Origin of the sequence: Sphaerotilus microaerophilus, from assembly GCF_023734135.1 — a bacterium.
Lineage (GTDB): Bacteria > Pseudomonadota > Gammaproteobacteria > Burkholderiales > Burkholderiaceae_C > Sphaerotilus > Sphaerotilus microaerophilus.
This window is the reverse complement of the sequence record NZ_AP025730.1, coordinates 3065465-3180446: the sequence shown is the minus strand read 5'-3', so window position 1 is coordinate 3180446 and position 114982 is coordinate 3065465. Positions and strand designations below refer to the sequence as shown.

87 protein-coding genes, 4 tRNA genes, 1 pseudogene and 1 CRISPR repeat array (1 of these 93 only partly in view) are annotated in these 114982 nt (G+C 69.7%); of the genes and pseudogenes, 39 read left to right on the top strand and 53 right to left on the bottom strand.

What is annotated here, in order from left to right; translation table 11 throughout:
• Positions 1-49 precede the first annotated feature (49 nt).
• A CRISPR array of direct repeats spans positions 50-753; the repeat unit is 35 nt; unit sequence GCCCACAGACGGCTGAAATCGCAGCCGGTTAAGAC.
• Between the two features lie 275 nt (positions 754-1028).
• The 3 genes from NGK70_RS13775 (at position 1029) to NGK70_RS13765 (ending at position 2810) form a co-directional block, all read left to right on the top strand.
• Positions 1029-1289 carry a FitA-like ribbon-helix-helix domain-containing protein gene (locus NGK70_RS13775; RefSeq protein ID WP_251969105.1) on the top strand — a complete coding sequence of 87 codons (261 nt, stop codon included), beginning with the start codon at positions 1029-1031 and terminating at the stop codon, positions 1287-1289.
• The gene (locus tag NGK70_RS13770; protein ID WP_251969104.1) at positions 1286-1708 is read left to right on the top strand and encodes a type II toxin-antitoxin system VapC family toxin; all 423 of its coding nucleotides are present in this window, start codon (positions 1286-1288) and stop codon (positions 1706-1708) included. The genes NGK70_RS13775 and NGK70_RS13770 overlap by 4 nt, the downstream gene beginning before the upstream one ends.
• Positions 1709-1820: 112 nt before the next feature.
• Positions 1821-2810 carry an S-4TM family putative pore-forming effector gene (locus NGK70_RS13765; RefSeq protein WP_251969103.1) on the top strand — a complete coding sequence of 330 codons (990 nt, stop codon included), beginning with the start codon at positions 1821-1823 and terminating at the stop codon, positions 2808-2810.
• Positions 2811-2927: 117 nt separating this feature from the next.
• Here NGK70_RS13765 and NGK70_RS13760 read toward each other — a convergent pair.
• Positions 2928-3001: transfer RNA gene (locus tag NGK70_RS13760), tRNA-Gly, on the bottom strand.
• A 71-nt stretch (positions 3002-3072) separates the two neighbouring features.
• Complete coding sequence (dacB, locus tag NGK70_RS13755; RefSeq protein WP_251969102.1) at positions 3073-4629, bottom strand: D-alanyl-D-alanine carboxypeptidase/D-alanyl-D-alanine endopeptidase; 1557 nt, start codon at positions 4627-4629, stop codon at positions 3073-3075.
• 358 nt (positions 4630-4987) lie between these two features.
• On the opposite strand from dacB, the gene trmB reads away from it, so the two are divergent.
• A complete protein-coding gene (gene trmB, locus NGK70_RS13750; protein WP_251973781.1) occupies positions 4988-5632 on the top strand; it encodes a tRNA (guanosine(46)-N7)-methyltransferase TrmB in 645 nt (214 codons plus the stop codon).
• Here the strand turns inward: trmB and NGK70_RS13745 are convergent.
• Complete coding sequence (locus NGK70_RS13745; protein ID WP_251969101.1) at positions 5616-6473, bottom strand: undecaprenyl-diphosphate phosphatase; 858 nt, start codon at positions 6471-6473, stop codon at positions 5616-5618. The two genes, trmB and NGK70_RS13745, sit on opposite strands and share 17 nt — an antisense overlap.
• A gap of 182 nt (positions 6474-6655) precedes the next feature.
• On the opposite strand from NGK70_RS13745, the gene NGK70_RS13740 reads away from it, so the two are divergent.
• Complete coding sequence (locus NGK70_RS13740) at positions 6656-7936, top strand: pseudouridine synthase (protein WP_251969100.1); 1281 nt, start codon at positions 6656-6658, stop codon at positions 7934-7936.
• 82 nt (positions 7937-8018) lie between these two features.
• Here NGK70_RS13740 and NGK70_RS13735 read toward each other — a convergent pair whose 3' ends face one another.
• Entirely contained in the window at positions 8019-8312 is a 294-nt protein-coding gene (locus NGK70_RS13735) for a hypothetical protein (RefSeq protein ID WP_251969099.1), read from the bottom strand.
• Positions 8313-8535: 223 nt separating this feature from the next.
• Positions 8536-10401 (bottom strand): ABC transporter ATP-binding protein, encoded by a 1866-nt coding sequence (locus NGK70_RS13730; RefSeq protein ID WP_251969098.1) that lies wholly within the window; start codon positions 10399-10401, stop codon positions 8536-8538.
• A 185-nt stretch (positions 10402-10586) separates the two neighbouring features.
• On the opposite strand from NGK70_RS13730, the gene NGK70_RS13725 reads away from it, so the two are divergent.
• From NGK70_RS13725 to NGK70_RS13695, 7 genes are all read left to right on the top strand, one after another.
• Positions 10587-10778 (top strand): hypothetical protein, encoded by a 192-nt coding sequence (locus NGK70_RS13725; protein WP_251969097.1) that lies wholly within the window; start codon positions 10587-10589, stop codon positions 10776-10778.
• A 103-nt stretch (positions 10779-10881) separates the two neighbouring features.
• On the top strand, positions 10882-11238 hold the full coding sequence (locus NGK70_RS13720; RefSeq protein ID WP_251969096.1) for a carboxymuconolactone decarboxylase family protein: 357 nt from the start codon (positions 10882-10884) through the stop codon (positions 11236-11238).
• 132 nt (positions 11239-11370) lie between these two features.
• On the top strand, positions 11371-11694 hold the full coding sequence (locus NGK70_RS13715) for a YkvA family protein (RefSeq protein ID WP_251969095.1): 324 nt from the start codon (positions 11371-11373) through the stop codon (positions 11692-11694).
• A gap of 27 nt (positions 11695-11721) precedes the next feature.
• The gene (locus NGK70_RS13710; RefSeq protein ID WP_251973780.1) at positions 11722-12738 is read left to right on the top strand and encodes an LLM class flavin-dependent oxidoreductase; all 1017 of its coding nucleotides are present in this window, start codon (positions 11722-11724) and stop codon (positions 12736-12738) included.
• A gap of 44 nt (positions 12739-12782) precedes the next feature.
• Entirely contained in the window at positions 12783-13022 is a 240-nt protein-coding gene (locus tag NGK70_RS13705; protein WP_251969094.1) for an RNA-binding S4 domain-containing protein, read from the top strand.
• A 13-nt stretch (positions 13023-13035) separates the two neighbouring features.
• Complete coding sequence (locus NGK70_RS13700) at positions 13036-13833, top strand: DUF1294 domain-containing protein (RefSeq protein WP_251969093.1); 798 nt, start codon at positions 13036-13038, stop codon at positions 13831-13833.
• A 125-nt stretch (positions 13834-13958) separates the two neighbouring features.
• Positions 13959-14984 (top strand): Tim44 domain-containing protein, encoded by a 1026-nt coding sequence (locus tag NGK70_RS13695; RefSeq protein ID WP_251969092.1) that lies wholly within the window; start codon positions 13959-13961, stop codon positions 14982-14984.
• Positions 14985-15049: 65 nt separating this feature from the next.
• Here the strand turns inward: NGK70_RS13695 and NGK70_RS13690 are convergent, their stop codons facing one another.
• Together NGK70_RS13690 and alaS are read right to left on the bottom strand one after the other, a co-directional pair.
• On the bottom strand, positions 15050-16168 hold the full coding sequence (locus tag NGK70_RS13690) for a tartrate dehydrogenase (RefSeq protein ID WP_251969091.1): 1119 nt from the start codon (positions 16166-16168) through the stop codon (positions 15050-15052).
• Positions 16169-16187: 19 nt separating this feature from the next.
• The gene (gene alaS / locus NGK70_RS13685; RefSeq protein WP_251969090.1) at positions 16188-18842 is read right to left on the bottom strand and encodes an alanine--tRNA ligase; all 2655 of its coding nucleotides are present in this window, start codon (positions 18840-18842) and stop codon (positions 16188-16190) included.
• A 305-nt stretch (positions 18843-19147) separates the two neighbouring features.
• Here alaS and NGK70_RS13680 point away from each other — a divergent pair, with 305 nt between their 5' ends.
• Entirely contained in the window at positions 19148-20323 is a 1176-nt protein-coding gene (locus NGK70_RS13680; RefSeq protein ID WP_251969089.1) for an Acg family FMN-binding oxidoreductase, read from the top strand.
• A gap of 18 nt (positions 20324-20341) precedes the next feature.
• On the opposite strand, the gene NGK70_RS13675 is transcribed toward NGK70_RS13680, so the two are convergent.
• From NGK70_RS13675 to NGK70_RS13660, 4 genes are all read right to left on the bottom strand, one after another.
• The gene (locus NGK70_RS13675) at positions 20342-20674 is read right to left on the bottom strand and encodes a hypothetical protein (protein WP_251969088.1); all 333 of its coding nucleotides are present in this window, start codon (positions 20672-20674) and stop codon (positions 20342-20344) included.
• A 165-nt stretch (positions 20675-20839) separates the two neighbouring features.
• The gene (locus tag NGK70_RS13670; RefSeq protein WP_251969087.1) at positions 20840-21907 is read right to left on the bottom strand and encodes a tRNA dihydrouridine synthase; all 1068 of its coding nucleotides are present in this window, start codon (positions 21905-21907) and stop codon (positions 20840-20842) included.
• Positions 21907-22875 (bottom strand): DUF808 domain-containing protein, encoded by a 969-nt coding sequence (locus tag NGK70_RS13665; RefSeq protein WP_251969086.1) that lies wholly within the window; start codon positions 22873-22875, stop codon positions 21907-21909. Before NGK70_RS13665 ends, NGK70_RS13670 begins: the two co-directional genes overlap by 1 nt.
• 13 nt (positions 22876-22888) lie before the next feature.
• Complete coding sequence (locus NGK70_RS13660) at positions 22889-23884, bottom strand: Bug family tripartite tricarboxylate transporter substrate binding protein (RefSeq protein ID WP_310742528.1); 996 nt, start codon at positions 23882-23884, stop codon at positions 22889-22891.
• A 1-nt stretch (position 23885) separates the two neighbouring features.
• Between NGK70_RS13660 and thpR the strand changes: the two genes are divergently transcribed.
• On the top strand, positions 23886-24542 hold the full coding sequence (gene thpR / locus NGK70_RS13655; RefSeq protein WP_251969085.1) for an RNA 2',3'-cyclic phosphodiesterase: 657 nt from the start codon (positions 23886-23888) through the stop codon (positions 24540-24542).
• On the opposite strand, the gene NGK70_RS13650 is transcribed toward thpR, so the two are convergent.
• Both NGK70_RS13650 and NGK70_RS13645 read right to left on the bottom strand, forming a co-directional pair.
• Positions 24517-25251: a class I SAM-dependent methyltransferase gene (locus tag NGK70_RS13650; RefSeq protein WP_251969084.1), complete on the bottom strand. Its 735-nt coding sequence runs from the start codon at positions 25249-25251 to the stop codon at positions 24517-24519. The two genes, thpR and NGK70_RS13650, sit on opposite strands and share 26 nt — an antisense overlap.
• A gap of 8 nt (positions 25252-25259) precedes the next feature.
• Positions 25260-27269 (bottom strand): aminotransferase class I/II-fold pyridoxal phosphate-dependent enzyme, encoded by a 2010-nt coding sequence (locus NGK70_RS13645; protein WP_251969083.1) that lies wholly within the window; start codon positions 27267-27269, stop codon positions 25260-25262.
• Between the two features lie 51 nt (positions 27270-27320).
• Here NGK70_RS13645 and NGK70_RS13640 point away from each other — a divergent pair, with 51 nt between their 5' ends.
• The gene (locus tag NGK70_RS13640) at positions 27321-28523 is read left to right on the top strand and encodes a YbfB/YjiJ family MFS transporter (RefSeq protein WP_251969082.1); all 1203 of its coding nucleotides are present in this window, start codon (positions 27321-27323) and stop codon (positions 28521-28523) included.
• A gap of 8 nt (positions 28524-28531) precedes the next feature.
• Here the strand turns inward: NGK70_RS13640 and NGK70_RS13635 are convergent, their stop codons facing one another.
• Both NGK70_RS13635 and NGK70_RS13630 read right to left on the bottom strand, forming a co-directional pair.
• The gene (locus tag NGK70_RS13635) at positions 28532-30946 is read right to left on the bottom strand and encodes a YgiQ family radical SAM protein (RefSeq protein WP_251969081.1); all 2415 of its coding nucleotides are present in this window, start codon (positions 30944-30946) and stop codon (positions 28532-28534) included.
• A 222-nt stretch (positions 30947-31168) separates the two neighbouring features.
• Positions 31169-31450, bottom strand: coding sequence for a DUF427 domain-containing protein (locus tag NGK70_RS13630; protein ID WP_251969080.1), 282 nt, complete (start codon positions 31448-31450; stop codon positions 31169-31171).
• A gap of 121 nt (positions 31451-31571) precedes the next feature.
• Between NGK70_RS13630 and NGK70_RS13625 the strand changes: the two genes are divergently transcribed.
• Positions 31572-31892 (top strand): DUF2322 family protein, encoded by a 321-nt coding sequence (locus tag NGK70_RS13625; RefSeq protein ID WP_251969079.1) that lies wholly within the window; start codon positions 31572-31574, stop codon positions 31890-31892.
• 16 nt (positions 31893-31908) lie between these two features.
• A pseudogene (locus NGK70_RS13620) lies at positions 31909-32199 on the top strand (KR domain-containing protein); the annotation flags it as partial.
• Positions 32200-32218: 19 nt separating this feature from the next.
• Here NGK70_RS13620 and fabI read toward each other — a convergent pair.
• Complete coding sequence (fabI, locus tag NGK70_RS13615; RefSeq protein WP_428985616.1) at positions 32219-32992, bottom strand: enoyl-ACP reductase FabI; 774 nt, start codon at positions 32990-32992, stop codon at positions 32219-32221.
• A gap of 499 nt (positions 32993-33491) precedes the next feature.
• On the opposite strand from fabI, the gene aceA reads away from it, so the two are divergent.
• The 12 genes from aceA (at position 33492) to NGK70_RS26480 (ending at position 48397) form a co-directional block, all read left to right on the top strand.
• On the top strand, positions 33492-34808 hold the full coding sequence (gene aceA, locus NGK70_RS13610; RefSeq protein ID WP_251969077.1) for an isocitrate lyase: 1317 nt from the start codon (positions 33492-33494) through the stop codon (positions 34806-34808).
• 332 nt (positions 34809-35140) lie between these two features.
• On the top strand, positions 35141-37054 hold the full coding sequence (gene thrS / locus NGK70_RS13605) for a threonine--tRNA ligase (RefSeq protein ID WP_251969076.1): 1914 nt from the start codon (positions 35141-35143) through the stop codon (positions 37052-37054).
• Positions 37055-37134: 80 nt separating this feature from the next.
• Positions 37135-37683 carry a translation initiation factor IF-3 gene (gene infC / locus NGK70_RS13600; protein WP_256490855.1) on the top strand — a complete coding sequence of 183 codons (549 nt, stop codon included), beginning with the start codon at positions 37135-37137 and terminating at the stop codon, positions 37681-37683.
• 144 nt (positions 37684-37827) lie between these two features.
• The gene (gene rpmI, locus NGK70_RS13595) at positions 37828-38031 is read left to right on the top strand and encodes a 50S ribosomal protein L35 (protein WP_025564002.1); all 204 of its coding nucleotides are present in this window, start codon (positions 37828-37830) and stop codon (positions 38029-38031) included.
• 27 nt (positions 38032-38058) lie between these two features.
• Complete coding sequence (gene rplT / locus NGK70_RS13590) at positions 38059-38415, top strand: 50S ribosomal protein L20 (protein ID WP_251969075.1); 357 nt, start codon at positions 38059-38061, stop codon at positions 38413-38415.
• 129 nt (positions 38416-38544) lie between these two features.
• Positions 38545-39588 (top strand): phenylalanine--tRNA ligase subunit alpha, encoded by a 1044-nt coding sequence (gene pheS / locus NGK70_RS13585; protein WP_251969074.1) that lies wholly within the window; start codon positions 38545-38547, stop codon positions 39586-39588.
• Positions 39589-39621: 33 nt separating this feature from the next.
• Positions 39622-42123, top strand: coding sequence for a phenylalanine--tRNA ligase subunit beta (pheT, locus tag NGK70_RS13580; protein WP_251969073.1), 2502 nt, complete (start codon positions 39622-39624; stop codon positions 42121-42123).
• A gap of 53 nt (positions 42124-42176) precedes the next feature.
• Positions 42177-42518: an integration host factor subunit alpha gene (locus tag NGK70_RS13575; protein ID WP_428985615.1), complete on the top strand. Its 342-nt coding sequence runs from the start codon at positions 42177-42179 to the stop codon at positions 42516-42518.
• A gap of 35 nt (positions 42519-42553) precedes the next feature.
• A complete protein-coding gene (locus NGK70_RS13570; RefSeq protein ID WP_251969071.1) occupies positions 42554-43090 on the top strand; it encodes a MerR family transcriptional regulator in 537 nt (178 codons plus the stop codon).
• A gap of 66 nt (positions 43091-43156) precedes the next feature.
• Positions 43157-43233: transfer RNA gene (locus NGK70_RS13565), tRNA-Pro, on the top strand.
• A 647-nt stretch (positions 43234-43880) separates the two neighbouring features.
• A complete protein-coding gene (locus tag NGK70_RS13560; protein WP_251969070.1) occupies positions 43881-45398 on the top strand; it encodes a toll/interleukin-1 receptor domain-containing protein in 1518 nt (505 codons plus the stop codon).
• Positions 45395-48397 (top strand): nSTAND1 domain-containing NTPase, encoded by a 3003-nt coding sequence (locus NGK70_RS26480; protein WP_310742526.1) that lies wholly within the window; start codon positions 45395-45397, stop codon positions 48395-48397. The genes NGK70_RS13560 and NGK70_RS26480 overlap by 4 nt, the downstream gene beginning before the upstream one ends.
• A gap of 71 nt (positions 48398-48468) precedes the next feature.
• Here the strand turns inward: NGK70_RS26480 and NGK70_RS26475 are convergent, their stop codons facing one another.
• The 3 genes from NGK70_RS26475 to NGK70_RS13530 all read right to left on the bottom strand — a co-directional run bounded on the left by NGK70_RS26475 (position 48469) and on the right by NGK70_RS13530 (position 54999).
• Positions 48469-51828 (bottom strand): toll/interleukin-1 receptor domain-containing protein, encoded by a 3360-nt coding sequence (locus NGK70_RS26475; protein WP_310742525.1) that lies wholly within the window; start codon positions 51826-51828, stop codon positions 48469-48471.
• Between the two features lie 21 nt (positions 51829-51849).
• Positions 51850-52440 carry a polyhydroxyalkanoate synthesis repressor PhaR gene (phaR, locus tag NGK70_RS13535; RefSeq protein ID WP_251969068.1) on the bottom strand — a complete coding sequence of 197 codons (591 nt, stop codon included), beginning with the start codon at positions 52438-52440 and terminating at the stop codon, positions 51850-51852.
• A 183-nt stretch (positions 52441-52623) separates the two neighbouring features.
• Complete coding sequence (locus NGK70_RS13530; protein ID WP_251969067.1) at positions 52624-54999, bottom strand: Tex family protein; 2376 nt, start codon at positions 54997-54999, stop codon at positions 52624-52626.
• A gap of 162 nt (positions 55000-55161) precedes the next feature.
• Here NGK70_RS13530 and NGK70_RS13525 point away from each other — a divergent pair, with 162 nt between their 5' ends.
• On the top strand, positions 55162-55800 hold the full coding sequence (locus NGK70_RS13525; protein ID WP_251969066.1) for a DUF2239 family protein: 639 nt from the start codon (positions 55162-55164) through the stop codon (positions 55798-55800).
• A gap of 74 nt (positions 55801-55874) precedes the next feature.
• Here NGK70_RS13525 and NGK70_RS13520 read toward each other — a convergent pair.
• From NGK70_RS13520 to NGK70_RS13505, 4 genes are all read right to left on the bottom strand, one after another.
• A tRNA-Val gene (locus tag NGK70_RS13520) sits at positions 55875-55951 on the bottom strand.
• 128 nt (positions 55952-56079) lie between these two features.
• Positions 56080-56156 (bottom strand) — tRNA-Val (locus tag NGK70_RS13515).
• Positions 56157-56283: 127 nt separating this feature from the next.
• Entirely contained in the window at positions 56284-58611 is a 2328-nt protein-coding gene (locus NGK70_RS13510) for a RelA/SpoT family protein (protein WP_251969065.1), read from the bottom strand.
• 60 nt (positions 58612-58671) lie between these two features.
• Positions 58672-59544, bottom strand: coding sequence for an alpha/beta fold hydrolase (locus tag NGK70_RS13505; RefSeq protein WP_251969064.1), 873 nt, complete (start codon positions 59542-59544; stop codon positions 58672-58674).
• Between the two features lie 103 nt (positions 59545-59647).
• Here NGK70_RS13505 and NGK70_RS13500 point away from each other — a divergent pair, with 103 nt between their 5' ends.
• The gene (locus tag NGK70_RS13500) at positions 59648-60418 is read left to right on the top strand and encodes a 3-hydroxybutyrate dehydrogenase (protein WP_251969063.1); all 771 of its coding nucleotides are present in this window, start codon (positions 59648-59650) and stop codon (positions 60416-60418) included.
• 68 nt (positions 60419-60486) lie between these two features.
• Here the strand turns inward: NGK70_RS13500 and NGK70_RS13495 are convergent, their stop codons facing one another.
• The gene (locus NGK70_RS13495; RefSeq protein ID WP_251969062.1) at positions 60487-61272 is read right to left on the bottom strand and encodes an SIMPL domain-containing protein; all 786 of its coding nucleotides are present in this window, start codon (positions 61270-61272) and stop codon (positions 60487-60489) included.
• Positions 61273-61582: 310 nt separating this feature from the next.
• On the opposite strand from NGK70_RS13495, the gene ompR reads away from it, so the two are divergent.
• Both ompR and NGK70_RS13485 read left to right on the top strand, forming a co-directional pair.
• Positions 61583-62317: an osmolarity response regulator transcription factor OmpR gene (gene ompR, locus NGK70_RS13490; protein WP_251969061.1), complete on the top strand. Its 735-nt coding sequence runs from the start codon at positions 61583-61585 to the stop codon at positions 62315-62317.
• Between the two features lie 142 nt (positions 62318-62459).
• Positions 62460-63869 carry a sensor histidine kinase gene (locus NGK70_RS13485; protein WP_251969060.1) on the top strand — a complete coding sequence of 470 codons (1410 nt, stop codon included), beginning with the start codon at positions 62460-62462 and terminating at the stop codon, positions 63867-63869.
• Positions 63870-63968: 99 nt separating this feature from the next.
• Here the strand turns inward: NGK70_RS13485 and NGK70_RS13480 are convergent, their stop codons facing one another.
• The 7 genes from NGK70_RS13480 to NGK70_RS13450 all read right to left on the bottom strand — a co-directional run bounded on the left by NGK70_RS13480 (position 63969) and on the right by NGK70_RS13450 (position 78100).
• Positions 63969-66455, bottom strand: a complete 2487-nt coding sequence (locus NGK70_RS13480; RefSeq protein ID WP_428985614.1) for a glycogen/starch/alpha-glucan phosphorylase — start codon at positions 66453-66455, stop codon at positions 63969-63971.
• A 179-nt stretch (positions 66456-66634) separates the two neighbouring features.
• Positions 66635-68083, bottom strand: a complete 1449-nt coding sequence (gene glgA, locus NGK70_RS13475; protein ID WP_251969058.1) for a glycogen synthase GlgA — start codon at positions 68081-68083, stop codon at positions 66635-66637.
• Between the two features lie 33 nt (positions 68084-68116).
• On the bottom strand, positions 68117-69400 hold the full coding sequence (glgC, locus tag NGK70_RS13470) for a glucose-1-phosphate adenylyltransferase (protein ID WP_251969057.1): 1284 nt from the start codon (positions 69398-69400) through the stop codon (positions 68117-68119).
• Positions 69401-69524: 124 nt separating this feature from the next.
• Positions 69525-71183, bottom strand: a complete 1659-nt coding sequence (locus tag NGK70_RS13465) for an alpha-D-glucose phosphate-specific phosphoglucomutase (protein ID WP_251969056.1) — start codon at positions 71181-71183, stop codon at positions 69525-69527.
• Between the two features lie 33 nt (positions 71184-71216).
• Positions 71217-73472, bottom strand: a complete 2256-nt coding sequence (gene glgX, locus NGK70_RS13460) for a glycogen debranching protein GlgX (protein WP_251969055.1) — start codon at positions 73470-73472, stop codon at positions 71217-71219.
• Complete coding sequence (gene glgB, locus NGK70_RS13455) at positions 73469-75700, bottom strand: 1,4-alpha-glucan branching protein GlgB (protein WP_251969054.1); 2232 nt, start codon at positions 75698-75700, stop codon at positions 73469-73471. The genes glgX and glgB overlap by 4 nt, the downstream gene beginning before the upstream one ends.
• A gap of 141 nt (positions 75701-75841) precedes the next feature.
• Positions 75842-78100 (bottom strand): arginine/lysine/ornithine decarboxylase, encoded by a 2259-nt coding sequence (locus tag NGK70_RS13450; RefSeq protein WP_251969053.1) that lies wholly within the window; start codon positions 78098-78100, stop codon positions 75842-75844.
• Positions 78101-78328: 228 nt separating this feature from the next.
• Between NGK70_RS13450 and NGK70_RS13445 the strand changes: the two genes are divergently transcribed.
• Together NGK70_RS13445 and NGK70_RS13440 are read left to right on the top strand one after the other, a co-directional pair.
• Positions 78329-78751, top strand: a complete 423-nt coding sequence (locus NGK70_RS13445; RefSeq protein WP_251969052.1) for an NfeD family protein — start codon at positions 78329-78331, stop codon at positions 78749-78751.
• 31 nt (positions 78752-78782) lie between these two features.
• On the top strand, positions 78783-79700 hold the full coding sequence (locus NGK70_RS13440) for an SPFH domain-containing protein (protein ID WP_251969051.1): 918 nt from the start codon (positions 78783-78785) through the stop codon (positions 79698-79700).
• A gap of 41 nt (positions 79701-79741) precedes the next feature.
• Here NGK70_RS13440 and NGK70_RS13435 read toward each other — a convergent pair whose 3' ends face one another.
• The 8 genes from NGK70_RS13435 to mltG all read right to left on the bottom strand — a co-directional run bounded on the left by NGK70_RS13435 (position 79742) and on the right by mltG (position 86052).
• Positions 79742-80698 (bottom strand): ROK family protein, encoded by a 957-nt coding sequence (locus NGK70_RS13435; protein ID WP_251969050.1) that lies wholly within the window; start codon positions 80696-80698, stop codon positions 79742-79744.
• On the bottom strand, positions 80691-81227 hold the full coding sequence (def, locus tag NGK70_RS13430; protein ID WP_251969049.1) for a peptide deformylase: 537 nt from the start codon (positions 81225-81227) through the stop codon (positions 80691-80693). Before def ends, NGK70_RS13435 begins: the two co-directional genes overlap by 8 nt.
• A 167-nt stretch (positions 81228-81394) precedes the next feature.
• Positions 81395-81610 carry a hypothetical protein gene (locus NGK70_RS13425; RefSeq protein ID WP_251969048.1) on the bottom strand — a complete coding sequence of 72 codons (216 nt, stop codon included), beginning with the start codon at positions 81608-81610 and terminating at the stop codon, positions 81395-81397.
• A gap of 255 nt (positions 81611-81865) precedes the next feature.
• Positions 81866-82654: a TatD family hydrolase gene (locus NGK70_RS13420; protein ID WP_251969047.1), complete on the bottom strand. Its 789-nt coding sequence runs from the start codon at positions 82652-82654 to the stop codon at positions 81866-81868.
• A 133-nt stretch (positions 82655-82787) separates the two neighbouring features.
• Positions 82788-83180 carry a PilZ domain-containing protein gene (locus NGK70_RS13415; RefSeq protein WP_251969046.1) on the bottom strand — a complete coding sequence of 131 codons (393 nt, stop codon included), beginning with the start codon at positions 83178-83180 and terminating at the stop codon, positions 82788-82790.
• A 159-nt stretch (positions 83181-83339) separates the two neighbouring features.
• Complete coding sequence (locus tag NGK70_RS13410) at positions 83340-84383, bottom strand: DNA polymerase III subunit delta' (protein ID WP_251969045.1); 1044 nt, start codon at positions 84381-84383, stop codon at positions 83340-83342.
• The gene (tmk, locus tag NGK70_RS13405) at positions 84377-85015 is read right to left on the bottom strand and encodes a dTMP kinase (RefSeq protein WP_251969044.1); all 639 of its coding nucleotides are present in this window, start codon (positions 85013-85015) and stop codon (positions 84377-84379) included. The genes NGK70_RS13410 and tmk overlap by 7 nt, the downstream gene beginning before the upstream one ends.
• A gap of 44 nt (positions 85016-85059) precedes the next feature.
• The gene (gene mltG, locus NGK70_RS13400; protein ID WP_310742608.1) at positions 85060-86052 is read right to left on the bottom strand and encodes an endolytic transglycosylase MltG; all 993 of its coding nucleotides are present in this window, start codon (positions 86050-86052) and stop codon (positions 85060-85062) included.
• Between the two features lie 103 nt (positions 86053-86155).
• On the opposite strand from mltG, the gene ygfZ reads away from it, so the two are divergent.
• Together ygfZ and NGK70_RS13390 are read left to right on the top strand one after the other, a co-directional pair.
• Positions 86156-87124, top strand: coding sequence for a CAF17-like 4Fe-4S cluster assembly/insertion protein YgfZ (ygfZ, locus tag NGK70_RS13395; RefSeq protein WP_251969043.1), 969 nt, complete (start codon positions 86156-86158; stop codon positions 87122-87124).
• A 16-nt stretch (positions 87125-87140) separates the two neighbouring features.
• Positions 87141-87461, top strand: coding sequence for a DUF4936 family protein (locus NGK70_RS13390; protein WP_251969042.1), 321 nt, complete (start codon positions 87141-87143; stop codon positions 87459-87461).
• Here NGK70_RS13390 and NGK70_RS13385 read toward each other — a convergent pair.
• The 3 genes from NGK70_RS13385 to NGK70_RS13375 form a co-directional block, all read right to left on the bottom strand.
• Positions 87454-88530 carry a cell division protein FtsZ gene (locus tag NGK70_RS13385; protein WP_251969041.1) on the bottom strand — a complete coding sequence of 359 codons (1077 nt, stop codon included), beginning with the start codon at positions 88528-88530 and terminating at the stop codon, positions 87454-87456. The two genes, NGK70_RS13390 and NGK70_RS13385, sit on opposite strands and share 8 nt — an antisense overlap.
• Positions 88531-88654: 124 nt before the next feature.
• A complete protein-coding gene (smc, locus tag NGK70_RS13380) occupies positions 88655-92179 on the bottom strand; it encodes a chromosome segregation protein SMC (protein WP_251969040.1) in 3525 nt (1174 codons plus the stop codon).
• 118 nt (positions 92180-92297) lie between these two features.
• Complete coding sequence (locus NGK70_RS13375; RefSeq protein WP_251969039.1) at positions 92298-93017, bottom strand: Crp/Fnr family transcriptional regulator; 720 nt, start codon at positions 93015-93017, stop codon at positions 92298-92300.
• A 145-nt stretch (positions 93018-93162) separates the two neighbouring features.
• Here NGK70_RS13375 and nadC point away from each other — a divergent pair, with 145 nt between their 5' ends.
• Positions 93163-94023, top strand: coding sequence for a carboxylating nicotinate-nucleotide diphosphorylase (nadC, locus tag NGK70_RS13370; protein ID WP_251969038.1), 861 nt, complete (start codon positions 93163-93165; stop codon positions 94021-94023).
• Between the two features lie 292 nt (positions 94024-94315).
• Here nadC and NGK70_RS13365 read toward each other — a convergent pair whose 3' ends face one another.
• On the bottom strand, positions 94316-94981 hold the full coding sequence (locus NGK70_RS13365) for a hypothetical protein (RefSeq protein ID WP_251969037.1): 666 nt from the start codon (positions 94979-94981) through the stop codon (positions 94316-94318).
• Between the two features lie 379 nt (positions 94982-95360).
• On the opposite strand from NGK70_RS13365, the gene NGK70_RS13360 reads away from it, so the two are divergent.
• A complete protein-coding gene (locus NGK70_RS13360; RefSeq protein WP_251969036.1) occupies positions 95361-95741 on the top strand; it encodes a hypothetical protein in 381 nt (126 codons plus the stop codon).
• Positions 95742-95854: 113 nt separating this feature from the next.
• On the opposite strand, the gene NGK70_RS13355 is transcribed toward NGK70_RS13360, so the two are convergent.
• The 10 genes from NGK70_RS13355 to NGK70_RS13310 form a co-directional block, all read right to left on the bottom strand.
• A complete protein-coding gene (locus tag NGK70_RS13355; protein WP_251969035.1) occupies positions 95855-96520 on the bottom strand; it encodes an SOS response-associated peptidase in 666 nt (221 codons plus the stop codon).
• Between the two features lie 475 nt (positions 96521-96995).
• Positions 96996-99059, bottom strand: a complete 2064-nt coding sequence (locus tag NGK70_RS13350) for a DUF262 domain-containing protein (RefSeq protein ID WP_251969034.1) — start codon at positions 99057-99059, stop codon at positions 96996-96998.
• A 66-nt stretch (positions 99060-99125) separates the two neighbouring features.
• Positions 99126-99914, bottom strand: coding sequence for an HNH endonuclease (locus NGK70_RS13345; protein WP_251969033.1), 789 nt, complete (start codon positions 99912-99914; stop codon positions 99126-99128).
• Positions 99915-99939: 25 nt separating this feature from the next.
• The gene (locus NGK70_RS13340; RefSeq protein WP_251969032.1) at positions 99940-100569 is read right to left on the bottom strand and encodes an RNA ligase family protein; all 630 of its coding nucleotides are present in this window, start codon (positions 100567-100569) and stop codon (positions 99940-99942) included.
• Positions 100570-100657: 88 nt separating this feature from the next.
• Positions 100658-101185, bottom strand: a complete 528-nt coding sequence (locus NGK70_RS13335; RefSeq protein WP_251969031.1) for a hypothetical protein — start codon at positions 101183-101185, stop codon at positions 100658-100660.
• Positions 101182-102507: an AAA family ATPase gene (locus NGK70_RS13330; RefSeq protein ID WP_251969030.1), complete on the bottom strand. Its 1326-nt coding sequence runs from the start codon at positions 102505-102507 to the stop codon at positions 101182-101184. Before NGK70_RS13330 ends, NGK70_RS13335 begins: the two co-directional genes overlap by 4 nt.
• A complete protein-coding gene (locus NGK70_RS13325; RefSeq protein ID WP_251969029.1) occupies positions 102507-106541 on the bottom strand; it encodes an Eco57I restriction-modification methylase domain-containing protein in 4035 nt (1344 codons plus the stop codon). The genes NGK70_RS13330 and NGK70_RS13325 overlap by 1 nt, the downstream gene beginning before the upstream one ends.
• 23 nt (positions 106542-106564) lie before the next feature.
• A complete protein-coding gene (locus NGK70_RS13320) occupies positions 106565-109423 on the bottom strand; it encodes a helicase-related protein (RefSeq protein WP_251969028.1) in 2859 nt (952 codons plus the stop codon).
• An 18-nt stretch (positions 109424-109441) separates the two neighbouring features.
• A complete protein-coding gene (locus tag NGK70_RS13315; protein ID WP_251969027.1) occupies positions 109442-114739 on the bottom strand; it encodes a DEAD/DEAH box helicase in 5298 nt (1765 codons plus the stop codon).
• Positions 114740-114768: 29 nt separating this feature from the next.
• Positions 114769-114982 carry the 3' portion of a type II toxin-antitoxin system VapC family toxin gene (locus NGK70_RS13310; RefSeq protein WP_251969026.1) on the bottom strand. Its footprint extends 224 nt past the window's final position, so 214 of the gene's 438 nt are visible here — the last part of the coding sequence; its start codon lies off the right edge, out of view; it ends in the stop codon at positions 114769-114771.

Here is a 114982-nt window from a genome sequence, read left to right as displayed (position 1 = left end):
CCGATTTTGCCTCTGCAACCCGCGCCAATGCTTGCTCTCCAGGGAGGGGGCCCACAGACGGCTGAAATCGCAGCCGGTTAAGACCCCATTTCTTCTTCAGGGCTTCTTCGATCGCCCACAGACGGCTGAAATCGCAGCCGGTTAAGACGGCCACCGCTGCAACTGCACCGGCCACATCCGCCCACAGACGGCTGAAATCGCAGCCGGTTAAGACGGTTTTGACAGAGGAGTCCGCCGTTGCGTTCGGCCCACAGACGGCTGAAATCGCAGCCGGTTAAGACCGTCCAAAAGGCCGTTCGACAGCTCCTTGAAGGGCCCACAGACGGCTGAAATCGCAGCCGGTTAAGACGCATCGGCACCTTCCAGGGCGACTTGGCCGTGGCCCACAGACGGCTGAAATCGCAGCCGGTTAAGACCTTTTTGCAGCGTGTCCATCGTCTGGTTCCACGCGCCCACAGACGGCTGAAATCGCAGCCGGTTAAGACTGTCAGTTCACCAGCATCATTGACGACACCGCCCACAGACGGCTGAAATCGCAGCCGGTTAAGACGCCACGGCACCGATGGTAGCCGCAACATCCGCGCCCACAGACGGCTGAAATCGCAGCCGGTTAAGACGGCACCCGCACCGAGATCGGACGCGCCGTTGCGGCCCACAGACGGCTGAAATCGCAGCCGGTTAAGACAATTGGGTCACCGTACCTCCGAGACCGTTCACGGCCCACAGACGGCTGAAATCGCAGCCGGGCGTGGCAGGCGACTGGCGACGGCCCTAAATCCCCCCAACCCCCTTTTTCAAAGGGGGAGCAACGCAGGTGCCAGGTGGTGTGGTTGGCGGGTCCGACCGCCCAAGCCCTCACCTCCCATTCCCCCCTTTGAAAAAGGGGGGGTCAGGGGGGATTTGAACCTCACTCACGGCTGAATTCGCAGCCGACGATCCGTTGCGAAGCTGGGACCCGGGGCCCTTCTTGGATGCAGTCACTTCTGTTAATCTGACTGCATTGACAGCAACTCTACGGATTCGCCGCCATGCCCACCCTCACCGTCCGCAACCTGCCCGATGAAGTGCACCGCGCACTGCGATTGCGGGCAGCGCAGCATGGCCGCAGCACGGAGGCGGAGGTCCGCGACATCCTGGATGCCACCGTGCGCCCACCGCAGCGCCTGCGCCTGGGTGCCGCGATGGCAGAGGTGAGCCGGCGCGCCGGCCTGCTCAATGAGGATGTGCTCGCGCTGGAAGCGCTGACGGCCGAACGCCAGGCACCCGCCCAACCGCTGGTGCTGGAATGATCGTCCTGGACACCAACGTACTCTCCGAGGCCATGAAGCCGCAGCCCGACCCAGCCGTGCTGGCCTGGCTGGACGCGCAGGCGGCCGACACCTTGTACCTCACCAGCGTCACCCTGGCCGAACTGTGGTTTGGCATCGGCGCCATGCCGGCGGGCCGGCGCAGGGAGGCCCTGGCGCGAACGCTGGAGGGACTGCTGCCGCTGTTCGAGGGGCGCATCCTGCCCTTCGACACCGAGGCGGCACGCCACTACGCGCAGCTGGCGGTGGCCGCCCGTGCTGCCGGGCGCGGCCTGCCCACGCCGGACGGCTACATCGCCGCCATGGCCGCTGCACGCGGCTTTGCCGTGGCCACCCGCGATGCGGCTCCGTTCAAGGCGGCGGGACAGGAAGTCATCAACCCCTGGGCCGCTTCACCCTGACCGCTCGACCCTGCCCCCCCCTCGGCGGTGCTTCCTGCCCCCGCGCAACAGTGCGAAACTGCGCACCGACCGCGGCAGATTCGGCGCGACATGGCAGGAGGAACCGAGGAACATGAAAAACCAGATTCTCGCGCTGCAAAACGAATCGCCCTATGTCGACTGTCTCGTCGCTCAGGAGCGGCTGTACGGGCGTTCCAAGCGGTGGCTGGGCGGGCAGTTGTGGCTGGCGTTGATCGGCATTGCCGGCTCGGTCACGGCATACCTCTATGCAGACCTCAAGTTTGCTGTGGGCCTGTATGGCCTGCTCGTGCTCCTGCTGGAAGCGCTGTGGTTGAACCCGCGGCACAAGCAGTGGCGGGAGGCCGGCGCGCACGCGCTGGAGGAGTTCGACAACCGCCTGTTGGGCATGGATTGGAACGTGCATCGCGCGCCGCGTCCGAAGACGCTGTCGGAATTGCTCAACGAGCGTGGCCGGCACACGGCCAAGACCCTCAACCGCAATCTGTTGAACTGGTACCACCCCTGGTGGCCAGACGCCCGGTTCAAACTGTCCGATCTGCCCCTGCCTCTGGCCCGGTTGGTTTGCCAGCGTCAGAACGTGTGGTGGGATTCCCGCCAGCGCGAGGAATATGCGGAGTGGCTGCGCTGGATCCTGTTCGGTTCGCTGGTGCTGGCGATCGTCCTTGCCCTGCTCTACGTGCGGCAGCATGGCGGCACGCCCGCGCAGGCAGTGGAATCGGCGCTGGTGGTCTTCGTGCTGCCCCTGGCCGGGTTCTTCAAGCTGATGTACCAGATGTACACCGAGCAGCGCGATGCGATCGTGCAGATCAACAAGCTGCGCGACACGGGCGCCGACATCTGGAAGGCGGCCCTCGCAGACCCCGAAAGCCCGGAGCTGCTGCGGTTGTCACGCGCCCTGCAAGACGAGATCTACGAAGGCCGCCGCCGCCGGCCGGTGGTGTTCGACTTCATCTACAAGCGGCTGCGCCCCCGGCAGGAGCTGGACAACCAGCACAACACCGAGCGCTTGGTCGAGGAGGCATTGGCAGCGCTGTCGGCCAAACCATCGCCCCCACTTCAAGCACACGCGCCTACCGCCTGACACGTGGCAACCCCGGGCAACAGCACGAGCAGCCGCCCGGGCAGCCAGCGAAGCCGATCACCGCAGAAACAACAAAGCCGCTGACATCAGCGGCCTTTTTTTGCGTGGGGAAGCAAGTGGAGCGGGTGAAGGGAATCGAACCCTCGTATGAAGCTTGGGAAGCTGCCGTTCTACCATTGAACTACACCCGCTCGGTGCAGCGCGAGATTATAGAGCGGTTCCGGCCGGCGGCAAGGCAGTATGGCAACGCTGCTGCGCGGCCTCAGGCGTGGCGTGCGAGCCATTCGACGCAGGCGTCGAGCGCCGGGGTGGCGCGGGCAGCCGCCTCGGGGTCCGGGTCGTTGGCGAGCAGGGCCACGGCGAGCTGGCGGCCGCCGCGGGTGCGCACGTAGCCGGCCAGCGCGCGGGCGTCGAGCAAGGTGCCGGTCTTGAGCCAGGCCTGTCCCTGGGCGGCGCCCCCGTGCAGGCGATGTTCGAGCGTGCCGTCGATGCCGGCCACGGGCAGGCTGGCCAGCAGGCCGCGCGCGTGCGGCCCCTGCGCGCTGTGGCGCAGCAGGTCCGTGAGCGCCCGCGGGGAGCCCCGCTCGGCGCGTGACAGGCCACTGCCGCTGTCGACGGCCAGCCGATCCGCGGGCAGGCCGCGTGCGGCCAGCCACTGGCGCACGCGGGCCTGCGCACCGGCGAGGGTGGCAGGCCGGGACGGGAAATCGGGCGACAGGCTCAGCATCAGGTGCCGGGCGATCAGGTTGTGGCTGACCTTGTTCATGCCGCGCACGAGCTCGCCCAGCGTGGCAGAGCGGTGCTCCGACCACGGCGCCGGGGCCAGCCCCGCACGGTCGGCCGGGTGCCAGGGGGTGGATGCGCCCGGCTGCGGCAGCTCGCGCACGCGGCCCTGCAGGCGCCCGCCCGCCTGGCGCCACAGTTCGGCCAGCGCCCGCCGGCTGAGTTCGGCCGGGTTGAGCGGGGCGATCTGCAGGGGCCGCGCCGGGCAATCGGCCGACCAGGCGCCGCTGACGTGCAGCTCCTCGGCGCCGGCGCGCTCGCGCCACTGTGCCGTCGCGCTGCAGCCGCCTTGGCGGGTGACGGCGTTGACCAGCCGCAGCGCACTGCCCATCGGGGGCGTGACTTCCAGGCGCGGCTGGCCGCGCCGGCCGGCCTGCACGCTGACTTGCACGGTGCCGCCGTCCAGCGTCAGGGCATCGGGGCGGACGTGGTGCGGACGCTCGGCCGCCGGCGTGGGCGTGCTGGCGTGGTCTTCGTCTGACAGCAGGAAGCGGCTGCGGTCGAGCACGATGTCGCCCAGGATCTCCTCCAGCCCGGCGGCGCGCCAGCGGCGCATCCAGGCGAGCACGTCGACCGAGCTGAGCGTCGCATCGCCACCGCCAACGATCACCAGGTCGCCGAGCAGGCGGCCATCACGCAGGGGGCCGGTGAGGTGCGCCTCGGTGCGCCAGCGGAAGTCGGGGCCGAGCAGGTCGAGCGCAGCGATGCTGGTCACCAGCTTGGCGGTGGAGGCCAGCACGAAGGGCTGGTCGGCCTGCCAGGCCAACAGGGGAGCGCCGCCGCTGACCGGCGCGGCGTACAGGCCGTAGTGCTCCGGCGCCAGGCCCGAAGCAACGAGCTGCTCGCGCAGTGCCGGCGGCAGCAGCGTGGGTGCCGCGGCGGGGCGGGCTGGCAATGCAGCGCGGGCCACACCCGGCAGCAGGCAGGCGGCGGTGGCCGCCACCGCGGCGCGCGCCAGGATGAGGCGCCGCTGGGGCGATGTGGGCAGCCTGGCGGCTGAAGGGGCGCTGAACGGGCGTGGGGCAGAATCTCGCACCCTGCGAGCCTAGGTCGACGCCGCGCCTGGCAGGCGTTGATAAGTCCGCTCTTTGCCCCCCAGACCGATGCCCGGCCGCGTTGGCGTGAAAGCCGTCATCGCTGGCGACCGCGCCGGGGCGGCCGACCCGCCTGTTCCCGCTCCGGTTCCCGTCCTCGTTCCCCCGCACTCGTTCACCGTGACCGCTTCCGAACTGCCCCACGACACCGCCCCCGATCTGCCCACCGACCTGGCCACCGACTTGGCCACCGATACGCGGACCAATACGCAAATCGATACGCAGATCGATACGGATACCGCTGCAACCCTCAGGCCGCCACAGCGGGCGATCCGCAGCTACGTGCTGCGCGCCGGCCGGATGGGCACGGGGCAGCAGCGGGCGCTGGAGGAACTCGGCCCGCGCTTCGTGCTGCCCTTCCAGGCCACGCCGCTCGATGCCGGCGCCGTCTTTGCCCGCCAGGCCCCGCTGGTGCTGGAGATCGGCTTCGGCATGGGACAGGCGACGGCCGAGATCGCCCAGACACGGCCGGAGATGGACTTCGTCGGGGTGGAAGTGCACACGCCGGGTGTGGGCGCGCTGCTCAAGCGCATCGGCGAGCTGGAGCTGGCCAACCTGCGCATCGTGCAGCACGACGCGGTGGAGGTGCTGCGGCAGATGGTGGCGCCGGCCAGCCTGGCGGGCATCCACATCTACTTCCCGGACCCCTGGCACAAGAAGAAACACCACAAACGCCGGCTGATTCAGCCCGAGTTCGTGGCGCTGCTTGCCTCACGCCTGGCGCCGGGGGGCTACCTGCACTGCGCGACCGACTGGCAGGACTACGCCGAGCAGATGCTGGCCGTGCTGGGGGCCGAGCCGGCGCTGGCCAACACCAGCGAGGCTGGCTACGCGCCGCGGCCGGACTGGCGGCCGCTGACGAAGTTCGAGAACCGGGGCCTGAAACTCGGCCACGGCGTGTGGGACCTGCTGTTCGTCAGGCAGCCGCTCACGCAGCCCAGCTGACCCAGCCGGTGGTGGCGGTCAGCAGCACGACGGCGCCAAAGACGATGCGGTACCAGGCGAACGGCACGAAGTCGTGCGTCGACACGTAGCGGATCAGCCAGCGGATGCACACCAGCGCGGCGAAGAAGGACACCACCGTGCCCACCGCAAACACCGGCAGGTCCTCCCAGCGCAGCGCGTCGCGCTGCTTGAGCACCGAGTAGGCACCGGCGCCCATCAGCGTCGGGATGCCGAGGTAGAAGCTGAACTCGGTGGCGGCCTTGCGCGAGAAACCCAGCACCACCGCGCCGATGATGGTGGCGCCGGAGCGGCTGGTGCCCGGGATCAGCGCCAGGCACTGCAGCAGGCCGACCTTGAGCGCGTCCAGCGGGGTCATGTCGTCCACCGTCTCGATGCGGGCGTGCCGTTTGCCAACGCTGTCCATCGCGCCGTACAGCCGCTTGTGACGCGCCTCCACCCACAGGATCACCAGGCCGCCGACGACAAAGGCCAGCGCGACCGGTACCGGGTGGAACAGGTGGGCCTTGATGACCTTGCCGAACGCGAGGCCGAGCACCACGGCCGGCAGGAAGGCCACCAGCACGTTGAGCGCAAAACGCCGCGCCACGGGGTCGTGCCCCAGGCCGCTGACCGTGCGGCCAAGGCGCTGGCGGTACTCCCAGATCACCGACAGCATCGCGCCGCTCTGGATCGCCACCTCGAAGACCTTGGCCATTTCGCCGGTGAAGTTCAACAGCGAAGCGGTCAAGATGAGGTGCCCGGTGCTGGAGATTGGCAGGAACTCGGTGAGCCCCTCGACGACGCCCATGACCAGTGCCTTGCCCAACAGAACGATATCCACTCCAACCTCCTGGCGACCGCGGCACGCCCGGGAGGGACCGTGGATGACACGGACGGACCCTCGGGGCAGCCGCAAAAAAGCCCCGTCGAGCGGGGCTGCGTTTCTGACTGCAAACGAAGATAGCACAGGCTCGCGGGGCGATCGCTGACCCGGCAGGCCGGCGGGTGCGCTAATCTGACGACATGGTCACGTTGAAACTGAAGAAGAGCCCCGCCCCCCCTGAACCCGGGATGGGCCAGCGCGCGCCCGTGCGCGGCCACGCAGCCGCACGCAAGCGCCCCACCCTGGCCGAAGCCCAGGCCGCGCGGCAGGAGGCCGCCGCCCGCCGGGACGCCGCGCCGCCCGAGGGCGACGAGCGGCCCGCCCGCCCGCCACGGGAGTCCCTGGACCGCCCGCGCGGCACGGCGCCCGGCCGAGGTGGCCCGCGCCGCGACGCGGACGGCCCTGGCGAGCGCCGCCGCCCTGACCACGCTGGCGGCCCTGGCGAGCGGCCTTCGCGGCCTACAGGGCCTACGGGGCCTTCACAGCCCTCGCGGCCACGCCAGGAAGCGGCCCCGCCGGAGCGCGAGGGGCGGCCCCCTGCCTATCGCGACCCTCGACCGCCCAGCCGCCCCGCCCCGCGGCCCGCCGCTCCTGTGCCTGCGCAACCGCAATCGCAACCGCAATCGCGTGCGCAGGCCCCGACCGCCACGCCGGCGCGGCCGACCGCCGAGGGCGAGCGCCTGTCCAAGCGAATGACGGCGCTGGGCCTGGCCTCCCGGCGCGAGGCCGATGAGTGGATCGAGGCGGGTTGGGTGCGCGTAGACGGCAAGCTGGCCGTACTGGGCCAGCGCGTCGGGCCAGACGTGCAGATCAGCATCGACCCGGCCGCGCACCGCGAGCAGGCGCAGCGGGTCACCATCCTGCTGCACAAGCCGATCGGCTACGTCAGCGGTCAGGCCGAGGACGGCTACGAGCCCGCCGCGGTGCTGGTCCGGCGCGAGACCCGCTGGGCCGAGGACCGCGAGCCACGCCCCTGGCACCCTGGCCATGGCCGCGGCCTGGCGCCGGCCGGCCGGCTGGACATCGACTCCACCGGCCTGCTGGTGCTGACGCAGGACGGGCGCATCGCCAAGCAGCTGATCGGCGACGACTCCCAGGTGGAGAAGGAATACCTGGTGCGGGTGCGCTACGGCCGCGCCACCGAGGAGCAGCCGCGCCTGCCCGATGCGGACCTGGCGCTGCTGCAGCACGGGCTCAGCCTGGACGGCGTGCAGCTGCGCCCCGCCAAGGTCAGCTGGGCCAACGAGGACCAGCTGCGCTTCGTGCTGCGCGAGGGCCGCAAGCGCCAGATCCGCCGCATGTGCGAGGCCGTCGGCCTGGAGGTGCTGGGACTCAAGCGGGTGCGCATCGGCAGCGTGGTGCTCGGGCACCTGCCGCCAGGCCAGTGGCGCTACCTGCGGCGCGACGAGTTCTTTGCCTGACAGGCCACGGCGGGCTCGGCGATGGCACCGCCCCGCCGCCCCGCCGGACCTCATGCGCTCAGGCGCTCAGGCACTCAGGCACTCAGTGCAGGTCGGCCAGGCGAACGGCCGGCGTGGCGTACTCGACGCCCACCTGCGACTGCGCGCGGCGGTAGTTCTCGCGGGCACGGTCGGGCAGGCGGTGCAGCGCCACACGGCCCTGGGCATCGCAGGGAAACGTCAGGCCACGGCCCGGGTGGAAGAGGGATTCGAAGCGCACTTCATAGGCCGCGTGGGCCGCTTCGGCGCTGCCGCCCGCCGGGCCGGCCAGGGCGGCCGGCAGCGTCGCAGCGAAGGCAGTGGAGCGGTTGGCGAGGTGGCTGGCGGAGCGGTTCATCGCGGGTGCCTCCTGGACTGGGCACCGTCACCACGGCAGCGCCTGCGATGCACTGTGCGCTGCAGCCGTGCCGGGTGATCACCGCATTCAGCGGGTGACTCGCCGGCAATCCGGCGGTTGCAGGTCGTGGCCTGTGCACACGATGCCCCTGGCGCCCGCACAGCTTTGGCCGGATGGCCCACCGGAGGGCGACCGGTTGAGCCACGGTTGGGCCACAGGTCACTCAGGCCGCAGCGGCCACCTCGTCGGCCCCTGCGTCAGCCGCTTCCTCGACCAGGAAGCCCCCGCTCTGGTGCGCCCACAGCCGGGCATAGAGCCCGCCGCGCGCCAGCAGGCTGGCGTGGTCGCCCTCCTCGACGATGCGGCCCTGGTCGAGCACGATCAGCCGGTCCATCGCGGCGATGGTGGACAGCCGGTGCGCGATGGCCACCACCGTCTTGCCCGCCATCAGCTGGTAAAGGCTGGCCTGGATCGCGGCCTCCACCTCCGAGTCCAGCGCACTGGTGGCCTCGTCGAGCAGCAGGATCGGCGCGTCCTTGAGCATCACCCGGGCGATGGCGATGCGCTGGCGCTGGCCGCCGGAGAGTTTCACGCCGCGCTCGCCGACATGGGCGTCGTAACCACGCCGGTCCTTGGGGTCGCTCAGCTCGACGATGAAGTCGTGCGCCTCGGCGCGCTGCGCGGCAGCCACCATCGCTGTCTCGCCGGCATCGGGGCGGCCGTAGAGGATGTTGTCGCGCACCGAGCGGTGCAGCAGCGAGGTGTCCTGCGTGACCATGCCGATCTGCGCACGCAGGCTGTCCTGCGTGACCGCGGCGATGTCCTGGCCGTCGATGCGGATCGCGCCCGAGCCCACGTCGTGGAAGCGCAGCAGCAGGTTCACGATGGTGGACTTGCCCGCACCGGAGCGACCCACCACGCCGATCTTCTCGCCCGCGCGGATGTGCAGGTTCAGCCGGTCGATCACCTGCCTTTCGCCACCGTAGGCGAAGCTCACGTCGTCGAAGCGGATCTCGCCGCGCCGCACCTGCAGCGGCTGCGCGCCGGGCCGGTCCACCACGCTGTGCGGGCGCGACAGCGTGGCGGCCCCGTCGGCCACCGTGCCGATGTGCTCGAACAGCATCGCCATCTCCCACATGATCCAGTGCGAGATGCCGTTCAGGCGCAGCGCCATCGCCGTGGCCGCCGCCACCGCGCCCACGCCGACCTGCCCCTGCGTCCAAAGCCACAGCGCACTGCCTGCGGTGGACAGGATCAGCATCATGCTCAGGCCGTGGTTGACGACCTCGAAGCCCGAGACCAGCCGCATCTGCGCGTGCACCGTGACCATGAACTCCTGCATCGCCGCGCGCGAGTAGCCCGCCTCGCGCCGCGCATGCGAGAACAGCTTGACGGTGGCGATGTTGGTGTAGGCATCGGTGATGCGCCCGGTCATCAGCGAGCGGGCATCCGCCTGCGCCTGCGACACCCGCCCCAGCCGCGGCACGAAGTACCACACCGCCAACGCGTACAGCCCCAGCCAGCCCAGGAAGGGCAGCAGCAGCCAGGCATCGAAGCCGCCGACCAGCGCCGCCATGGTGGCGAAGTAGATCAGCACGAAGACGAGGATGTCGGCCACGATCATCCAGCAGTCACGCACCGCCAGTGCGGTCTGCATCACCTTGGCGGCCACCCGGCCGGCGAACTCGTCCTGGTAGAAGGCCATGCTCTGGCCAAGCATCAGGCGGTGGAAGTTCCAGCGCAGCCGCATCGGGAAGTTGCCCGCCAGCGTCTGGTGCTTGAGCATGGTCTGCGCCGCCACCGCCAGCGGGCTGGCCAGCAGCACCACGGCCAGCAGCGCCAGCGTGCCGCCCTGCTCGGTCCACAGCCGCTCGGGGCGCGTGGCGCCCAGCCAGTCGACGATGCGCCCGAGGAAGCCGAACAGCAGCGCCTCGAAGGCGCCGATCAGCCCCGTCAGCAGCGTCATCGCCCCGATGTAGCGGCGCAGCCCCTGCGTGCCGGCCCAGGCGAAGCGCAGCAGGCCGCGCGGCGGCGTGGCCGGCAGGGACTCAGGATAGGGATCGACGAGGCGTTCGAACCAGGCAAACACGGGCAGGCTCCTTGTGCCTGGGGCCGGTGCCCCCGTGGCAGCCGCGCAGGTTAGCCGATGCGCCCTGCCCATCGCCGACATGGGTCGGCAGCCCCCCCTCACACTGCGCTGTCGGCGCGATGTCGACCAGGCTGGTACGCGCATCGCTTATCCTGAGCACATTCCCATCGAATTGGAGCCCCTCCTTGGCCACCCCGAACTATTCCTACGAGAAACGCCAGCGTGAACTGGCCAAGAAACGCAAGGCCGAAGAGAAGCGCCAACGCAAGCTGACCCGCCCTGACGGCTCGCCCGAGGGCGATGCCGGCGCGCCGGAAGCTGGCGAGTCCAGTGCCCCCGACACCCCCGCCTCCGAGACGCCGCCGGCCAAACCCTGACAGGCCGCCGGCCGCACCGTGGGGTCTGCGCGCGATCAAGGGTTATCCCGGTGAACTCATGTACCCTACAGGGTAATCCATGATCCAGCCTCAGGCTCCCACCATGACTGACGCCACCTACCCCGTGCTGACCCAGCAGATCACCCGCTCACTCGCGCCCTTCCGGCACAGCCAGAAGGCCACGATGCAGGGCTTCAGCGCCATGGCGCAGGCCTCGATGGCCGAGGGCGCACTGTCCGAGAAGCACAAGGAGCTGATCGCCTCCGCGATCGCCGTCAGTCAGCGCTGCGCCGGCTGCATCGGCTTTCACATCAAGGCGCTGCGCCGCCTGGGCACCACGCGGGCCGAGTTCGAGGAGATGCTCGGCGTGGCGGTCTACATGGGCGGCGGCCCCGCGCTGATGTACGCCGCCGAGGCGCTGCAGGCCTGGGACCAGTTCGAGCCCGCCGCCGCGACCTGAGCACCCTGCGGCCACCGCGCCTCCGTCAACCGTCTGCCGCCCCACGGCGTTGAGGGCGGGCCCTGATTCAGGGTCGGCCTGCAAAACCGTGTAGGCTGTCACGATGTTGGCTTGATTCGACGGAGGTCACCCATGTGGAAACGTCTGGTGCGCCTGTGGGCGGTGGTGCGTGGCGATGCGCGACTGCTCTGGTTTGCGCTGCAGCACCCCCAGGCGCCGCTGTGGCTCAAGGCGGGCTGCGTCGGCATCGTGGCCTACCTGCTCTCACCGGTGGATCTGATCCCGGATGTGATTCCCCTGCTCGGCCTGGTCGATGACCTTGTGCTGGTTCCCCTGGCGATGCGCTGGCTGCTGCGCCTGCTGCCTGCGCACATCCGCGACCACGCCCGCCAGCGCGCCCAGGGTCCGGGCCGTCCCCATGCGCCCGTGGTCGACATCGGTCGCCGCGGTCGTTGAACCTCAGGGCCGGGAGATCCGATGAGCCTGCGTCTGTCCGTGCTCGACCAGTCCGTGGCGCTCGCAGGCCACGGCGAGGACGAGGCCATCCGCGACACCCTCGGCCTCGCCACCCACTGCGAGGCGCTGGGTTACCACCGCTTCTGGCTGAGCGAGCACCACAGCCTGCCGACCATCGTCGGCTCGGCGCCCGAGATCCTGATGGCCGCCGTGGCCGCCACCACCCGGCGCATCCGCATCGGCAGCGCCGGGGTGATGCTGCCGCACTACTCGGCGCTCAAGGTGGCCGAGCAGTTCCGCGTGCTCGATGCCCTCGCCCCCGGGCGCATCGACCTGGGTGTGGGCCGCGCCCCGGGCGGTGACCTGCGGACCGCCCGCGCGCTCAATCCGGGCGCGAGCGGCCAGGCCGAAGACTTCCCGCAGCAGGTCAACGACCTGCGCGCCTGGGTCGGCGGCGCGCTGCATGCCGGCATCACCGCCCACCCGCGCCCGCCGGCAGATCTCATCGGCCGGCCCGAGCGCAGCCCGCAGCTCTGGGTGCTGGGCAGCTCGGACTACGGCGCCCAACTTGCGGCCCACTTCGGCCTGCCCTACGCCTTCGCCTACTTCTTCATGGATGGCCAGGGCGTCGAGGATGCCCTGCACCTCTACCGCAGCCTGTACCGGCCGAGCGCCGAACACCCACGGCCCCACGCCACGATCTGCGTCTGGGCCCTGGTGTCCGACAGCGAGGCCGAGGCCCGCCACCACGCCCTGAGCCGCGAGCGCTGGCGTCTGGACCGCGCACGCGGCCAGCTCGGCCCGCTGCGCTCACCCGACGACATCGCCCGCGAGGGCTACAGCGCCGAGGAAGAGGCCTCGCTGGCCGGCATGCGTCAGCGCGCTTTCGTCGGCACGGCCACACAGGTCGGCGCCCAGTTGCGCGCGCTGGCTGCCGAGTTGCAGCTCGACGAACTGGTGGTCAACACCTGGGCCCACGATCCGACCGTGCGGCGGCGCTCCTATGCGCTGCTGGCCGAGCAGTTCGGGCTCGCCCCCTCCTGACAGGCCCACCCTGACTCCCCCTGACCCGCTCTCCCTCGATCCTGATGCCCAGCACCCCCATCCCCTTCGTCCTGCGTGGCGAGTTCATCCCGCTCGACGCCCTGCTCAAGGCCGCCAGCCTCTGCAGCAGCGGTGGCGCGGCCAAGATGCTCATTGTCGATGGCGGCGTGCAGGTCGATGGCTTGGTGGAAACGCGCCGCACCCGCAAGCTGCGCGCCGGCCAGCGTGTGGACGTCGGCGGAGTGAGCATCCTGGTCCAGGCGGAACCGGCCGGGGCCGTCTGAAACGCTGACCGCCATGGGCGACGAAGAAGGCTACATCTGCCGCTGGGATCCCGCCGGGGGCCGGGGTGCGATCCGCGCTTCGCGCACGCCCGGGATCGACCTGCCCTTCGAGGCGGCCGACCTGCAGCTGGGCCCGCAGGCACCGCGCCTGGGCATGGCGGTGGTATTTCAACGCACGGCAGCCCCCGCCCCCCCAGGGGGCCACGCCAGCGAACGCGCCGTGGCCATCCGCCCCTGGGCCAGCGCGCAGGGCGACCTGGCGGCGGGGAGTGGCCGGCGAACGCGGCGCCCGGTCTTCCAGGCCACGGGAGCGGCAGCGCTGACCCCGCTGGAAGACCCGCTGGCGGTGGCCAGGACAGCGCTCACGGGACGCGAGGCCACGCCACTGAACGGCATCACGCGGCCCTCGCCGCTGCCCGAGGCGCCGATGGGGGGTTCCAGCCGGCCGTTTTTTCACCCCACGCCGGCCTGGCCGGGCGCGCTGGCGCTGGCCGCCTACGGGGCCCTGCTGGCCGCCGGGACGCTGCGGGGGCGGGGCCCGCTGGTCGTGGCCGTGGTCGCGCCGCTGCTGTGGCTGGCCTCGTTTACCGCCTATTGGCATGACAAGCACGGTGCGCGCACCCGCTCCACGGCGGACCGCGATGCCACGCTGCACCTGATCGACGCCCTGGGCGGCTGGCCCGGCGGCTGGCTTGCCATGCGCCTGTTGCCACACAAGCGGCAGCGCCCGGCCTTCCAGCTGCGCTTCTGGGTCATCGCCGGCCTGCACAGCGTGGCACTCGGCATCTGGCTCGGGCTCAGCCGGGGCTGAATCCCGCCGCCCGAATCCCGACCTCGTCCGAGGCCCCGGACGCCATGGTGGGTGAGCCATCTCAAGACGAGGGCTCTTTCCAGCACCGCCCTTGACTTTCTTCAGGCTGGCATCATGTCGTTACTATGAACGCCCTCACTTCGAAGGAATTCCGCATGAAGAACTGGTGGCTTGGCGCACTCGCGCTGGTTGTCGCAGTCGGTCTGACCCCGCCAGAAGCCCAGGCCAAGCGCCTGGGCAGCGGCGGCATGCAGCGCAGCATGCCCTCGCGCAGCGCCGCGGATGCGCCCCCGCCCAGGCAGGCCCCCAACCAGGCTGCGCCAGCCCAGCAGGCAACGCCCGCGCAGCAGGCGGCTCCGGCCACCGCGGGTGCTGCGGCTGCACAGGCCGGCAAGCGCTCCTGGCTCGGCCCCATCGCCGGACTGGCCGCCGGCATTGGCTTGGCCGCGCTGCTCAGCCACTTCGGCATGGGCGAGGCGGTGGCCAACTTCCTGATGATGGCGCTGCTGGCCCTGGCCGCCGTGTTCGTCATTGGCTGGCTGATGCGCCGCTTCTCGGCAGGCAAGGCCAATGCCGGCGCCTCGCGCAGCAACCCCTTCGAGCCGGCCTATGCGGGTGCGGGAGCTGGCAGCGCAGGAACGGCCCAGCCCGTCAACCCGACGGCCGCCCCCATGGCGCGTCAGGCTGACTTCCCGGCCGCCGCCCCTGGCAGCGCCGCCGCGAGCTTCGCACCTGGCGCCGCATCGACGGCCGTGGCCACCGCCCCGGCCGTGGCGCTGCCGGCCGACTTCGACCGTGCTGCGTTCGAGCGCATCGCCAAGTTGATCTTCATCCGCATGCAGGCCGCCAATGACCGCTGCGACCTGAACGACCTGCGCCAGTTCACCACGCCGGAGATGTTCGCCTCGATCCGTCTGGACCTGCAGAACCGCGGTGACTCGACCCAGCAGACCGACGTCGTGCACGTTGATGCCGAAGTGCTCGATCTGGCGCGCGAGGATGGCCGCGAGGTCGTCAGTGTGCGCTACCACGGCCAGGTCCGCGAGGAGCCCTCGCACCCGGCGACGCCCTTCGACGAGGTCTGGCACCTCGTGCGGCCTGCCGATGGCAGCCGCGATTGGGCCATTGCCGGCATTCAGCCGCTGCAGTGACCGGCTGCGGCCCCTGGGCGGGGCCGCGGGGCCGGCTCCTGCCGGTCCGCTGATTCGGGGTCTTGTCAGCAGCCGGCGACCACGCGCTCGGCAATCGCCTGGCCGATGCGCGTGGTGTCGGCGTCGCCACCGAGGTCCGGCGTGTGCGGGCCCTCGCGCAGCACCGCCTCGATGGCACGCAGGATGGCGTCGTGCGCGGCCCGACCGGCGCCTTCGCCGCGGGTCAGGAAGTCCAGCAGCAGCGCGGCCGACCAGATCATCGCGATCGGGTTGGCGATGTTCCGGCCGTAGATGTCCGGCGCCGAGCCATGCACCGGCTCGAACAGGGAGGGGAAGCGCCGATCCGGGTTCAGGTTGGCCGAGGGCGCCAGGCCGATCGTGCCGGTGCAGGCCGGGCCCAGGTCGCTGAGGATGTCGCCGAACAGGTTGGTGGCCACCACCACGTCGAAGCGCTCCGGCTGCAGCACGAAGCGGGCGGTCAGAATGTCGATGTGCTGACGGTCCACCGTCACCTCGGGGTAGTCGAGCGCCACCTCGGCGGCCAGCGCGTCCCACCAGGGCATGCTGATGGCGATGCCGTTGCTCTTGGTGGCCACGGTGAGGTGGCGCCGCCTGCGCTGGCGGGCCTGCTCGAAGGCGTAGCGCAGCACACGCTCGGCCCCGATGCGGGTGTAGACCGACTCCTGGATCACGAACTCGCGCTCGGTGCCCGCAAACATCACGCCGCCGAGGTTGGTGTATTCGCCCTCGGTGTTCTCGCGCACGATCAGCATGTCGATCTCGCCGGGCTGGCGCGGCCGGCCCTGGCGGTCCACCAGCGGGCAGGGCACGCCGTCGAACAGGCGCGCCGGGCGCAGGTTGATGTACTGGTCGAACTCGCGGCGGAACTTCAGCAGCGAGCCCCACAGCGAGATGTGGTCGGGCACCGTGGCCGGCCAGCCCACCGCGCCGAAGAGCAGCGCGTCACAGCCCTGCAGCTGCGCCTTCCAGTCAGCGGGCATCATCTCGCCGTGCACCTGGTACCAGTCGCAGCTGGCCCACTCGATCTCCCGCAGCGCCAGCGCTATGCCGAAGCGCGCCGCGGCCGCACGCAGCACGCGCAGGCCCTCGGGCATCACTTCCTTGCCGATGCCGTCGCCGGGGATCACGGCGATCTGGTAAGGCAGGCCGTTGGAGGTGGTCATCTGTGTCGTGCTCCGCCGGTCACGCCCGTTCGGCCACCCAGCCCATCACGCTGGCCAGCGCTGCGGGCAGCCCGGCGGCGTTGGTGCCGCCGGCCATCGCCATGTCCGGCTTGCCGCCGCCCTTGCCGCCCACCTGCTGGGCGACAAAATTGACCAGCTCGCCGGCCTTGACCTTGCCCACGCTGTCAGCGGTGACGCCCGCGGCGATCTGCACCTTGGCGCCGTCCACCGCGGCCAGCACGATCGCGGCGGTCTTCAGCTTGTTCTTCAGCTGGTCCATGGTGTTGCGCAGCGTGGCGGCGTCGGCACCTTCCAGCGTGGCAGCCAACACCTTGATGCCGTTCACGTCGACCGCCTTGGCGAGCAGCTCGTCGCCCTGGCTGGAGGCCAGCTTGCCCTTGAGCGCGGCGATCTCCTTCTCCAGCGCGCGCACCTGCTCCTGCAGCCCGCCGATGCGGCTGCCCAGCTCGGCCGGGGTGGCCTTGAGGGCCCCCGCCACGCCGTTGACCGTCGCTTCGAGCGACTGCAGGTAGGCCAGCGCGTTGTCGCCTGTCACCGCCTCGACGCGGCGCACACCGGCGGCCACGCCGGACTCGGCGACGATCTTGAACAGGCCGATGTCACCCGTGGCTCGGACGTGCGTGCCGCCGCAGAGCTCTCGGGTGGAGCCGATGGTCAGCACGCGCACGGTCTCGCCGTACTTCTCGCCGAAGAGCATCATCGCGCCGGTCTTCTGCGCGTCGTCGATGCCCATCACCTCGGCCTTGGAACCGGCGTTGGCGAGGATCTCGGCGTTGACGATGGCCTCGACCTGGCGGACCTGCTCGTCGCTCATCGGCGCGTTGTGTGCAAAGTCGAAGCGGGTACGCTCGGCCGTCACCAGCGAGCCCTTCTGCTGCACGTGCGCGCCCAGCACCTCGCGCAGCGCCTTGTGCATCAGGTGGGTGGCACTGTGGTTGCGCACGGTCCTCACGCGCTGCTCCGCATTGACGCGGGCGACAAAGCCGTCACCCACCTCCACCTCGCCCTCGACGATGCGGCCGTGGTGGCCGTGCACGCTGGCCTGGACCTTGATCGTGTCCTCGACCACCATGCGGGCGCGCTGGTTGCGCAGCTCGCCAGCGTCACCGGCCTGGCCGCCGCTCTCGGCGTAGAAAGGGGTGTGGTCCAGCACGATCACCACGTCGTCACCGGCCTTGGCACGCTGCACCGGCGCACCGTCGATGTAGATCGCGGTGACCTGGCTGTGCTCGCAGACCAGGTGCTCGTAGCCGTGGAAGGCGGTGGCCGCGCCGGTGTACTCCAGGCCGGCGGCCATCTTGAACTTGGCGTGCGCACGGGCCTGCTCGCGCTGGCGGTTCATCGCCGCGTTGAAGCCGGCCTCGTCCACCGTCACGCCGCGCTCGCGGCAGACGTCGCCGGTCAGGTCGACCGGGAAGCCGTAGGTGTCGTGCAGCTTGAAGGCCGTCTCGCCATCGATCTGCTTCGAGCCGGACTTCTCCAGCGCGGCCAGCGCCCCGTCCAGGATCTCCATGCCGTTGTGGATGGTCTGGAAGAAGCGCTCCTCCTCGGCCTTGAGCACCTCGGTGATGCGCGCCATGTCGCGCTGCAGTTCCGGATAGGCCTCGCCCATCTCGGCCGCGAGCGGCACCACCAGCGTGTGGAAGAAGGGCTTGCGCGCGCCCAGCTTGTAGCCGTGGCGGATCGCGCGGCGGGCGATGCGGCGCAGCACGTAGCCGCGGCCCTCGTTGCCCGGGATGATGCCGTCGGCCACCGTGAACGAGCAGGCGCGGATGTGGTCGGCGATCACCTTCAGGCTCGGGCTGTCCTTGTCGCAGCCGGCCGAGCCGTCGGTCACGCCTGCGGCGTAGTCCACCGCGTTCTTGGCGCCGGCCAGCAGGTACTGGAACAGGTCGATCTCGTAGTTCGAGTGCACGTGCTGCAGCACCGCGGCCAGGCGCTCCAGGCCCATGCCGGTGTCCACGCTCGGCTTGGGCAGGCGGTGCATCACGCCGTCTTCGGTGCGGTTGAACTGCATGAAGACGTTGTTCCAGATCTCGATGTAGCGGTCACCGTCCTGCTCGGGCGATCCCGGCGGGCCGCCGGCCACGTCCGGGCCGTGGTCGTAGAAGATCTCCGAGCAGGGGCCGCAGGGGCCTGTGTCGCCCATCATCCAGAAGTTGTCGGACATGTAGCGGCCGCCCTTGTTGTCGCCGATGCGCACGATGCGCTCGGCGGGCAGGCCGATGTCGTTCTTCCAGATGTCGTAGGCCTCGTCGTCCTCGGCGTACACCGTCGCCCAGAGCTTGTCGGCGGGCAGCTTGAAGTGCACCGTCAGCAGCTCCCAGGCGTAGGCGATCGCATCCTTCTTGAAGTAGTCGCCGAAGCTGAAGTTGCCCAGCATCTCGAAGAAGGTGTGGTGGCGCGCGGTGTAGCCGACGTTGTCCAGGTCGTTGTGCTTGCCGCCCGCACGGATGCACTTCTGGCTGGTGGTGGCGCGGCTGTAGGGACGCTTGTCGAAGCCCAGGAACACGTCCTTGAACTGGTTCATCCCGGCGTTGGTGAACAGCAGCGTCGGGTCGTCGCCGGGCACGACCGGGCTGGAGGCGACGATCTGGTGGCCCTTCGACTCGAAGAACTTCAGGAAGGTGGAACGGATCTCGGAGGCTTTCATCGGGAAGCTCGGGTCTTCTAGGGCGGCAGGGACAGGCGCATGAAGCGCGCCGGACAGCGCTGCGTGGGCCGCAGCGCCGAACGGGTCAGGACTTGGGATTCTAGGACGGCCGAGCGAGCCTGGCCCGGCCACTCCATCGCCGGTTCGCGTCCTGCGGCTCCAGCTGCACGACGCGGGTGCGGGTGCGGGCCATGCATGAATGCATGGCTGGATTCCCACTTGGATGAATGGCAACACCCCCGGTCCCGTCGCACACTGGCGGCGCTCCTCATCAACCGGCCGGTCATCCGCCAGCCCTGAATCCCATGCTCCGTCGCAACATCCTGCGCGTCGCCGGTGGCGGCGTGATCGCCGCCGCCCTCCCCGCCACCCTGAGTGGCTGCAGCTCGGCCATGCCGCCCGAGGCGGTTGCCGCCTGGCAGGGCCCGCCCGCCGCGGAGACCGACCCGCGTCGCTGGGCGCTGAGCTGGGCGATCCTGGCGCCGCACTCGCACAACCTGCAGTCCTGGCGGGTCGACCTGTCGCGCCCCGGCGAGATCGCGCTGCACTGCGACCTGACGCGGCTGCTGCCGCAGACCGACCCTTTTTCGCGCCAGATCATGATGAGCCAGGGCACCTTCCTGGAGCTGCTGGACCTCGCGGCGCGCGAGCGCGGGCAGCGCTGCGAGATCGAGCTTTTCCCGGAGGGCGCCTTCGGCCCCGAGCAGCCCGACCCGCGGCCGGTGGCGCGCATCCGCCTAGTGCCGGACGCGACGGTGGCACGCGATGCGCTGTTCGCTCAGATCCCGCGGCGCCACACCAACCGCAGCGCCTACGACCTGGCGCGGCCGGTGCCGGCTGCGGCCTGGGCGGCGCTGGCCGACGCGGTGCGGCCAAACCCGCTGCACTTCGGCTGGGTCGGGCCCGACACCGCCGACGGGCCCGCGCTGCTGGCCCGCCACCGCGCGATTGCCGACGAGGCCTGGCGCATCGAGCTGACGACGCCGCGCACGATCATGGAGTCCTACCGGGTGCTGCGCGTGGGCGCTGCCGAGGTGGCGCAGCACCGCGACGGGCTGACCGTCCTCGATGCCAAGGTGGAGTGGCTGGCCCGCCTGGGCCTGTTCGACCGGGCACAGCCGCCCGCACCGGACAGCTACGCCACCACGAGCCAGATCGACGACTTCCGCGCCAAGCTGGCCTCCACGCCCGGTTTCTTCTGGATGGTCAGCGAGGGCAATGACCGCGCCACGCAGGTGAACGCCGGCCGGGCCTATGCCCGCGTGCAGCTCGCCGCCACCGCGCTGGGGCTGGCAGTGCACCCGCTGCAGCAGGCGCTGCAGGAGTACCCGGAGCAGGCCGGCCCGCATGCGGCGGTCCGCGCCCTGCTCGGCGCCAGCGAGGGGCGCCGCACGGTGCAGATGTGGGCCCGCATCGGCCAGGCGCCGGAGGTGGGGCCAGCGCCGCGGCGGGCGTTGGCGGACTTTATCCAGGCGGGCTGAACCCGCCCCGCCCGGGGATCAGGCCGCGCGGCTGGCCCGCGCCAGCAGCGCGAGCGTGTCCGCCTCGGCCTCGGCGGCCAGTTCCAGCGGCGTGCGGCACAGGCCGGCGTGGGCGTAGTACAGGTTTTCGTACAACTCTGCGGCGGCCGGGTGAGCCTGCAGGATGGCGGCGAGCGGCTCGTCGGCCGGCACGGCGCCGAGTTCCTCGGCCAGGCGGGTGGCCACGCTGCGGTACTGGCGCGCATCGATCGGCGCAGCGCTCAGTTCCATGCGTTGCAGCAGCCGCGCGAGGGTAAAAACCACCGTCAGGCGCGGCGGCAGGAGGACAAAGGGCGTCGCATTCGACTTCATCTGGAGCACCTCGGCGGGCGGTCGACCCAGGCCAGGTGCGCCCGGTTCGGTTCGTTGGCGGCCCAGGCCGGCGCGTTCAGGCCACTGCAGCAGGGGCAGCGACCGTGACGGCAGTGGCAATGGGACATGGCTGGATTTCGGCCCAGCGCCGCCCGTCTGAAGCCGCTACAGCGCCGGAAAAGCGGGCGGCGCGGCGCCAGTTCCGTCGCCAGTTCCGTCGCGCCCGAACAGATCCAGCGCAATCAGCCGGCTGTCGTTGACCGTGCGCAGCCGCGCATAGGCCTGCGCCGCCTCGGGGTGGCGCAGGCGCAGCAGCTGCAACCACTGCTTGAGCCGCCCGGCCCGGTGGCGCGGTTCGAACGAGTGGGTGGTGCGGTGCCAGAAGTCCTCCAGCAGGTGCAGCACCTCGGCCCAGGGCAGGCCGGGGACGGCGGCTGCGTTGGCATCACCGGCCATCCCGTCAGCGTCCGCAGCAATCGACCGCGCCAGCCCGGGGTCGGCCACGCTGCCGCGCCCGAGCATCAGCCGATCGCAACCGGACTCGGCACGGCAGCGCCGGGCGTCGGCCGCCGTCCAGATCTCGCCGTTGGCCACCACGGGCAGGCGCACGGCGCCGCGCAGGTGGGCGATGCGGTCCCAGTAGGCGGGCGGGCGGTAGCCGTGCACCTGCAGGCGGGCGTGCACCACCAGCTCGCAGGCGCCCGCGGACTCGATGGCCTGGGCGCAGTCGCGCGCGCGGCTCTCGTCGCGCAGGCCCAGGCGCATCTTGGCCGACACCGGCAGCGCGGGCGGCACGGCGCGCCGCACCGCCTCGACGATGCGGCCGACCAGCTCGGGCTCCTCCAGCAGCGCCGCGCCGCCGCGGTGGCGGTTGACGGTGCGCGCCGGGCAGCCGAAGTTCAGGTCGATGCCCTCGGGCCCCAGCGTGGCGAGCTGGGCGGCGTTGTCGGCGAGGCAGACCGGGTCGCTGCCCATCAGCTGCACCCGCACCGGCACGCCGGCCGGGGTGTGGCTGCCGTTCAGCAGTTCGGGCACCATGCGCATGAACACGCGCGTCGGCAGCACGGTGTTGGTGACGCGGATGAACTCGGACACGCAACGCTCGATCCCGCCCACGCGGGTGAGCAGGTCGCGCAGCGTGGCGTCCATCAGCCCCTCCATCGGGGCCAGCAGCAGGCCGGTCGGGCGAGCCACGGTCGGCCCGGCGGCCTGTGCAGCAGTCGGTCCGGACATCAGGCCGCGCGGCTCCCGGCACGCGCGAACAGCCGCTTGACCAACGACACCCCTGCCAGCACCAGCGAACCAGCCAGCAGCCCGCTGACCAGGTCGGCCGCCAGCGGCAGCAGCGCCTGCACCAGCAGGTGACCGGCAGGCCAGGCCAGCGCGGCGGACTGCACCAGCGCATCCACGCCGTGGTGGGCCAGGGGCAGGCCGTGGTTGAGGATGCTGCCGCCGACCAGGAACATGGCCAGCGTGCCGAGCACCGACAGCGCTTTCATCATCCCCGGCGCCAGCCAGAGAATGGCGTCGCCCGCGCCCTGCAGCGCGTGGCTGGCCGCCCCCTGCGCCGCCCGGGCCTGGCGGACCAGCCACAGGCCCAGGTCGTCGAGCTTGACGATGCCGGCCACCAGCCCATAGACGCCCACCGTCATCACCAGCGCCACCGCGCCGAGCACCATCACCTGGGTCGAAAAAGCGGCGCCTGCCACCGCGCCCAGGGAGATGACGATGATCTCGGCCGAGAGGATGAAGTCGGTGCGCACCGCGCCGCGGATCTTGTCGCGCTCCAGGGCCACCAGGTCCACCGACGCATCGCCCGCCGCCTGCATCAGCTCGGCCGCGTGTGCCGCGTCCTCATCGGCACTGTGCAGCCAGCGGTGGGCCAGCTTCTCGACGCCCTCGAAGCAGAGGTAGGCGCCGCCGATCATCAGCAGCGGCGTCACCGCCCAGGGCATGAAGGCGCTGATTGCCAGCGCTGCCGGCACCAGGATGGCCTTGTTGACCAGCGACCCTTTGGCGACCGCCCAGACCACCGGCAGCTCGCGCTCGGCCTGCACGCCGGCCACCTGCTGGGCGTTGAGCGCCAGGTCGTCGCCGAGCACGCCGGCGGTCTTCTTGGCTGCGACCTTGGTCAGCAGCGCGACATCGTCCAGCAGGGTGGCGATGTCGTCGATCAGGGCAAGCAGGCTGGCAGCGGCCATGGCGGATCCGTGGTCAGTCGATCGAAATGTTGGCGCGGCGGATGATGGCGCCCCACTTGGCGCTCTCCGACTCGATGTAGCCCTTGAACTGGGCCGCGCTGCCGCCACCGGGGATCAGGCCCTGCTTCTGGAAGGACTCGACCACCGCCGGGTCCTTGAGCAGCGCGTTGACGTCGGCGTTGATGCGCTGCACCACGGCCTCGGGCGTGCCGGCCGGGGCGAACAGGCCGTTCCAGGCCAGCGCCTCGAAGCCGGCCTGGCCGCTTTCAGCCACCGTGGGCAGTTGCTTCAGGCTGTCGATGCGCTGCGCGCTGGTCACCGCCAGGAACTTCACCTTGCCCGCCTGCACCAACGGCAGCAGGGCCGGCGCCACGGCCATCAGCGCCTGGGTGTCCCCCGCAGCCAGCGAGGCCGCCGCGGGCGGCGAGCCGTTGTAGGGCACATGAACGGCTTCAAAACCCGCCGCGCCGGCAAACAGCTCCATCGACAGGTGCGAGGAGCTGCCATTGCCCACCGAGCCGTAGCTCACCTTGCCGGCCTGCTTCTTCGCCCAGGCGACGAACTCCGGCACGGTCTGCGCCGGCACCGAGGCCGACACCGCCAGCACGTTGGGCTGCGAGGTGGTCAGCACCACCGGCAGCAGGTCCCGGCCCGGGTGGTAGGGCATCTTCTTGTACATGAAGGGTGCAAAGGCGATCGGCCCGTTGAAGCCGATGCCCAGCGTGTAGCCGTCCGGCGCGGCCTTGGCGACCAGGTCCATGCCCAGCATGCCGCCGGCGCCCGGTTTGTTCTCCACCACCAGCGGCTGGTGCCAGCGGTCCTTCAGGCGCTCACCCAGCAGGCGCACGATCACGTCCAGCGAACTACCCGCGGGCGCCGGCACGACCACGCGCACCGGTCGGTCGGGCCAGCCGGCGGGGGCCTGGGCAAGAGCCGGGCCCGCCATGGCGGCGCCCAGCAGCGCAGCGCCAAGGCCCAGAGGGAGGAAGGAACGGCGGCGAATCGACACGATGGATCTCCTGTGGGCGGCATGCGGCGACGCGGCCGACGGTGACGACAAAGCCTGCGATGATGCCAGCATGGCTCCGCGCCCATTGCATCCGGACCCTGCTCCAGCCACTGCGCGCCTCTTCCTGGCCCTGTGGCCGACACCGGCGCTGCGCCACGCACTGGCTGCACACGCGCGCCTGTGGCGCTGGCCGCGCGGGGCCGCGCGCGTGGACCCGGCCAAGCGCCACATCACCCTGCACTTCCTCGGCGCCGTTCCCCGTGCCCAACTACCCGGGCTGGCCCAGGCACTCGCGCTGCCCTGCCCCACAGCCGAGCTGCGGCTGGACACCCCCGCGCTCTGGCACGGCGGCCTTGCGGTGCTGCTGGCCCGGGAGATCCCGGCCGCGCTGCAGGACTTCCACCATGCGCTCGGCCAGGCCATTGCCGGCACAGGTCTGCCGGTGGAGCGGCGCCCCTGGCGCCCCCACGTCACCCTGGCCCGGCGGGCCGAGGGTGCCCAGCCACCGGTCCGCTGCGAGCCGCTGGTCTGGCCGGTCGAGCCCGGTGGGCCTGAAGACGGCTGCGGCTACGTGCTGGTCGAATCCGTCCCTGGACTCGGCGGTGGTTACCGGATCCTGGCGCGCTACCCGATCACGGCAGGCGGCGCAGCAGGTTGATCCGCATCGCCCGGGTGAAGTGCTGGTAGCCGTCTTCACCGCGGCGCCCGAGCCGCTCGAAACGCGCGCGCACCTCCTCGCGGATCGCCCCGTCCAGGCGCCGCTCGGCATAGGTCACGTCGATCATCCGCGCGGCGAAGTCGGCAAAGTCGCGGTAACGCGTGGGCATCTCGAAGAAGCGCTCGGTCACCATCTCCCAGCCCTGCTCCGGCCCCCGGGCCAGCGCCCGCATCAGCGCCTGGTAGGCCTCGCGGCGCACCACGCCCTCGTCGTTGAAGAGCTTGATGACCTCGTTGGCCAGGCCGTCGAACACCGGTTCGGAGACGTAGAGCCAGCCGCCCGGCTTCAGCACCCGGTGGACCTCGGCCAGCGCCTGGTCGAGCCACTCCAGCGGCACATGGTGCAGTGACTTGAGCATCAGCGCGCCGTCGAAGCTGGCGTCGGGCGCAGGAATGGCCTGTGCGCCCGCCTGGGCAAAGCGGATGCCGGCCCAGGTGCCCTCGGGCTGGGCGAGGTTCTTGGCCATCTGGCGCTCGTCCACCTCCAGGCCCAGCACGCTGGCCCCCGGATGCGCGGCCACCAGCCGCCGCGCCAGGTCGGCCGCGCCGCAGCCCAGCTCGATGAGCGCCGCGCCGTCGAGCGGCACCAGCGAGGCCAGCAAGGCCAGTTCGTCGCGGATCAGGTGATCGGTAGGGGGCGGGGTATGCATGGGCATGATCATACGGCGGGAGCCAACCCGGGTGCGGCCTCCTCGCGCCGCAGCACGCGCAGCTGGCGTTCACCGTCGACGTCGGCCAGGCCGTGCAGGTCGGTGGCCTGCTGGGTCCGCAGCAGCCGCACCAGGTAGGTCAGCGCCGCCACGTCGATCACCTGGCCCGGCACCAGCACCGGGATGCCCGGCGGGTACGGCACGATCTGGTCGCAGCAGACCCGGTCGATCAGCGCGGCGTTCGGCTGACCGCTGTCGTCCAGCAGCGGCAGGCGCTCGCCGGCTTCGTAGAAGGCATCGCGCGGCAGACAGGCCAGGCGGTTGAAGTGGGGCAGCTCGGGCAGCCGCCTTGGCACCGGACGGGACGCCGGGGCGCGCGAGCGGGCCTCCCGCGCCAGCCGCTGCATCGCATCCATCAGGCGCGATACCTTGCTGCGCGTGGTCCCCATCGTCACCAGCAGCGTGAGCGTACGGTGGGTGGCCTTCTCGATCTGGATGTTGTGGCGCTCCAACAGCACCCGGGCGAGTTCGTCGGCGTTCCAGCCGCTGGCTCCGATGTCGATGGTGAGCTTGGTCGGGTCGAGCCGGATGCCGTCGCCGCGCACCTCGTCGGCCAGCAGCTCGTCGAGCGTCAGGACGCGGAAGGCGCCGGTGGCGTCGATCTGCTCGCGCAGCTCGGCGGCAAAGCGCAGCGAGCGGTCCAGCAGCCGCCAGCCCTCCATCACGGCCTGGCGGCGCGCCACGTCCAGGCTGGCGATCAGCGCGTACTGCGGGCTGGTGGACGCGTGCATGTTGAAGTTCTCGCGGAACAGGTGCGCGTCGAAGTCCGGGTCGTTCACATGGATCATGGCGGCCTGCGAGAAGGCCGACAGCACCTTGTGCGTGCTCTGGGTGACGTAGTCGGCGCCACACTCCAGCGCGGTCGGGCGCAGCTCGGGGTGGAAGCGCGCGTGGGCGTACCAGGCCTCGTCCACCACCACCTTGATGCCCCGCGCATGCGCGGCGGCAACGATGGGCGCCAGGTCATAGCGCAGGCCGTCGTAGGTGCAGCTGGTGAGGATGAGCGCGCGCGCCTGTGGATGCGCTTCGATGGCCTGCAGCAGCCGCACCTGGGGCACCGGGCCGAACAGGCCCAGGTGCGGCTGCACCGACGAGTCCAGGTAGACCGGCCGTGCACCCGAGAGGATCACCGCGTGGTGCACCGACTTGTGGCAGTTGCGGTCCAGCAGCAGGGTGTCGCCCGGCGCGAGCAGCGTCTGGCAGATCACCTTGTTGGAGGTGCTGCTGCCGTTGGTGACGAAGTAGGTGCGCCGCGCGCCGAAGGCCCGTGCGGCGAGCTGCTGGGCCTGCGCGATCACGCCGCCGGGGTGCAGCAGCGAATCCAGCATCGGCACCGACACCGAGAGGTCGGCGCGCAGTAGCTCCTCGCCGACGAAGTCGTGAAAGTCCGCCACCCAGGGGCTGCCCAGGTAGGCGTCGCCGCCAGCGTGGCCAGGCGTGTGCCAGCTGTCCTTGGCCAGCGCAACGTAGGCCTTGAGGCGGTCGTAGAACGGCGTGGCGGCCTTCTCCGCCACCTCGGCGGCCAGAATGCGGAACCAGCCCACCGGGTCGACCTCGCCGCGGTCGAACCAGCCGGCGATGGCCTCACCCGCCACGCCGTCAAACGCCCGGCGACCCGACGAGCCGCCGGCATCGGCCGGCAGGAGCCGGTACAGCGACAGCTCCGGACGCAGCGCCGCCAGCTGCACAGCCAGGTCGGCCGCCGGCCCGGACCCGGCCAGGTCGGCGGCGCCGTCGTCGATCAGCACCACCTGCAGCTCGCCATCGCTGCCCACCCGGGCCAGCGCCTGGTCGACCTGCGCCACGGCCAGCGCCACCAGGCCGTGCGGGTTGTCCAGCCTCTGCGCCGTCGCGTTCAGGCCCCGAACAATCTGCTCGGTCAGCGCCGCATCGCCGCTGACCACGAGCACGCGGCTGACCGGCCGGGGAACGGCCGCTTGGGGAGCGATCACAGACATGGCGTCTCCAGCAGGACGGTCGGGGAAGGCAAACGATGCTAACTTGGCGCGATGCATCCCACTTCCCCTCCTGCCCTGCGCCCCTGGCAGGTCATGCTCGGCGGCATCTGCACGCTGGTGCTGACCATCGGCATCGCCCGCTTCGCCTACACCCCCCTGCTGCCGCTGATGCAGGCCCAGGCCGGCCTGAGCGACGCCGCCGGCGGCTGGCTGGCCACCGCCAACTACCTGGGCTACATGAGCGGCGCGCTGCTGGCCGCCTCGCTGTCATCGCTGCAGCTGAAGTTCAAGCTCTACCGGGCCGGGGTGCTGCTGGCGCTGGTGAGCACCCTGTGGATGGCCCAGACGCAGGACCTGGCGACCTGGGCCGCGCTGCGCTACGTCGCCGGGCTGAGCTCGGCCGCCGGCATGCTGCTGGCCTCCGGGCTGGTGCTGAACTGGCTGATGCGCCACGGCCACCGCGCCGAGCTGGGCATCCACTTCAGCGGCATCGGCTTCGGCATCGTCGTCTCCGGCCTGGTGGTGATGGCACTGAACCGGCTGAGCCTGGGCTGGGCGGCGCAGTGGCAGGTTTTTGCCGCGCTGGGCCTGCTGCTGGCTTGGCCGGCCTGGGCCTGGGTGCCCCCTCCGGCGGCGCCGACCTCGGGCGCGGCGCCAGCGGCAAGTGCCGGAGCTGCCACACCGGCTCCACCACCGGTCACCTGGATGCGGCTGATGCTGGCGATGTACTTCTGCGCCGGCTTCGGCTTCGTGATCAGTGCCACCTTCACGGTGGCCATTGCCGCCAGGCAGAGCGCGCTGGCGCACACCGGCGGCCTGGCCTGGGTGATGGTGGGCCTGGCCGCGGTGCCTGCCGTGCTGGCCTGGGACCGCATCGCCCGGCGCATCGGCGACCTGCCAGCGCTGCTCTGGGCCTTCGGTGCGCAGACGCTGTCGGTGCTGCTGCCGGCCTTCAGCGACACGCCGGCCTGGTTCCTGCTCGCCGCGCTGCTGTACGGCGCCAGCTTCATCGGCATCGTCAGCCTGACGCTGGCGCTGGTGGGGCGCGCCTTTCCTGCCAATCCGGCCAAGGCGATGGCCCGGCTGACGCTGAGCTACGGCGTCGCCCAGGTGCTGGCCCCCGCCCTGGCCGGCCAGATGGCCCAGGCCAGCGGCAGCTACCGCGGCGCGCTGTTGCTCACCGCCGGGGTGTCGGTGGCCGGCATGGCGCTGCTGGTCCTGCTGATGGCGCGCGGGCGGCGCTGGGGGGCCTGACTCGGGCCTCAGCCCCGCCGCTTGCCCCCGCCCACCGGGCTGCCGGGCTTGACTGGCCGGGCGGGCGCCCGATCGACCGGACGGCCGCTGGCCGCTGGCCGGGCCGGCGCTTTCACCCCGGGGCGCGGCGGCAGCCCGGTGTGCTGCGTGAGGATGAGGCCCTTTTCAGGCCGGGTACGGCCATCGCGCGGCTTGCCACCGCCGCCTTCGGTCGGCCGCGCCGCGCCGCCGCAGGCGCTGCCGGCCGGCTGCCAAGTCGGGATGAGCTGGTGCTTGCCCGGCCCGATCAGGTCGGCGCGGCCCATCTTCTGCAGTGCCTCGCGCAGCAGCGGCCAGTTGGCCGCATCGTGGTAGCGCAGAAAGGCCTTGTGCAGGCGGCGGCGCTTCTCGCTCTTGACGACGTCCACGCGCTCGGTGAGGTCCGGCCGGGCCTCGTCGCGGCTCAGGCCCTTCAGCGGGTTGCGCCCGGAGTGGTACATCGCGGTGGCGGTGGCCATCGGGCTGGGGGTGAAGGTCTGCACCTGGTCGGCGCGGAAGCCGTTCTTCTTCAGCCACAGCGCGAGGTTCAGCATGTCCTCGTCGGTGGTGCCGGGGTGCGCCGCGATGAAGTAGGGGATCAGGAACTGCTTCTTGCCCGCCTCCTCGCTGAAGCGCTCGAACAGCTCCTTGAAGCGGTCGTAGGTGCCAATGCCCGGCTTCATCATCTTGGTCAGCGGGCCGCTCTCGGTGTGCTCCGGCGCGATCTTCAGGTAGCCGCCAACGTGGTGCGTCACCAGCTCCTTGACGTAGGCCGGTGCGGTCACCGCGAGGTCGTAGCGCAGGCCGGAGCCGATCAGCACCTTCTTGACGCCCGGCAGCGCGCGCGCCTTGCGGTAGAGGTTGATCAGCGGCGTGTGATCGGTCAGCAGGTTCTGGCAGATGCCCGGGTAGACGCAGCTGGGCTTGCGGCAGGCGGCCTCGATCTCCCGGCTGCGGCAGCCCAGCCGGTACATGTTGGCCGTGGGCCCGCCCAGGTCGGAGACGATGCCGGTGAAGCCCTGCACCTTGTCGCGCATGTCCTCGATCTCGCGCAGCACCGAGTCGGCGCTGCGGCTCTGGATGATGCGGCCCTCGTGCTCGGTGATCGAGCAGAAGGTGCAGCCGCCGAAGCAGCCGCGCATGATGTTCACGCTGAAGCGGATCATCTCCCAAGCCGGGATCTTGGTCGGCCCGTCGTAGCGGCCCTGCGCGTCCGCATAGGCCGGGTGCGGCGAGCGGGCGTAGGGCAGGCCGAAGACGTGGTCCATCTCCGCGGTGGTCAGCGGGATCGGCGGCGGGTTGATCCACACGTCGCGCAGCTGGCCGTGCAGCTCGTGCTGCTGCACCAGCGCCCGGGCGTTGCCGGGATTGGTCTCCAGGTGCAGCACGCGGCTGGCGTGGGCGTAGAGCACCGGGTCGGCGCGCACCGCCTCGAAGGCCGGCAGGCGGATCACGGTGCGCTCGCGCGGCGGCAGGTGCATCGGGCCGGTTGCGACTACGCCCTTGGGACGCGGTACGAAGCGCAGCGGTTGCTCGGTCACCGCCGCAGCGGCTGGCGCCGCGGCATCAGCCGCCCCGCCGGCGCAGGCCCCACCTTGCCCGTCCGCCGCCTGGGGCAGGTCCTGGTAGGGGTTGATGTGCTCGTCGACGCGTCCGGGCAGGTCCACCTCGGTGGAGTCCAGCTCCCACCAGCCTTCGGCGCTCGGGTCACCCGGCTTGCGCAGGAAGGCCGTGCCGCGGATGTCAGTCAGGCTGGCGATGGGCTGGCGCGCGGCCATGCGGTGCGCCACCTCGACCAGGGCGCGCTCGGCGTTGCCGTAGAGCAGCAGGTCGGCCTGCGAGTCCACCAGCAGGCTGCGGCGCACTTTGTCCTGCCAGTAGTCGTAGTGGGCAATGCGGCGCAGGCTGGCCTCGATGCCGCCGATCACGATCGGCACGTCGCCATAGGCCTGGCGCACCCGCTGGCAGTAAACAATGGTGGCGCGGTCCGGGCGCTTGCCCCCCTCGGCGCCGGGCGTGTAGGCGTCGTCGCTGCGCGGCTTTCGGTCGGCCGTGTAGCGGTTGATCATCGAATCCATGTTCCCGGCGGTGATGCCGAAGAACAGGTTCGGCCGGCCCAGTGCCATGAAGGGCTCGGCGCTCTGCCAATCCGGCTGGGCGATGATGCCCACACGAAAGCCCTGCGCCTCCAGCACGCGGCCGATCACCGCCATGCCGAAGCTGGGGTGGTCGACGTAGGCGTCGCCCGTGACCAGCACGATGTCGCAGCTGTCCCAGCCGAGCTGCGTCATCTCGTCGCGGCTCATCGGCAGGAACGGCGCGGGGCCGAAGCGCTTGGCCCAGAAGGGGCGGTAGGCGGTCAGCGCCTTGGGCGCGGGCGGGACGGCGATGCGATAGGCGGACACGGCGATGCCGCCTCCGAAGGGAGGCGTCGGGCAGGAGACGAAGGGCGAACGATGCCCCAGAAACGAAACGGGCGGTTCCGTGGGGGAAACCCACCCAGGGACGTGGTGAGCGCCAGAACCGCGGCCTCCTGGCAGCGGCGACGCGGTGCCCTGGCGGGCCGGGCTGCGCATGATACCGGGCGGGTCGATGCCCCTGGGTCGACCCGGCTCACTGCGTGAGGTTCACTCCTCGATGCGCACGCCGCGGATGAACGCCATGCGGCCCTTCAGGTCGGCCGCGCCCTCATAGGGTTCCGGGTAGTACCAGACGGCGTCGTTGAGCACGTCGCCGTTGACGAAGAGATTGTGATAGCGGCACTCGCCGCGGGCCGAGTCCATCGAACGCCGGTTGCTGGTGAGCAGGCAGTCGGCGCGCACCGAGGCGGCCGGGAAGTAGTGCTCGCCCTCGACGAGCAGGGTGTCGTCGCTCTCGGCGACGGTGACGCCGTTCCAGATGGCTTTCATGCGGGGTTTCCAGTGAGGTGGATGGGGCCGGTGCAGACGCCGGGATCGTAGCGCCCCGGCGCTCGCCCGCCGGCAGGCGTTGGCCGCGGCGAGAATCCCGAGTTTTTCGCTGCGCTGCCCCATGAACTTCGCCGACACCCTCCAGACCCTGCCCGCCGTCACCCACCTGGCCTCGCTGCGACTGCGCGATGCGGCCGGGGAGCTGATCGCCACGATCGAGAACAAGCCCGGCCAGGCCGGCTCGCTCAAGGTCTACCACGCGCTCGCGCAGCGCCACGGCGGGGTCATCACGCCCGCGGCCGCCCGCGAGGGCCTGGCGCTCTACGCCGAGCACACCGCCGACGCGCTGGCCCACCCGGGCAAGCACCCGAACATCGATCGTCTGATCGCTTGGGCGGAAGGCCAGGCGGCGCACACCGTGGAACTGCAGCCCGCTGCATGACTCAGCCGCACCAACCTCAGCCGGCCGGGCCGACTACGCCGCCGCCACGGCAGCCGTGCTGACCCAGCCCGCTCCCAGCCAGCAGGTCTACGAGCTGGCCGGCGACGACGCCTACACTCTGGCCGAGTTCGAGGCCGCCTTGAAAGCCGCCGGGCTGGCGGCGTTGTTGGCCGATTCCGGCGCTGGCGCGGCCCGGGGCGGGCTGTTCGATGACAGCCGCCAACTCAGCACCCTGATCGGCCGGCCGACCACCCCGCTGGCCGAGGCGATGACCCAGGCACTGGCCCAGGCGCCAGCGGCAAACTGATCGGCCGAGGCGGCCACCTTCAACCGGTGATGTGATAGCCGCCGTCGATCATCGGGATCGTGCCGGTGACATTGCGTGCTGCAGGCGAGGCCAGGAAGGCGGCGTAGGCGCCGACGTCCTCGATGGTCGCCAGCTGGTGCGTCGGTGCCCGCTCGGCGGCGCTGCGCAGCAGCTCGTCGAAGTCGGCGATGCCCGACGCCGCGCGGGTCTTCAGTGGCCCCGGTGACAGCGCGTGCACCCGGATGCCCTGCGGCCCGAGCTCGCAGGCCATCTCCCGGGTGGCCGCTTCCAGCGCCGCCTTGACCGGCCCCATCACGTTGTAGCGGTCGATCACGCGGGTCGAGCCGTAGAAGGTCACTGTCATGCAGGTACCGCCGCTGGCCATCAGCGGCTCGGCACGGCGCACCAGGCGCATGTAGGAATGCACGGAGATGTCCATCGCCTGGGCAAAGCCCTCACGCGAGCAGTCCACCACGCGGCCATGCAGGTCGGCTTTCGGACAAAAGGCAATCGAGTGCAGCAGGATGTCCAGGCGCCCCCACTGCCGCTCGACGGCCTGGAACAGCGCCTCGACCTGGCTGTCGTCCACCACGTCCAGCGGCAGGAAGATCGGCGCCTGCAGCGCCTCGGCCAGCGGCGCCACGTGGGGCCGCGCCCTGTCGTTCAGGTAAGTCAGTGCCACCTCGGCGCCCGCATCTCGAAACGCCTTGGCGCAGCCCCAGGCGATCGATTGGTCGTTGGCCACCCCCACCACCAGGGCCTTCATCCCTTTCAGCGTTCCAGTTCCATTCAGAGCAGACATGTGATTCCTTGTTGGGTTGAAAGGGGCCCCGCGCCCCTCCAGGTTTTGCCTATGGATGCACCAGCGGCCGCAGCTTACGGAGCGGATCGGGCACTCGTATGACGGAGTTCATCGGCCTCCAGCGGGCCTCTGTTGAGCGCTGCAGCGTGGCCGCTCACCGCCCAACGGCGGTGGCCTTGCGCAGGATCAAGCAGTACGCCCGCCGCCAACTCCAAGCAAAGCCCGCGCCATGATGCCCGGTCATGACAGGGTTTCCACTTAGACGAAATGACATTTCACATGGTGAGATTTGCTGTTGCTGCAATGCCGCAAAATTTTTCATCGTGGGAAAGCGCTTTTTGCATCGCAAAAAATGCGTTGCAAGTCGTTGATTTCATTGATTTCAATCTTATGTCTTATATAAGACATAAGTCTTCTCGTCGCTGCTTCGGACCGCTACAGTTGACCCCATCGACATCCCTTCAATCACTTCAGCAGACCGGAGAGCTTCATGACGAAACTGACCCGCGAACAACAGATCGCCGCCCTCGAAAAGGACTGGGCCGAGAACCCCCGCTGGAAGCTGGTGAAGCGTGGCTATAGCGCGGCCGACGTCGTGCGCCTGCGCGGCAGCATGCAGCCCGAGTACACGCTGGCCCAGGAAGGCGCCCGCAAGCTGTGGGACAAGGTCAACGGCGGCGCCAAGAAGGGCTACGTCAACGCCTTCGGCGCGATCACCGCCGGTCAGGCGATGCAGCAGGCCAAGGCCGGTCTGGAAGCCGTGTACCTGTCGGGCTGGCAGGTCGCCGCAGACGGCAACACCTCCGAGACGATGTATCCGGACCAGTCGCTGTACGCCTACGACTCGGTGCCGACGATGGTGCGCCGCATCAACAATACCTTCAAGCGCGCTGACGAGATTCAGTGGAGCCGTGGCGTCAACCCCGGCGACGAAGGCTTCATCGACTACTTCCTGCCGATCGTCGCTGACGCGGAAGCCGGTTTCGGCGGCGTGCTGAACGCCTTCGAACTGATGAAGAACATGATCGCCGCGGGTGCCGCCGGCGTTCACTTCGAAGACCAGCTGGCCGCGGTGAAGAAGTGCGGCCACATGGGTGGCAAGGTGCTGGTGCCGACCCGCGAGGCCGTCGAGAAGCTGATCGCTGCTCGTTTCGCTGCCGACGTCATGGGCGTGCCGACCATCGTGCTGGCTCGCACCGACGCCGAAGCCGCCAACCTGCTGACCAGCGACTGCGACGAGAACGATCGCCCGTTCGTCACCGGCGAGCGCACCCAGGAAGGCTTCTACCGCGTCAAGAACGGCCTGGAGCAGGCCATCAGCCGCGGCGTGGCCTACGCGCCCTACGCCGACCTGGTGTGGTGCGAAACCGGCGTGCCCGACATCGGCTTCGCCCGTGAGTTCGCCCAGGCGGTCCACGCTTCGTGCCCGGGCAAGCTGCTGAGCTACAACTGCTCGCCGTCGTTCAACTGGCGCAAGAACCTGAACGACAGCCAGATCGCTGCGTTCCAGGAAGAGCTGAGCGCGCTGGGCTACAAGTACCAGTTCATCACCCTGGCCGGCATCCACATCAACTGGTACAACACGTTCCAGTTCGCCCACGCCTACGCCCGCGGCGAAGGCATGAAGCACTACGTCAACATGGTGCAGGAGCCCGAGTTCCAGGCCCGCGAACAGGGCTACACCTTCGTGTCGCACCAGCAGGAAGTCGGCGCCGGCTACTTCGACGACGTGACCACCGTGATCCAGGGCGGTTCGTCTTCGGTGAAGGCCCTGACCGGCTCGACCGAAGAAGAGCAGTTCCACTGATCGACCTGCGATCGCCGCCCGATCGGGCGGCCGATCCACTCCAGTAGCGGCGTTTTGGCTGCGACCTGAGTCGAAAGCCCGGCCTCGGCCGGGTTTTCCGTTCTCGGAGCCACTAAAATGTGGGATTCGATCAACGAGCAAGAGCGAGAAAGGCAAGTCGGTTATGACACCGCGAACGAGCACCGCCTCCTTCACTGCCTCCACCGAGGTCTAGTCGGTCGGCCGCCGTTCTCGCACGTTCATCCTCCCCCTGAGAAAAGCGCGGCGACCCACCGCGCTTTTTTCATGTCGCCAAGAGCGGTTCGCGCAGGGCCGCCGAGAGAGGGCACTCCATGATTTCCATCCAGTTGCCCGACGGTTCGCGTCGGGAGTTCGACGCTCCGCTGACGGTGGGAGACGTTGCGGCTTCCATCGGTGCCGGCCTTGCCAAGGCCGCCCTGGCGGGACGCATCGGCACCGGTGAATCGGCCCGGCTGGTCGACCTGAGCCACCGCATCGAGGCCGACACGGCGCTGGCCATCGTCACGGCCAAGGACGCCGATGGCCTGGACGTCATCCGCCACTCCACCGCCCACCTGCTGGCCTATGCGGTGAAGGAGTTGTTCCCGGACGCGCAGGTGACGATCGGCCCGACCATCGAGCACGGCTTCTACTACGACTTCTCGTACAAGCGCCCCTTCACGCCCGAGGACCTGGTGGCCATCGAGAAAAAGATGGGCGAACTCGCAGCCAAGGATGAGCCGGTGGTGCGTAGCGTGCTGCCGCGCGACGAGGCGGTGGCCTACTTCAAGTCCATCGGCGAGGCCTACAAGGCCGAGATCATTGAGGGCATCCCGGCCGACCAGGACGTCTCGCTCTACGCCGAAGGCAAGTTCACCGACCTCTGCCGCGGCCCGCACGTGCCGTCCACGGGCAAGCTGAAGTTCTTCAAGCTGATGAAGGTGGCCGGCGCCTACTGGCGCGGCGACCACCGCAACGAGATGCTGCAGCGCGTCTACGGCACCGCCTGGGCGACCAAGGACGACCTGCAGAAGTACCTGACGATGCTCGAGGAGGCCGAGAAGCGCGACCACCGCAAGCTCGGGCGCGAACTCGACCTGTTCCACCTGGACGAGCACTCGCCCGGCACGGTGTTCTGGCACCCCAAGGGCTGGGCGATCTGGCAGGAGGTCGAGCAGTACATGCGCCGCGTGTACCGCGACAACGGCTACCAGGAGGTCAAGGGGCCCCAGATCCTCGACAAGGGCCTGTGGGAAAAGACCGGCCACTGGGACAAGTACCGGGAGAACATGTTCACCACGGAATCGGAAAAGCGCGACTACGCGCTCAAGCCGATGAACTGCCCCGGCCACATCCTGATCTACAAGCAGGGCATCAAGAGCTACCGCGACCTGCCGCTGCGCTACGGCGAGTTCGGCGCCTGCCACCGCAACGAGCCCACCGGCGGCCTGCACGGCATCATGCGGGTGCGCGGCTTCACGCAGGACGATGGCCACATCTTCTGCACCGAAGACCAGATCCTGCCGGAGTGCGATGCCTTCACCACCCTGTTGAAGAACGTCTACGCCGACTTCGGCTTCACCGAGATCCTCTACAAGGTCGCCACGCGGCCCGAAAAGCGCATCGGTTCCGATGACCTCTGGGACAAAGCAGAGGCGGCGCTGATCGCCAGCCTGCGCAACTCCGGCTGCGAGTTCGAGATCTCCCCGGGCGAGGGGGCCTTCTACGGCCCCAAGATCGAGTACACGCTGAAGGATGCGCTCGGCCGCCACTGGCAGTGCGGCACGATCCAGGTCGACTTCTCGCTGCCTGAGCGGCTTGGGGCCGAGTTTGTCGCCGAGTCCGGCGAGCGCCAGCACCCGGTGATGCTGCACCGGGCCATCCTGGGCAGCCTGGAGCGTTTCATCGGCATCCTGATCGAGGAACACGCTGGCGCCCTGCCCCTGTGGCTGGCTCCGACGCAGGTGGTGCTCCTCAATATCACCGACGGCCAAGCCGACTACGTCCAGGATGTGGCCAAAGCGCTGCAAAAACAAGGACTTAGGGTGGCCGTCGATTTGCGCAACGAAAAGATCACGTATAAAATACGAGAGCATTCGTTGCAGAAGGTTCCGTACCTGCTCGTTGTCGGTGACAAGGAAAAGGCGGCTGGAACCGTCGCCGTGCGCGCCCGGGGCAATCAGGACCTCGGAGTGATGGCCCTGGAGGCCTTCTCCCAGAAGCTTGCTGCCGAGTTGACCCGTTGAGGGTTGGTCGGTGGTCTGTTGCTCTTTGTTCTGGCGCGCTGCATTGATCGTGGGGCCCCAGGCCCTGGAGGACTCAGACCATCGCTACCTTTCTTGATCGCCGTACGCCCAACGCCGAGCGCAAGCACCGCCTGAACCGCGAGATCCTTGCGCCCGAGGTGCGACTCAACGGGCCAGAGAACGAGCCGCTCGGCATCGTCAGCATCCAGGAGGCCCTGCGCCTGTCGGCAGAGCATGACGTGGACCTCGTGGAGATTGCGCCGACCGCACAGCCGCCGGTCTGCCGCCTGATGGACTACGGCAAGTTCAAGTACCAGGAGCAGAAGAAGGCGGCTGAGGCCAAGGCCAAGCAGCACGTCATTGATGTGAAGGAAGTCAAGTTCCGTCCCGGTACGGACGAAGGCGACTACAACATCAAGATGCGCAACCTGCGTCGTTTCCTGGAAGAAGGCGACAAGGGCAAGGTCACTCTGCGCTTCCGCGGCCGCGAGATCACGCACCAGGACATCGGCATGCGCCTGCTGGAGCGCATCCGCGACGAGCTGGCGGATGTGTCGCTGGTCGAGCACATGCCCAAGCTCGAAGGGCGCCAGATGATCATGGTGCTGGGTCCGAAGAGGAAGAAGTGAATGTCGTCGAGTCCGGTTTGAACCGGGCTTGAAGCAAGGACGAGGTGGCAGCGGTTTGGTCGCTGCTGTCGCCCGGTGCCCGTCGGCTCCCAAGATCGCGATCAGTTTCGCGGCGCCGCACGGGAACAAGCAAAAGGAGCAGTCATGCCCAAGATGAAGACCAAGAGCAGCGCCAAGAAGCGCTTTCGCGTGCGTCCTGGTGGCACCGTCAAGCGCGGTCAGGCCTTCAAGCGTCACATCCTGACGAAGAAGACCACCAAGAACAAGCGTCACCTGCGTGGTGCAGTGAATGTGCATGAGACCAACATGGGTCACATTGCGCAAATGCTGCCGTTCGCCGGTCTCTGATTCACCACGACCTGAAGGAGTCAATACATGCCTCGCGTCAAACGTGGTGTTACCGCCCATGCCCGTCACAAGAAGATCCTGAAGCTCGCCAAGGGCTACCGGGGTCGTCGCAAGAACGTCTATCGCATCGCCAAGCAGGCGGTGATGAAGGCGGGTCAGTATGCGTACCGTGACCGTCGTGCCAAGAAGCGTGAGTTCCGCCGCCTGTGGATCGCACGTATCAACGCCGCCAGCCGTGCGCTCGGAGTCACCTACAGCCGCTTCATGGCCGGCCTGAAGAAGGCCAAGATCGAAGTGGACCGCAAGGTGCTGGCCGACCTGGCCGTCAACGATCCCGCTGCCTTCGGCAGCATCGTGGACAAGGTGAAGGCCCAATTCGCTTGAGCGACTTGTCGTGAAGGGCTGGCATGCCAGCCCTTGGCGACCTGGAAAGGCCGACACCCGTTCGGCCTTTTTTTCTGCCCGCCGCACGGCCACCCGGCCGCCTGGGCACCGGATACTGAACGTCCTGTCATGAACGATCTCGAAGAACTGGTCCAGGCTGCGTCGGCCGACTTTGCCGCCGCCGTCACGCCGGCCCAGCTGGAAGATGCCAAGGCGCGTTACACCGGCAAGTCCGGGCGTGTGACCGAACTGCTCAAGGGCATGGCTGCGCTGTCGCCCGAAGAGAAGAAGACCCGCGGCGCGGCCATCAACGAGACCAAGCGCCGCATCGAAGCCGCATTGACCGAGCGCCGCGAGGCCCTGGCCGCCGCCCAGCTCGAAGCCCAGCTCAGGGCCGAGGCGCTCGACGTGACGCTGCCCGGCCGCCAGCGCGGCATGGGCGGCCTGCATCCGGTATCGCGCACGCTGGAGCGCATCGAGCAGATCTTCGCCTCAATGGGCTTCGACGTGGCCGACGGCCCCGAGATCGAGACAGACTGGTACAGCTTCACCGCCCTGAACAACCCGGAGAATCACCCGGCACGTTCGATGCAGGACACTTTCTACGTCGACATGAACGACGAAGCGGGCCGCCCGCTGTGCCTGCGCCCGCACACCTCACCGATGCAGGTGCGCTACTCCCGTGTGCACGCCGCCCGGCACGCGGGGATGGACCCGATGCCCGAGATCCGCGTGATCGCGCCGGGCCGGACCTATCGCGTCGACTCCGACGCCACCCACTCGCCCATGTTCCACCAGTGCGAAGGCCTGTGGATCGGCGAGAACGTGTCGTTCAAGGACCTGAAGGCGGTCTTCACCGACTTCTTCCGCACCTTCTTCGAGACCGACGACCTGCAGCTGCGTTTCCGCCCGTCGTTCTTCCCGTTCACGGAACCCTCGGCCGAGGTGGACATCGCCTTCGCTCACGGCCCGCTGAAGGGCCGCTGGCTGGAGGTGGCCGGCTCCGGTCAGGTGCACCCCAACGTGGTGCGCAACTTCGGCCTCGACCCGGAACGCTACATCGGCTTTGCCTTCGGCATGGGCCCGGACCGGCTGACGATGCTGCGCTACGGCGTCAACGACCTGCGCCTGTTCTTCGACGGCGACCTGCGCTTCCTCAGCCAGTTCCAGTAAACGCCCGCCGACCCCTGTTCCAGGAACGAAGAGATGCAATTCCCCGAATCGTGGTTGCGCGAGTTCTGCAACCCTGACCTGAGCACCCAGGCGCTGGCCGACCTGCTGACGATGTCCGGCATGGAAGTCGAGGAGCTGCGCCCGGTGGCGCCGCCGTTCAGCGGCATCGTGGTGGCCGAGATCCTCACTGCCGACCAGCACCCCAACGCCGATCGGCTGCGCGTGTGCACGGTCGATGCCGGCCCTCATTTCAAGATGGACGGCAAGGACGGTCCGCTGCAGATCGTCTGCGGCGCCCCCAATGCGCGCGCCGGCATCAAGGTGCCGCTGGCCACGGTGGGCGCCGAGCTGCCTCCTGCGGACCCGGCCAATGGAGACGGCAAGCCGTTCGTGATCGGCAAGGGCAAGCTGCGCGGCGTCGAGAGCTTCGGCATGCTCTGCTCCGCGCGCGAGCTCAAGCTGTCCGAGGACCACGGCGGCCTGCTGGAGCTGCCGGCCGACGCACCGGTCGGTCAGGACATCCGCGAGTTCCTGAAGCTCGACGACACCCTCTTCACCCTCAAGCTCACGCCCAACCTGGGCCACTGCCTGAGCGTGTACGGCGTCGCCCGCGAGGTGGCCGCCCTGACCGGCGCGCCACTCAAGTCGCCCGCCATCCCCCCGGTGCAGCCTCAGCTCGACACCAAGCTGCCGGTGCGCATCGAGGCCCCGGACCTGTGCGGGCGCTTCTCCGGCCGCGTGGTCAAGGGCATCGACCCCAAGGCGCCGACGCCGCAGTGGATGGTCGATCGGCTGGCCCGCTGCGGGCAGCGCTCGGTCAGCGCGCTGGTGGACATCTCCAACTACGTGATGTTCGAGTTCGGCCGGCCCACCCACATCTTCGACCTGGACAAGATCCACGGTGGCTTGGTGGTGCGCTGGGGCCGTGCCGGTGAAACCCTCAAGCTGCTCAATGGCAACACGATCACGCTGGACGAGCAGGTCGGCGTGATTGCCGACGCCCACGCCGGCAGCCAGACGGTCGAGTCGCTGGCCGGCATCATGGGTGGCGACGCCACCGCCGTGGGCGACGACACGCGCAACGTCTACGTCGAGGCCGCCTTCTGGTGGCCCGAGGCCGTGGCCGGGCGCTCGCGCCGCTTCAACTTCTCGACCGACGCCGGCCACCGCTTCGAGCGCGGCGTCGATGCTGCCCTCACGGTCGAGCACATCGAGCACATCACCGCGCTGATCCTGCAGATCTGCGGCAATGCCACCACCGTGGTCGGCCCCGTCGATGACCAGGTCACCCGCCTGCCCCAGCGCGCCCCGGTGCGCCTGCGCGTCGAGCGCGCCAGCAAGGTGATCGGCATGCCGGTCAGCCAGGCGCAGTGCGTCGAGGTGCTGCAACGCCTGGGTCTCCAGGTCGAAGAGGCTCCCGGCGTGCTGACCGTCACCCCGCCAAGCTGGCGCTTCGACCTGCAGATCGAGGAAGACCTGATCGAGGACGTGATCCGCATCATCGGATTCGATCAGCTGCCGCTCGTGCCGCCACAGGCCCCGGTGACCTCGCGCGTGCGCCCCGAGTCGCAGCGCAGCAGCCACGCCGTGCGCCGGCAGGTGGCCGCGCTGGGCTACCAGGAAACGATCAACTTCAGCTTCGTCGAGGAGCGCTGGGAGCGCGAGCTGGCCGGCAACGAGCAACCCATCCGCCTGCTCAACCCCATCGCCGCCCCGCTGGCGGTGATGCGATCCAGCCTGATCGGCAGCCTGATCCAGGTGCTGCGCCACAACCAGGCCCGCCGCGCCAACCGCGTGCGGGTATTCGAACTGGGCCGGGTCTTCATGCGCGACGCGTCGGTGCCGACCTCCGAGCACAGCGTGGTCGGCGTGCACCAGCCGCTGCGCCTGGGCGGCCTGGCATGGGGACCGGCCGATGGCCAGCAGTGGGGTGTGAGCGAGCGTCCAGTGGACTTCTTCGACGTCAAGGGCGACATCGAGACCCTGCTGGCGCCGCGCGCCGCCCGCTTCGTGGCCGACAGCCACCCGGCGATGCACCCGGGCCGCTGCGCACGTGTCGAACTGGACGGCCAGGTCATTGGCCACGTCGGCGAACTGCACCCGCGCTGGTGCCAGGCCTACGAGCTGCCGGTGGGCCATGGCGCACCGGTGGTCTTCGAGCTGGACGTGCCCGCCTTGCTCGCACGTGACGTGCCAGCCTATGTCCCGGTCCCCAAGCAGCAGGTCGTGACCCGCGACATCGCGCTGATCGTGCGCGAAGACGTGCGTCACGATGCCTTGATGTCCGCCATCCTGGCGGCGCCAACGGGCGGTGTGCTGCGCGGTGCGCGGCTTTTCGATGTCTATCGCCCCAACGCCACGAATGCGGCCGCTGCCGCAAGTAACAGCCTGGGTGCCGATGAGCGCAGCTTGGCGATCCGTCTCGAGCTGCTCGACGAGCGGGCTGCGCTGACCGACGAGCGCAGCGACGAGGTGGTTCGCGCCGTCCTCGATGCCGCCCAACAGGCTGTCGGGGCGCGTCTGCGCGGCGGCTGAGCCGCCGCGAGCGCGAGAGAAGAGTCACCACCATGGACGATCGGTCGACCCGCATGGAATCCGTGATCCTGCCGAGCCTCGAGACCCCGACGCTGACCAAGGCCGAGCTGGCCGAGCTGCTCTTCGAGCGGCTCGGCCTGAACAAGCGTGAGTCCAAGGACATGGTCGAGGCCTTCTTCCAGTATGTGCATGAAGCCCTCGTGCGCGGAGAGGATGTCAAGCTCTCCGGCTTCGGCAACTTCCAGGTACGGCGCAAGGCACCACGCCCCGGGCGCAACCCTCGTACGGGCGAGGCGATCCCCATCGACGCACGCAACGTGGTCACGTTTCACGCGAGCCACAAACTCAAGGCCGTCGTACAGGGCGAGGCGCCACCGCCTGGAGAGTTCGAGTAAAGTCAAAGCTGACTGCTCGAACCCATTGATTTCCAATGGAAAACTCCCTCCCGGCCATCCCGCCCAAGCGCTACTTCACGATCGGTGAAGTCAGCGAACTGTGCGGCGTCAAGCCCTACGTGCTCAGGTACTGGGAGCAGGAGTTCACACAACTGCGCCCCATGAAGCGGCGCGGCAACCGCCGGTACTATCAGCACCACGAGGTGTTGCTGATCCGCCGCATCCGCGACCTGCTCTACGAGCAGGGCTTCACGATCAGCGGCGCGCGCAATCGTCTGACGGAACTGGGGCCCGCCAGCGCACTCGACGGGGACGACTGGACCGACCAGGCACCGGGACTGGGCAACGCCGAGTTCGACCTCGAGCCGGATCGGAGCATGGACCTCCCGGTACCGACCGTGTCGATCCTCGCCATCGATCAGGTGCCCGAAATGCGCGGCAGCGCGGCTGTTGCCACATCCACCGCCGCGCTGCAACAACGCCCCGTGGATGCGGTTCTGAGCGTTGCGCCCGCGCGCAGTCTGCGAGACGAACTGCTTTCCATCCGCGCCCTGCTGGACGCCGGGTTCTGATGTTGCAGGAACACATCAATTTGCTGGACACGACTATTTTCCCGCCCCTATAATGCAAGGCTCAGTCGGGGCGTAGCGCAGCCTGGTAGCGCACTTGCATGGGGTGCAAGGGGTCGCGAGTTCGAATCCCGCCGTCCCGACCAAAGAACGGCAATGCCCGGTGTTCACAAGACACCGGGCTTTTTGCTTTGTGGCCGACGATGGGGCTGAGGACTAAACCGCTCGCGCGGTAGGCGCTCCGGGGAGGTTGCGGCGACCCATGGCGCCCTGGTTCTGCGAAGTTGACGAGCGAGGCAATCCGCCTCGTTGATCAACGGAGCTGCAACCATGGACACGACCACCCCGGCGGTCTCGCCGCTGCGTCAACGCAAGAGCGAAGACATGCGCCTGCGAGCAGGTGCTCGTCGCAGGGAATGTGTGTCGAAGCCCGCTCCTCAACAACAGACAGCCGAGCACCGCTGCCTGCAGCGTGTGGGCGCGGGCCTGCAATCAGGCGGGGTGCTGCCAGCTGGCTTGCGGGGTGGCTTTGTTGCGCTGTGGACCGGGCTTGATGCGGCGTCGGGCCGGCCTGATGAGCTGCAGGCACGGGCCTCTGGCGGGCGGTGGCCGCTGCGCTGCCGAAGCCGTTGGTGGGGCGGGTACGCCGCGCCGTCAGGGGGGAGCACGGCTGCACTCAACGCGACCTGCTTCCTGCTGGTGGCGGGAGCTTTCGCTGAACGCCTGCGCCCGGCCACCAAGCGCGCGTGTTGCGTGATACTGTCCCCATCGCACCCTTGGAGCGCGCCGGGCCATGGCATTCAGCGATGACGTTTTCATCAGCTACGCCCACCTGGACAACCAGGCGCTGACGGCTGGCAGCGAGGGTTGGATCTCCAGCTTCGCCGACGCGCTGGGCAAGCGCCTGGGCGAGGTGATGGGCAAGCCGCCGCGCATCTGGCGCGACCCCAAGCTGCAGGGCAACGATGTGTTCGGCGATGAACTGGCCGCGCGTTACCAGCATGCGGCGGCACTGGTGTCGGTGTTCACGCCGCGCTACCTCGCGTCGGACTGGTGCCAGCGCGAGCTCACCGGCTTCTGGCAGGCCGCGGCACAGTCCGGCGGCGCGGTGCAGGGCCACAAGGCGCGGGTGTTCAAGGTCGTCAAGACGCCGGTCGATTCCCAGCGCGTGCCGGCGCTGGTGCAGCCGCTGCTGGGCTACGAGTTCTACCGGCTGCAGCCGGGCAATGGGCGTCCGCTGGAGTTCAACAAGGTCTACGGTGCCGAGGCCGAACGCGACTTCTGGGTGCGGCTGAACGACCTGGCCTACGACATCGCCGACCTGCTGAAGCAGCTGGAACAACCCGACGCCGGCACCCCACCACCCGCGGCCTACCTGGCCACCGTCACGTCCGACCTGCGCGAGCCGCACGACGCGCTGCGGCGTGAGCTGCTGCGCCAGGGCTGGCGGGTGCTGCCTACGGTGGAGCTGCCGCTGGTGGCCGCCGAGGCCGAGGCGCTGGTGCGCGCGCAGATGGCCCAGGTGCTGCTCTCGGTGCACCTGCTGGGCGCCACCGCGGGCCTGGTGCCCGAGGGCAGCGACGAATCGATGCAGGCGCTGCAGGCCCGTATCGCCGCCGAGCAGGCCCGCAGCAGCGCCAGGGCAAATGACCATAACCACGGCCAGGGCCTGGCCCGGCTGCTGTGGCTGGCTCCGGATGCTGACTCGGCCGAGGCGCGCCAGCGCGCGCTGCTCGATGCGCTGCGCGACGACCCGATCCCGGCCCCAGGCTCCGACCTGCTGAAGACCTCCTTCGAAGCCCTGAAGACCGAGGTCGTGCGCCGGATGCAGGCAGCGCAGGATGCCCTGGCCGCCAGGGCCGCCCAGGCCACCGCCCTGACGGCACAGGCCGCAGGCGGCCAGCCCACGCGCATCTACCTGGTCTGCAGCGCCGACGACGAGGCTGCGGTGCAGCCACTGCAGGAGCACCTGTTCGGCCTGGGCTTCGAGGTGGTGCTGCCGCTGTTCGAGGGCGACGAGTCGCAGCTGCGCGAACTCAACGACACCGAGCTGCGCGACTGCGACGGCCTGCTGCTGTACTACGGTGCCGGCGGCGAGCTCTGGCTGCGGCAGAAGCTGGCCGAGCTGCGGCGGCTGCCCGCCCTCGGGCGGCACGCGCCGCTGCGGGCCTCGGGCATCTGCATCGCACCACCCGCCACGCCGGCCAAGCAGCGGCTGCTGACCCGCGAGGCGCCGCTGATCGCGATGCCCGACGGCTTCGCGCCCGCCGCGCTGCAGGCCTTCGTCACCGCGCTGCAGGGGCCGCAGTGACCGCCGACCCCGCCCCGGCCAACCCCTACCCGGGGCTGCGCGCCTTCGAGCCCGACGACAGCAGCTGCTTCTTCGGCCGCGAGCGCGAGACCGACGAGCTGCGCCGGCGCCTGCGCCAGACGCGGCTGCTGGCGGTGGTGGGCGCCTCGGGCAGCGGCAAGAGCTCGCTGGTGCGCTGTGGGCTGGTGCCATCGCTGCACGCCGGCTTCATGTCGGGCGCGGGCAGCCGCTGGCGGGTGGCGATCTTCGGCCCCGGCCAGGACCCGATCGGCCACCTGGCCGCCGCGCTGGCCAGGCCCGGCGTGCTGGGCGATGCCAGTCCTGACACGCCTGCCGCCCCTGACGCAACCGCGCCGCGCCTGCCGCTGGAGGTGGCGTTGCGCGACAGCAGCCTGGGCCTGGCCGCCGCGGTGCACCAGGCGGCGCTGCCGCCGGGTGACAACCTGGTGCTGGTGGTGGACCAGTTCGAGGAGCTGTTCCGCTTCCGCCATCGCCATCGCCACCGCGACAGCCACCGACACCGCCACGTTCATGGGCCGCAGACCGACGACGAGGCCACCGCCTTCGTCAAGCTGCTGCTCGAGGCCGCGCGCACGCCCGACGGGCCCCGCGCAGCGGGCGCCGGGGTCACGCCGATCTACGTGGTGCTGACGATGCGCTCGGAGTTCATCGGCGAGTGCATGGCCTTCCAGGGCCTGCCCGAGGCGATCAACGCCGGCCAGTACCTGGTGCCGGCGCTGTCGCGCGACGCACTGCGCGCGGCCATCACCGGCCCGGCAGCGGTGCGCGGCGTGGGCGTGGCACCGCGGTTGCTGGTGCGCCTGCTCAACGAGGTGGGCGAGCTCGCCGAGGCCAATGCGGGCAGCGACCAGCTGCCGGTGCTGCAGCACGCGCTGATGCGCACCTGGGACGCCTGGGCGGCCGACCATGCCGCCGGCGAGCCGCTGGACCTGCGCCACTACCAGAAGATCGGCACGCTGCGCGACGCGCTCTCCGATCATGCCGACCTGGCCTGGAAGGAGCTGGCCGGGCCGCGCGAGCAGGGCATTGCCGAGCGGCTGTTCAAGGCGCTCACCGTCACCAACGACGACGGCCTGGGCCTGCGCCGGCCCACCGCCTTCGGCGTGCTGCGGCAGGCCTGCGCGGCGCAGCCGGAGGAGCTGGCCCGCGTGATTGACGTCTTCCGCGCCCCGGGCCGGGCCTTTCTGCAGCCGGCTGCTGGCGTGGCGCTGCGCGACGACGACGTGGTGGACATCGCGCACGAGAGCCTGATGCGGCTGTGGCAGCGCCTGGTCGGCTGGGTGCAGCAGGAGGCCCGCGCCACCGAGGTCTATCGCCGGCTGCAGCGCAGCGCGCGCCAGCATGCCGCCGGCGAGGCCGGGCTGTGGCGGCCACCCGAGCTGACGCTGGGCTGGCGCTGGCGCCAGGACACAGCGCCCACCGCTGCCTGGTCGGGCGACCCACCGGAGGAGTTCGACCGCGCCATGGCCTTCCTGCAGCGCAGCCGCCGGGCCCACCTGCTGCGGCGCACGGCGGCGGCGTTGGGCGGCCTGGCGCTGGTGGGTGCGGCCATCGCCTGGCTGGTGATCGACGCGCGCCAGCAGCAGGCACTGGCCCGCCAGCAGGCCGAATTGGCCGAGGCCCGTGGCGAGCAGAACCGCATCCTGCAGGCCGAGGTGGCGCGGCTGGGCGAGGCACGTGCCAGCGCGGAGGCGGCCCAGGCGGTTCAGCTGGCTGCGGTGCAGGACCTGCGTGCCATGCACGAACGCCTGAAGGCCGAGGTGGCGACGCTGGACGCCCGCCGTGCCCCGCTGGAGGCCGACGTGGCCCGGCTGCGCGAGACCAACCGCGGGCTCGATGTCGAGCTGTCGCGCTTCAAGCTGGAGTACGGCCTGCTGGAGACCCGGCGCGACGCGCTGGTGGCCACCGGCCGGCACCTAGACGCCGAGGCCGATCACCTGCGGTGGGGCCAGATGCAACTGGACAGCGTGCCGGCGACGCTGGCGGTGCAGGCCAAGGTGCTGATCAGCCAGGTCGAGGCGCTGACGATCGTGCAGCGGCGGCTGCGGGCACTGGTCGCCGAAACGCTGACCTGCGCGCCGGTGATGGCAGTGCCAGAGGAGCCGCCCTTGGCGGCAGCGTTAGGGGCGGAGCCGGCCAAGCGAGTCATGGCCCTTGACCCGGACGTGGTGGTCCCGCCCGACGCCGAGAGCACCGACGCGCTGCGCCGCCGCATCGACGCGCTGGCCCGCGAGCTGGCGGCGCTGGTCGAAGCCCGGGCCCGGCTGCTGGACGAGGCGGCTTGGCTGCAGCAGGCCAACCGCCTGCTGGAGACGCAGCGCGAGTTGCTGCGACAGGAACTGGCCCGGCTGGCGTCGGTGCAGCGCGCCCTGCAGCAGCGCCAGGTGGCCCTGCGCGCCGCAGTGGCCCAGGCCGAGCGCCGCCGCACCGAGCTGCTGGCCGAGATTGCACATCAGGAGCAAGCCAACCAACGCCAGCTGGCTCGGATCGAGGATCTGCGCAAGCAAGTGTCCAAGCTCCAGCAGGAGGTGTCGTCCGCGACCTGGAAGCTCGCCGGACTGGACAGCGATATCCGCAAGCTGCGCACCGACAACCTGCGTTCCACTGGCCAGATGGACGCCGCCGTGGCCCCGCTGCTGGCCGGTGCCGCCCGGCCCGGCCAGCCGCCTGACCTGGCCGCGATGCTGGCCGTCAAGGCCTGGCGCTGGACGCCGCACGATGCCGACGATGCGGCGCAGCCGGCCGTCTACAACGCCCTGTGGCGGGCGCTGCGCCGGCTCGACGCGGCGGCGGCGATGGCGCTGCTGTCACCCGACAGCGCGGCCAGCGGCGCCAAGCTGGGCACCACGCGCAGCGCGCTGCTGGTGCAGGCGCTGTGCCAGCGTGCCGACCGGCCGTTCAGCGCAGCGGAGTGGGATACCTACCTGCCCAAGCTGGCCTGCTACACGCCCGAGGTGGCTCGGGCCTGCGTCCGGTAGCGGCTCTGGCTCGCGGGGTGGCCTTGCGGGCCGGCGGGTCGGGGTGGTTGCGCTACGGGGCGGCCCCTGCGCTACCGGTGATGACCTGCAGGCCCTGTACCGCTGCCCGGGGCATCCACCAGCGGCAGGTTCGGGCAGGTGGCGCGGTGCGGCGAGGGTCCCAGGTAGCGCCGCCATTCGTCCTGGGTCAGGTTGCGTGTCAGGCGCCGGCAGGCCTCCTGGGCCAGGTCGGTGCTGCGCCACAGCCACAGCGCGGCCTCGCCGTCACGCCCGGCCGTCAGCAGGTGCTGGCCATCCGGGCTGAACTCGAAATCCTGGAATCCGGCGCGGCCCGTGACCTGGCCCAGCAGCTCGCCAGTGGTCGAGTGCCATACACGGAGGCTGCCTCCGGACTGGGTGGCGATCTCGTCGCCGTTCTGCGGGAGGCGCAGCCGGTCGATGTCCTTCTCGTGCCGCAGGCGGCTCAGCAATTGGCCGCTCGCCGCATCCCACACCCGGAGTTCTCTCGCCTGGTCCGCGGCTGCTTCGCCGAGCGTGAACAGGGTTCGTCCGCCGGCCGTGAAGCCCAGCAGCGCGGGCGCGCGGTCCTCCTCAATGCGCAGCGCACGGCGCCCCGTGGCAACGTCGAAGATGTCCACGAACCAGCGCGTGCGGCCCGCGGCCCGTTCCCAGTCGACCAGGGCCAGGTGCGCGCCGCCGGGGGCGAGCGCAAAATCGACGCCCGACCGGGCCGGGGCCGCGATGCGCCCGCGCTCCGTGGGACCCGTGAGATCCGTGAGGTCTGCGCGCCCCGTGCGATCCGGCAGCGCCCACACGCGGATCACGTTCTGCTTGCGCGCCGTATCGGGGTGCACGGTGGCGAGGTGCCTCCCGGTGGCATCGAAAGCCAGTTCCGAGAGGTTCTCGGCGGCCACCTGCATTGGCAGGGGGCGCCCGCCCTCGGCGTCCCAGACCATCAGCCGCCGATGCCGGCGGTCCCGTGCCGCCAGGTGGCGTGCACCCAGCGCGGCGTCTTCCGCATCGGCAGCAGCAGCGAGATCCACCGGTGCGAGATCGCGGCCCAGGTCCAGCAGCGCCACACGCGGGCTGCGCCCGCGCAGGGCCAGGAAGCGGCCCCCCGGGCTGAAACCCAACCGATCGGCGCCGAACAACCGGTCGCGCAGGCCCAGCAGCTTGCCGTCAGCCGACCAGAGGCGGACGGTACCCTGGTCGTCCACCGTGGCAAGCCGTTGGCCGGTGGCGTCGGAGCGGATGGTCCTGACCGCGAGGTCGTGCCGCAGCCGCAGCCGCTGGTCGCCCAGCTTCAGGTTCCAGAGGCCGACCGAGCCGTTCTCGTCGACGGAGGCCACCCGTGCGCCGTCGGGGTGAAAGGCCACCACGCCCGAATCGCCGGCGTGAACGGCCCGCAGCTGTTCCCGGCCCGACGCCAGTTCCCAGAGGCGGGCCGTGCCATCGACCGAGGCGGTGACCAGTTGCCGGCCGTCGGGGCTGAAGGCCACCTCGTCCACCCCGGCCGCATGCGCCAGGCGCAGGACCTCGCGCTGCTGGCCGGCGACCTCCCCCGTCTCCGCCGCTGCCGCCGCCATCTCACCGACCTCCCCGACCTCCCCGATCTCCCATACACGCGCCGTGCCGTCCCGGCCCGCGGTGGCGAGCAGCCGGCCGTCCGGGCTGAGCGCCACCTGGACGATCCACTTCCAGTGTTCCGGGAAACCGTCCACCTTCCACGGCAGGTGCGTGACCTGGAACAGCCGCTGGCCGGTGGCCACGTCGAAGACCCCCGCATGCGACCCGCCGGCGGTGGCCACGCGGCGGCTGTCGGCGCTGAAGACCAGCCCCATCCCGGCGCTGCCCACACACAGGGACCGCGGCGGCTCGGCCGAGTCGAGCTCGACCAGGCGGGTGCACCCGTCCGCGTGCGCGGCGCCGAGGTAGCGGCCATCGGGGCTGAAGGCGACCGCACGCACTTCGCCAGGGCCCTTGAATCGCCGCAGCTCGCTGCCGTCCGCGAGGTTCCACAGGCGAACGATGCCATCGTTGCCGCCGGTGGCCAGCCAGGGGCGTTGCCGGTGCAGCGCGACGCCGCCGACCGGCGCCCCATGGGTGAAGCGGCCGCGCTCGTGGCCGCTGTCGCTGTCCCAGAGGCGTGCCGTGCCATCCTGGCTGGCGGTCGCCACCCACTTTCCGTCGGCACTGAAGGCCACGGCGGTCACTTCGGCGTCCACACCGGGCGCCTTCCACTGGATCCCGCCGCCGGAGGTATGGGTCACCACACCCGGCGTGGCGTCGTGTGCAAGGAGAGCACGCTGCCGTCGGGCCTGCGTGTCCAGGAGTTCGGCGCTGCCGTCTTCGCGTCCGGCCGCAAGGAGCCGGCCATCGGGGCTGAACGCCAGGGCGCGCACCCGGCCGCGGCCCGGTGCACCACGGTGCGTCGAGGACCATTCGATGTGCGGCAGCAGCGCCAGCGCCTCGCGCAGCGCCTGGTTGCCCTCGAAGGTCGAACGCAGCCGTTGGGACTCGAGCGCCAGCAGGACCGCCAACGCCAGGCGGTCCGGGTTCTGGTTCAGCACGAGACCCGATTGCGCGGCCAACTGCCGCGCCAGTGCGATGCGGCTCTGCGTCACGGCGGCCTCGCGCTCGATGTCCGCCTGCGTCTGCGCCTGGCGTGCACGGGCGGCCTCCTCCTGCGCGCGCGCCTGCTGCGCCAGCGCCGCGCCCTCGGCCTTCAGGGCGCGGTCCGCCTCGGTCAGGGCCCGGTCTTCATTGGCCTTCGCCAGGGCCTCGCCCTTGACCGCCCGGTCCAGATTGGCGAGGGCACTCTCCTTCTGGCGGTTGGCTTCGTCCGCGTTGAGCTTGGCCCGCCAGGCCGCGTACCCGGCCCCGATCGTCAGCCCCATCAGGCTCGCCGCCACGCCGCGCACCACCCAGCGCCAGGTCACGTTGGATCGGCGCTGCGCCGGCGCGGTGGCGAGGCGCTCCAGCACCGCTTCGCTGGCGATGCCGTACTCGACCGCCTGTTCGGATTCGTCCAGCCAGATCCGGTCGCGAAAGCCCAGCCAGTCCTGCACCACCGCGCCGACCTGCGGGTCCTGCAGCGCGCCGCCGACACTGATGGAGATGACCGGACGGTCGGGGTGACGGTTGCGGAACTCCTCCACCTCCTTGCGCACCCAGCGGGGCTCCAGGAGGGTCGCGCGGTTGGCGACGACCACCAGCATCTTCGAGCGCAGCAGGGCGCGCCGCAAGGTGTGGTCGAGCTGCTCGCCGGGCGGTGCCTCGTCTTCGCTGAAGAACACCGAGAAGTCGCGCTCGCGCATGCGCCGCGCCAGGTCCGAGGCGTAACTTTGCGTCCCGCGCGGCGGAGGGCCCAGCGCGAAGGAGACGAACATGTCGAACCCGAACAGCCGCGCGGCGTAGCCGGGGGCGGCCACTGAAGGGGCCCCGCTTGGGTGTCAGCGCGACCCGCCCGCAGGCGGCGGCGGGAAGCCCGGCACGGGTGGGAAGAAGCTGCTGGCCTGCTTCTGCATCTGCTCCTGCATCTGCACGAAGAGGTTCTTGGACTGGTCCATGTAGTTGCCCATCATGCCCTGCAGCATCGGCGTCTGCATGGCCATGAACTGGCTCCAGGCCTCGGGATTGAAGGCCTTGCCCTCGTACAGGCCGCCGGTCTGCTCGGAAAAGCGCTTCTGCAGGTCGAAGAAGGCCTGCAGGTTCTTCTCCAGGTAGGTGCCCATCAGGCCCTGCATGGTGTGGCCGTAGAAGCGGATGATCTGCGCCAGGGTCTGGGTGGAGAACATCGGCATGCCGGCGGTTTCTTCCTCCAGGATGATCTGCAGCAGGATGCTGCGCGTGAGGTCCTCGCCGGACTTGGCGTCGCGCACCTCGAAGTTCTCGGCGTTCAGCACCATCTGCTTGACGTCGGCCAGCGTGATGTAGGCGCTGGTCTGGGTGTCATAGAGGCGGCGGTTCGGGTACTTCTTGAGCACGCGTGGACCGTCCGACGAGCCCGAGGCGTCCTCGGCAGTGCGGCGGTTCGTGGCCATCTTTGTTTCTCCTGGATACGGTTGAAGGGATTCTAGGCAGGCCCTCCAGCCACGCCCCGCTGGGGTTGACCCGCAGCAGCCCCGTCATTGAGCGGGTGAAACTTGTTCCCGCTCAATGCATGATCGATCAATCGCGCAAATCGCCGGCCCGGTGCAGTCAATGGCGCCCGACATGGTGCGGGCTCAGCGCCGGCCCTGCTGCAGCTTGGCAAACGCCGCGGCCATCGCGCCACCTGCCGACGCATCGCTGCGGCCACCGCGGGCCGGCGGCGCATGGCGCTCACCACGCCCGGCCGGGCGGTAGCTGTTGTCGGCGGCCTTGGCCGCGCCCTTGGGCTGGGCAGGTGCGTCCAGCTTCATTGTCAGCGCGATGCGCTTGCGCGCCAGGTCCACTTCGATCACGCGCACCTTGACGATGTCGCCGGTCTTGACCACCTCGCGCGCGTCGTTGACGAACTTGTTGGAGAGCTGGCTGACGTGCACCAGGCCGTCCTGGTGCACGCCCAGGTCGACGAAGGCGCCGAACTGGGCCACGTTGGACACCGTGCCTTCCAGCACCATGCCCTCCTGCAGGTCCTTGATGTCCTCGACGCCATCGTTGAAGCGCGCCACCTTGAAGTCCGGGCGCGGATCGCGGCCGGGCTTTTCCAGCTCGACCAGGATGTCCTTGACCGTGATCGCGCCGAACTTCTCGTCGGCAAAGGCCTCGGGCTTGAGCTTGCGGATGACGTCCGCGTTGCCCACCAGGTCCTGCACCGGGCGGCCCACCGCGGCGATGATCTTCTCGATCACCGGGTAGGTTTCGGGGTGCACGCCCGACAGGTCCAGCGGGTTGTCGCCGCCGCGGATGCGCAGGAAGCCCGCCGCCTGCTCGAAGGTCTTGGGGCCCAGCCCTGCGACGTCCAGCAGCTGGCGGCGGTTGCGGAAGGCGCCGTTGGCGTCGCGCCAGCGCACGATGCTGGCGGCCACCGCGGCGCTCAGGCCCGAGACGCGCGACAGCAGCGGCGCGGAGGCGGTGTTCAGGTCCACGCCCACCGAGTTGACGCAGTCCTCGACCACGGCCACCAGCGTGCGCGCCAGCTCGCCCTGGTTGACGTCGTGCTGGTACTGACCGACGCCGATGCTCTTCGGGTCGATCTTGACCAGTTCCGCAAGCGGATCCTGCAAACGTCTGGCAATGGACACCGCACCACGCAATGAAACGTCCAGATCCGGAAGTTCCTTGCTGGCGTATTCGCTGGCGGAGTAGACCGAGGCGCCCGCCTCGCTGACAACGACCTTCTCGATGGCCGTATCCGGGGCCATCTGCTGGATGCGCTTGATGAGGTCGGCGGCGAGCTTGTCGGTCTCGCGGCTGGCGGTGCCGTTGCCGATGGCGATCAGGTTCACGCCGTGGGTGGCGCAGAGCCGGCCCAGCACGTGGATGGACCCTTCCCAGTCGCGGCGTGGCTCGTGCGGGTAGACGGTGGCGGTGTCCAGCACCTTGCCGGTGTCGCTGACCACGGCCACCTTGACGCCGGTGCGGATGCCGGGGTCCAGCCCCATCACCACGCGCTTGCCCGCCGGCGCGGCCAGCAGCAGGTCGCGCAGGTTGGCGCCGAAGACCTTGATGGCCACGTGCTCGGCCTCCTCACGCAGGCGGGTGAAGAGGTCGCGCTCCAGGCTGAGGCTGAGCTTGACCTTCCAGGTCCAGGCGATGGTCCGGCGGATCAGGTCGTCGCCCGGGCGCTTGGCGTGGCTCCAGCCGAGGTGGACGGCGATGCGGCCTTCGGCCAAGGACGGTTGCCCCGGTACCAACTCCTCGTCGAGCATCAGCTTGGCGTCCAGGATGTCCAGCGTGCGGCCACGGAACACCGCCAGCGCACGGTGCGAGGGCACGCGGCGGATCGGCTCGTCGTAGTCGAAGTAGTCGCGGAACTTGGCGACGTCGGCGTCCTGCTCGTTCTTGCCGTCCATCAGCTTGGACTTGAACAGGCCTTCGTCCCACAGCCACTCGCGCAGCGTGCGCACCAGAGCGGCATCCTCGGTCCAGCGCTCGGAGAGGATGTCGCGCACCCCGTCCAGCACCGCCAGCGCATCCGCGAAGCCGGCCGTGGCCAGCGCCTCGGCGCCCCCCTCGTAGGCGGTGATGAAGGCCGCGGCCTCGGCACGCGGGTCCAGCGTCGGGTCGGCGAAGAGGCGGTCGGCCAGCGGCTCGATGCCGGCCTCGCGGGCGATCATCCCCTTGGTGCGGCGCTTGACCTTGTAGGGGAGGTAGAGATCTTCCAGCTCCTGCTTGGTAGGCGCAGCTTCGATGGCGGCGCGCAACTCGGGCGTGAGCTTGCCCTGTTCCTCGATGCTCTTGAGGATGGCGCCGCGGCGCTGCTCCAACTCGCGCAGGTAGACCAGCCGCACTTCCAGCTCGCGCAGCTGGGTGTCGTCCAGGCCGTCGGTGGCTTCCTTGCGGTAACGGGCGATGAAGGGCACCGTGGCCCCACCGTCCAGCAGCTCGACGGCTGCATTCACCTGCGCCGGGCGGACCTTCAGCTCCGCCGCAATCTGTAGAAGGATTTTGTCCAAGTCTGTGGGGCCCTCCCAGGGGCCGGCTGCCGGGAAAGCGGGCGAGTGTGCCACAGGGGTGTATCAGGGCTCGGGCTGCCGATGGAGCGCCCATCGGTGGTGCATCTATTTATATCCGGATGTTATTGACGAAGTCATTTCACCCGGGCAATAATATGCGCCATGAACACCCCCACCCTGACGACCCACGTGGTCGCATTCACCCCGGCGCGCAGCCTGTGGCGCAGCGGCCCGTTGGCCGAGGTGGCGCTGGCCCTGCATGCGCTCGGCGAGGCCCACCCTGACCTGCTCGTGCTCGACGACGGCAGCGGCCGGGTCATCGACCTGGATCTGCGCGGCAGCGCGGACGACGTGCTGGCCCGCCTGGCACCGTCCGCCGTCGCGGAGGCAGCGCCCACCGAGTCGGCCGGCGACGCTGACACCGCCGGGAGCAACGCCGCCCGCGGGCGCGGCCGGCCAAGACTGGGCGTGGTGCCCCGCGAGGTCACGCTGCTGCCACGGCACTGGGATTGGCTCGGCAGCCAGCCCGGCGGCGCCTCGGTGGTGCTGCGCCGGCTCGTGGAGGACGCCCGCCGCGCCAGCGCCGAGGCCGACCGCGCGAGGCAGGCCGTCGAGGCGGCGTACCAGGCCATGAGCACCCTGGCGAGCCACCTGGCGGGTTTCGAGGAGGCATCGCGGGCCCTCTTTGCCCATGACCTGGCGCAGTTCACCGCCTGCATCGCGGCCTGGCCAGAGGACCTGCGCAGCCACCTGGTCCGCATGGCGCAGCGCGGACTGGCGCCGGCTGACGCCGGCACCTGAGGGGACTGGATGGCGTGGGCACAAAGCAAAACGCCGTCCCTCTTGCGAGCGACGGCGTTTGCGACTTCAGATCCTGGTAGGCGCGATTGGACTCGAACCAACGACCCCCACCATGTCAAGGTGGTGCTCTAACCAGCTGAGCTACGCGCCTGAAGTGCCCTGACTTTGCTCACCACGGACGGGCGCCCCGCGATGACTCTTCTGCTTTTTGGCTGTTGCCAGACCGTTCAACGAAAAACGCCGCTGACCTGGGGATCAGCGACGTTGCCGCTTGTGATCTGGTAGGCGCGATTGGACTCGAACCAACGACCCCCACCATGTCAAGGTGGTGCTCTAACCAGCTGAGCTACGCGCCTGAAGAGCCTTGAACTATAGCACGGATCCAGCGTTCGTCAATGCAATGCGCCGTTTTCCGCGGTCCGGGTGGTCACTGTGGCGTCGGCGCGGCAGGTGGCCGGGCCGGGCAGGTGCGTTCACGGCTCCTCATCGGCGCCGCACCGATTGCACGCCCGGCACCCGCGCCACCTGGGCGAGCACCTGGCTCAATCGGCCGGCATCGGCCACCTCGACGGTGAAGGTCATGAAGGCGGTGCCCTTGACGCTGCGGGTGTTGACGCCGGTGACGTTGACCTTGTCCTTGGCAAACACCTCGGACACGTCACGCAGCAGCCCCTGGCGATCCTGTGCCAGCACCGACACGTCGATCGGATACAGCGGCTGCCTGCCATCGTTGGCCTGCGTGCCCCAGGTCACCGGGATGACGCGCTCGGGCGAGCGCGCCACCAGTTGGCGGAAGTTGGCGCAATCGGCCCGGTGCACCGCCACGCCCTTGCCACGGGTGACATAGCCGCCGATGGCGTCCGGCGGCGCCGGGCGGCAGCAGCGCGCCAGCTGCGTCAGCAGCGACTCGACGCCCACCACCAGCACGCCGCTGCCGCCCTCCCCGGCCCGCGAGCGCTTGATGGCGGGCAGCGCCTCCTCCGCGGGTGGCTCGGGCGGGCGCAGCAGCTCTTCGATGCGGCGCAGCGAGTACTCGTCCTTGCCGACCACCTCGAACAGCGCCTCGGCGTTGCGAAAGCCCAATTGCGCGGCCAGCTCGTCGAGCTTGAGGGCGGTGCGGCCCTCGCGCTGCAGCAGCTTCTCGACCGCCTCGCGGCCGCGGGCGATGGTGTCGTTGAGCGCACGGGCGTTGAACCAGGCGCGCACCTTGGCGCGGGCGCGGTGGCTGCGCACGAAGCCCAGGTGAGGGTTGAGCCAGTCGAGCGACGGGCCGCCCTCCTTGGCGGCGTTGATCTCCACCGTCTGGCCGCTGCGCAGCGGCGTGCTCAGCGGCTGCAACGCGCCGTCGATGCGGGCGCCGCGGCAGCGGTGGCCCAGATCGGTGTGCAGGGTGTAGGCAAAGTCGATCGCGGTGGCGCCCGCGGGCAGCTCGATCACGGTGGCCTGCGGCGTGAAGACATAGATGCGGTCTTCGAACAGGCCCTGCGGCACGCCCTGGGCCTCGCCCTCGGCAGCGCTGGCGCCGGCAAAGTCACGCTCCCAGGCCAGCAGCTGCTGCAGCACCGCACGGCGGGCCTGCGCGACGCGCTCCTCGAAGTCGCCTGCGGCGCTGACGCCCGCATAGCCCTTGCTGCCGGCCTCCTTGTAGGCCCAGTGCGCGGCCACACCGCTCTCGGCATGCTCGTGCATCGCCCGGGTGCGGATCTGGATCTCCAGCGGCTTGCCCTGGGCATCATGGACGATGGTGTGCAGCGACTGGTAGCCGTTGGGCTTGGGCCGGGCGATGTAGTCGTCGAACTCCTCGGGCAGCGGCGTCCACAGCTCGTGCACACGGCTGAGCGCGGCGTAGCAGGCCGGTACGTCCTCGACGATCACGCGCAACGCGCGCACGTCGAAGACGCGGGAGAAGTCCAGGTTCTTGCCCTGCATCTTCTTCCAGATGCTGTAGATGTGCTTGGGCCGGCCCTGCACCTCGGCGCGCACGCCGGCCAGCATCAGCTGTTCGGCCAGGCGGGCCTGCGCTGCGGCGATGCCCTGCTCGCGCTCGACGCGCTTCTCGTCGAGCAGGCGGGCAATGCGGCGGTACTCGTCGGGCTGCAGGAAGCGGAAGGACAGATCCTCCAGCTCCCACTTGATCTGCCAGATGCCCAGCCGGCTGGCCAGCGGGGCGAAGACCTGCTGCGTCTCGCGCGCCAGCGCCCGCGGGCACGGGGTCTTGGTGGCCGCGTAGAAGCGCAGGGTCTGCAGCCGCGAGGCCAGGCGCAGCAGCACCACGCGCAGGTCGCGCGAGAAGGCCAGCAGCATCTTGCGCACCCGCTCCAGCTGCAGGCGCAGCACCTCGGGGTCGGTCTCGTCGGCCAGCGCGTCGCGGGCGTTGCGCTGGATCTTGACGAGCTGGCGCGTGTGCGTGACCAGGCTGGCGTAGGAGGCGCCGAACTGCTGCGTGACCAGCGTCTCGGGGTCGGTCAGGAAGTCGCCCGCGTAGACCAGGTAGACGGCCGCCTGCATCGCCGGGGCGGCCCCCACCGCGGCGAGGATCTGGGCCACGCCGTCGGCATGGGCCAGCGCCTCCTCACCGGTGTCAAAACGCCGCCCCTGCAGCAGCGGCAGGGCGAAGTCGCGCGCACGCTGCAGGCGCTGGAGTTCACGCGCCAGGGCACTGCCGCCGGCCGGCTCGCCCGAGGGATCGCCGATGGCGGCATCGGGCCCGTCCTCACCGGGCGGCAACTGGCTGGCCAGCGCGACGATGGCCGCCGGGGCGGCAGCGAGGGTGGCCGAGAGGGCGCTGGGTTCGTAGGTGGAGGTCCTCATCGCGGGGCCTCCAGCGGGTTCGATTCGACGCTTGTGTGCACCATCCGACTCAGGCCCCGTTCAATCCCCGCGCTCCAGGAAGTCGAGCACGCTGCGCACCTGGTCGTCGGCGATCAACGTCGGCGCGTGGCCCACCTCATCGAACTCCACCAGCCGGGCGCGCGGGCCACGCTGCGTCATGGCCTGGGCGGTGGCGGCAGACAGCAGGTCAGACTGCGCGCCGCGCAGCAGCAGCGTCGGGCAGCGCAGCGCGTCATAGGCCGCCCAGAGCATCGCCTCGCCGGCCTTGGCCATCTCGGGGGTGAAGGCGCTGTACGGCACAGCGATCGCCGGGTCGTAGTGCGACATGAAGCCGCCCTCGGGCGCCGGGCGCAGCTGCGGGCGGGTCAGTGCCAGCCACTGTTCGCGCGTGTGCGGGCCGAAGCTCTGCGAGATGCTCCACAGGTAGTCGGCCGCGGCCTGCTCGTCGGGCCAGCGCAGCGGTGCGCCCAGGTACTGGCCGATGCGCTCCAGCGCGGCGTACTCGATGGCCGGGCCAACGTCGTTGAGCACCAGCCGCTCGATCGGGCTGCCCTTGAGCGCCGCCAGCCCCAGGCCGATCAGCCCGCCCATCGAGGTGCCCACCCAGGCCACGCGCTCGACGTTCAGCCGCGCGACCAGCGTGACCATGTCGGCCACGTAGGTCGGGATCACGTAGCCCATCGGGTCGGCCAGGCGGTCCGAGTGGCCGCGCCCGACCACGTCCGGGCAGATCACCCGCCAGCGCGGCGCCAGGGCGGCAGCGAGGGTGTCGAAGTCACGCCCCTGCCGCGACAGCCCGTGGGCGCAGACCACCACGCGCGGGTTGGCGGGGTCGCCCCACTCCCAGTAGGCCATGCGGTGCAGGCCCTTGGGATCGAGGCAGGCGACGTGGTGCAGGCGAGGTTGGTTCATGAAACGTGGCGATGGCTGACCCCGGCGCGCGGGCGCAGGCGTCAGCTGCAGTCAAAAGGCGTTGTAGATAATGGATCCTAACCAACCGACGGAGAGTGATTCCATGCTCAAAGGCAAGACCGCACTGGTCACCGGCTCCACCAGCGGCATCGGACTGGGCGTTGCGCTCAGCCTGGCGCGCGAGGGTGCCCACATCGTGCTCAACGGCTTCGGCGACGTCGAAGGCCCCAAGGCGCAGATCGAGGCGCTGGGCGTCAAGGTCGGCTACCACGGCGCCGACATGAGCAAGCCCGCCGAGATCGAGGCCATGATGGCCTACGCCGAGGCCGAGTTCGGCGGCGTGGACGTGCTGGTCAACAACGCCGGCATCCAGTACGTGGCCAACGTCGAGGACTTCCCGGCCGAGCGCTGGGACGCCATCATCGCGATCAACCTCAGCTCCACCTTCCACACCACTCGCCTGGCGCTGCCGGGCATGAAGGCGCGCAACTGGGGCCGCATCATCAACATCGCCTCGGCGCACGGCCTCGTCGCCTCGGTGCAGAAGGCCGCCTACGTGGCCGCCAAGCACGGCGTGGTCGGCCTGACCAAGGTCACCGCGCTGGAAACCGCCACCTCCGGCGTGACCTGCAACGCGATCTGCCCGGGCTGGGTGCTGACCCCGCTGGTGCAGAAGCAGGTCGATGCCCGCGCCGCCAAGGACGGCGTGGACAACGCCGAGGCCACCCGTCGCCTGCTCGGCGAGAAGCAGCCCTCGCTGCAGTTCACCACGCCCGAGCAGCTCGGCGGCCTGGCGGTGTTCCTCTGCTCTGCGGCGGCCGACAACGTGCGCGGCCAGTCGTGGGCGGTGGACGGTGGCTGGACGGCCCAGTAAGCCCACAGCGCTCCCCCGGCTCTCTCCAGCCCACCCGGCGGGTGGGCTGCACCCCGCCCGGCAGCGGCTCAGCGCGTCAGCTGCACCGTGCCCTGCACGGTCGCGGTCAGCAGCCCCTTGCCCGGCTCGGTGGGCAGCGGCGCAGCGTCTGCGCTGGCCATGGCCATCGTGCGCATCAGCACCGGCTGGCGCGGCATCTCGCCGTCGCTCGTCTGAACGTTCAGCTCGCGCAGCGTGTAGCCGCTGAAGCCGAACTGGCGAGCGATCTCGCTGGCACGCGCCTGGTACTTCTGGATCGCCTGGGCGATCAGCGCGCTTTCGTGCTGCTCGCGCAGCTCGCGCGAGACGCTGTAGCCGGTCGAGACGATGTTCAGGCCGGTCAGCTTGCCGGCAGTGGCCGCGACACGGCCGACGTCCTTGCCCTCGATCGTCAGATCCGCATTGCCGGTCCAGCCGTTGGGCTTGCCATCGCGCCCGTAGCGCGGCGAGAGGTTGAAGCTGCCGGTGCGCACCTCCAGCGCGCCGGCCTGGGCGGCGCGGCGGGCTTCGGTCAGCGCGGCGTCGAGCACCTGCTTGAGCGCGCCCTGCACCGCGGCGGCCTCCACGCCGTCGCGGCTGGCCTGCAGGGTCACCGTGAGCACGTCCTTGGCCACCTCGATGTTGGCGCTGGCGGCAAAGCTGACCTGGTTGTCCCGCGGCGAGTCGGTGGCGCCGGCCGCCATGGCCAAGGGCGCCGCCGCGAGGCCGGCCGCGACCACGCAGGCACTGGCCACCCATTGGTGCAGCAGCGCCGGTGTGCGCAGGGCACGCGTGGGACGCAGGGAAGCAGATCGGGCAGCGGTGGCAGAGGTCATGGCAGCACTCGTGGGTGGAGATCAGCGATGGATCGGGAGTCGAACATAGGGCGAACAGGGGGCGAACAGGGGGCGAACAGCGCCGGCCCGCCGAGGGGGCGGCATCGCGCGGCATGGCAGCCATCATGACAGCGTCGCCGGGTGGCGCTGCTGCAGGCAGTGCGCGCCGGACAGATCCAGGCCCCGGCGGCGGGTTCCGTGAATGCCCGCGTCGCCTTCGCAAGATATGTAACAGCGAGTCAGAACAGCGGAAAATCGGGTCCGGACCTGCGCACAATCGCGCCTGTTACAAATTCGGAGGCCGTCGCCCATGACCACCGCAAACGCCCAGCGCACCGATCGCATCGCCGTCGTCGATGATGATGCCCGCATCCGTGACCTGCTGCGCCGCTATCTGACCCAGGAAGGTTTCGAGGTCCTGCTGGCCGAGGACGCCAAGGCCCTCAACCGCATCCTCACCCGCGAGACGGTGGACCTGATCGTGCTCGACCTGATGCTGCCCGGCGAGGACGGTCTGTCGATCTGCCGCCGCCTGCGCGCGGCCAACGACGTCACGCCCATCATCATGCTGACCGCCAAGGTCGAGGACGTCGACCGCATCGTCGGCCTGGAGGTTGGCGCCGACGACTACCTGCCCAAGCCCTTCAACCCACGCGAACTGCTGGCCCGCATCCACGCGGTGCTGCGCCGCCGCCCGATGATCGAGGCGCCCGGTGCGCCCTCGCGCGAGGCGCAGAGCGTGAGCTTCGGCCCCTTCGAATTCGACCTGGCGCTGCGCCGCCTGACCCGCGACGGTGAGGTGATCTCGCTGACCACGGGCGAGTTCTCGATGCTCAAGGCCCTGGTGCGCCACCCGCGCCAGCCGCTCAGCCGCGACAAGCTGGCCCAGCTGGCGCGCGGACGGGAGTTCGAGCCCTTCGACCGCAGCCTGGACGTGCAGGTCTCGCGCCTGCGCAAGATGATCGAGCCCGATCCCTCGCAGCCGCGCTACATCCAGACGGTCTGGGGCGTGGGCTACGTGTTCGTGCCGGACGGTGCGGCCTGATCCGCCTCAGGCGGCAGCTGGCAGGCGCCTGGAGCGCCTGCCACCGTGCCCCTCGCGCGGCGGCGCCCCCGCCTGACCGTGCAGACGCTTCGAGGCCGCCCCCGGACCCGACAGAACGACGAGACAACCGCGCGGCCCTGCCATGGCACAGACCACGACCAGCACCCTCCACCCGCCCCAAGGACCCAGCACGTCGCCGCTGGCCCGGGCGGCCGCCAGCCTGATCCGCAAGAGCCTGCCGCTCAGCCTGTTCTGGCGCACCTTCCTGCTGCTGTCGCTGATGCTGGGCGCCGGCATCGTCGGCTGGGTCTACACACTGCGCTACCTGGAACTGGAGCCGCGGGGCGTGCAGGCCGCGCAGCAAATCGCCAGCCTGGTCAACCTTTCGCGCGCAGCGCTGCGCTACACCGACCAGGTCAACCGCGTGGCGCTGGTCAAGAACATTGCCGACCAGGAAGCGGTCAAGCTGCAGCCGCGCGAGGTCAGCGACAAATGGGAGCCCTACGAGGTCGACCGCTTCACCCGCGCCATCGGCAGCGAGCTGCGCTCGCGGCTGGGGCCTCAGACCATCGTGGCCAGCACCGTCAACGGCACCGGCGGGCTGTGGGTGGGCTTCCTGATCGAGACCGACCAGTACTGGCTGCAGGCCGACCCGGGGCGGGTCCAGCCGGCGGTGACGCTGACCACCTACTCGGTGGTGCTGGGGCTGACGCTGGTGCTGACGCTGCTGGGCTCGGCGGCCATCGCCGGGCTGATCAACCGGCCGCTGCGTCAGCTCTCCTTTGCCGCCAGCCGCATCCGCGAGGGCGAGTACACCTCCCGGCTGGACGAGGAGACCACCACGCGCGAGATCCGCGAGGTCAACCGCGGCTTCAACCGCATGGCGCGCGAACTGGCCAAGATCGAGGACGACCGCGCGGTGATGCTGGCCGGCATCTCGCACGACTTGCGCACGCCGCTGGCGCGCATCCGGCTCGAAACCGAGATGAGCGTGGTCGACGAGGAGGCGCGGCGCAACATGGCGCAGGACATCGACCAGCTCGACGCCATCATTGACAAGTTCATGGACTACGCACGGCCCACCCAGGTCAAGCTGGAGCCGCTGGTGCTGGCCGTGCTGCTGGACACCGTGATCCGCCGCGTCAGCAACGAGCACCTGAAGATCCAGGCCCGCGTGACCACCGACGTGCGCGTGCTGGGCGACGAGACCGACGTGGACCGGGTCTTTGGCAACCTGTTCGAGAACGCGCGGCGCTATGCCCAGTCACCCGACGGCGTGGCGCGCGTGACCGTCACCTTCGCCCGCGCCGGGCAGTGGGTGGTGGTCAGCGTGCGTGACGAGGGGCCGGGCGTCAGCCCCGAGCAACTCGCCCACCTCACCACGCCGTTCTACCGCGGCGACAAGGCGCGCACCCACACCAGTTCCACCGGCGCCGGCCTCGGCCTGGCGATCGTCGACAAGACCGTCACCCGCATGGGCGGCCAGTTGGAATTGGCCAACGCGCCGGGCGGTGGCTTTGTGGCCCATGTGAAGCTGCGCCGCGCGGCCTGACCGTTCACCGCGGCCAGTCGCCCCCGGGCAATACAGCGCCAGCCGCTGAACACCCCATCGCGCCGCGGCTCCCGCGCGGGGAGCCGGGCGCTGCGGGCATCAGCCCGGCACGTCAGCCGACTTGTGGCGGGGCGCCGGTAGCAGCACCGGGCGGGTGTGCCAGATCTGGTTGGCGTACTCGGCGATGGTGCGGTCTGACGAGAACACGCCCATGCCCGCCACGTTGAGCACTGCACGCCGGCTCCACTCGTCGGCGTTGCGGTACAGGGCGTCGACCTGTTCCTGGGCCTCGACGTAGCTCTCGTAGTCGGCCAGCAGCAGGTAGTGGTCGCCCCAGTTCACCAGGGCGTCGTAGATCGGCTGGAAGCGGCCGGGCTCGTCGCGGCTGAAAACGCCATCGCGGATGGCGTCGAGTGCCGCCTTCAGCGCGGGCACGCGCTCGTAGTAGGCCCGTGGCTGGTAGCCCTTGGCGCGGATCTGGGCCACCTCTTCGGTGGTGGCGCCGAAGATGAAGATGTTCTCCGGGCCGACGTGCTCGCGGATCTCGACGTTGGCGCCGTCCAGCGTGCCGATGGTGAGCGCGCCGTTGAGGGCAAACTTCATGTTGCCGGTGCCCGAGGCCTCGGTGCCCGCGGTGGAGATCTGCTCGGACAGGTCCGCTGCCGGGATGATCACCTCGGCCAGGCTGACGCTGTAGTTGGGGATGAACACCACCTTGAGCCGGTCGCCGATGCGCGGGTCGTGGTTGACCACCTGGGCCACGTCGTTGATCAGCTTGATGACCAGCTTGGCCATGTGGTACGCCGAGGCCGCCTTGCCGGCGAACACGACCACGCGCGGCACCCACTGGGCGTCCGGGTTGGCCAGGATGGCCTGGTAGCGCGTCACGACGTGCAGCACGTTGAGCAGCTGGCGCTTGTACTCGTGCATGCGCTTGACCTGCACGTCGAACAGCGCATCGGGGTTGAGCGTCACACCCAGGCGCTCCAGCACCAGGCGGGCCAGGCGCTCCTTGTTGCCGCGCTTGACCATGCGGAAGGCGGCCAGGAAGCCCGGCACCTCCAGCGCGTGGCGCAGGCCTTCGAGCTCGTCGAGGTGGCGGCGCCAGTTGCGGCCGATGCGCTGGTCGATCAGCGCCGACAGCCCCGGGTTGGCCTGCGACAGCCAGCGCCGCGGCGTGACGCCGTTGGTCTTGTTGTTGAAGCGCTCCGGCCAGAGCTGGGCAAAGTCCTTGAAGATCGAGGCCTTCATCAGCTCGGAGTGCAGCGCCGAGACGCCATTGATCGAGTGGCTGGCCACCACCGCGAGGTAGGCCATGCGCACGCGGCGCTCACCGCCCTCGTCGATCAGCGACAGGCGGCGCATCAGCTCGGTGTCCTGGCCGTGCGCGGCGGTGACGCTGGCGAGGAAGCGCGCGTTGATGTCGAAGATGATGCGCAGGTGGCGCGGCAGCACGCGCCCGAAGATGTCCACCGGCCAGGTTTCCAGCGCCTCGTGCATCAGCGTGTGGTTGGTGTAGCTGAACACGCGCTGGCACAGCGCCCAGGCCTCGTCCCAGGGCACCAGGTGCTCGTCGACCAGCAGGCGCATCAGCTCGGGGATCGCCAGCACCGGGTGGGTGTCGTTGAGGTGGATGCTGACCTTGTCGGGCAGCGCATCGAAGCCGGTGTGGGTGCGCAGGTAGCGGCGCACGATGTCCTGCAGGCTGGCCGAGCAGAAGAAGTACTCCTGGCGCAGGCGCAGCTCGCGCCCGGACAGCGTGGAGTCGTCCGGGTAGAGCACGCGCGAGACGTTCTCCGACTGGTTCTTGCTCTCCACCGCGCCCATGTAGTTGCCCTGGTTGAAGGCGCGCAGGTTCATTTCCTCCGTGGCACGGGCCGACCACAGGCGCAGCGTGTTGGTGGCCTGGGTGCCGTAGCCGGGGATGATGGTGTCGTAGGCCATCGCCAGCACGTCGTCGGTGCCGACCCAGCGCACCGTGTCGCCGCTCTGCTCCAGGTGGCCGCCAAAGCGCACCCGCATCTGCACCTCCGGGCGCGGGAACTCCCAGGGGTTGCCCTGGGTGAGCCAGTAGTCGGGCGCCTCGACCTGGCGGCCGTCGACGATCTTCTGGCGGAACATGCCGTAGTCGTAGCGGATGCCGTAGCCGAAGCCGGGCACGCCGATGGTCGCCATCGAGTCCAGGAAACAGGCCGCCAGCCGGCCCAGGCCGCCGTTGCCCAGCGCTGCGTCAGGCTCCAGCTCGAAGAGCTGGTCCGGGTCGACGTCCATTTCCTGCAGCGCCTGGCGCACGGCAGGCAGGATGTCCAGCGCCAGCATCGCGTTGGTGAAGGTGCGCCCGATCAGGAACTCGGCAGAGAGGTAGTAGACGCGCTTGACGTCCTGGTCGTACTGCGCGCGGGTGGTCTTCATCCAGCGCTCGACCAGGTGGTCGCGCACCGTGTAGGACACCGCCTGCAGCCAGTCCTCCGGCCGTGCGGAGACCGGGTCCTTGCCAACGCTGTACATCAGCCGGTTCGAGATCTCGCGCTTGAGCGCGGTGACGTCGCGGGCCAGGTGGTCGTACTGGTATTCGAACTGGGTCAGGTCCATGGTGATGGCGGATTCGGAACGGGTCTCGTGGACGGGAACGCTGGACGCGGCCTGGCAGGTGGCCAAACCGGACAGCAGTCTAGGCGAGCAGGCATGCGATTCTCATGCCGGCCACGCCATCGGGGGGTACGAATTGGGTACAAAGGGCGGCAGGCCGCCGCAGCCGGCCACGCTCAGTGGCTGAGCGAGCGGTACAGCTGCAGGTACTGGCGTGCAGGGCCACCCCAGTCCCAGGACTGGCGCATGCCGCGCTGCTGCACGATGCGCCAGTCGGCCGGGCGCCGGTAGAGTGCCAACGCGCGTCGGGCGCCCCAGACCAGTGCGTCGGCATCGAAGGCGTCGAACACGAAGCCGGTCGCGTCCTGGTCGACCGTTTCCAGCCGGGTGTCGGCCACCGTGTCGGCCAGGCCGCCCACGCGACGCACCAGCGGCAGCGTGCCGTACTGCAGCCCGTAGAGCTGCGTCAGGCCGCAGGGTTCGTAGCGCGAGGGCACCAGGATCACGTCGCTGCCGGCGATCAGCCGGTGGGCAAAGGGCTCGTCGTAGCCGATGCGCACCGACACCGCCTGCGGGTGTGCCTGCGCCAGCTCGCGGAAGGCCGCTTCCATCCAGGCATCGCCCGAGCCGAGCAGGGCGAATTGCCCGCCCGCCTCGACCAAGCGCGGCAGCGCCTGAAGCACCAGGTGCAGGCCCTTCTGCTCGGCCAGGCGGCTCACCACGCAGGCCAGCGGCCGCAGCGGGTCCTGCGCCAGCCCCAGTTCGGCCTGCAGCGCGGCCTTGCAGGCGGCCTTGCCGTCGAGGTGGTCGGCGTCGTAGGGCGCCGCGATGTACGCATCCGTGGCAGGGTGCCAGACCGCCGGATCGACGCCGTTCAGGATGCCCGACAGCGACATCATGCGCGAGCGCAGCAGGCCATCCAGCCCGCAGCCCTGCTCGGGGCTCTGGATCTCGCGCGCGTAGCTTGGGCTGACCGTGGTGATGCGGTCGGCAAAGTACAGGCCGGCCTTCATGAAGTTGACGTGGCCATGGAACTCCACGCCCTGCACCCCATAGAAGTGTCCTGGCAGCCCCAGGTCACCGAACCGCTGCGCGCCGTACATGCCCTGGTAGGCCAGGTTGTGCACGGTGTAGACCGTGCGGGCCAGGCGACGGTGCAGGGCCTGCTCGGCCGCGCGCAGGTAGGCCGGCGCCAGCGCGGCATGCCAGTCGTGCGCGTGCACCACCTCGGGCTGCCAGAAGCCGTCCAACCCCTGGGCCAGCGCGGCCGCCACCCAGCCGAGCAGGCCGAAGCGCAGGTGGTTGTCGCCGTGGTCGTCGTAGGGACCGCCGCCGCGGCGGTAGTAGGCCGGCGCATCGATCACGTAGGCCTGCAGGTCGCACCGGGGCAGCCGGCCGTACAGCAGCCGCGCGCCGCGGGCCAGGTGCATGCCGCCAGGCGGGTGCAACTCGGCCACCACCGCCGCGTCTTCGAGGCCATTCAGGATGGCCTCGAAGCCCGGCAGCAGCACGCGCATGTCAGCGCCGAGGGGCCGCAGCGCCAGGGGCAGCGCCCCGGCCACGTCGGCCAGGCCGCCCGTCTTGAGCAGCGGAAAGATCTCGGCACAGACCTGCAGCACACGCATGGTTTCAACGCTCCCGTTTCAGGTATCCAGGGGTCAAGCGGCCGGATTGTCCAACGCCGCGAGCATGCGGCGCGTGACCAGCACCACGCCGTTCTCGGTGCGGTGGAAACGGCGAGCGTCTTCCACTGGGTCCTCGCCGACCACCAGCCCCTCGGGCAGCTTGCAGCGCCGGTCGATCACCACGTTGCGCAGCCGGCAGTTGCGACCGATCTGCACGTCGGGCAGCACCACCGCGCCGTCGATCTGGCCGTACGAGCGCACCAGCACGTTGGAGAACAGCACCGAGTTGCGCACCGTGGCGCCGGAGACGATGCAGCCGCCGGAGACCAGCGAGTTGATCGCCTCGCCGCGGCGCCCGTCCTCGTCATGCACGAACTTGGCCGGGGCGAGCTGCTCCTGGTAGGTCCAGATCGGCCAGTCCTGGTCGTACATGTTCAGCTCGGGCGTGGTCGAAGCCAGGTCCAGGTTGGCCGCCCAGTAGGCGTCGACCGTGCCGACATCGCGCCAGTAGGGGCGCGAGTACGGCGGATTGGCCAGCGCCGACATCGAGAAGGGGTGCGCCAGCGCCTGGCCCTCGGATACCGCCTTCGGGATCAGGTTCTTGCCGAAGTCGTGTTCCGAATCCGGGTCGGCCGCGTCCTCCTCCAGCAGTCGGTACAGGTAGTCGGCCGAGAAGACGTAGATGCCCATGCTGGCCAGCGCCATGTCGGGGTTGCCGGGCATGGCGGGCGGGTTGGCCGGCTTCTCGACGAACTCGACGATCTGGCGCTGCTCGTTGATCGCCATCACGCCGAAGCCCTTGGCCTCCTCGCGCGGCACCTCGATGCAGCCCACCGTCACGCTGCGCCCGCTCTCGACGTGGTCGGCCAGCATGATGGAGTAGTCCATCTTGTAGATGTGGTCACCCGCGAGCACCACGATGTACTCGGGCGGCTTGGAGTTGCGGATGATGTCCAGGTTCTGGTAAATCGCGTCCGCGGTGCCGCGGTACCAGCTCTCATCGTCCACGCGCTGCTGCGCAGGCAGCAGGTCGACGAACTCGTTGAGCTCGTTGCGCATGAAGCTCCAGCCGCGCTGCAGGTGGCGCAGCAGGGAGTGCGACTTGTACTGGGTGATCACGCCGATGCGGCGCATGCCCGAGTTGATGCAGTTCGACAGCGCGAAGTCGATGATGCGGAACTTGCCGCCAAAGTGCACGGCCGGCTTGGCACGGCGGTCGGTCAGGGCCTTCAGGCGCGAGCCGCGCCCGCCGGCCAGCACCAGCGCGAGGGTGCGGCGTGCCAGCGTGCGGCTGTGGGCGGAACCGGTGATGTCCATGGGTACTCCTCTTGCTTGCGTTTCTGTGAGTCGAAGCTGGTGTCTTGCTGCAGGTGCAGCACCGGGCGCGCCCTCCTCCGCCAGCCGGCATCCACCGGCCGCCAGGGCGTGCCCCGCAGGGGGCTCAGGTGATGACGGTGGGCGCGGCCTGGCCGCTGTGCTGGCGGATCGCCGCGACCTCTTCGGCCACTTCGATCAGGGGGGCCAGGGCCTGCTGCGTCGGCAGGTCGTGCCGTTGGGGATCGGCCTCGAAGCGCTCCAGGTAGACCCGCAACGTGGCGCCCTCGGTGCCGGTGCCCGACAGCCGGAAGACGACGCGCGAGCCGCCTTCGAACAGCAGGCGCACGCCCTGCTGCCGCGACACCGAGCCGTCCACCGGGTCGGTGTAGGCGAAGTCGTCGGCCTGGGCCAGCCTCAGGCCCTGCAGCGTGCCACCCGCCAGGGAAGGCAGCCTGGCACGCAGGGCGGCCATGAGGCCGTCGGCGCGCTCGACCGGGATGCCCTCCCAGTCGTGGCGGGAGTAGTAGTGGCGCCCGAAGCGGGCCCAGTGCGCGCGCACCAGCGCCTCCACGCTCTGGCCGGTGGCGGCCTGCAGGTTGAGCCAGAACAGCACGGCCCAGAGGCCGTCCTTCTCGCGCACGTGGTTGGAGCCGGTGCCGTAGCTCTCCTCGCCGCAGAGCGTGGCGCGGCCGGCGTCGAGCAGGTTGCCGAAGAACTTCCAGCCGGTGGGCGTCTCGTAGCAGGGAATGCCCAGGGCCCGGGCCACCGCATCGGCGGCGCAGGAGGTGGGCATGGAGCGGGCGATGCCGGCCAGCCCGTCGCGATAGCCCGGCACCCGCGTGGCATTGGCGGCCAGCACGGCCAGGCTGTCGGAGGGCGTGACGACGAAGTCGCGCCCCAGGATCATGTTGCGGTCGGCATCGCCGTCGGACGCGGCGCCGAAGTCCGGCGCAGCGGGGCCCGACAGCGCCGCGATCAACTCGGTGGCGTGCGCCGGGTTGGGGTCGGGGTGGTGGCCGCCGAAGTCCTCCAGCGGCTCGCCGTTGACCACCGTGCCCACCGGCGCACCCAGGCGCCCTTCCAGCACAGCCCGGGCGTAGGGACCGCCGATGGCGGACATCGCGTCGAAGCGCATGCGGTGCCCGGCGGCAAACCAGGCGCGCATGGCGTCGAAGTCGAACAGCTTCTCCATCAGCTCGGCGTAGTCGGCCACCGGGTCGATGACCTCGACCCCCATGGCACCAAGTTCGCTGCGCCCGAGCGTCTGCAGGTCCACCTCGGCGACGCCGGGCAGCGTGCGGTAGGCCTGGATCTGCTGGGTGCGGGCGTAGATCGCCTCGGTGATCTTCTCGGGGGCCGGGCCACCGTTGGCGATGTTGTACTTGATGCCGAAGTCACCGTCCGGACCGCCCGGGTTGTGGCTGGCCGAGAGGATGATGCCGCCGTAGGCGCCGTGCCGGCGGATCACCGCGCTGGCCGCCGGGGTGGACAGCAGGCCGCCCTGCCCCACCAGCACCCGGCCGAAGCCATTGGCCGCCGCCATGCGCAGGATGGTCTGCACGGCCACGCGGTTGTGGAAGCGTCCGTCACCGCCAAGCACCAGCGTCTGGCCGGCAACCGGGCCGACCTGCTCGGGCAGGATGTCGAACAGCGCCTGGACGAAGTTCTCCAGGTAGTGTGGCTGCTGGAAGACCGTGACCTTCTTGCGAAGACCAGAGGTGCCGGGACGTTGGCCGGACACGGGCTGGGTGGGTACTACGACGAGGGAGTCGGTGGGCGTCATCGTTGGATCCTGGAAACGTCGTGCCAAGCCCGTTCACGGACCAGGCACCGCGGGTGTCGCACCCGTTGCAGTCAGTGGCTCCGGGGCGACGTGCGCATCCTCCCCTGGCCCAATGGGCTTGTCCAGCATCAAGATCAAGCTCTGCGCAGGTATTTCCAGCCAGCCATCCGGCGTGGGGGTGCAGGCTGCGTCGGGTGCCCCCTCCGGGGTGTGGCTGGCCGCGGCGGCCACCCATTGGCCGGGCGGCAGCCGGAAGCGGCAGGGCGTCGAATCCGGCTGCAACAGCAGCAGCGCCGAAGCGGCCTGGGGGTCACGTGGATCACTGAGCTGGATGGCCATGGCGCGCTGGGTGCAGCCCGACCAGTCGGCCCCTTGCAGCGCTCGGCCGTCGGGGTGCCACCAGATCACGTCAGGCCGGCGAGGCTGGCGCCGGCGCTCCACCATGCCGGCCGGCAGGTGGCCGTTGCCGTCGTGGTGGTCACCGAGGCCGCCGCGCAGCCAGCGCGGGATGCGCAGCGCCGGGTGGGCCGTACGCAGGCCCATCCAGTGGCCGACGAACCGGACCAACTCGCCGTCCGCCTCGGGCCAGTCCAGCCAGGTGATGGGGTTGTCCTGGCAGTAGGCGTTGTTGTTGCCGCGCTGGCTGTGGCCGAGTTCGTCGCCGGCCAGCAGCATCGGCGTGCCCATCGACACCGCCAGGCTCGCCAGCAGGGCGCGCTGCAGCCGAGCGCGCAGGGCCTGCACCGTGGGGTCGGCGCTCGGGCCCTCGACGCCGCAGTTCCAGCTGCTGTTGTGGTGGTGGCCGTCGTGGTTATGTTCGCCGTTGGGCTCGTTGTGCTTGTGGTCGTAGCTGACCAGGTCGCGCAGCGTGAAGCCATCGTGCGCGGCGATGAAATTGACGCTGGCGCCGGGGTCGCGGGCACTGTGGTGGAACTGTCCGCTGGAGGCCGCAAAACGGTGCGCGAACATGCCCCGGTCGGCCCCCCCGCGCAGCCACCAGGCGCGCAGGGTGTCGCGGTACTGGTCGTTCCACTCCAGCCAGCCGGGCGGGAAGCCGCCCAGCTGGTAGCCCTGCGGCCCCAGGTCCCAGGGCTCGGCGATCCACTTGACCCGCGCCAGCACCGGGTCGGCCTGCAGTGCGGCGAAAAACGGCGCCGCCCGGTGAAAGCCCCCGCCGGCACCGCGGCCCAGGACCGTGGCAAGGTCGAAGCGGAAGCCGTCCACGCCGTAGGACAGCACCCAGTGCCGCAGCGAGTCCAGCACCAGCTGCACCACGCGCGGCTCGCCCAGGTCGAGCACGTTGCCGCAGCCGGTCCAGTTGAGGTAGCGCGAGGGGTCGGCGGGATCGAGCCGGTAGTAGCGCGCGTTGGCCAGGCCCCGCATCGACAGGGTGGGCCCGTGCTCGTCGGTTTCGGCGCTGTGGTTGTAGACCACGTCCAGCACCACCTCGATGCCCGCCTGGTGCAGCGAATGCACCGCGGCGCGGAACTCGGTCGACGGCGATGTGCCCGGCAAGCCGCTCCAGTAGCGCGGCTCGGGAGCGAAGAAGCCGATGCTGCTGTAGCCCCAGTGGTTGCTCAGGCCCAGGCGCTGCAGGCGCTCCTCGTCGGCCCGGGCATGCACCGGCAGCAGGCTCAGGGTCGTGATGCCCAGCTCGCGGTAGTGCGCCAGCATCGCCGGGTGGGCCAGCGCGGCGTAGCTGCCCTGCAGTTCGGGCGGGATGTCCGGGTGCAGCCGCGTCAACGAGCGCACATGCACCTCGTAGAGCACGGTGCGTGAACGCGGCACCAGGGGCTGGTGGCCGAGGTCCGCAACCACCCGGGGCAGCACCCGGGCCTTCAGCGCGATCGCGGCGTTGTCGCGCCCGTCGGGCAGGCTCGGCTCCTGGGCGTCGTGGCCGAGGTAGCGCGCCAGGTCGCCCTCCTCGTGCTCGGCGTAGCGCCCCACCACCTCCTGGGCGTAGGGGTCGAGCAGCAACTTGGCCGGGTTGAAACGGTGGCCGCGCTCGGGCGCCCAGGGCCCGTGCACCCGCCAGCCGTAGACGCAGCCCTCACCCAGGCCGGCCACCCAGCCGTGCCAGACGCCTTCGTTGCAGGCGCTCAGGCCCAGGCGTCGCTGCTCGTGGGTGCCGGAGGCGTCGAAGAGGCAAAGGTCGACACCATGGGCGTCCGGTGCCCAGACGGCAAAGTTGACGCCCTCGCTCCCGTCACCGGCAGACGTCGTCGAGTCAGGGGTCGTCGGGTCAGGGCAGATCGTGGCCCCGAGGGGCCACGGCCGGCCGGGGCTCACTGCCCACACACCAGCATCACCGTCGCCAGCGGCGGCAGGTCGAGCACGATCGACTGCCCCTGGCCCTGCCAGTCGCCCGCCGTGCTGGCCATCGCGCCGTTGCCCACGCCGGAGCCACCGTAGACCTCGTCGTCGCTGTTGATCAGCTCCCGCCAGGTGCCGGCGTAGGGCACGCCGATGCGCCAGCCCAGGCGGGGCACCGGGGTGAAGTTGCACACCACCACGACCGGCCGGCTGTCACGGGCACGGCGCTGGAATGCCAGCACCGAGTGCTGGGCGTCATCGTGGCTGATCCAGTCGAAGCCCTCGGGGCTCACGTCCAGCTGGTGCAGGGCCGGCTCGGCGCGCATCACCAGGTTGAGGTCGCGCACCAGGCGCTGCAGCCCCGCGTGGCGGGCCTGGTTGGGCGAGGGCTCGTCGAGCAGGTGCCAGTCCAGGCTGGACTCGGCGTCCCACTCGCGCCACTGGCCAAGCTCGCAGCCCATGAAGAGCAGCTTCTTGCCCGGGTGGCTCCACATGAAGCCGTAGTAGGCGCGCAGGTTGGCAAACTTCTGCCAGTCGTCGCCCGGCATCTTGCCGATCAGCGAGCCCTTGCCGTGCACCACCTCGTCGTGCGAGAGCGGCAGCATGAAGTTCTCGCTGAACGCATAGACCAGCGAGAAGCGGATCTGGTCGTGGTGATGGACGCGGTGCACCGGCTCGTGGGCGAAGTAGCTCAGCGTGTCGTTCATCCAGCCCATGTTCCACTTGAAGTGGAAGCCCAGGCCGCCGCCCTGCAGGTCGTCACTGGGCGGGCGGGTCACCGACGGGAAGGCGGTGGACTCCTCGGCCAGCGTGATCGCCTCCGGCCGCACCACGCCCACGGTGCGGTTCATGCGCCGCAGGAACTCGATGGCCTCCAGGTTCTCGCGCCCACCGTAGCGGTTCGGGATCCACTCGCCCTCCTTGCGGCTGTAGTCGCGGTAGAGCATCGAGGCCACCGCGTCCACGCGCAGGCCGTCAATGCCGTAGCGCTCGATCCAGTACAGCGCGTTGCCGACCAGGTAGCTGCGCACCTCGGTGCGGCCGTAGTTGTAGATCAGCGTGTTCCAGTCCTGGTGGAAGCCCTCGCGCGGGTCGGCGTGCTCGTACAGGCAGGTGCCATCGAACTTCGCCAGGCCGTGGGCGTCGCTGGGGAAGTGCGCCGGCACCCAGTCCAGGATCACCCCCAGGCCGGCGGCGTGGGCCGCTTCGACGAAGGCGCGGAAATCGGCCGGCGTACCAAAGCGCGAGGTCGGCGCATACAGGCCGGTGGGTTGGTAGCCCCAGGAGCCGTCAAAGGGGTGCTCGTGCACCGGCATGAGTTCCAGGTGGGTGAACCCCAGGTCGCGGACGTAGGGCACCAGCTGCTCGGCCAGCTCGCGGTAGGTCAGCCAGCGCCCCTCGGGGCCGCGGCGCCAGGAGCCCAGGTGCACCTCGTAGACGCTGATGGGCGCGTCCAGCGCATTGGCGCGCTGGCGCTCCGCACTGCCGGCCAGGCCGGGCAGCAGGCGCTGCACCGACGAAGCGGTCTGCGGGCGCACCTCGGCATGGAAGGCGAAGGGGTCGGCCTTGACGTGCAACTCGCCATCGGCGCCAAGGATCTCGAACTTGTAGAGATCGCCCTCGCCCACCTGTGGCAGGAACAGCTCCCACACACCGCACTCGTGGCGCAGCCGCATCATGTGGCGGCGGCCGTCCCACTGGTTGAAGTCGCCCACCACCGAGACGCGCCGGGCGCTGGGCGCCCAGACGGCGAAGCGCGTGCCCTCGACGCCGTCCACGGTGTTCAGGTGCGCGCCCATCCACTCATAGGGGCGCTGGTGGGTGCCTTCGGCGAGCAGCCAGATGTCCATCTCGCCGATCAGCGGCGGAAAGCGGTAGGCATCCTCCATGTCCAGCGCGTGGGCGGGCTCGCCGTTGGGGCCCTCCCAGGTCACGCGCAGGCGGTAGGCAAAGGGGTTGCGCCGCCGCGGCATCACGGCGGCGAACAGCGGCGTGCCCGCCAGGCGCTGCAGGTCGGCCACCCGGCGGCCGCGCGCGTCCAGCACGGTCACGGCATGGGCGCCCGGCAGCAGGGCACGCACGACAACGGCCTCCCCGGCCTGGTGCATGCCAAGCACCGAGAAGGGATCGCCATGACGGGCCTGCAGCAGGGCCTGCAGGTTGTCGTCGTCGAGGAACGCGGGATCGTGTCTGGCTGCAGGCATGGAAGGTGTCATGAGCGTGGGTGGAAACGATCTTGCCATGTAATCCGCTGTAACCCGGGGCCGGTCGCACATCGACCTGAGCTGTCGCAAGTCGACGCGCCGCCGCGCTTCAGCAATGCCTCTGCCACCGGGGAGCGGCCCTCACTGCGCCACGCAATCGACGTAGTAGCGCCGCAGCCCGGCCCCCAGGTCCTGCTCGACCAGGCCGTGCACGTCGGTGTGGAAGCCCGGGAAGCGATCGTTGAAGGCGCGGGTGAAGCGCAGGTAGTCGACGATGCGCTTGTTGAAACGCTCGCCCGGGATCAGCAGCGGGATGCCCGGCGGGTAGGGCGTGAGCAGCGCGGTGGTGATGCGCCCTTCGAGCTGGTCGATTTCCACCCGCTCGGTCTTGCGGTGGGCGATGTGGGCGTAGGCCTCGCTGGGCTTCATCGCCGGCTCGACGTCCGACAGGTACACCTCGGTGGTCAGCCGTGCGATGTCGCCCTGGGCGTAGCTCTGGTGGATCGCCTGGCAGAGGTCGCGCAGGCCCATGCGCTCGTACATCGGGAACTTGGCGGCGAACTCCGGCAGGATGCGCCAGATCGGCTGGTTGCGGTCGTAGTCGTCCTTGAACTGCTGCAGCGCGGTCAGCAGCGTGTTCCAGCGGCCCTTGGTGATGCCGATGGTGAACATGATGAAGAAGGAGTACAGCCCCGTCTTCTCCACCACCACGCCGTGCTCGGCCAGGTACTTGGTGACGATCGCTGCCGGGATGCCGGTCTCGGCGAAGTCGCCCGACATGTCCAACCCCGGCGTGATCAGGGTGGACTTGATCGGGTCCAGCATGTTGAAGCCCGGGGCGATATCGCCAAAGCCATGCCAATTCTCGTTGGCATGCAGCATCCAGCCATCCGCCCGGCCGATGCCCTCCGGGGCCAGCGCTTCCGGTCCCCAGACCTTGAACCACCAGTCGAGACCGAACTCGTCCTCGACCTTGCGCATCGCGCGGCGGAAGTCCAGCGCCTCCTTGATGCTCTCCTCGACCAGCGCGGTGCCGCCCGGGGGCTCCATCATCGCCGCGGCGACATCGCACGAAGCGATGATCGCGTACTGCGGGCTGGTGGAGCTGTGCATCAGGTAGGCCTCGTTGAAGAGGTGGCGGTCCAGCTGCACCGTCTGCGAGTCCTGCACCAGCACCTGCGAGGCCTGGCTGATGCCGGCCAGCAGCTTGTGGGTGGACTGGGTGGCATAGACCACCGCCTCCTTCGGCCGCGCGCGCTTCTTGCCCATCGCGTGGTAGCTGCCGTAGAAGCCGTGGAAGGCCGCGTGCGGCAGCCAGGCCTCGTCGAAGTGCAGGTTGGGGATCCAGCCGTCGACCATCTGCTTGATGGTCTCGGTGTTGTAGAGCACGCCGTCGTAGGTGCTCTGCGTCAGCGTCAGGATGCGCGGCTTGACCGCCTTCGCATCGACGCCGGCCAGCAGCGGGTTGGCGGCGATCTTGGCCTCGATGGCCTCGCGGGTGAATTCACTCTGCGGGATCGGCCCGATGATGCCGTAGTGGTTGCGCGTAGGCGTCATGAACACGGGGACCGCCCCGGTCATGATGATCGAATGCAGGATGGACTTGTGGCAGTTGCGGTCCACCACCACCACGTCGCCCGGGGCCACCGTGTGGTGCCAGACCATCTTGTTCGAGGTGCTGGTGCCGTTGGTGACGAAGAAGCAGTGGTCGGCGTTGAAGATGCGCGCCGCATTGCGCTCGCTCTGCGCCACCGGACCGGTGTGGTCGAGCAGCTGGCCCAGTTCCTCGACGGCGTTGCACACGTCCGCGCGCAGCATGTTCTCGCCGAAGAACTGATGGAACATCTGCCCCACCGGGCTCTTCAGGAAGGCCACGCCACCCGAGTGCCCCGGGCAGTGCCAGGAGTAGGAGCCGTCCTGGGCGTAGTCCATCAGCTCCTTGAAGAAGGGCGGCGCCAGCCCGTCGAGGTAGCTCTTGGACTCGCGGATGATGTGGCGCGCCACGAACTCCGGCGTGTCCTCGAACATGTGGATGAAGCCGTGCAGCTCGCGCAGGATGTCGTTCGGGATGTGCTGGCTGGTGCGCGTCTCGCCGTAGATGTAGATCGGAATGTCGGCGTTGCGCCAGCGGATCTCCTCGATGAACTTGCGCAGACTCAGCACCGCGGGGTCGAGCTCGGGGCCGGGGGTGAACTCCTCGTCGTCGATCGAGAGGATGAAGGCGCCGGCACGGCTCTGCTGCTGAGCGAACTGGCTCAGGTCGCCATAGCTCGTGGCGCCCAGCACCTCGAAACCCTCCTTCTCGATCGCCTGCGCCAGGGCCCGGATGCCCAGGCCCGAGGTGTTTTCCGAGCGGAAGTCCTCGTCGATGATGACGATGGGGAAATGAAAGCGCTGCATGGCGGTGTTCGGCAAAGACAACGAGGTCGCGGCGGGTCCACCGCCGCGGGAAAACAAGGCGCGCAGTGTAGGCCCATGCCGCGGCATTTCCATGACGACCACCAACACCCCGACAGGCATCCAACGGCCCGTCGCCCCTGAGTGTCAATACGGAGGAGCCCGGGCGTACACTGCCCCGGCATGCCCGGGCCGTGCCGCAGCCGCGGTGCCGCGGGCCAAGGAGCGCCGATGTCGCCTGCCGTCCTCTGGTGGATCGCCACCGCCATGCTGGTGCTGGCCGAACTGACCACCGGCACGTTCTACCTGCTGATGGTGTCACTGGGCCTGGCCGGCGGCGCCCTGGCCGCCCATGCCGGTCTGGCCCTGAGCGCCCAGCTGCTGACTGCCGCGCTGGTGGGCGGCGCGGCTGTGGTGGCCTGGCACCTGTACCGGGCGAGGCAGCCTGCGCCGCCCGCCCCTGGCGCCAACCACGACATCCAGCTCGATGTCGGCGAGCACGTCATGGTCACTGCCTGGGACGCCGCCGGGCGCACGCATGTGCACTACCGGGGGGCCGATTGGCAGGCCCGCTGGGCCGGGGGCGGTCCGCCGGAGCCGGGCGAGCACGTCATCCGCGCGCTCGACGGCAATGTGCTGCTGCTCGGCCGCTGAACGGCCCCTTCACCACCGAACGGAATCCACCATGGAACTCGTCGCCTTCCTCCTGCTCGGCATCGCGGTGCTCTTCGTCGTGCGCTCAGTCAAGGTCGTGCCCCAGCAGCACGCCTGGGTGGTCGAGCGCCTGGGCAAGTTCAACGCCACGCTGGCGCCCGGCCTGAACTTCCTGGTGCCCTTCGTGGACCAGGTGGCCTACCGGCACTCGCTCAAGGAAATCCCGCTGGACGTGCCCAGCCAGGTCTGCATCACCAAGGACAACACCCAGCTGCAGGTGGACGGCATCCTCTACTTCCAGGTCACTGACCCGATGCGCGCCAGCTACGGCAGCAGCAACTACGTGATGGCGATCACCCAGTTGGCGCAGACCACGCTGCGCAGCGTGATTGGCCGCATGGAGCTGGACCGCACCTTCGAAGAGCGCGAGATGATCAACGCCCAGGTGGTCAGCGCGCTCGACGAGGCCGCCTCCAACTGGGGCGTCAAGGTGCTGCGCTACGAGATCAAGGACCTGACCCCGCCGGCCGAGATCCTGCACGCGATGCAGGCGCAGATCACCGCCGAGCGCGGCAAGCGGGCCCTGATCGCCGCCTCCGAGGGCCGGCGCCAGGAGCAGATCAACATCGCCACCGGCGAGCGCGAGGCCTACATCGCCCGCTCCGAAGGCCAGAAGCAGGCCGAGATCAACCAGGCCCAGGGCCAGGCCGCCGCCATCCTGGCCGTGGCCGAGGCCAGCGCCGCTGCCATCCGGCAGATCGCCGCGGCCATCCAGCAGCCTGGCGGGGAGCAGGCCGTGCAGTTAAAGGTCGCCGAGAAGGCCGTCGAGGCCTACGCGCAACTGGCGCAGAAGAACAACACCATGATCGTGCCGGGCCACATGGGCGAGGTTTCGGCGCTGGTGGGCACCGCGATGACGCTGCTGAAGGCGGGCAAGGCCGGCGGCTGAGCCGGACCCGGCCGCCGCTTCGGTTTCAGGTCAGGGTCGAATCAGGGTCGCCACAGCCAGGCGGCGCCGCGCACGCCGGACGAGTCGCCATGCCGGGCCGGGCGCAGTGCGGTCTGGACCGCGTCCGAAAAGACATAGGCGCCCCAGCGCGCCGGGACCGCCTCGTAGAGCTCGCTGACGTTGCTCAGGCCGCCGCCGAGCACGATCACCTCGGGGTCCAGCAGGTTGATGACGTGCGCCAGCGCACGCGCCAGCCGGTCGGCCTGGCGCTCGAAGCCCTCGCGCGCCTGGGCGTCGCCAGCGCGCATCGCCGCCACGATCTGCTCGGTGGAGCAGGCATGGCCCGTCTCGCGCAGGTGCGCCGCGGCCCACCCGGGGCCGCTGACCCAGGCCTCGATGCAGCCGGATTGCCCGCACCAGCAGGCCGGGCCGGGCCACTCGCCCCACTCGGCCCGCAGCCAGGGCAGCGGGTTGTGGCCCCATTCGCCGCCGACGCTGTTGCAGCCGCGCCAGGCGCGACCGTCGATCGCGATGCCGGCCCCTGAGCCGGTGCCCAGGATCACGCCCAGCACCATCGCCACGCCGGCCCCGGCGCCGTCCACCGCCTCGCTGACCGCCAGGCAGTTGGCATCGTTTTGCAGCCGCACCGGCCGCTGCAGGCGCTGCTCCAGGTCCTGCTGAAGGTCCTGGCCGTTCAGGGCCAGCGAGTTGGCGTTCTTGATGCGGCCCGTCAGCGCCGACACCGCGCCAGGAATCGCCATGCCCAGCGGCAGCGGCCGCGGCCCGCGGCCCGCCGCGGCCGCATGCGCATCGGCGCGCTCGACCAGCGCCGCGATCGTCTCCAGCGTGGCGCCGTAGTTTCCCCGCGGCGTGGGCAGGCGCTCGCGCAATTGGAAGGTGCCCTCGGCATCCAGCAGCGCCACCTCGATCTTGGTGCCCCCCAGGTCGACGCCCAGCAGCCAGTCAGCTGCTGGCGCCTCGGACGCGGAATCAGTCATCGCCACCGGACTCCAGCGCGGGGAACAGCACCTCGGTGAAACCGAAGCGGGCGAAATCACGCACCCGCATCGGGTACAGCTTGCCGATCAGGTGGTCGCACTCGTGTTGCACCACGCGGGCGTGGAAGCCCTCGGCCTCGCGCTCGATGCGCCGGCCCACCTCGTCGAAGCCGCTGTAGCGGATGCGCGCAAAGCGCGGCACCACGCCCCGCAGGCCGGGCACCGAGAGGCAGCCCTCCCAGCCCTCCTCCTCGTCATCGCCCAGCGGCGTGATCTGTGGGTTGATCAGCACGGTGCGCGGCACGGGGGGTGCATCCGGGTAGCGCTCGCTGCGCTCGAAGCCGAAGACCACCACCGCCAGGTCGACGCCGATCTGCGGCGCCGCCAGGCCGACACCGCCGGCCGAAGCCATGGTGTCTTCCATGTCACGCAGCAGCGCCTGCAACTCGGGCGTACCGAACTGCAGCACGGGCCGGGCCACCCTCAGCAGCCGCGGGTCGCCCATTTTCAGGAGGGTCCTGACGGTCATCACCGATCCTTCACGGCCCGGACACGGGGCCTGGGCGGGTTGGCGCCAGCGGCCCTCAAGGGGCCCGGCGCGGGATCGGCGTTTTTAGCACGGCCGCCGGGCAGCAAAGCGCGCTGCCGCGGGGGCCGGGGCACGTCGAACCAGACGTGCCGGGCGAGCCGGGTCGTTCAGGCCTGGCCGGACAGGTCCTCGTCAGACTCGTCGTCGATCGCCTGGTCGTAGGCCAGGGCATCCGCAGCCACCCGCGGGATCAGCGGCTTGTCGAGCGGGCGGCACACGCGGCGCTGCAGGCGCTGCATGCGCTCGGAGCGCTCCACCGCCTGCAGCACGGCTTCCGGGTTCATCATCACGGCGAAGGGATGGGCGTGGTGCAGTGCGGTCATGGTGGGCTCCTTGGGTCGGTGGCGTTGTCGATGGAGCTCACTGTAGAGATCCCTGCCCCGCCGCGGCAGTGGCCCAAACACGAAAAACCGTGTCGGAATTTGTCTGACAAGGACGTCAGGCAGCCTGCCGTTGTGCGTCGGCGATGGCCACTCCCGGGGAGCCCTCCCCGGCCACAGTCATGCAGTTTTTCCCTGCCGAATCAATGACTTGGGCGTGCAATCCGGATCCTGCCCGCTGCCGCCCGACGCCGTCGGCTACGCGCTGGAGGCCGTCAGGCCGAACAGTCGCTCGGCATTTCGGCTGGTCACTTCTGCCACTTCTGCCACATCCCGTTGCTTGAGCCGCGCCAGCTCGGCCGCCACGTAGGGCACCAGCGCCGGCGTGTTGAGCTTGCCGCGGTAGGGCATGGGCGCCAGGTAGGGGCTGTCGGTCTCGATCAGGCAGCGCTCCAGCGGCACGCGCATGGCCACGTCACGCAGGTCCTGCGCGTTGCGGAAGGTCAGGATGCCGGAGAACGAGATGTGGAAGCCCAGGTCCAGGGCGGCATCGGCCACCGCCTGAGTCTCGGTGAAGCAATGGAACACGCCGCCGACCTGATCGGCCCCCTCCTCGCGCAGGATGGCCAGCGTGTCGGCCGAGGCACTGCGGGTGTGGATCACCAGCGGCTTGCCAAGCTGGCGGGCCGCACGCACGTGCACGCGCAGGCGCTCACGCTGCCAGGCCATGTCCGCCAGGCTGCGCTCGCCGATGCGGTAGTAGTCCAGCCCGGTCTCGCCCACCGCCACCACGCGCTCGCGCCGGCCGCGCTCGACCAGGTCCTCCACGGTGGGTTCGGTGACCCCTTCGTTGTCCGGGTGCACGCCCACCGTGGCCCAGAAGTTGTCATGCGCCAGCGCGAGGCCGTGCACCGCGTCGAACTCCTCCAGCGTGGTGCAGATGCACAGGGCGCGGTCGACCTGCGCCTCGGCCATCGCGGCGCGGATCTCAGGCAGACGCTGCTGCAGTTCGGGGAAGCTCAGGTGGCAGTGGGAATCGATGTACATCGTGAGGGGAAGCCGCGCAGGTTCCGTAGCGCTGTGAGATCAGCCAGCATCGGCCGAGGATCCGGCTTTGCCGGTCCACTGGCGGCGCCCCCCTTCGAGGGGAGCGGCGTCAGCCGCTACGGGGAGTGGGAGATCAGATCGTTTGGGTGGGCTTGGCCGACTGGATCGCCGTGCCGAGCATTTCCTCGATGCGCACGCGCAGCGCGCGCGTCTTCTCGTCGCTGGGAAAGCGCACGCCCACGCCCTGGGTACGCCCGCCCGAGGCATTGGCCGGCGTCAGCCAGGCCACCTTGCCGGCCACCGGGTAGCGCTGCGGGTCATCGGGCAGCGTCAGCAGCAGGTAGACGTCCTCGCCCAGGCGGTACTCCCTCGTGGTGGGCACGAACAGGCCGCCTTCGGCGAACAGCGGGATGTAGGCCGCGTACAGCGCCCCCTTTTCCCTGAACACCAGCTGGATGACGCTGGGGCGCGGCGTGCTGGGCGCCACCGTGCTGTTCGCGAAGGGACGGGAAACGGGCTCGTTCATGGGTAGGCAGTTTATCGGGCCCTCAGGTGCCTGAGCGTGAGAACTGAGCGCGAAAAACCGCACCAATCCCGGGCTCGCCCTGCGCCACCGGGCCGCATGGCCTGCCCGGCCCGCTTGTCTGGCCCGCTGTCACTGCGCCAGTGGCAGGCCCGGTGCCCGTCACAGGCGGGCCTGCAGCATCAGCGCCTCGACCGCCAGGCCGGCACTGAAAGGGTGCTCGGCCACACGCGAGCGGCGGCGCAGGTCGGCCGCCCAGCGGGTGAGCGCGTCCAGGTTGCCCGCTCGCAGCTCGCTGTGGGCAAAGTAGCGCGCGGGCTGGCCCAGGGTGACCAGCGCGCGGTCGTGGCAGAGCTTGGCCAGTGCATCGATCAGCAGCGGCAGCGGCCAGCCGGCCACGGGCGCGGCCTGGCCCTGCGCGGCCCACTGGGGAAACTGGCGCCAAGCCGCAGCGTCCAGCCCGGCGGCATGCAAAGCCAGTGCCGCCTGCGGCTGCCCGCCCGCCGCATCGAGCAGCACGGCGGCATCCGCGACCCCCTGCGCGCCGAGCCAGGCCAGTGCCTCTTCGCGCGTGGGCATCTGCAGCTGCACCGCCTGGCAGCGGCTGCGGATGGTGGGCAGCAGCGCCTGCGGTGCCCCGCTGGCCAGCACGAAGCGCATCGCGCCAGGCTCCTCCAGTGTCTTGAGCAGGGCGTTGGCAGCGATCGGGTTGATCGCCTCGGCCGGGAACAGGACCAGCACCTTGTGCGCCGCCCGGCCGGCGGTGAGTTCGGCAAAGTTCAGCGCGGTGCGGATCTGGTCGACCTTGATCTCGCGGCTGGGCTTGCGCTTCTTGCCCTCGTCGTCGCTGCCGGCCTCGTCCACCGGCAGGCCGGCCTCGGCGCGCTGCGCCTCGGGCACGATCAGCCGCAGGTCGGGGTGGCTGCGTTCGTCCACCAGGTGGCAGGCCGCGCAGTGGCCGCAGGCCAGGCCCTGCGGGCGCGCCGCAGCGGGCGTCTCGCAGAGCCAGGCACGGGCCAGGCCGAGTGCGAAATCCAGCTGCCCGACGCCCTGCGGGCCGTACACCAGCAGCGCATGCGCGCGCTGGGTCGCCAGCACCTGGGCCAGCGGTGCATCCAGCCAGGGCAGCGGCGGGCGCGGCGCTGCTGCAGCGGCGGAAGCGGCCGACTCGCGGGCCGGCGCCGAACGGCGGGTCGAGCTCACCATCCGCGCGCCTCCAGCACGGCCAGCACCTGGGCGCGCACCTGCTCCAGCGTGCCGCCAGCCTCCAGCCGGGCGAAGCGGGCCGGATCGGCCGCGGCGCGCCCGGCATAACCGGCACGCACGCGGGCGAAGAAGTCCAGCGACTCGGCCTCCAACCGGTCGGCCGTGCGGGCGGCGGCGCGGCGCTGGGCGGCGGTGGCAGGGTCGAGGTCGAACCACAGCGTCAGGTCGGGCTGGCGGCCCTGCTGCACCCAGGCCTCCAGCTGCGCCAGCACGCCTTGGTCGAAGCCGCGCCCGCTGCCCTGGTAGGCGAAGGTGGCATCGGTGAAGCGGTCGCAGAGCACCACCGCGCCACGCGCCAACGCCGGCTCGATCACCTGCACGAGGTGGTCGCGCCGGGCGGCGAAGACCAGCAGCGCCTCGGTCAACGCGTCCATGCGGCGGTGCAGGAAGAGCTCACGCAGCGCCTCGGCCAGCGGCGTGCCGCCGGGCTCGCGGGTGCGCAGCACCTCCAGGCCGCGGGCCAGCCAGCGCTCGGCGATCGCGTCCACATGGCTGGTCTTGCCAGCCCCGTCGATGCCCTCGACGGTCACGAAGCAGCTTGCCGGGCCCGCCGGGCCTGCTGCTCCTGCCAAGGGAGCTGGGGTTGATGGGCCGGGCGTCGTCAATTCGGGCGATGTCACGGCTGCTGGGCCTTGCGCTGGTACTTGTCCACGGCGCGATTATGTTCGGCCAGCGTGGCACTGAACTCGCTGCTGCCGTCCCCGCGGGCGACGAAGTACAGCGCCTTGGTCGGCATGGGCTGGACCACCGCCCAGAGGGCGTCGCGCCCGGGCATGGCGATCGGCGTGGGCGGCAGGCCCTGGCGGGTGTAGGTGTTGTAGGGCGTGTCGGCCTGCAGGTCGCGTTTGCGCAGGTTGCCATCGAAGGCCTCGCCCAGGCCGTAGATCACGCTGGGGTCGGTCTGCAGCGGCATGCCGATCTTCAGCCGGTTCAGGAACACCCCGGCGATCTGGGGGCGGTCGGCGGCGCGGCCGGTTTCCTTTTCGACGATCGAGGCCAGCGTCAGCAACTGCTCGGCAGACTTCAGCGGTGAGTCGGGCGCGCGCTGCTCCCAGGCCGCCTGCAGGCGGCGCTGCATCGCCGCTTGCGCACGCTTGAGCACCGCCAGGTCGCTGCTGCCCTTGGAGAAGGCGTAGGTGTCCGGGAAGAAGCGCCCTTCGGCCGGCACGCCGGGCGCACCGAGGGCGGCCATGAGTTCCGCCTCGCTCATGCCGGAGGTCTGCAGCTTCAGGCCGGCGGTGCGCTGCAACTCGGCGCGCACCTGGCGGAAGGTCCAGCCCTCGATCAGCCGCAGCGTGGCCAGGCTCTCGTCGCCCACCACCAGCTTGCGCAGCAGGCCGCGTGGGGTGGTACCCGGGGTGATCTCGTAGCTGCCGGCACGGATCTGCCGCGCCTGGCCCGACCAGCGGAACCACTGGTAGAGCAGGAAGGGCTGCACCTGCACGCCACCGGCCACGGCGCTGCGCGCGATCTCGCGCGGCGACTGGCCGGGCTCCACCTCCAGCTCCACCGTGCCCTGCGCCAGCTCCAGCGGCTGGTGAAGCCACCAGCCCACCAGCGCGGCCGTGCCGACGGCCAGCAGCAGCACGAGGATCAGCAAGGCGGACAGCAGCCGGCCCTGCGCCCTGCCCCCCCTGCCCGGCGGGCGTGCGTGCCGTTGCAACCAATTCCCGGTGGGGCGCTGTTCCATGGTCGCTGATGATAATGAGCGCATGGACACCATCGCCTCTCCTGCCACCACGACCTCAGCGGGCGGCGCCTGCCGCCTGCCCGGGCTGGGCCTGATCCGTGCCGTCGGTGCGGACGCCGCGGCCTTCCTGCACGGCCAGATCAGCAACGACGTCAAGCTGCTCGGCGCCGATCGCGCCCGCCTGGCCGCCTACTGCACGCCCCAGGGGCGCATGCTCGCCAGCCTGATCGTCGGCCGCCATTCAGCCGAGGAGTTCTGGCTGGCCTGCAGTGCCGATCTGCTGCCCGCCACGCTCAAGCGCCTGGGCATGTTCGTGATGCGCGCCAAGGCCAAGCTCAGCGATGCCGCTGGCGAGCTGGTCGCGGTCGGCTTGGCGGGCCCGGCCGCTGCCCAGGCGCTTGGCGCCGAGGCGCCGGCCGCCACCTGGGCCAAGGCGGACCGTGGCGGCGCGATGCTGATCCGCCTGCCCGATGCCGAAGGCCAGCCCCGGTGGCTCTGGATCGGCCCGGTGGCCGAGGCGGACGCCCTGCTGGCCGGCCTGCCGGCGCTGGACGCTGCGGCCTGGGCCTGGCTGGAAGTGTCCTCGGGCGTCGCCCCGGTGGTGGCCGCCACGTCCGGGCAGTTCGTGCCGCAGATGCTGAACTACGAGCTGGTGGGCGGCGTCGATTTCAAGAAAGGGTGCTACCCCGGCCAGGAGATCGTGGCGCGCAGCCACTACCTGGGCAAGCTCAAGCGCCGCGCCTTCCTGCTCGCGGGTGATGCCCCCGCCCTGCCCGGCCAGGAGGTGTTCTGGAGCGGCGACGCCGGCCAGCCCGCCGGGCAGGTGGCGACGGCCGCTGCAGATCCGCTCGGCGGTGGCTGGCGCCTGATCGCCGAGTTGAAGATCGCCGCCACCGACACCGGCAGCCTGCACCTGGGCGCCAGCGAGGGCCCGTTGCTGCGGTTGCTGCCCCTGCCCTACGCGCTGCCGCAGGAAGCGGCCACCGCCTGAAGGGCCCCTGCACGGCATGGTCGAGCTGTACGTCTACTACCGCATCGACCCGGCCCAGGGCGAGGCGGCCCGCGCGCAGGTCGAGGGCCAGCAGGCCCTGCTGCGCACCGGCATCGACGGGCTGCAGACCGGCCTGCTGCGGCGGGCCGACGCCGTCCCGCGCGGCGCCGAAGCGACCTGGATGGAGATCTACCGCCGCCCTGGCGGGCTGGATGCCGCCGCCTGCGCGCTCATCGAGGCTGCCATGCAGGCGCTGCCAACGGGCCGCGTCGGGCCGCGCATCATCGAGCGCTTCGAGCCGCTCACCCCAGGTGAGGTTGCAGCGCCTGTCAGCTGAACAGCCGCCGCGCCGCGGCCGAGCCGGCCGGCAGATCGCGCTCGGCCAGGTGCTCGTAGAGCTCGCCCAGCTCCGAGCCGACCATCGGGAAGGCATCCGGGTGCAGCGGCTGGCCCTTGTCGTCGCTGACCAGGGCATCCAGGCCCAGCGCCAGCGCCCGCCCGGCGGCGCACCAGGCGTTGAAGGGCTGCTCGGCCGCCGCGGTGTGCGGCACGTCGAACACCAGCGTGACCTCGTCGACGCGCGCCAGGCGCGGGTCGTCGGCCAGTGCGGCCTGGGGGTCGAATTGCAGCGCCAGCATGGGCGGTGCGCCCTCGTCGTTGCCCGGCAGCACCAGCCGGCCGGGCGTGGCGCCGGGCACGAAGCCGTGGCGCGAGGCGTGCTGCTGCACGAAGGGCAGCGGCCAGGGGTTGCGACGGGGCTGCAGGCGCATGGCCAGCTGGGCGTCGTGCTCGCTGGCGAAGGCATCCAGCTCGCGGGCGCGCGCAACCACGTCGAGCATGTCGGGGAAGTCCGGCATGGCGCCGATCGCGTCGGCGAAGGCCTGGATCTTCTGCACGAACTCGGAGTACTCGATCTCGTTGAGCGGCCCCAGCCGGTTGGCCAGCTGTACGCCGGCCTGCACCTCGCGGTACCAGGTGTCGGGCGCGGGAGGTTCCCACTCGCCAGTCTCGCTGTGCCGGCCCTCGATGATGAAGGGCTTGCCGCCCGCGCGGCGGCTGGGCGGCAGGTGGGCGATCAGGGTCTCGCCCGACACGTTCTGGTCGAGCGCCAGCGCGGCCACCGCATCGACCAGCGCGTCGATGCGTGGCGCCGTGTGCACGCGGCGCGGCGGCTTGGGCGGCACGGGCGCAGCCCCATCCCGGTCCCCGTCAGGGGTCGGCGCGCCTTCGGTGGCGGCCAGACCGGCATCGTCGAAGCGCGGTTCCAGGTGCCGCGAGGGCGCCGGGTCCAGCGGCGGCAGGCGCCGCCCGCCACCGGCGCGGCGGGTCTGCCAGGCCCCATGGGCGATCACGGCGGCGAGCACCAGCCCGCCCAGCACAGCCAGCCAGAGTTGCAGCGATTTCATCGTTGACGCGCGCGGTCCTCGGGGTCGTTACGGGATTCCGACCGGTTGGCACCCGGTCGGAGCCCGGATGATGCCTGATGCCCGGGCCCCAACCGTGCAAAACACCCGCTCGCACGGCCCCGGTTCAGGCGTGGTCGGCCATCGACAGCGCCGCCTCCATGTCCACCGCGACGATGCGCGAAACGCCCTGCTCCTGCATCGTCACGCCCACCAACTGCTCGGCCATCTCCATCGCGATCTTGTTGTGCGAGATGAACAGGAACTGCGTGCCGCTGGACATCTTCTTGACCAGCTTGGCGTAGCGCTCGGTGTTGGCATCGTCCAACGGCGCGTCCACCTCGTCGAGCAGGCAGAACGGCGCCGGGTTGAGCAGGAAGATGGCGAACACCAGCGCGATCGCGGTGAGCGCCTTCTCGCCGCCCGAGAGCAGGTGGATGGTGCTGTTCTTCTTTCCTGGCGGCTGCGCCATCACCTGCACGCCCGCGTCCAGGATCTCGTCGCCGGTCATCACCAGCTTCGCGTTGCCGCCGCCGAACAGGCTCGGGAACATCTCACCGAAACCTTCGTTGACCTGGTCGAAGGTCGACTTCAGCAGGTCGCGCGTCTCGATGTCGATCTTGTGGATCGCATCCTCCAGCGTGGTCATGGCCCGCGTCAGGTCGTCGTTCTGCGCGTCCAGGAAGCCCTTGCGCTCGCGCGCGGCACTCAGCTCCTCCAGCGCGGCCAGGTTGACGGCACCCAGCGCGGCGATATCGCGGTTGATGCGGTCGATCTCGGTCTGCAGGCCGTAGAGCTTGACCTCGCCCTGGGCGCCATGGGCGATACCCTGGGCCAGCGCCTCCAGGTCGACACCCGCGGCGACCAGCTGCTCCAGGTACTGCGCGCCGCCCAGCTGCGCGGCCTGCTCTTCCAGCTGCAGGCGGGTGATCTCGTCGCGCAGCGGCTGCAGGCTGCGCTCGTGGCTCATGCGCGTCTCGTCGGCGCGGCGCAATTGCAGCGACAGCTCGTCGTAGCGTGTGCGGGCGGCCGACAGCACGCCCTCGCGCTCGATGCGCAGCGCCAGCGCCTCCTGCAGGCCGTCCTGCGCGGCGGCGTCGTCCAGCCGGGCGAGCTCGTCGGCCAGGGTCTCGATCGAGCCCTCGTTGGCGCGGATCTGCTGGTCGGCGGTCTCGATCGAGCGCTGCAACTCACCTCGCCGCGCGGCCAGCGCGCGGGCCTGGAACTGCGCCTCCTGCGCCTCGCGCTCCAGGCTGCGCAACTGCTCGCGCGCACCGGCCAGGCGGCGCTCGGCCTCGATGACCTGCTCCTCCAGCTCGGCGTGGCGCTCCTGCTCGGTGGCCAGCGCCATGTCGAGCTCCTCGAAGCGGGCCTCGCCGGTCATGCGGCGCTCCTCGATGTCCTCGAGCTGCTGGTCGATCTCGGCCAGCTCCGCGTCCAGCTGGCCGCGGCGCAGGCGGGCCTGCTCGGACTGCTGCGTCAGCCGCAGCACCTCGACCTGCAGCCGGTGCGCCTCGCCCTGCGCATCGCTGGCCTCGCGGCGCGCACGCGCCAGGTGCTGGGAGGCCTCGCTGTAGGCCGCCTCGGCGCGCACCAGCGCCGTGCGCGCCTCGTCGGCCAGCAGCGCCTGGGCCCGGCCGCTGCGCTCCAGGTTCTCGATCTCCTGGGCGCGCGCCAGCATGCCGGCCTGCTCGGAGTCGGGCGCGTGGAAGCTCACCGCGAACTGGCTGACCGCGTGGCCGGCCTGGGTCACGATGACCTCGCCGTGCGTCAGCCGGCTGCGGCTGGCCAGCGCCTCGTCCATCGACGCGGCGGTGTAGACGCCCTCCAGCCAGTCGTTGAGCAGGGCCTTCAGGCCGGCGTCCTGCAGGCGCAGCAGGTCGCTCAGGCGCGGCAGCGTCTGGTGGGCATTGACCAGCCCGGCGGCCGGCGGCGTGTAGAAGGCCAGCTTGGCCGGCGGCGCATCCAGCGCAAAGGCCTTGACCGTCTCCAGCCGGCCGACCTCCAGCGCATTCAGGCGCTCGCGCAGCACCGCCTCCAGCGCGGTTTCCCAGCCCGGCTCGATGTGGATGCGCGTCCACAGCCCGGCCAGCCCTTCGAGCCCGTGCCGGGCCAGCCAGGGTTCGAGCTTGCCCTGGGTGCGCACCTTCTCCTGCAGCGCACGCAGCGCCTCCAGCCGGGCGGCGATCTCGGTCTGGCGGGCCGATTCCTCGTTGACCAGGCGCTGCTGCTGGCGCCGCGCCTCGTCCAGCACCGGCACCTCGGCACCCAGGTCGTCGAGCTGCACCTGGCTCTCGCCCTGCAGCTCTTCGGCCATTGCCAATTCCTCGCGCAGGTCGGCCAGGCGCGCCTCGTCGGGCGCGACGCTGCTGCGCCGCTCACCGGCCAGGCGCTCGCGGCGCTGCTCCAGCTCGCGCCGGCGCTCGTCCAGGTTGCGCGACGACGCAGCCAGCAGCTGGATCTGCTGCTGCACCTCGGCGGCCTTGCCGCGCTGCGCATTGGCCCGCTGGGTGGCCGCACGCACGGCGTCTTCCGTCTGCGGCAGTGCCTCGGCCTGTTCCTCGGCCTGGGCGGCCAGGATCTCGCCCTGCTCCTCGGCCTGGGCGATCTGCTCGGCCAGGCTGTCCAGCTCGGTGGTGGCCTCGTCGCGCCGCAGCGCCCACTGCTCGCTCTGGGCCTTGACCTCGGCCAGGCGCTGTTCCAGCCGGCGGCGGCCGTCGATGACGTGGCGGATCCGCTCCTCCAGCCGGCTCACCTCCATCGCCGCCTCGGCCAGCGCACCCTGGGCAGCGTGCAGCTCGTCGTTGGCGGCGTAGTGGGCCTGGCGCACCTCCTCCAACTCGGCCTCGGTGTGGCGCAGCTCGGCCAGGCGCCCTTCCAGCGCGTTGGTGGCGGTCAGCACCGCCTGGCGCACGCGGTCCTCCTCGGTGGCGGCGTCGCGGTGCTTCAGGAACCAGAGCTGGTGCAGCTTGAGCGTGCCGGCGTCCTGCAGCGTGTGGTAGCGCGCCGCCACCTCGGCCTGCGCCTCCAGGCGCTCCAGGTTGGCATTGAGCTCGCGCAGGATGTCTTCTACCCGCGTCAGGTTCTCGCGCGTGTCGCGCAGCCGGTGCTCGGTCTCGCGGCGGCGCTCCTTGTACTTCGAGACGCCCGCAGCCTCTTCCAGAAACAGCCGCAGCTCCTCCGGCCGGCTCTCGATGATCCGGCTGATCGTGCCCTGGCCGATGATGGCGTAGGCGCGCGGCCCCAGCCCGGTGCCCAGGAACACGTCCTGCACGTCGCGGCGGCGCACCGGCTGGTTGTTGATGAAGTAGCTCGACGTGCCGTCGCGCGTCAGCACCCGCTTGACGGCGATCTCGCTGAACTGGTTCCACTGCCCGCCGGCCCGCGCCGCGGTGTTGTCGAACACCAGCTCGACGCTGGAGCGGCTGGCCGGCTTGCGGTTGCCGCTGCCGTTGAAGATCACGTCCTGCATGGACTCGCCGCGCAGCTCGCTGGCCTTGCTCTCGCCCAGCACCCAGCGCACCGCGTCCATGATGTTGGACTTGCCGCAGCCGTTCGGCCCGACCACGCCCACCAGCTGGCCGGGCAGCTGGAAGTGGGTGGGCTCGGCGAAGGACTTGAAGCCGGAGAGCTTGATCGACTGGAGACGCATGCGCGGGGCGGTGGAGCGGCCGGCGGCGCGTGGCGGGCGGGGCCGTCACCAGGGCACGCAGGCGGGAGCCGCGCTGCGTTGGTGCAGCGCAACAGAGCCGGTCGATGATAGCAGCGGGTCAGCCAGCGTCAGGGCGGGTGCAGGGCCCCTCCCAGCGGCGCAGCCCGTCCAGGTCCAGCACGGTCATGCCGCGCGTGTCCAGGCGGATCAGGCCGGCCGCATCGAGCCGCTGCAGCGCCGCATTGGCCCGCTGGCGCGAGATGCCCGCCAGCAGCGCCACCTCCGACTGAGCGAAGTTCAGCCTCGGCCCCGGGTCCGGGTAGAGATCGGGGTTGTAGAGGCTGGCCAGGCTGTGCGCCACGCGGGCATCGGCGTCGAGCAGGCGGTCCGAGTGCAGCAGGCCGATGAAGTGGCCCAGCCGGGCGTTCAGCAGGTGCTCCAGGTAGTGGTTGAAGGCCAGGCTGCGCGCACGCAGCGCCTCGAAGGTGGCGCGCGGCAGGCAGGCCAGCCGCCCGGCGCGCAGTGCTACCACCTCGTAGCGGTAGGGCTCGTGGCGCAGCAGCGTGCCCTCGGCGAACCAGCCGCCGTGCGCCACGCCGGTGAGGGTGGAGCAGCGCCCGTCGCGGTGGCGCACCTGCATCTTGAACACCCCGTCGATCACGCCCATCCAGTGCTCGGCCGGGTCGCCCAGCGCTGCCACGGCCTCGCGCGCGGCGACGCAGCGCTCGGTGCAGCTTTCATGCACCAGGGCCCGCTCGCTGGGGCAGAGGGAGCGAACCCAGACCGATTGTTCGATGAATTCGTGCAGGGGCAGCAACTGGAGGCGCAGACTGGGCATGGCAGGCGGGAGTCTAGGCTGGCCGCGGCGGGCACTGGCGTCGGCTGCGCGACAATCGAAGGCTTCGCTGCGTCCCACCGCGCCCTACCGAGCGCGCCGTTGCGCTCCCGTTCCACTGCCGCCCCTCGAACGCCCTTCGCACGCCATGTCCACCCCGCCCCGCCCGCCCGCCGACCTCCAGCTCACCGTCGAACGCGCCCTGGCCGAGGACATCGGCAGCGGCGACGTCACCGCGATGCTGGTGCCGCCCGACCAGCTCGCCACCGCACGCATCGTCTCGCGCGAGGCAGCGGTGCTCTGCGGCCAGCCCTGGGTCAACGCGGTGTTCCGCACCCTGGACCCCACGCTGGTGATCCGCTGGGCGGTGCCCGAGGGCGGCCGCGTCGAGGCCGACCAGGTGATCTGCATGATCAACGGCCAGGCCCGCCCGCTGCTCACCGGCGAGCGCACCGCATTGAACTTCCTGCAGACGCTCTCGGGCACCGCCACGGCGGTGCGCCGCTACGTGGACGCCGTGGCCGGCACGCACTGCCGCATCGTCGACACCCGCAAGACGCTGCCGGGCCTGCGCAACGCGCAGAAGTACGCGGTGGTCTGCGGCGGTGGGCTGAACCACCGTATCGGCCTGTACGACGGCTTCCTGATCAAGGAAAACCACATCACCGCGGCCGGCGGCCTGCGCCAGGCGATCCACAACGCCCGCGCTTTGGGCTTCGACGTGCCGCTGATGACCGAGGCCGAGACGCTGGACGAGGCCCGCATCGCACTGGACGAAGACGTGGACCTGCTGCTGGTCGACGACTTCCCGCTCGACCAGATCCGCGAGGCGGTGGCACTGGTGCAGGGCCACCGCGCCTGCGGCGGCAAGACCCTGATCGAGTACTCCGGCGGCGCCACGCTGGAAACCATCCGCGCTCTCGCCGACACCGGCGTGGACCGCATCTCGGTGGGTGCCATCACCAAGCACCTGCGCGCGCTGGATTTGTCGATGCGGGTGTCGGTGTGACGGTGTCCATGGCGGTTGATTGAAGCCACCCCCGTCAATGTCGTGCAGAGGCGAGGTGAAGCCGGGGCCAATCAGAAGAAGCCCAGCTTGTTCTCGCTGTAGCTGACCAGCAGGTTCTTGGTCTGCTGGTCGTGGTCGAGCATGACCTTGTGGGTCTCGCGGCCGGAGATTGGCCGCAGCTTGTTGCAGAGGCCGCCACCACAGTCGTGACTGGTGCACCTGCCTTGCCGGCCGCCTGACCCTGCCCCCTGCCCCTCCTCCCCTCGTTCCGCCTTCGCTCCCGCTCAGCCTCTCAGGTCACCAACACCCGCAGCGGGCTCGTCCAGGGCCCTTGGCCCCGGTTGTTGACCCCGCGCATGCGCACCCACACGTAGCCGGGCCGCAGGTCATCGACATGGACGCGCTGCACCGAGAACACCGTCTGCACGTGCGACCAGGCCGAGGCCTGCGCGCCGCTTTCGCTGCTCGGGTCGGTGGCCGTGGTCTGCACCTCGTAGCCCAGCGCGCCTTCGGCCCGGTTGGCACGCAGCTCGATGCGCCCCCCGTGCTCGGTGGGCGCACCACGCAGCCCGGCCATCGGCCCCGGTAGCGCGCCGTTGCCCGTCGTGGCACGGGCATGCTCCTGGCGCACCTCGAAGCCCGTGCCGCCCAGCTTCGTTGCATCGCCATTGCCGTTGAACTCCACGTACGCCGCCAGGCGCTTCAGCAGCTCGGTGAAGCTGCGCCGCGCCCCGTTGCGCACCACGATCTTCTGCGAGTCGTGCGTCAAGGCCGCGTTGTAGGCATCCCGGTAGGCCAAAAGGGCCACATCCAGCTGCGCCCAGCTCGGCGTGCCGTCGCCCCAGGGCTGCGGAAACGCCGCGTTGTCCTTCATTGCGGCCACCACCGCGCCGCCGTAGGCCAGCAAATCCGGGTCGCTGCGCCGCTCCAGGCCAAGAATCAGTTTCGGCTGAACCATGATGTATCTCCCATCGAGTCAAGTCGCATCACCGTCGATGCCCAGCCATCTTGCTGACCCACGGCAGCGCTGGGGGGCACCCCAAAGGGGGAAAACGGGTGTGAATAATCCGCAGTGCCTGTCCCCCTCCAGCTTGTGGGCAGCAGGCACTTGCTGCCGTGCCGGCCGCTGACGCGGGCACCGGTGCGGTTCATCCCCATGCTGGTGGGGAACGGAGCCGCTGGCGCGAAAACCTCGGTCCATTCCTGGACCTCGACCGGAAGCAAATCCGGAACAGCCCAGGCGCACGGCCAACTGGCGGTGTCGGCCGTCGTGGACAAGACCGTGCCGGGTGCAGGGGCGCACGCAGTGAGCCAGTGCCCTGCCTAGGCTCGGCAGGATGTTGGTTGACCTCTACCTCCTGCGCGAAGACGGCCGCAAGCGCAGCGCCGCCCAGGTGCAGGCGTCGCCGCCGCTGCGCGGCCACCTGCGCGTCGGGACGCACCGTGCCGGCCCGACTGCGTCTCCTGACGTACCCAAGGTCCAGACGACGGCCGGCCTCCACGAGGGTGCCGAGCAGTGCGCGCGGATCTTGTGCATGCTGGAGTTCGTCAGGATCACGCGCCTGTCCGAACGTGGCTTCGTCTTCGTCGGCCTGGAGCGCCAGGGCCATCCGGCGGTCGGTGTTCGCGTTCCACAGGCCTGGTGGTGTGTGCCGGTCGGGGAAGCAGCGCCGGGCGCGACGGTAGAAAGCGGGCCGCTGGAAGTGCCCTTGGCGTGATCGTGGCCGGCGCGAACCGCGCTTGGGGCTGGGGGCACAGGGGAAGCTGGGGGTAGGTCATCCTCCCCGGCTCCCCCGTCTCCCCAGTCCGCGCACGCCAGAAGTCGGCGCGGTCAGCCCGACACCGGCTCGGCCACGAAGAGCTCGGCCGGCGCCAGCCGCACCAGCTGGGCCGCCTGCTCCAGGGGCGCGTGCAGCCAGGTGTCCACGTCCTCAGGCTCGATCGGCACCACCGACCGCTTGTCCTGCAGCTGGGCCGGCCGCTTGGGGTCAGGCTTGTGCATGCGCGCCATCAGCGGGTGGGCGTCGGCGTTCAGGGTGAGCATGGTGTAGCTCTCGACCAGCTCGCCCGTGGCCGGATCGGTCCAGGTGTTCCACAGCCCGGCCAGGCCCCAGGGCGCTCCGTCGGCGCGCGTGAAGCGCCATGGCACGTGCCTGCCCGTCTCCCAGCAGGGCTCGAAGAAAGCTGCCGCCGGAATGATGCAGCGCTGCCCCCGCGCCCAGGGGTGCTTGTAGCTGGCCTTCTGGGCCAGCTCCTCCGACCGGGCGTTGCAGGTGGGGTACTTGAGCTTGCGCTCCTTGGCGAACCACGGGATCAGGGCCCACTGGCCGACCACCAGCTCGCGCCCGGGCGTGACGGCGTCACGGGCAGCGCGGAGGAAGGGGCCGGCGTAGGCCGGGAACATGTCATGCGCCCACCATTGAGGCGGGTTGCGCGCGCCGATGTGCCAGAAGCGCTCGATGGCCGCCTGCTCGGGGGTGATGTAGCGGGTGCACATGGGCGTGACTCTAGCGGCCGCGCGCTGTCCACGGCAACCTGGACTCGCTGCTCGCTGCTGTCTTCGCGCTGCAGCACCTTAAGGTCGCAGATCAGCGCGGTTCCTGTCTGGAACTGCACGCGCTTTGATGCGACCCGGTCGCGGAAACCCTGGCCCTGCCGGTCGCAGCTGATGACCTGTGCGGGTGGCGAATGGGTGCTGGTATGGATCGAACCCTCGATGGACCACTCCACCTCGCTCACCGGTCAACTGACTGCGGTTTGCCGGGACGCTGATCGCAAACCGTGCCTTGCCTCCACGGTGTACGGCTGGACAGGGCCCGAAGGGGTTGGTCGCATCATCAATCTTGAAGACCGCTTTGCAGCGGTTGAAGTCGCATGCGCCGGCAATGCCAACGTCGGTCGTCTGCTCCCAACCAGTCGCCGAGGAGCGGTGGCGACAATGGGCTGGAAGCCCCGGGGTTCATGCGTCAGATCTAGGCAGACGGATGCGGCCAGACCTGTTTGGCGACGGCAAACAAGTCGCGGGCCCGGTCGCGGATGCCCGCCTCGTCCCACACCGCACCAGCCTGGTTGAACTGTGGCCGCTGAAAGTGCGCGTTCAGCGCCAGCAGGCTCTTGGTGATCTCGGGGCGCTTGACGTCGAAGCTCGAGTTGCTGAGCGACGGGTTCAGCTTGGCCGTCAGCAGGGTGAGGTTGCCGATGTTGTGCAGCAGGTGGTTGCGCACCATCACGGCCGTCTCGTCGCCGGCTGCGGGCCAATGCGCTTCCCACGCCACGGGCAGCACATGCTCCACGTGCAGGGCCGCGCTCGGCAGCACGGCCGACTCGTGATGAACGTCGTTGCGGCTGCCCAGTTCCAGAGCTTCCAGCAGCATCTTCGTTTTGGCGGTGCGCAGCGCCTTGTAGGTGTTGAGCTCCAGCCAGGCCTTTTGGAACGTGGTGTCGTCGGGCCAGTCCTGCGTCTCGCCGCCAGACAAACCCTTCAGGTGTTCCGTCACCAGCGCCGCCGAGGGCGCCTCGGCCTCGCTGAGGCGCTTTAGCAGACCTGGGAAGATGCGGTTGTAGGCCTTGGTGGGGCGGCCGCACACGGTGCGCCTCACCAGGTAAGACTCCAGCACCTTCAGGCAGGCCATGAACTCCTCGCTCCCGCTACCCAGACGCTCGGCCAGGAACAGCACCACCGGCGTGACAGTGGTGCTGTCCAACACGCGCAGGTTGTGCGCGAAGCGGCCCAGTCTCGTGCTGCGGTCGGGCAGCAACATGGCATGGAACACGGTCGCAGCCCGCTTCAGGCGGGCCAGCTCTAGATCCACGTCCTTCTTGCCGGCCAGCCACCACTGCTTGAACTCCTCGAACACGTGATCGAGCTTCACATCGTTCATGGTCCGCATCGACACGTAGTGGTACAGCAGCGTGTCCAGCCGGGTGTTGGTGAGACGACCTTGGCGCTCGTCGACCTTCCAGAACAGCTTGCTCTTGCTGACCGCGCCTTTCTCGGCCGGCGCTTCGTCGAAGTCGCGCCAATGCTGGTCGTACAGCGCTGCGGCCGACGCGTTCTTACGCGTGGCCTCGAGGAAGACGAAGTTGCGCACCAGGTCGGCCGGGGTCAGCCGCTCGCCACGGTCGTTCAGGGACTCGAAGATCACCTGGGCATCATCGTCCGTGCCCAGGCGCAATTCGATCAATTGGACGTACTCGGTCAGCGTGGTGGTCAGCAGCTGAATTCGCTCAGGCAGGATCGGCAACTCGTGCCGCGGCAGCGTGGGTGCCGTCTCGTGGCGGATTTCCCGAATCCATCGTGCAGCCAGCGTCCGGTCGACATCGTGGCCGGCCTCCGGCAGCATCTCGTCGAGAAGAGCATCCAGGCTTCCCGCTTCCGGCGGCTCGACCTCATCGAAGTCCACGCCCCGCAGGAACAGGCTGATCACACCGTAGAAGTACATGTAGGCCTCGACCAGCAGTGGCCTGGGCACGCGCTTCTTGCTCTTGCCGACGCCGTGGGTGACCACCGGATATGCCTGGCACACTGCTTCGAACGAGCGTGCCTCCACCAGGTGGGTCATCTCTTTGCGTCCAGCATTGGTGGGCCACACCTTGAAGCGTGCGTGCGGCGCCCGGTAGCTGCCCCCGTTGGCGGTGTAGGTGTCCATGCACTGGCGCAGGAAGGTGTCGTCCATGCCCGCCACGGCGTCGCGGAAGGCCAGCGCCAGCAGTTGCGTGCTGGTCATGCGCTGCTGGCCGTCGATCACCTCTGCCGTTGTCGGCTCGCCAATGGCGCCGGCGCGATGCTCAGTGACGATCACCGTGCCCAGGAAGTGCCGGCGCGGCTGCCGCGCCAAATGAGGTGCCCCCTGGGCTTCCGCGGTTTGCCGAATGGCCTCGTAACGCTCGAGCTCTTGGGCCCGGTCGACGATGTCGGTCCACAACGGCTGGATCTGCCGTTCCACCGTCCAGACGTAGCCCCGCTGGAAAATGGGCACCAGGTACTGCAAGGGCTGGCCGAACATCGCCAGCGGTGAAGTCTTGTTCGGCTGCATGGTCCTGATCTCCCAGTTCCTTCTGAAGCACCTTCACGGGCATTCTCGCGGTGCCGGAGCCTGACGTCATTCGCTCAGCCAACCACACTGCAGCCGATGAAAGGCCAGGTAGGGCAGGTGCCGTTCATCCAGCCATCGCAGGCGCAGGTCCGGGGCGATGCCCAACTGAACCTGCGCAGCGGCCGGCACGGCGGGCGAAATCACCAACTCACCGTCCGGCAGGAAGGTGGCCAGGTAGGCGTCGAACAAGGCGTCGAGGTTGGCGCTGAGCAGGAAGCCGTTGTAGACGTCCAGCCGCTCGGCGTCGGTAGCGCACAGTGCCCAGGCCATGGCGTGGCTGGCGCGCAGCGCCTGAGGCACCGCCACGCCGGTCACGGCGCAGGCGCCGCCCCAGTAGTCGAGCATCGCGTGGCGAAACGCCTGCTGGCCCACACGCTGGCGCACCAGGCGCTGCACCTCGGTGTTCTTCGCAGCAGCGGGCTCCAGCTCGGCCAGTGCCGCCTGCACCTGGGCATCGAAGGCCGTCATCGCCTGATCGGGCAAGGCCTGAGCCAGCACGGCGGCGCGGCGCAGCCAGCGGGCGAGTGCGGCTTCGGTGGGCAGCGTGAAGGCCGTACCTGAAGAGTCTTTGCCCTGTGCTGCCTCGGGAAAGCTGCGGGTCAGCTCACCCGGCAGGCTGGGCTGGCAGCGGCTGAGCTTGGCTGCAAACCCACCGGGTCCCGCCTGCACCAGCACCTCGACCGGGTGACGTGCCGAGCCCAGCGCCACCCAGCCCTTCGTCACAGCCGGCAGCACATGCTCGAAGCCGTTGTCGTGGCCAGCCTTCTCGATCAGGGCGCGCTGCAGCAGGTTCATTGGGAGCGGGGGTTTCAGGTTGGCATCAGTGGCTGTTGGGTGTGGCCAGGCGGTTCCATTCCACTTGGCGGCCGCGCCAGTGCTCACCGATGGACTGGGTGAAGTCTGCCCGCACCAGCTTCGCCCTTTGCTCACACCAATCGTCCGACTCCCGGCGGATCACGACACCCTCCAGCGGGCCATCACGGAATCGGCTGGGCCAGGTGTCCAGGCCCTGGATGAGGTCGTTCAGGCGGAACCGACCACGCGCCACTTGCGGGGCCGTGACCAAGCCCAGGCGCTGAGCAAGGGCGTTGCGGCGCGCACTGCTCCAGAAGCGCCCGGCCCTCGCATCGAAGACGTCAAACAGCAGCAGCCAATCGGGCAGCCGGGTGTAGGCGAGCGAGTGCCGGGCGGCGCACCACTCGCCAAACAGGATGAGCGGTGAGTCGTGGTGGTCCAGCAGGGCCTCTGCGATTCCCTCACCGTGGGTGGTCAGCCACGCAGGCAGGCGTGCGAACTGCCCGGCGTACGGCTCGCTGAGATAGGTGCCGCGGTTCTGCACGCGCAGTTCGCCGGCAGAGTCCAGGGAGAAGCCCAGGTTGGCCCCGTCGAGCTTCTCTTCCACCACCACCGCGCCGTGCAACAGGCCGGCCACGTCCGTGACCGACAGCACCTTGTCGTCTCGTGGCTCTGCCTCGCCAAGCCACGACAGGTGCGGGGTGTGAGGAAATCGAAAGAACTCGCCCATATCGAACGGGAGCCTAGCGTGCCAGCTTCTCGTGGTACTTCGCGAGTGACCAGTCGAGGATGACGGGCTCAAGCCGGATGTCGTGATCGGCCAGGACGGCCTCCCACCCATGCCAGTCGGTGTCGCCAGCGAAGGCTATGGGGCAAGGCCCCAATGTGTTCACCGCCACGTAGGCCGCCGCGGCCATCTTGTGGTCGGCGAGGTCGTACATGGCCGCCGCCACGGGTGGCGGCAGTGTCCTGTAGCTGTCACCATCAGGTTCCAGGTCCACCGCTTCGACGGCCGACGTCGACCACTTGTGCATCACCACCTGGATGCCGAAGTCGTTGAATCCGAGCTTGTTCTCATACTCGCTCTGGATTTCTTGATCACGGTCCAGCACCAAGAAGCTGTCAGATGCCTGGAAGTTATCCAGCCACTCCCACACCTTTTTGCGCCACTCGGGCTCGCGGGGCGTGGCGTCGATGTCGGCCGGATGGGTGGGGTCCGCGGCGCTGGCTGCGATCAGCACGTTGGTGTCGACCACGTAGCGCGGGCTCATGACGCAGCCTTCTTGGCGGCTTGTCGATCGAACATCAGCCTTGCCTGCTCGCGGGTTTCGCCCAACGCGTCCCCGAAGAACTTGTCTGGCCAATTGGTCAGCCGGCCGAAGTCGTCCAGCTTCAGCTCACGCAGCTTGGCCGCCTGACCATCGCGTTCCACGAAGTAGAGCGCTGCCTGCTCTGGCTGCACCTCCTGCCGGGCGATCAGGGTCTGCAGCCGCCGGAACAGGTGCTCGGAGTGCGTCTCCACGATGAACTGCACCCCCCGCTCTGCGCTGATCTTGGCGAGCAGCTCGGCCAGCTTGGCCTGGGCCAGCGGGTGGAGGTGGCTCTCGGGCTCCTCGACGATGACGATGTGGCCTGGCTTTGAGAACAGGGCCGCCACCACCACCGGGATGACCTGCGAGACGCCGACGCCCACGTCCTTGAGGTTGACCACGGCGTCACGGTGCTTGACGAGCAGCTCATAGCGGGCCGAGTTACCCAGCGCGCGCACTTGAAGGCCGTCAGCAATCTCAAGCGTCTTCAACCATTGCTCGGCCTCGCGGAAGATGCGGCCCGCTTCGCCTGCCGAGCCGGGCTTTCCCTGCTGGGCGACGCCGCTGGCGATGAGCACATCCACCGCCCGCCCGCCGTCGTCGCCGATGTGGGCGGGCATGCGGCCACTCCACACGTAGTCCCGGCGGGCCAGCTGGCGCACGGGGCCCAGGTAGATGATGCGGCTCAGTTCGTCCAGCAGCGCTGGGCCCACCGGGCGGATCTCATCGGCCAGCGGGCCGAGCTTGTTGAGCGTGGCGGCGGAGAAGGCGAAGGAGCGCTCGGGGCGGAAATCCGCGCTCTGGCCCTCGGGGCGCTGACGTGTCGCCAGTTGCAGGCGGTAGATGCCGGGCTTGCGGCGCAGCACCGTGAAACCTTGTCCATCCTGGCCCAGGCGAAGAGCGTCGAGTTCGGCGCTGCCGGCCGGGCCGGCGCGGTAGCGTGCCGAGAACAGGGTGGTGTCGGCCGTGGCGCTGCCGTGGGGCTGCCAGCGGAACTCGATGCCCACCTGGCTGTCAGGTGTGGTCTCGGTAGCCTGGCCGTGGCGGCACAGCAGGTCGCTGAACTGGCCCATCGTCACCGTGTCGTCGGCGTCGGGGTTGCCCAGGTTCAGATCCAGGCCCGCGTCGTCGCCTTTCACGGTCTGGCGCATCAGCAGCAGGCTTTGGATGAGGCTTGATTTGCCCGACGAATTGGTTCCCAGCAGCAAGGTCAGCGGCGCCAGCCGCATGGGGCCGGTGCTGCGCCAGATCTTGAAGTTTTCGAGCTTGAGGTGCGTAAGCATCAGTTGAGCGTTCCAGCTTCCAGGCGGTCCCAGGCATCCAGCACCCATTCAGCCGTGCGGAAGCGGCCGAACTCTCTCTCTTCCTTGTCCTTCAGCACGCGGAAGGTCTCGGAGGGGTAGCCTGAATCCATCACGGACGCTGGATCAAGGATGTAGCGAAGCTCGTCCTTGGTCAGGCCGTAGAGGCGGGCATAGTAGGCGTCGAGCTCTGCCCGGAGGCGAGCTCGACGCGTGGGGTCGAAGGCGAACGGCATGCCGTCGTACCCCAGGTCTTGGGCCCAGGGCTGTAAGTCATGCGCCGTGTAGGTCAGCTCCAGGACGCGCGGCACGATGAATGCCAGATCCGCGCTCTGGTAGTGTTGCGGAGGCAGAACCGGGTACTGCATGTAGTACCCGTAGGTCATATTTGTTCCTCCGAGCTTCTGCCTGACGATGTAGTCGAAAGCCAATGCGGTCATGTTGGCTAGGTAGGCTGCCGCCAGCGGCGCCGGCTTGCTGATAAACCAGATCGGCATCGAATGCCCGACTCCTACAAGCGGCATCACCGTTGCGATGAAGCTCCTTTCGTCGGTGCTTCTTGCGATGTTGCGCCACCCCATCAACCACCTATTACGCCACCCCCTATCCGCTAACCTCTGCTCCACCTCCTCAGCCCTCACCCAATAACGGGGCGCCACTTCGCGGAACGGGTCGGCCTTCTCCGCTACGGTGAGATCGCGGCTGTTGCCTTCGGGGGTGTAGGTGGCCCAGCGGTGGTCGAAGTGGTGGATGAGCTTGGCTTCGTAGAGCGGAAGCAAACCCGGCCTCGGCGCGTCGGCGAACAAGTGACTATCGTTGGCCATGTCGAGCATCCGCATGAACGACACGCCCCAGGGGTTGCCGTCAGACTTGTTCTCGTCGATCAGCACGGGCGCTGCTCGGTAGAGCTTCTTGGTGAGTTCCGCGTCGCGCTCGCTGCGGAACACTGGACAGGTGAGCGTGTTGGGGTTGATGAGACGGAACTCATCGGGCGTGAGCGTGAAGCGCCGACGTGGGTCGGTCAGCTGGCTCACCTGACTTGCGAAGCACACGAACTCTGCCTGCTCGGCCTGGCCCAGCGTGAGCAGGCAGAACTTGTAGCTGCGGTGGACTGAAGGGAATACCGCCTCGCGGTTCTCAATGTCGTAGAGGCTGACTAGACGGTTGTTTTGGGTGATGTGTCCGAAGTAGGCCTTGGTGCTGTCGTCGGTGGCGATGCCGGTGGGCACGATGAAGCCAGCCCGGCCGGCAGGGTTCGTCACCTGGCTGATCGTCTCGGCAAACAGGGCATAGGTGTTCACGTCTCCCACACCCGTGAGCGGGTAGCGCCCCCCGTCTTCACCCTTCACGTGCGCAAACAGGCTGGTAGCCTCGGCCGTGCGGCGGGCAGTGATGAACTCGTCGAAGAGACGCTGTTCCGCGTCGCTCTCGGCCGGAGAGTGGTGCGAGGTTTCGCCTGGGAACAGGTGCTGCGCCAGCATGCCCTCGCTCAGCCACTGGATGCGCTGGCTGCGCTCCGCCTTGTTCTTGGCCTCGGCGATGGCGGTGTGGCGGGTGGCGAAGAACTCTTCCTCCTGCAGCTTGATGCGCTCCCAGGGCGGATTGCCCAGCACGCAGTCGAAGCCACCCGCAGCAAACACCTGCGGAAAGGCCAGCGGCCAGTGCAACACACGGGCCTTCTCGCAGGCCTCGTTGGCCGCCGCTTGCACGGCTTGCCGGGCCTGCTGCAACGGCATGCCCAGCAGCGTGAGGTAGAGCGTGGCCGTGGAGGGGATGGTGCCTGCCGTCGCTTCGGTCTTGGGCAGCAGGTAGGCACCCAACAGTTGATTGGCGGCCTGGGCAAGCCGCCCGGTGCGCGCTTGGGTGAGGTAGGTGTCGTAGGCCTGGGACTTGGCCGCAATCTGTGCGGTGTCACCCTCGGGCATGGCCTCGATGGCCTGCAGCGCCGCCAGCCCACTGTCGGCCTGGTGCACCACGTCCAGCTGGCCAAAGGCCTTGGACAGGCGCTTCTTCTCCAGGTCTTTCAACGCGGCGCTGTTGGCCTTGGTGAGCACCTTGCACACGGCCTTGTCGTCGCCCGACAGCACCTTGAACGCATCCTTGGCGATGCCGTGCTCCAGCGCCTTCAGGTCCGTCAAGCCCAGCAGCGCGTCACCGACCTGCAGATGGTGGTCCAGAAAGCTCAGAGGCCGCCCCTCCTCGAAGCCTTCGATCCACAGCGCCGTGCGCGCCAGCTCGATGGCCATCGGGTTGCGGTCGACACCGAAGATGCAGCGGGCCACCACCTCGCGCATGGCGTGCCGGTAAGCCTGCGGCGTGACGGCCCCATCGGCGGAGCGCAGCGCAGCCACGCGCTCGGCCATGCGCCGTGCAGCAGCCAGCAAGAAGTGCCCGCTGCCGCAAGCCGGGTCCACCACCTTCATCCCAAGGAGGGCCTCGACCGGCTGCTGGGGGTTCTGGGCGATGCGGTCTTCGATGACGGGTTCAAGTGCGCTGCGGATCAGCTCCTGCACCAGGCTCTTGGGCGTGTAGTAGCTGCCGCTGGTCTTGCGCTCGTTCCCGGCGGTGCTGCCCTCGCTGGTGAGGCCCACGAAGCCGAAGCTGCGGTTGTGAACGTCCGGATCGGGCACCAGCTCCAGCAGGCTCTCATAGACGCTGCCCAGCTCCTCGGTGTCCATGTTGTGGTAGCTGATGGGCGTGAGCGAGCCCCCTGCCGTGGTCGTCCAGCGCAGGCTCTTGATGGCCGCGAGGAGGGCTGCGTTGCTCAGCGAAGCTTCGTCCAAGTCCGGACACTGGGCATCGGCGAACAGACCACCCAGAGCCGGCAGGCCCAGCCGCGGCTGGCCCTTGCCCAAGCCGCGGAACACGATGCGCACCGCCTGCCAGAGATCGTTGTGGCGGTTCTGGGCCCGACGGCGCAGGGCCAGGTCGCGAAGGCGGGCCATGGCGTAGCCCTCGGCGTACAGCTGGGCCGCTGCGTGGCGAGCCTGGGCCGTAGCGTCGTCGTCGCCCGGCTGAGCGGTCGCGGGCACCAGGCCACGCTCCTCCACCGTGAAGAGAAATATGAAGCGGTACACCAGCCGCAGCAGCTGGGCAAAGTAGTCATCGCGCGTCAGGTCGCCCGTCTGCAGCTTCACGCGCAGGGCGTCGTTCGCAGGGTTCTGAATGAAGCCTTGGCCCAAGGTGATGAGGGCCTCGGTCACCCCGCGGCGCAAGCCTTCGCGGACGCGGGTGCCTTCTTCTTGGCCGGCTTGCTGCCAGGTGGCCCACGCCACGGGCGGCGGCGCCTTGGTGGCGTCTTCGGTGGCCAGGTCCAGCAGGCCGGCACGGCTGGCTTGCAGCAGGTGCCAGGCGCTGCGGAACTCCACAAAGCGCTGGCCGGCCAGCAGGTCTTGCAGGTCCACTTCCAGGTAGCTCGGCCGGGTGAGCGTGGCGGCATCGCGCAGCAGGCGCAGGGTGCGCCCGTTGCTCACCAGGGCCCATTCGTGGGCAGGGCTGGCGTTGAGGAACTCCTGGGCCAGCTGGAACGGAGACTTGCGCTTGGCCCCCGAGCCCTGCACCGCAAAGCGCGGGTCGGGGTCGTCCAGGCCTTGGTTGTGCGGGGCGACGACGACGGCTACGGGTTTGGCGCCCGCGGCCTGCGCGGCCGGAGCCGGGTGTGCGAGGTGAGTGATGGGGTAGACGCGGTCGCCCACCGGCACACCGCTGACAGCGGCGACCGCAGGGTAAGCCAGGGCATCGCGCAGCAGCTCGCAGACGAACTGCATGCTGGCACGTTGCGGGTTGAAGTCAGTGCGCTCCAGCAGCCCTGCAAAAGTACGCCATTGGGCGCTGGCGATCTGGAAGGCGCGGCTGGCCTCGTCGCGCAGCTTCAGGCCCCTGGGCAGGCCGTAGTCGGCCTCGGTCTGCAGGCGGCCCTGGCCAAGTGCCGCCTTCTCCAGGATGTCGGGCAGGAACAAGCTGCCTTCCAGGCGCAGTGCCGGAAGGTTCAGGCCGGTGGTTCGAGAGGTCTTCATGTTCTTGTGGTCAGGCTGCAGCGTCACACCGCATCGGGCAGCAGCACGTACACGCCCACTACGTCTACTGGCAGGCAGGGCTGCACGTGGTGTTGGCCGCCCCCGCGGCGCTCAGTGGCCTTGCGCACGCGTTCGTGGTCTTGCAGCAGCTCGGCGGCGCGCTGCCGGGCCAGCTCTTCGAGCCGAGGGGTCTCTGCCTGCAGTGCGGCCAGGGCCCTCGTCACTTCGCGTTCAGCGGCTTCGCGCGGCAGGTTGCCGGCCGGGGTGCTTTCGAGCAGGCGAGCGGCCTCGGGGCCGGTCAGCCACTCAGGGTTCTGCCGCCCGCGTATGGCCAGCGCCACGCACTCCTCGGCCAGCATTTGAAAGCTCAGCTGCTTGCGCTGGTAGGCCAGTTGATGGCGAAGGCGCAGCAGCACCACGGTGGTGACGCGGTCCACGCTGGCGGTGACGGTGGCAGCGCTGCGCGCGGCCAGGGTGCTTTCGCCCTGCAGCGAAGTTTCGATCAGGTACTCGGCCAGCACGCTCACCAGCGGGTGGCTGCGGTGCAGCTCGGTTGTGTCCAGCAGCAGCGGCTTGCTGCTGCCTTCGGGCACCAGACCTTCGTCGGCCAGGCGCAGGCGCAGCGGCTCTGGCAGGTGTTGGGGGTGCAAGCGGTGCTGGCCGCGGTAGGCCTCCAGCGGGGCGTTCAGGCGCGCACAGGCGCTGGCCAGGAAGCGCTGCACGTCGGCCTGCGAGCCCAGTGCCTCTTGCTGCTTGTGCCACTCGGGCAGCACCTCGGCGGGCCGAATGGCCCGCTGGGCAAACACGGTGCGGTTGCTTCGGGCTTTGTCCAGAGCGTCTTGCCAGCGCGTCTGCAGCGGCGCGAGCAGTTGCTCGGGCTCGCCGAAGTCGAAGGCCTGCTGCGGGCTGGAATTGCTGCTGGTGCTGCGGCGCATCAGTGCTGCCTTGACCAAGGCCTGGTTGATGCGGGGGCGGTCTTCGGGCATGGGCACCAGCACGCCCAGCTCCTTCTGAATGGCATCACCCTTGCGCAGGATGACCTTGAGCACAAAGCCGTCGACGGGGTTGTCTTGCCCGTAGAGCATGGTGCAGCGCACTTCGGTGGCGCGCTGGCCGTAGCGATCGACACGGCCTTCCCGCTGCTCGTGGCGGGTGGGGTTCCAGGCCAGGTCGTAGTGCACGACGGCGGTGAACAGGTGCTGGAGGTTGATGCCCTCTGACAGGCAGTCGGTGGCCACCAGCACGCGGCCGGTGTCCTTGTCGGCCTCTCCCATGCGGTTGACGCGTTCGCGGCGCTCTTCGGGCACCAGTTCGCCCGTCACGGCATCGACCAGGGCCTTGGGAAAATGCTTGCGCAGCTCGGCGGCCACGTAGTTGGCGGTGGCCACGTAGCGGCAGAACACCACCGGCGCGTAGCCGTCCTTGAGCAGGTCGGCGACGTGCGCCACCAGCGCGGCGAGCTTGGGGTCGCCCGCTGCGCCGCTGAGGCGTTCGGCCGTGGCGATGAGGGCTTGCAGGCGTTGCGCACCGGTCTCCGCCTGCAGCTGGGCGGCAGGCTCCAGATCGAGGCTGCTCAGGTCTTCGGCTCCACCATCCTGCAGGTCAGCCAGGGCAGCGTCTTCTTCGCTGTCGTCGCCGTCTTCCCCCAAGCCCAGGTGTCCTTCGAGCCGGGTGTTGAGGGCTTTGGCGGCTGCAGCGGGCGAAGACGCGACGCAGCGCAACAGGGCCAGCGTGGCATACCAGATCAGCCGTGCGCCGCCAGCGTCGCCCGAACGCTCGACCGTCTCGGCCAGCTCCCGGCAGTAAGCCTGCACATCGTCAAAGAAGCCGCCCCAGGCGCCGCTGAGGCGGTAGGTGACCTCCGTCTTCATGCGCCGAGGGAAACCGTGGCCGTCTTGGGTGGCGGTCTGCCATTCAACGATGTCTTTCCGACGGCGCTGGACGAAGTGCAGCGCCAGTTGCTCGCGCAGCGGATCGTCCTTCGAAGTGCGGTGTTGCAGCTCTGCGAAGACCGGATTGAGCAGCGACAGCAGGTTGAAGAACGCCACCTCATCACCCGAGTGGGGCGTGGCGGTCAGCAGCAACAGATGCCGGTCTGCATTGCCCGCCAGACGCTGCAGGAGTTCAAAGCGCAGCTGCTTGCCGGCACCGCTGGCCGCACAGGTATGGGCTTCGTCCACCACGATGCACTCGGGTGCGATGGAGAGGAAATGCTCGCGGTGGCGCTCGCTCTTGATGTAGTCCAGGCTGACCACGACAACCGGGTGGTGGTCGAACAGGCCCACGCCGTGAGGCAATTGCCGCTCCAGACGGCTGGCGCTGGCGGCTGTCAACGCCACGGCGGGCAGGTTGAAGCGCAGCTGCAGCTCGCCCTGCCACTGCTCCACCAGGTGGGGCGGGCAGAGCACGGCCAAGCGCTGGATTTCGCCGCGGTCCATCAGTTCACGGACGATCAGCGAGGCCTCGATGGTCTTGCCAATGCCGACGTCGTCGCCAATCAGCAGCCGCACGGTGGGCAGCCGCAAGGCCATCAGCAGGGGCACGAGCTGATACGCCCGCGGCTCCACAGCGATGTTGCCGAAGCTGCGGAAGGGGCCCGCACCGGAGCGCAGCTTCAGGCGCAGGGCATCACGCAGTAGCAGAGCCGCAGCATGGTTGCCCGCCTGGGCCGGGTTGGGCTTCTCGAACGTGGCCGGTTCGACGGGGCTGAACTCCTCCAGCTCCGGCAGCAACGTGATCACGTCGTCGTCAGAGCCGCCCAGGGGCCGCAGGCGCAGGGCGGAGGCGCCATCAGACAGCCGGGTGTCGGACTGGACTACCCATTCGCGGCCACGGGCCCGAACGAGATTGCCAGGCTGGAACTCGGTGGCGGTTGTTGTCATCAGCTTGCGGAGCAGAAATCAGGTGAACAGGGAGGCGTGAGTGCTGAATTGTTGCGCCCACTGGGAAGGGTCTGACATGTCCAGCACGGTCCAGCCCAAATCGGCCAGTTCCGACACCACGTCGGACGGCAAAGGTTCGAGGGCTACGAGCGTGCGGGTCGCCTTGTAGCGGGCCGCCACCTGGGCTCGGCCACCGAGGACGGCCAGCGGGCCTTCGTCGGGGGCGCGGCAACCTGCAGCCCGGACGGCCAGCAGCCACTGGGCGTGTTTGTCGTCGCCAGCGGCAGCCAGGGGCTGCGTTGGCGCCGATGGGGCCGCGGCCTCTGCCGCCTGGGGGGCCACCCGGGCGTTGGCCAGGGCGACGAGCAGGCCGAGGGCGCCGGCGTCGCGGCGGTTGATGTGCTCGTGGTCTGGCTGATTGAAGTACGACAGCAGACACTGGTAGCAGCCGGCTTCGCAGATGCTGCTGCCGTCTTTGCGTTTGATTTCCAGCTCAGGCAGACCTTCCACCGACCAGGCGCCGGTGGGCTTGCGGTGGTGCATCAGCTCCAGCGCCTGTGCCGCCACCTGTGCCAGAGCATCAGGCTCCGTTGCGAGGCGCGTGAGTACACCGGCGCCGCCCTCTGCCGCTTCGTAGAACAGCAGGGCCTTGCGGTCGTCTTGGGTGGGCAGGGGCTCGGCAACCAACTCGGACTCTTCGATCTGGAACACCAGCTCGATGCCGCGCTTAAGCGCGGCCTGAAGCGTGGCCATGGCCGGGGCTTCGAGCGGCTTGACAGGGGCCAGGATCAGAACGTTGCGATGGTCCTCAACGAAGGGGACGATGGACTGGTTGGGGACCTTGTTGAGCAGTTCCTCCGTGGCTTCCGCAGCGTCGTCGCTGCCGCCCGGTTCGTCCTTCCGGCTCCACTGGCCGGTGATGGGGTTGATGTAGAAGCCCAGCTGTTCCTTGTTCTTGCGTCGGCGCCAGCCGCGGTTGATGCGCCAGATTTGCGCGGCAGGGGCGTACTTCAGGCTGGCGAGCGGTGAGTCCGCATCGCCAGCAGCGTTCAGCACCAGCGAGGTCTGCAGGGCCGTCCGGCCCTCTGGGCCCGGCAAGAAGCGGTAGGTGGTCTGGAGCTCGAAGCCTTGGCGCTGGCGGTCTTCGTCGTTGATGGAGATGCGCTCCACCGGGACGGTCTCGACTGTCTCGATGCGGTAGAGGTTGCGCACCCAGTCGTGGTCGGTGAGCAGGGCGCCGCAGTTCTCGCACAGGTTCTCGGTGGGTTCGGAGCCATCTTCTCCGCCCATGTGCGCGTAGCCGCACTGGCTGCACACCCGACTGGCCACGGTGGCCAGCGTGGTGTTGCCCGACACGTGATCGGCCGAGCCCACGTTGAGCTTGGCCCGGACCACCCGGTACATGCGGCCCTGGTGGTAGATGAGGCTACGGGGCCCGAACTCCGAGAGCGCAAGGAACCGGGGGCGACTGACCATGCTGCCCTCGTCGTCCTTGCCCTTGACCGGGCTTCCGCCCCTGGCCGGAATCCAGGCCATTAGCGGCAGGCGCGGGAAGTTGTAGCCCGGCAGAAAACCCTGGCTGGCCAGATAGCGGTAGGTGTAGAAGTCCGAGTTCTGGGTGTTTCCCGACTTCAGGAGCACGGCGTACTGCCGGGCGGCATCGCCATAGCGGCGCTGCGCGTTCTGCTTCTCCTGGTGGGTGGTGGTGTAGCTCTTCACCACCTGGTCGGCCATGTCCATCTGCTTGCGGGTGGCGTCGACCATCACGCGCCAGCGGCCGAAGGCGGCGCTGAACTCTGCACTGGCCTGCTGCATGGTGGCCGCTACGTGGGCTTCGGTGAACCACGTGCTGGACGACAGCAGCGGGCGAACCTGCCGCATAAGGCGCTCACCGCTTTCGGTGGCACGGTGGGTGACCTCAGGCGCTTCGAGTGCCGACCGGAGCGCCGCCATGAGCGGCTTATCAGGCTTCTCCAGATCCAGCAGCGGGGCGATGCTCGTGTCCAGTTGCACCTGGGCGGCCGCCAACCACACTGCGTGCAGATGGCTGTCGATGAGATCGCGGTTCGCCAGATCTAGCGTGGGCGGGCGGACCACGCCGTGGACCATCTCGTTGGCATGGTGGAAGAACCACTGGTCGTGCGGGCTCAGGGCCGCACAGTAGGTGATGACCAGCGCTTGCTGCCCCGAGCGGCCAGCACGGCCACTGCGCTGCGCGTAGTTGGCCGGCGTCGGGGGAACGTTGCGCAGGTAGACCGTGTTGAGGGCCGAGATGTCGACGCCCAGCTCCATGGTGGGTGAGCAGAACATCACTGGTAGCCGTTCGAGCGGGGCCTCGTGGGCAGGGTTCTCCAGCCAGTCCTTGCGGTCCTTCTCGGTGTAGCGGAAGCGCTGTTCCAATAGCTGGCGCCGGCTCGCATCAACCTGGGCGGTGTGCTCCTGCGCCTCGAAGTCGAACAGTGTGTGCTGCTGCTGAGTGAGGGTGGCGGCGACCGAGAGGTAGAGCTGGCGGAAGAAGCGGTTGTGCTTGCCCTCTTGCTCGACCTCGGGTGTGTCGACCAGCACCCAGTCCATCGCCGAGGCGTTCAGGCGCCAGCCGATCAGGTTGGGCTCGACCTCGTGTCGCTGCGCGTAGCCGTAGCGCGAGGCTCCGACCAGGAACAGTTGCAGCAGCTCCAGCCACTGCGCGTCTTTCCAGCCCTTGACGTTGCCCAGCAGGTTGGGTGACTTCCACAGGGGCAGCGCCTTGAGCTCCTTGAGAAGGCGCGAGCGTGCACCGCCGGGCACCAGATCGGTCCGAGGCTTGCCCTTCTTGTCGTCGGGTCGCTTGCTGAGAATCAACCAGCGCGACGTCTCGAGGTTCTCATCGCCAAAGGTCCACCGCTCGCTGAGGTACTGGAAGGCGGTGGCTTTGGCCCGCTCCTGCTCAACGGCGTCGAGGTAGCGGGTTTCGAGACACAGCGCTCGCCGCATCGCATCGAAGACGGTGATGGCCATCTCCGTGCGTTGGCCAGGGGTCATGGCGGACAGCACTGGGTTGGCGGCGAAAAGCGCTACCTCGCTACTGAACTCGTCAAGGCCGCGGTACTGGATGGCCAGCAGGTTGAGCTGGTCGAGGTTCGGATTGTTGAAGCGCCATCCTCGGCGCAGGTCTCGCAGCAGGAGGTAGCCCAGGATGAAGCGCAGCGTGCGCTGGGCCTCCTGGCGGGCCAAGCCCATCAGCTTGGGTGTCTTCAGGTACTCGGCGAGCGTACCGGCGTCGGTGCGGTCGAAGCCGAGTGCCTTGAACACAGCATCGGCCAAATGCTCTTCGTCGAGAGCTCCGCCTTGCTTCTGTAGCGCAGCCACGAGTGCCGAGCGGAGGGTGAGCAGGAAGATGAAGTCGTTGAAGTGCCCGGCCTGCAGGGCGGCGTCTTGCCGGTTGTCGGTAAAGCCCAGCAGCTTGCGGGGGTCAGGCTGATCTGTGGAAGGCTCGCCCAGCTCGAACAGCTGACGCACAGCGCTGAGGGTCAGCATGGTCGTCGCCGATGAGCGCCCTTCGCCGGACAGGCTGGCGAGGCGGTTCATGTCTTTGCCGTAGGCCTCGTGCGTGACCCCGCAGCCCAGGCAGAAGCGGTACTTCCCCGGAATGAACCAGTACGCGCCGCCGGGGCCCGTGGCGCCTTGCGGCGTGACGCTGACCGACTCCGGCACGGCGTGCTTGTAGGTGGACTTGACCTTGGGCTCGGCCTTGCTCAGGTCGAGCCAGCTCTCCGGCAGGTCCTCCCAGCTGTTGTAGGTCAGGTCAGGACGGATCGGGCAGAGGAAGCCATAGCGCGCATCCTCGTCATCGTCTCCGGAGATGTCGTCGATCTCGCGGGGATCGAAGGCTGGTGCGCCCTTGCCGGAGCGCCACACGGGGTGGTACTCCTGCCCACAATCGCGGCAGAAGTGAACGGGGTAGAGGCGGGTGCCTTCTGTCTGGCGGCCCGGGGCGAAGCGCTGTGCGTCGAGCGTGATGTGTCGCTTGCCAGGAGCCTCTAGCGTGGCGAGCACCTTGCCCGGGCCGCTGATGAACTGGTGCAGCTTGAACGCGAAGGGGGCCCGGCCCTGCGGGGTGCGCATGTCGTGGGCAGCGACCAGAAAGCGACGAAGTCCCTCTTTCGCAACGGCGAGGTCAATCCCCGCATCAGCGGCCAGGCGGGAGGAGGCCTCATTGAGGGTGATCGGCTTCGCGCGGCGAGGCGGCTGGTCAGCAGGTAGGTTGATACCAAGGTTGAGCTCGACCCAGATGGCCAGTGGGTCGTCCTTGAAGGCGTCGAAGCTCGGCCACTGGTGTTCCGCCTTCAGGAGGGCGGCGTGGAGCAAGGGCTTGACGGCGGCGACGTCACGAGATGGGTTCGTGACCCGCTCCAGGGTCTCGCCGATCACATCGAGCGCTGTGAGCGGTGTGCCGAAGAGCAAGCTGGCCACGTCGGCGACGGCCTTGTTGCGATCGTCTTCGCGCTCAGAGGAGGACATCGTGGCCGATGTGCCAATGCACACCAGCTGCTCAGCCTGCAGGCGTTCTCGGATACGGCGCACGAGCATGGCGACATCCGCTCCCTGCCGGCCACGGTACGTGTGGAGTTCGTCCAACACCAGGAACTCCAGCCCGCGACAGTGATCGACCACGCGACGGTCGATGTCTTCGAAGCGAGTGAGGATCAACTCCAACATCATGAAGTTGGTGAGCAGGATGTCGGGCGGGTTGTCGGCGATCGCCTTGCGCTCGTCGCTGCTCTCCTGGCCGGTGTAGCGCTTGACGCTGAAGGGCCCTTGTCCCGTCTGATACCCGTGCAGGAACTTGTCGAGTTCTTCCAGCTGGCTGTTGGCCAGGGCGTTCATCGGGTAGATGACGATAGCGCGTGTGCAGGGTCTCGGGTCCGCCTGCTTCGCCTTGAGGATGCGGTCGATGACCGGGATGAAGAAGGAAAGCGACTTGCCCGACCCGGTGCCGGTGGTCACGACGTAGCTCTGCTGGTTCTGGGCCTTGGCGATGGCCTGCATCTGATGCTTGTACAGATGCAGGTCAGCCGGCTTGCCTTCGACCTTGCCAGCCTGGAACAGCGCTGCGCACGCTGGATGCAGGCTGCCGTCCTTGACGAGCTTCTGCACTGTGCCGTCGCGCTTGTAGTTGGGATTGATCTGAATGAGCGGCTCAGGCCAATAGCGTCCCCGCGCGTACTCCTCGTCGATCCGTGCGGCCAGGTCGTCGGCAGCGATGCGCGAGAAGCTGCGCGAAAACGCGGCGTACTCGTCGATGAGGCGGTTACGGAAATCGAAGACGTCTTGCACTTGTTGTTCTCCCCATGTTGCCAGCGCTACTACGCCGCGCCGGTCGGCCAGTCCTCGACGGTCAATCCCGGCACACGCTGGAACTCCCGCAGGTTTCGCGTGAGCAGAGTCATGCCGCGTGAGCGCGCATGGGCCGCGATGAACAAGTCGTGGTTGCCGCCGGGGATGCCGCTGCACTCCAGCGTGGCGCGGATGTCGGCGTAGTGCTCGTCGGCCGGCGTGTCCAGCGGCAGCACGGTCAGC

Excerpts from the sequence above, each read along its gene's own strand:
- NGK70_RS13740 (WP_251969100.1), top strand. The coding sequence starts at position 6,656 with ATGGTCACGTTGAAACTGAAGAAGAGCCCCGCCCCCCCTGAACCCGGG.
- NGK70_RS13445 (WP_251969052.1), top strand. The coding sequence starts at position 78,329 with ATGTCGCCTGCCGTCCTCTGGTGGATCGCCACCGCCATGCTGGTGCTG.
- NGK70_RS13720 (WP_251969096.1), top strand. The coding sequence starts at position 10,882 with ATGACTGACGCCACCTACCCCGTGCTGACCCAGCAGATCACCCGCTCA.
- NGK70_RS13575 (WP_428985615.1), top strand. The coding sequence starts at position 42,177 with ATGGAATCCGTGATCCTGCCGAGCCTCGAGACCCCGACGCTGACCAAG.
- NGK70_RS13330 (WP_251969030.1), bottom strand. The coding sequence starts at position 102,507 with ATGCTTACGCACCTCAAGCTCGAAAACTTCAAGATCTGGCGCAGCACC.
- NGK70_RS13705 (WP_251969094.1), top strand. The coding sequence starts at position 12,783 with ATGCCCAGCACCCCCATCCCCTTCGTCCTGCGTGGCGAGTTCATCCCG.
- NGK70_RS13675 (WP_251969088.1), bottom strand. The coding sequence starts at position 20,674 with ATGAAGTCGAATGCGACGCCCTTTGTCCTCCTGCCGCCGCGCCTGACG.
- ompR (WP_251969061.1), top strand. The coding sequence starts at position 61,583 with ATGACCACCGCAAACGCCCAGCGCACCGATCGCATCGCCGTCGTCGAT.
- NGK70_RS13700 (WP_251969093.1), top strand. The coding sequence starts at position 13,036 with ATGGGCGACGAAGAAGGCTACATCTGCCGCTGGGATCCCGCCGGGGGC.
- NGK70_RS13770 (WP_251969104.1), top strand. The coding sequence starts at position 1,286 with ATGATCGTCCTGGACACCAACGTACTCTCCGAGGCCATGAAGCCGCAG.
- NGK70_RS13665 (WP_251969086.1), bottom strand. The coding sequence starts at position 22,875 with ATGGCCGCTGCCAGCCTGCTTGCCCTGATCGACGACATCGCCACCCTG.
- trmB (WP_251973781.1), top strand. The coding sequence starts at position 4,988 with ATGGGCACGGGGCAGCAGCGGGCGCTGGAGGAACTCGGCCCGCGCTTC.
- NGK70_RS13350 (WP_251969034.1), bottom strand. The coding sequence starts at position 99,059 with ATGCAGCCGAACAAGACTTCACCGCTGGCGATGTTCGGCCAGCCCTTG.
- NGK70_RS13625 (WP_251969079.1), top strand. The coding sequence starts at position 31,572 with ATGAACTTCGCCGACACCCTCCAGACCCTGCCCGCCGTCACCCACCTG.
- NGK70_RS13690 (WP_251969091.1), bottom strand. The coding sequence starts at position 16,168 with ATGACCACCTCCAACGGCCTGCCTTACCAGATCGCCGTGATCCCCGGC.
- NGK70_RS13335 (WP_251969031.1), bottom strand. The coding sequence starts at position 101,185 with ATGAGCCCGCGCTACGTGGTCGACACCAACGTGCTGATCGCAGCCAGC.
- NGK70_RS13355 (WP_251969035.1), bottom strand. The coding sequence starts at position 96,520 with ATGTGCACCCGCTACATCACCCCCGAGCAGGCGGCCATCGAGCGCTTC.
- NGK70_RS13320 (WP_251969028.1), bottom strand. The coding sequence starts at position 109,423 with ATGACAACAACCGCCACCGAGTTCCAGCCTGGCAATCTCGTTCGGGCC.
- NGK70_RS13375 (WP_251969039.1), bottom strand. The coding sequence starts at position 93,017 with ATGCCCAGTCTGCGCCTCCAGTTGCTGCCCCTGCACGAATTCATCGAA.
- phaR (WP_251969068.1), bottom strand. The coding sequence starts at position 52,440 with ATGGCCACGAACCGCCGCACTGCCGAGGACGCCTCGGGCTCGTCGGAC.
- NGK70_RS13715 (WP_251969095.1), top strand. The coding sequence starts at position 11,371 with ATGTGGAAACGTCTGGTGCGCCTGTGGGCGGTGGTGCGTGGCGATGCG.
- thpR (WP_251969085.1), top strand. The coding sequence starts at position 23,886 with ATGGATCTCCTGTGGGCGGCATGCGGCGACGCGGCCGACGGTGACGAC.
- NGK70_RS13495 (WP_251969062.1), bottom strand. The coding sequence starts at position 61,272 with ATGACCTCTGCCACCGCTGCCCGATCTGCTTCCCTGCGTCCCACGCGT.
- NGK70_RS13670 (WP_251969087.1), bottom strand. The coding sequence starts at position 21,907 with ATGTCCGGACCGACTGCTGCACAGGCCGCCGGGCCGACCGTGGCTCGC.
- NGK70_RS13650 (WP_251969084.1), bottom strand. The coding sequence starts at position 25,251 with ATGCATACCCCGCCCCCTACCGATCACCTGATCCGCGACGAACTGGCC.
- aceA (WP_251969077.1), top strand. The coding sequence starts at position 33,492 with ATGACGAAACTGACCCGCGAACAACAGATCGCCGCCCTCGAAAAGGAC.
- NGK70_RS13360 (WP_251969036.1), top strand. The coding sequence starts at position 95,361 with ATGTTGGTTGACCTCTACCTCCTGCGCGAAGACGGCCGCAAGCGCAGC.
- rplT (WP_251969075.1), top strand. The coding sequence starts at position 38,059 with ATGCCTCGCGTCAAACGTGGTGTTACCGCCCATGCCCGTCACAAGAAG.
- NGK70_RS13570 (WP_251969071.1), top strand. The coding sequence starts at position 42,554 with ATGGAAAACTCCCTCCCGGCCATCCCGCCCAAGCGCTACTTCACGATC.
- NGK70_RS13415 (WP_251969046.1), bottom strand. The coding sequence starts at position 83,180 with ATGAACGAGCCCGTTTCCCGTCCCTTCGCGAACAGCACGGTGGCGCCC.
- NGK70_RS13735 (WP_251969099.1), bottom strand. The coding sequence starts at position 8,312 with ATGAACCGCTCCGCCAGCCACCTCGCCAACCGCTCCACTGCCTTCGCT.
- NGK70_RS13420 (WP_251969047.1), bottom strand. The coding sequence starts at position 82,654 with ATGTACATCGATTCCCACTGCCACCTGAGCTTCCCCGAACTGCAGCAG.
- pheT (WP_251969073.1), top strand. The coding sequence starts at position 39,622 with ATGCAATTCCCCGAATCGTGGTTGCGCGAGTTCTGCAACCCTGACCTG.
- NGK70_RS13345 (WP_251969033.1), bottom strand. The coding sequence starts at position 99,914 with ATGAACCTGCTGCAGCGCGCCCTGATCGAGAAGGCTGGCCACGACAAC.
- NGK70_RS13645 (WP_251969083.1), bottom strand. The coding sequence starts at position 27,269 with ATGTCTGTGATCGCTCCCCAAGCGGCCGTTCCCCGGCCGGTCAGCCGC.
- NGK70_RS13390 (WP_251969042.1), top strand. The coding sequence starts at position 87,141 with ATGGTCGAGCTGTACGTCTACTACCGCATCGACCCGGCCCAGGGCGAG.
- glgC (WP_251969057.1), bottom strand. The coding sequence starts at position 69,400 with ATGGACATCACCGGTTCCGCCCACAGCCGCACGCTGGCACGCCGCACC.
- NGK70_RS13440 (WP_251969051.1), top strand. The coding sequence starts at position 78,783 with ATGGAACTCGTCGCCTTCCTCCTGCTCGGCATCGCGGTGCTCTTCGTC.
- NGK70_RS13695 (WP_251969092.1), top strand. The coding sequence starts at position 13,959 with ATGAACGCCCTCACTTCGAAGGAATTCCGCATGAAGAACTGGTGGCTT.
- NGK70_RS13630 (WP_251969080.1), bottom strand. The coding sequence starts at position 31,450 with ATGAAAGCCATCTGGAACGGCGTCACCGTCGCCGAGAGCGACGACACC.
- glgB (WP_251969054.1), bottom strand. The coding sequence starts at position 75,700 with ATGCCTGCAGCCAGACACGATCCCGCGTTCCTCGACGACGACAACCTG.
- glgA (WP_251969058.1), bottom strand. The coding sequence starts at position 68,083 with ATGCGTGTGCTGCAGGTCTGTGCCGAGATCTTTCCGCTGCTCAAGACG.
- NGK70_RS13680 (WP_251969089.1), top strand. The coding sequence starts at position 19,148 with ATGCTCCGTCGCAACATCCTGCGCGTCGCCGGTGGCGGCGTGATCGCC.
- ygfZ (WP_251969043.1), top strand. The coding sequence starts at position 86,156 with ATGGACACCATCGCCTCTCCTGCCACCACGACCTCAGCGGGCGGCGCC.
- NGK70_RS13485 (WP_251969060.1), top strand. The coding sequence starts at position 62,460 with ATGGCACAGACCACGACCAGCACCCTCCACCCGCCCCAAGGACCCAGC.
- NGK70_RS13325 (WP_251969029.1), bottom strand. The coding sequence starts at position 106,541 with ATGAAGACCTCTCGAACCACCGGCCTGAACCTTCCGGCACTGCGCCTG.
- alaS (WP_251969090.1), bottom strand. The coding sequence starts at position 18,842 with ATGAAAGCCTCCGAGATCCGTTCCACCTTCCTGAAGTTCTTCGAGTCG.
- NGK70_RS13385 (WP_251969041.1), bottom strand. The coding sequence starts at position 88,530 with ATGAAATCGCTGCAACTCTGGCTGGCTGTGCTGGGCGGGCTGGTGCTC.
- NGK70_RS13765 (WP_251969103.1), top strand. The coding sequence starts at position 1,821 with ATGAAAAACCAGATTCTCGCGCTGCAAAACGAATCGCCCTATGTCGAC.
- NGK70_RS13560 (WP_251969070.1), top strand. The coding sequence starts at position 43,881 with ATGGCATTCAGCGATGACGTTTTCATCAGCTACGCCCACCTGGACAAC.
- thrS (WP_251969076.1), top strand. The coding sequence starts at position 35,141 with ATGATTTCCATCCAGTTGCCCGACGGTTCGCGTCGGGAGTTCGACGCT.
- NGK70_RS13775 (WP_251969105.1), top strand. The coding sequence starts at position 1,029 with ATGCCCACCCTCACCGTCCGCAACCTGCCCGATGAAGTGCACCGCGCA.
- NGK70_RS13510 (WP_251969065.1), bottom strand. The coding sequence starts at position 58,611 with ATGAGGACCTCCACCTACGAACCCAGCGCCCTCTCGGCCACCCTCGCT.
- NGK70_RS13425 (WP_251969048.1), bottom strand. The coding sequence starts at position 81,610 with ATGACCGCACTGCACCACGCCCATCCCTTCGCCGTGATGATGAACCCG.
- NGK70_RS13365 (WP_251969037.1), bottom strand. The coding sequence starts at position 94,981 with ATGGTTCAGCCGAAACTGATTCTTGGCCTGGAGCGGCGCAGCGACCCG.
- rpmI (WP_025564002.1), top strand. The coding sequence starts at position 37,828 with ATGCCCAAGATGAAGACCAAGAGCAGCGCCAAGAAGCGCTTTCGCGTG.
- NGK70_RS13465 (WP_251969056.1), bottom strand. The coding sequence starts at position 71,183 with ATGACGCCCACCGACTCCCTCGTCGTAGTACCCACCCAGCCCGTGTCC.
- pheS (WP_251969074.1), top strand. The coding sequence starts at position 38,545 with ATGAACGATCTCGAAGAACTGGTCCAGGCTGCGTCGGCCGACTTTGCC.
- NGK70_RS13450 (WP_251969053.1), bottom strand. The coding sequence starts at position 78,100 with ATGCAGCGCTTTCATTTCCCCATCGTCATCATCGACGAGGACTTCCGC.
- NGK70_RS13525 (WP_251969066.1), top strand. The coding sequence starts at position 55,162 with ATGAACACCCCCACCCTGACGACCCACGTGGTCGCATTCACCCCGGCG.
- def (WP_251969049.1), bottom strand. The coding sequence starts at position 81,227 with ATGACCGTCAGGACCCTCCTGAAAATGGGCGACCCGCGGCTGCTGAGG.
- NGK70_RS13500 (WP_251969063.1), top strand. The coding sequence starts at position 59,648 with ATGCTCAAAGGCAAGACCGCACTGGTCACCGGCTCCACCAGCGGCATC.
- NGK70_RS13410 (WP_251969045.1), bottom strand. The coding sequence starts at position 84,383 with ATGGTGAGCTCGACCCGCCGTTCGGCGCCGGCCCGCGAGTCGGCCGCT.
- NGK70_RS13435 (WP_251969050.1), bottom strand. The coding sequence starts at position 80,698 with ATGACTGATTCCGCGTCCGAGGCGCCAGCAGCTGACTGGCTGCTGGGC.
- smc (WP_251969040.1), bottom strand. The coding sequence starts at position 92,179 with ATGCGTCTCCAGTCGATCAAGCTCTCCGGCTTCAAGTCCTTCGCCGAG.
- NGK70_RS13640 (WP_251969082.1), top strand. The coding sequence starts at position 27,321 with ATGCATCCCACTTCCCCTCCTGCCCTGCGCCCCTGGCAGGTCATGCTC.
- nadC (WP_251969038.1), top strand. The coding sequence starts at position 93,163 with ATGTCCACCCCGCCCCGCCCGCCCGCCGACCTCCAGCTCACCGTCGAA.
- NGK70_RS13505 (WP_251969064.1), bottom strand. The coding sequence starts at position 59,544 with ATGAACCAACCTCGCCTGCACCACGTCGCCTGCCTCGATCCCAAGGGC.